Origin of the sequence: Nitrosospira sp. Nsp11 (assembly GCF_900142705.1) — a bacterium.
Lineage (GTDB): Bacteria > Pseudomonadota > Gammaproteobacteria > Burkholderiales > Nitrosomonadaceae > Nitrosospira.
This window is the reverse complement of record NZ_FRBV01000002.1, coordinates 57,672-173,014: the sequence shown is the minus strand read 5'-3', so window position 1 is coordinate 173,014 and position 115,343 is coordinate 57,672. Positions and strand designations below refer to the sequence as shown.

Annotated in this window: 97 protein-coding genes and 1 pseudogene (1 of these 98 only partly in view); 42 read left to right on the top strand and 56 right to left on the bottom strand. The window is 52.3% G+C overall.

Annotated features, from left to right (window positions below):
- Positions 1-19 precede the first annotated feature (19 nt).
- Together BUA28_RS03835 and BUA28_RS03830 are read left to right on the top strand one after the other, a co-directional pair.
- On the top strand, positions 20-709 hold the full coding sequence (locus BUA28_RS03835; protein WP_256598223.1) for a DNA-3-methyladenine glycosylase family protein: 690 nt from the start codon (positions 20-22) through the stop codon (positions 707-709).
- 273 nt (positions 710-982) lie between these two features.
- Positions 983-2,458, top strand: a complete 1,476-nt coding sequence (locus BUA28_RS03830) for an amino acid permease (protein ID WP_072766817.1) — start codon at positions 983-985, stop codon at positions 2,456-2,458.
- A gap of 103 nt (positions 2,459-2,561) precedes the next feature.
- Here the strand turns inward: BUA28_RS03830 and BUA28_RS03825 are convergent, their stop codons facing one another.
- Positions 2,562-3,275: a hypothetical protein gene (locus BUA28_RS03825; protein ID WP_072766816.1), complete on the bottom strand. Its 714-nt coding sequence runs from the start codon at positions 3,273-3,275 to the stop codon at positions 2,562-2,564.
- Positions 3,276-4,117: 842 nt separating this feature from the next.
- Between BUA28_RS03825 and BUA28_RS03820 the strand changes: the two genes are divergently transcribed.
- Positions 4,118-5,785 (top strand): alpha-glucosidase, encoded by a 1,668-nt coding sequence (locus BUA28_RS03820; protein WP_178297876.1) that lies wholly within the window; start codon positions 4,118-4,120, stop codon positions 5,783-5,785.
- A gap of 79 nt (positions 5,786-5,864) precedes the next feature.
- Complete coding sequence (locus BUA28_RS03815) at positions 5,865-6,356, top strand: hypothetical protein (protein ID WP_218587218.1); 492 nt, start codon at positions 5,865-5,867, stop codon at positions 6,354-6,356.
- 34 nt (positions 6,357-6,390) lie between these two features.
- On the opposite strand, the gene BUA28_RS16370 is transcribed toward BUA28_RS03815, so the two are convergent.
- Positions 6,391-6,816, bottom strand: coding sequence for a metal ABC transporter permease (locus BUA28_RS16370; RefSeq protein WP_072766813.1), 426 nt, complete (start codon positions 6,814-6,816; stop codon positions 6,391-6,393).
- 188 nt (positions 6,817-7,004) lie between these two features.
- Between BUA28_RS16370 and BUA28_RS03805 the strand changes: the two genes are divergently transcribed.
- The gene (locus BUA28_RS03805; protein WP_072767063.1) at positions 7,005-7,556 is read left to right on the top strand and encodes a YaeQ family protein; all 552 of its coding nucleotides are present in this window, start codon (positions 7,005-7,007) and stop codon (positions 7,554-7,556) included.
- A gap of 236 nt (positions 7,557-7,792) precedes the next feature.
- Here the strand turns inward: BUA28_RS03805 and BUA28_RS03800 are convergent, their stop codons facing one another.
- Complete coding sequence (locus BUA28_RS03800) at positions 7,793-11,653, bottom strand: autotransporter outer membrane beta-barrel domain-containing protein (RefSeq protein ID WP_178297874.1); 3,861 nt, start codon at positions 11,651-11,653, stop codon at positions 7,793-7,795.
- A 340-nt stretch (positions 11,654-11,993) separates the two neighbouring features.
- On the opposite strand from BUA28_RS03800, the pseudogene BUA28_RS16185 reads away from it, so the two are divergent.
- From BUA28_RS16185 to BUA28_RS03780, 4 genes and pseudogenes are all read left to right on the top strand, one after another.
- A pseudogene (locus BUA28_RS16185) lies at positions 11,994-12,450 on the top strand (transposase); the annotation flags it as partial.
- 746 nt (positions 12,451-13,196) lie between these two features.
- Positions 13,197-14,717 (top strand): NHL repeat-containing protein, encoded by a 1,521-nt coding sequence (locus BUA28_RS03790; protein WP_072766811.1) that lies wholly within the window; start codon positions 13,197-13,199, stop codon positions 14,715-14,717.
- 110 nt (positions 14,718-14,827) lie between these two features.
- Positions 14,828-15,448, top strand: coding sequence for an SCO family protein (locus tag BUA28_RS03785; protein WP_083569859.1), 621 nt, complete (start codon positions 14,828-14,830; stop codon positions 15,446-15,448).
- Entirely contained in the window at positions 15,445-16,071 is a 627-nt protein-coding gene (locus BUA28_RS03780; RefSeq protein WP_072766810.1) for a hypothetical protein, read from the top strand. The genes BUA28_RS03785 and BUA28_RS03780 overlap by 4 nt, the downstream gene beginning before the upstream one ends.
- 290 nt (positions 16,072-16,361) lie before the next feature.
- Here BUA28_RS03780 and ftsB read toward each other — a convergent pair whose 3' ends face one another.
- The 5 genes from ftsB to tadA all read right to left on the bottom strand — a co-directional run bounded on the left by ftsB (position 16,362) and on the right by tadA (position 21,253).
- Positions 16,362-16,688 carry a cell division protein FtsB gene (gene ftsB, locus BUA28_RS03775; protein WP_072767061.1) on the bottom strand — a complete coding sequence of 109 codons (327 nt, stop codon included), beginning with the start codon at positions 16,686-16,688 and terminating at the stop codon, positions 16,362-16,364.
- 139 nt (positions 16,689-16,827) lie between these two features.
- Positions 16,828-18,111, bottom strand: a complete 1,284-nt coding sequence (gene eno, locus BUA28_RS03770; protein WP_072766809.1) for a phosphopyruvate hydratase — start codon at positions 18,109-18,111, stop codon at positions 16,828-16,830.
- Between the two features lie 214 nt (positions 18,112-18,325).
- Positions 18,326-20,020, bottom strand: a complete 1,695-nt coding sequence (locus BUA28_RS03765) for a CTP synthase (protein WP_072766808.1) — start codon at positions 20,018-20,020, stop codon at positions 18,326-18,328.
- 265 nt (positions 20,021-20,285) lie between these two features.
- Positions 20,286-20,765, bottom strand: coding sequence for a L,D-transpeptidase (locus BUA28_RS03760; protein ID WP_072766807.1), 480 nt, complete (start codon positions 20,763-20,765; stop codon positions 20,286-20,288).
- Positions 20,765-21,253, bottom strand: coding sequence for a tRNA adenosine(34) deaminase TadA (gene tadA / locus BUA28_RS03755; RefSeq protein WP_072766806.1), 489 nt, complete (start codon positions 21,251-21,253; stop codon positions 20,765-20,767). Before tadA ends, BUA28_RS03760 begins: the two co-directional genes overlap by 1 nt.
- Before the next feature lie 227 nt (positions 21,254-21,480).
- Here tadA and BUA28_RS03750 point away from each other — a divergent pair, with 227 nt between their 5' ends.
- From BUA28_RS03750 to ccmI, 12 genes are all read left to right on the top strand, one after another.
- Complete coding sequence (locus BUA28_RS03750; RefSeq protein WP_072766805.1) at positions 21,481-21,825, top strand: hypothetical protein; 345 nt, start codon at positions 21,481-21,483, stop codon at positions 21,823-21,825.
- Between the two features lie 23 nt (positions 21,826-21,848).
- Positions 21,849-22,787, top strand: a complete 939-nt coding sequence (locus tag BUA28_RS03745; protein ID WP_072766804.1) for a DUF5996 family protein — start codon at positions 21,849-21,851, stop codon at positions 22,785-22,787.
- A 189-nt stretch (positions 22,788-22,976) separates the two neighbouring features.
- Entirely contained in the window at positions 22,977-23,456 is a 480-nt protein-coding gene (locus BUA28_RS03740; protein WP_072766803.1) for a VOC family protein, read from the top strand.
- A 493-nt stretch (positions 23,457-23,949) separates the two neighbouring features.
- The gene (ccmA, locus tag BUA28_RS03730; RefSeq protein WP_072766801.1) at positions 23,950-24,570 is read left to right on the top strand and encodes a cytochrome c biogenesis heme-transporting ATPase CcmA; all 621 of its coding nucleotides are present in this window, start codon (positions 23,950-23,952) and stop codon (positions 24,568-24,570) included.
- A gap of 1 nt (position 24,571) precedes the next feature.
- Entirely contained in the window at positions 24,572-25,231 is a 660-nt protein-coding gene (gene ccmB, locus BUA28_RS03725) for a heme exporter protein CcmB (RefSeq protein ID WP_072766800.1), read from the top strand.
- 94 nt (positions 25,232-25,325) lie between these two features.
- On the top strand, positions 25,326-26,075 hold the full coding sequence (ccmC, locus tag BUA28_RS03720; RefSeq protein ID WP_072766799.1) for a heme ABC transporter permease CcmC: 750 nt from the start codon (positions 25,326-25,328) through the stop codon (positions 26,073-26,075).
- 29 nt (positions 26,076-26,104) lie between these two features.
- A complete protein-coding gene (gene ccmD / locus BUA28_RS03715) occupies positions 26,105-26,269 on the top strand; it encodes a heme exporter protein CcmD (RefSeq protein WP_256325285.1) in 165 nt (54 codons plus the stop codon).
- Positions 26,253-26,702: a cytochrome c maturation protein CcmE gene (gene ccmE / locus BUA28_RS03710; RefSeq protein ID WP_025039521.1), complete on the top strand. Its 450-nt coding sequence runs from the start codon at positions 26,253-26,255 to the stop codon at positions 26,700-26,702. Before ccmD ends, ccmE begins: the two co-directional genes overlap by 17 nt.
- A gap of 106 nt (positions 26,703-26,808) precedes the next feature.
- Positions 26,809-28,854: a heme lyase CcmF/NrfE family subunit gene (locus BUA28_RS03705; protein ID WP_072766797.1), complete on the top strand. Its 2,046-nt coding sequence runs from the start codon at positions 26,809-26,811 to the stop codon at positions 28,852-28,854.
- Complete coding sequence (locus BUA28_RS03700) at positions 28,851-29,375, top strand: DsbE family thiol:disulfide interchange protein (RefSeq protein WP_072766796.1); 525 nt, start codon at positions 28,851-28,853, stop codon at positions 29,373-29,375. The genes BUA28_RS03705 and BUA28_RS03700 overlap by 4 nt, the downstream gene beginning before the upstream one ends.
- On the top strand, positions 29,372-29,857 hold the full coding sequence (locus BUA28_RS03695) for a cytochrome c-type biogenesis protein (RefSeq protein WP_371915205.1): 486 nt from the start codon (positions 29,372-29,374) through the stop codon (positions 29,855-29,857). Before BUA28_RS03700 ends, BUA28_RS03695 begins: the two co-directional genes overlap by 4 nt.
- Positions 29,854-31,161, top strand: coding sequence for a c-type cytochrome biogenesis protein CcmI (gene ccmI, locus BUA28_RS03690; protein WP_072766795.1), 1,308 nt, complete (start codon positions 29,854-29,856; stop codon positions 31,159-31,161). The genes BUA28_RS03695 and ccmI overlap by 4 nt, the downstream gene beginning before the upstream one ends.
- A gap of 309 nt (positions 31,162-31,470) precedes the next feature.
- Here ccmI and BUA28_RS03685 read toward each other — a convergent pair whose 3' ends face one another.
- Both BUA28_RS03685 and smpB read right to left on the bottom strand, forming a co-directional pair.
- The gene (locus BUA28_RS03685) at positions 31,471-32,490 is read right to left on the bottom strand and encodes a COX15/CtaA family protein (RefSeq protein WP_072766794.1); all 1,020 of its coding nucleotides are present in this window, start codon (positions 32,488-32,490) and stop codon (positions 31,471-31,473) included.
- Between the two features lie 93 nt (positions 32,491-32,583).
- Positions 32,584-33,027, bottom strand: coding sequence for an SsrA-binding protein SmpB (gene smpB / locus BUA28_RS03680; protein ID WP_072766793.1), 444 nt, complete (start codon positions 33,025-33,027; stop codon positions 32,584-32,586).
- A 90-nt stretch (positions 33,028-33,117) separates the two neighbouring features.
- Between smpB and BUA28_RS03675 the strand changes: the two genes are divergently transcribed.
- From BUA28_RS03675 to BUA28_RS03660, 4 genes are all read left to right on the top strand, one after another.
- Positions 33,118-33,555: a type II toxin-antitoxin system RatA family toxin gene (locus tag BUA28_RS03675; protein WP_072766792.1), complete on the top strand. Its 438-nt coding sequence runs from the start codon at positions 33,118-33,120 to the stop codon at positions 33,553-33,555.
- Positions 33,542-33,856 carry an RnfH family protein gene (locus tag BUA28_RS03670; RefSeq protein WP_072766791.1) on the top strand — a complete coding sequence of 105 codons (315 nt, stop codon included), beginning with the start codon at positions 33,542-33,544 and terminating at the stop codon, positions 33,854-33,856. The genes BUA28_RS03675 and BUA28_RS03670 overlap by 14 nt, the downstream gene beginning before the upstream one ends.
- Before the next feature lie 314 nt (positions 33,857-34,170).
- Positions 34,171-35,199 (top strand): DUF6607 family protein, encoded by a 1,029-nt coding sequence (locus tag BUA28_RS03665; RefSeq protein ID WP_083569858.1) that lies wholly within the window; start codon positions 34,171-34,173, stop codon positions 35,197-35,199.
- Between the two features lie 180 nt (positions 35,200-35,379).
- Complete coding sequence (locus BUA28_RS03660) at positions 35,380-36,297, top strand: DNA-3-methyladenine glycosylase family protein (RefSeq protein WP_072766790.1); 918 nt, start codon at positions 35,380-35,382, stop codon at positions 36,295-36,297.
- A 163-nt stretch (positions 36,298-36,460) separates the two neighbouring features.
- Here the strand turns inward: BUA28_RS03660 and BUA28_RS03655 are convergent, their stop codons facing one another.
- Together BUA28_RS03655 and BUA28_RS03650 are read right to left on the bottom strand one after the other, a co-directional pair.
- Positions 36,461-36,676, bottom strand: a complete 216-nt coding sequence (locus BUA28_RS03655; RefSeq protein ID WP_072766789.1) for a hypervirulence associated TUDOR domain-containing protein — start codon at positions 36,674-36,676, stop codon at positions 36,461-36,463.
- Positions 36,677-36,841: 165 nt separating this feature from the next.
- A complete protein-coding gene (locus tag BUA28_RS03650; RefSeq protein WP_072766788.1) occupies positions 36,842-37,174 on the bottom strand; it encodes a cupin domain-containing protein in 333 nt (110 codons plus the stop codon).
- A gap of 306 nt (positions 37,175-37,480) precedes the next feature.
- Here BUA28_RS03650 and guaB point away from each other — a divergent pair, with 306 nt between their 5' ends.
- A complete protein-coding gene (gene guaB / locus BUA28_RS03645) occupies positions 37,481-38,941 on the top strand; it encodes an IMP dehydrogenase (RefSeq protein WP_072766787.1) in 1,461 nt (486 codons plus the stop codon).
- A 195-nt stretch (positions 38,942-39,136) separates the two neighbouring features.
- Positions 39,137-40,699 (top strand): glutamine-hydrolyzing GMP synthase, encoded by a 1,563-nt coding sequence (gene guaA / locus BUA28_RS03640; protein ID WP_072766786.1) that lies wholly within the window; start codon positions 39,137-39,139, stop codon positions 40,697-40,699.
- A gap of 128 nt (positions 40,700-40,827) precedes the next feature.
- Here guaA and BUA28_RS15455 read toward each other — a convergent pair whose 3' ends face one another.
- The 4 genes from BUA28_RS15455 to BUA28_RS03625 form a co-directional block, all read right to left on the bottom strand.
- Positions 40,828-40,977: a lmo0937 family membrane protein gene (locus BUA28_RS15455; protein WP_143021647.1), complete on the bottom strand. Its 150-nt coding sequence runs from the start codon at positions 40,975-40,977 to the stop codon at positions 40,828-40,830.
- Between the two features lie 219 nt (positions 40,978-41,196).
- A complete protein-coding gene (locus BUA28_RS03635) occupies positions 41,197-41,409 on the bottom strand; it encodes a CsbD family protein (RefSeq protein WP_072766785.1) in 213 nt (70 codons plus the stop codon).
- A 49-nt stretch (positions 41,410-41,458) separates the two neighbouring features.
- Entirely contained in the window at positions 41,459-42,061 is a 603-nt protein-coding gene (locus BUA28_RS03630) for a BON domain-containing protein (protein ID WP_072766784.1), read from the bottom strand.
- Between the two features lie 461 nt (positions 42,062-42,522).
- Complete coding sequence (locus BUA28_RS03625) at positions 42,523-43,554, bottom strand: sulfate ABC transporter substrate-binding protein (RefSeq protein ID WP_072766783.1); 1,032 nt, start codon at positions 43,552-43,554, stop codon at positions 42,523-42,525.
- A 246-nt stretch (positions 43,555-43,800) separates the two neighbouring features.
- Between BUA28_RS03625 and BUA28_RS03620 the strand changes: the two genes are divergently transcribed.
- Positions 43,801-45,891, top strand: a complete 2,091-nt coding sequence (locus BUA28_RS03620) for a hybrid sensor histidine kinase/response regulator (RefSeq protein ID WP_072766782.1) — start codon at positions 43,801-43,803, stop codon at positions 45,889-45,891.
- Positions 45,892-46,058: 167 nt separating this feature from the next.
- Here the strand turns inward: BUA28_RS03620 and BUA28_RS03615 are convergent, their stop codons facing one another.
- The 3 genes from BUA28_RS03615 to BUA28_RS03605 all read right to left on the bottom strand — a co-directional run bounded on the left by BUA28_RS03615 (position 46,059) and on the right by BUA28_RS03605 (position 47,945).
- Positions 46,059-46,376, bottom strand: a complete 318-nt coding sequence (locus BUA28_RS03615; protein ID WP_072766781.1) for a DUF1840 domain-containing protein — start codon at positions 46,374-46,376, stop codon at positions 46,059-46,061.
- 58 nt (positions 46,377-46,434) lie between these two features.
- Positions 46,435-47,493: an SGNH/GDSL hydrolase family protein gene (locus tag BUA28_RS03610; protein ID WP_072766780.1), complete on the bottom strand. Its 1,059-nt coding sequence runs from the start codon at positions 47,491-47,493 to the stop codon at positions 46,435-46,437.
- A 137-nt stretch (positions 47,494-47,630) separates the two neighbouring features.
- On the bottom strand, positions 47,631-47,945 hold the full coding sequence (locus tag BUA28_RS03605) for an ElaB/YgaM/YqjD family protein (protein ID WP_072766779.1): 315 nt from the start codon (positions 47,943-47,945) through the stop codon (positions 47,631-47,633).
- Positions 47,946-48,267: 322 nt separating this feature from the next.
- On the opposite strand from BUA28_RS03605, the gene BUA28_RS03600 reads away from it, so the two are divergent.
- Positions 48,268-48,756, top strand: a complete 489-nt coding sequence (locus BUA28_RS03600; protein ID WP_176767793.1) for a cyclic nucleotide-binding domain-containing protein — start codon at positions 48,268-48,270, stop codon at positions 48,754-48,756.
- Positions 48,757-48,989: 233 nt separating this feature from the next.
- On the opposite strand, the gene BUA28_RS03595 is transcribed toward BUA28_RS03600, so the two are convergent.
- A complete protein-coding gene (locus BUA28_RS03595) occupies positions 48,990-57,575 on the bottom strand; it encodes a glycoside hydrolase family 94 protein (RefSeq protein ID WP_143148427.1) in 8,586 nt (2,861 codons plus the stop codon).
- Positions 57,576-58,363: 788 nt separating this feature from the next.
- Between BUA28_RS03595 and BUA28_RS03590 the strand changes: the two genes are divergently transcribed.
- From BUA28_RS03590 to smbP, 7 genes are all read left to right on the top strand, one after another.
- Complete coding sequence (locus BUA28_RS03590) at positions 58,364-59,089, top strand: Crp/Fnr family transcriptional regulator (RefSeq protein ID WP_072766778.1); 726 nt, start codon at positions 58,364-58,366, stop codon at positions 59,087-59,089.
- Between the two features lie 399 nt (positions 59,090-59,488).
- Positions 59,489-61,507 carry an AsmA family protein gene (locus tag BUA28_RS03585; protein ID WP_072766777.1) on the top strand — a complete coding sequence of 673 codons (2,019 nt, stop codon included), beginning with the start codon at positions 59,489-59,491 and terminating at the stop codon, positions 61,505-61,507.
- Positions 61,508-61,617: 110 nt separating this feature from the next.
- Positions 61,618-62,472: an SDR family oxidoreductase gene (locus BUA28_RS03580; RefSeq protein ID WP_072766776.1), complete on the top strand. Its 855-nt coding sequence runs from the start codon at positions 61,618-61,620 to the stop codon at positions 62,470-62,472.
- 158 nt (positions 62,473-62,630) lie between these two features.
- Positions 62,631-63,212, top strand: a complete 582-nt coding sequence (locus BUA28_RS03575) for an SRPBCC family protein (RefSeq protein WP_256598222.1) — start codon at positions 62,631-62,633, stop codon at positions 63,210-63,212.
- A gap of 36 nt (positions 63,213-63,248) precedes the next feature.
- A complete protein-coding gene (locus BUA28_RS03570; protein WP_072766774.1) occupies positions 63,249-63,722 on the top strand; it encodes a PAS domain-containing protein in 474 nt (157 codons plus the stop codon).
- Between the two features lie 76 nt (positions 63,723-63,798).
- Positions 63,799-64,833 carry a methyltransferase gene (locus BUA28_RS03565; protein ID WP_072767057.1) on the top strand — a complete coding sequence of 345 codons (1,035 nt, stop codon included), beginning with the start codon at positions 63,799-63,801 and terminating at the stop codon, positions 64,831-64,833.
- Positions 64,834-65,029: 196 nt separating this feature from the next.
- Positions 65,030-65,455 (top strand): small metal-binding protein SmbP, encoded by a 426-nt coding sequence (gene smbP / locus BUA28_RS03560; RefSeq protein ID WP_083569855.1) that lies wholly within the window; start codon positions 65,030-65,032, stop codon positions 65,453-65,455.
- 122 nt (positions 65,456-65,577) lie between these two features.
- Here the strand turns inward: smbP and ligD are convergent, their stop codons facing one another.
- Positions 65,578-68,118, bottom strand: a complete 2,541-nt coding sequence (ligD, locus tag BUA28_RS03555) for a DNA ligase D (RefSeq protein ID WP_072766772.1) — start codon at positions 68,116-68,118, stop codon at positions 65,578-65,580.
- Between the two features lie 25 nt (positions 68,119-68,143).
- Positions 68,144-69,061, bottom strand: coding sequence for a non-homologous end joining protein Ku (locus BUA28_RS03550; protein WP_072766771.1), 918 nt, complete (start codon positions 69,059-69,061; stop codon positions 68,144-68,146).
- Between the two features lie 600 nt (positions 69,062-69,661).
- Here BUA28_RS03550 and BUA28_RS03540 point away from each other — a divergent pair.
- From BUA28_RS03540 to BUA28_RS03530, 3 genes are all read left to right on the top strand, one after another.
- Positions 69,662-69,904: a hypothetical protein gene (locus BUA28_RS03540; RefSeq protein WP_256325445.1), complete on the top strand. Its 243-nt coding sequence runs from the start codon at positions 69,662-69,664 to the stop codon at positions 69,902-69,904.
- A gap of 79 nt (positions 69,905-69,983) precedes the next feature.
- Entirely contained in the window at positions 69,984-70,487 is a 504-nt protein-coding gene (locus tag BUA28_RS03535) for a DUF2165 family protein (protein WP_072766769.1), read from the top strand.
- Positions 70,488-70,618: 131 nt separating this feature from the next.
- Positions 70,619-72,373: an ABC transporter ATP-binding protein gene (locus BUA28_RS03530; protein WP_072766768.1), complete on the top strand. Its 1,755-nt coding sequence runs from the start codon at positions 70,619-70,621 to the stop codon at positions 72,371-72,373.
- 309 nt (positions 72,374-72,682) lie between these two features.
- On the opposite strand, the gene BUA28_RS03525 is transcribed toward BUA28_RS03530, so the two are convergent.
- The 17 genes from BUA28_RS03525 to BUA28_RS03445 form a co-directional block, all read right to left on the bottom strand.
- Positions 72,683-73,456: an FkbM family methyltransferase gene (locus tag BUA28_RS03525; protein ID WP_072766767.1), complete on the bottom strand. Its 774-nt coding sequence runs from the start codon at positions 73,454-73,456 to the stop codon at positions 72,683-72,685.
- Positions 73,457-73,634: 178 nt separating this feature from the next.
- A complete protein-coding gene (locus tag BUA28_RS03520; RefSeq protein WP_256598221.1) occupies positions 73,635-74,597 on the bottom strand; it encodes a rhamnan synthesis F family protein in 963 nt (320 codons plus the stop codon).
- A 224-nt stretch (positions 74,598-74,821) separates the two neighbouring features.
- Entirely contained in the window at positions 74,822-76,486 is a 1,665-nt protein-coding gene (locus tag BUA28_RS03515; protein ID WP_371915204.1) for an ATP-dependent DNA ligase, read from the bottom strand.
- The gene (locus BUA28_RS03510; protein ID WP_072767055.1) at positions 76,440-77,477 is read right to left on the bottom strand and encodes a ligase-associated DNA damage response exonuclease; all 1,038 of its coding nucleotides are present in this window, start codon (positions 77,475-77,477) and stop codon (positions 76,440-76,442) included. Before BUA28_RS03510 ends, BUA28_RS03515 begins: the two co-directional genes overlap by 47 nt.
- A 104-nt stretch (positions 77,478-77,581) precedes the next feature.
- The gene (locus BUA28_RS03505) at positions 77,582-78,055 is read right to left on the bottom strand and encodes a YbhB/YbcL family Raf kinase inhibitor-like protein (protein ID WP_072767054.1); all 474 of its coding nucleotides are present in this window, start codon (positions 78,053-78,055) and stop codon (positions 77,582-77,584) included.
- A 168-nt stretch (positions 78,056-78,223) separates the two neighbouring features.
- On the bottom strand, positions 78,224-78,736 hold the full coding sequence (locus BUA28_RS03500; RefSeq protein WP_072766764.1) for an Hsp20/alpha crystallin family protein: 513 nt from the start codon (positions 78,734-78,736) through the stop codon (positions 78,224-78,226).
- Between the two features lie 170 nt (positions 78,737-78,906).
- Positions 78,907-79,356 (bottom strand): CBS domain-containing protein, encoded by a 450-nt coding sequence (locus tag BUA28_RS03495; RefSeq protein WP_072766763.1) that lies wholly within the window; start codon positions 79,354-79,356, stop codon positions 78,907-78,909.
- Between the two features lie 134 nt (positions 79,357-79,490).
- Positions 79,491-79,994 (bottom strand): BCAM0308 family protein, encoded by a 504-nt coding sequence (locus BUA28_RS03490; protein WP_072766762.1) that lies wholly within the window; start codon positions 79,992-79,994, stop codon positions 79,491-79,493.
- A gap of 121 nt (positions 79,995-80,115) precedes the next feature.
- On the bottom strand, positions 80,116-81,753 hold the full coding sequence (groL, locus tag BUA28_RS03485; RefSeq protein WP_072767053.1) for a chaperonin GroEL: 1,638 nt from the start codon (positions 81,751-81,753) through the stop codon (positions 80,116-80,118).
- A 266-nt stretch (positions 81,754-82,019) separates the two neighbouring features.
- Positions 82,020-82,466 carry an Hsp20/alpha crystallin family protein gene (locus BUA28_RS03480; protein ID WP_072766761.1) on the bottom strand — a complete coding sequence of 149 codons (447 nt, stop codon included), beginning with the start codon at positions 82,464-82,466 and terminating at the stop codon, positions 82,020-82,022.
- Between the two features lie 111 nt (positions 82,467-82,577).
- Entirely contained in the window at positions 82,578-82,880 is a 303-nt protein-coding gene (locus BUA28_RS03475; RefSeq protein WP_143148426.1) for a hypothetical protein, read from the bottom strand.
- 170 nt (positions 82,881-83,050) lie between these two features.
- The gene (locus tag BUA28_RS03470; RefSeq protein WP_072766759.1) at positions 83,051-83,824 is read right to left on the bottom strand and encodes a Kazal-type serine protease inhibitor family protein; all 774 of its coding nucleotides are present in this window, start codon (positions 83,822-83,824) and stop codon (positions 83,051-83,053) included.
- A 129-nt stretch (positions 83,825-83,953) separates the two neighbouring features.
- Complete coding sequence (locus BUA28_RS03465; protein WP_072766758.1) at positions 83,954-84,520, bottom strand: PEP-CTERM sorting domain-containing protein; 567 nt, start codon at positions 84,518-84,520, stop codon at positions 83,954-83,956.
- Positions 84,517-85,074, bottom strand: a complete 558-nt coding sequence (locus BUA28_RS03460) for a hypothetical protein (protein ID WP_072766757.1) — start codon at positions 85,072-85,074, stop codon at positions 84,517-84,519. Before BUA28_RS03460 ends, BUA28_RS03465 begins: the two co-directional genes overlap by 4 nt.
- 322 nt (positions 85,075-85,396) lie before the next feature.
- Positions 85,397-86,758, bottom strand: coding sequence for an erythromycin esterase family protein (locus BUA28_RS03455; protein ID WP_072766756.1), 1,362 nt, complete (start codon positions 86,756-86,758; stop codon positions 85,397-85,399).
- 9 nt (positions 86,759-86,767) lie between these two features.
- Positions 86,768-87,460, bottom strand: a complete 693-nt coding sequence (locus BUA28_RS03450) for a phosphoribosyltransferase (RefSeq protein ID WP_072766755.1) — start codon at positions 87,458-87,460, stop codon at positions 86,768-86,770.
- Positions 87,461-88,174, bottom strand: coding sequence for a dienelactone hydrolase family protein (locus BUA28_RS03445; RefSeq protein WP_072766754.1), 714 nt, complete (start codon positions 88,172-88,174; stop codon positions 87,461-87,463).
- A gap of 313 nt (positions 88,175-88,487) precedes the next feature.
- On the opposite strand from BUA28_RS03445, the gene BUA28_RS03440 reads away from it, so the two are divergent.
- Complete coding sequence (locus tag BUA28_RS03440; RefSeq protein WP_072766753.1) at positions 88,488-90,071, top strand: LodA/GoxA family CTQ-dependent oxidase; 1,584 nt, start codon at positions 88,488-88,490, stop codon at positions 90,069-90,071.
- A gap of 170 nt (positions 90,072-90,241) precedes the next feature.
- On the opposite strand, the gene BUA28_RS03435 is transcribed toward BUA28_RS03440, so the two are convergent.
- From BUA28_RS03435 to BUA28_RS03355, 17 genes are all read right to left on the bottom strand, one after another.
- Entirely contained in the window at positions 90,242-91,603 is a 1,362-nt protein-coding gene (locus BUA28_RS03435; protein WP_072766752.1) for a sigma 54-interacting transcriptional regulator, read from the bottom strand.
- A 13-nt stretch (positions 91,604-91,616) separates the two neighbouring features.
- Positions 91,617-92,135 (bottom strand): dihydrolipoamide acyltransferase, encoded by a 519-nt coding sequence (locus BUA28_RS03430; RefSeq protein ID WP_256325395.1) that lies wholly within the window; start codon positions 92,133-92,135, stop codon positions 91,617-91,619.
- Between the two features lie 5 nt (positions 92,136-92,140).
- A complete protein-coding gene (locus BUA28_RS03425; protein ID WP_083569854.1) occupies positions 92,141-93,646 on the bottom strand; it encodes a sensor histidine kinase in 1,506 nt (501 codons plus the stop codon).
- Positions 93,647-94,026: 380 nt separating this feature from the next.
- The gene (locus BUA28_RS03420; RefSeq protein WP_072766750.1) at positions 94,027-94,437 is read right to left on the bottom strand and encodes a hypothetical protein; all 411 of its coding nucleotides are present in this window, start codon (positions 94,435-94,437) and stop codon (positions 94,027-94,029) included.
- Between the two features lie 188 nt (positions 94,438-94,625).
- Positions 94,626-94,979 carry an arsenate reductase family protein gene (locus tag BUA28_RS03415; RefSeq protein ID WP_072766749.1) on the bottom strand — a complete coding sequence of 118 codons (354 nt, stop codon included), beginning with the start codon at positions 94,977-94,979 and terminating at the stop codon, positions 94,626-94,628.
- A gap of 121 nt (positions 94,980-95,100) precedes the next feature.
- Positions 95,101-96,804, bottom strand: a complete 1,704-nt coding sequence (gene ybaL, locus BUA28_RS03410) for a cation:proton antiporter domain-containing protein (protein WP_072766748.1) — start codon at positions 96,802-96,804, stop codon at positions 95,101-95,103.
- Between the two features lie 356 nt (positions 96,805-97,160).
- The gene (locus tag BUA28_RS03405; RefSeq protein ID WP_072766747.1) at positions 97,161-98,093 is read right to left on the bottom strand and encodes a PEP-CTERM sorting domain-containing protein; all 933 of its coding nucleotides are present in this window, start codon (positions 98,091-98,093) and stop codon (positions 97,161-97,163) included.
- Positions 98,094-98,150: 57 nt separating this feature from the next.
- Positions 98,151-99,269: an alanine dehydrogenase gene (gene ald / locus BUA28_RS03400; protein WP_072766746.1), complete on the bottom strand. Its 1,119-nt coding sequence runs from the start codon at positions 99,267-99,269 to the stop codon at positions 98,151-98,153.
- 240 nt (positions 99,270-99,509) lie between these two features.
- A complete protein-coding gene (locus BUA28_RS03395) occupies positions 99,510-100,268 on the bottom strand; it encodes a dienelactone hydrolase family protein (protein ID WP_072766745.1) in 759 nt (252 codons plus the stop codon).
- 229 nt (positions 100,269-100,497) lie between these two features.
- Entirely contained in the window at positions 100,498-101,877 is a 1,380-nt protein-coding gene (locus BUA28_RS03390; protein WP_072766744.1) for an NAD(P)(+) transhydrogenase (Re/Si-specific) subunit beta, read from the bottom strand.
- 3 nt (positions 101,878-101,880) lie between these two features.
- Entirely contained in the window at positions 101,881-102,186 is a 306-nt protein-coding gene (locus BUA28_RS03385) for an NAD(P) transhydrogenase subunit alpha part 2 (protein ID WP_025041967.1), read from the bottom strand.
- Between the two features lie 108 nt (positions 102,187-102,294).
- On the bottom strand, positions 102,295-103,422 hold the full coding sequence (locus tag BUA28_RS03380) for a Re/Si-specific NAD(P)(+) transhydrogenase subunit alpha (protein WP_072766743.1): 1,128 nt from the start codon (positions 103,420-103,422) through the stop codon (positions 102,295-102,297).
- A gap of 267 nt (positions 103,423-103,689) precedes the next feature.
- Positions 103,690-107,241 (bottom strand): FAD-dependent oxidoreductase, encoded by a 3,552-nt coding sequence (locus BUA28_RS03375; RefSeq protein ID WP_072766742.1) that lies wholly within the window; start codon positions 107,239-107,241, stop codon positions 103,690-103,692.
- 249 nt (positions 107,242-107,490) lie between these two features.
- Entirely contained in the window at positions 107,491-108,774 is a 1,284-nt protein-coding gene (gene cysN, locus BUA28_RS03370; protein ID WP_072766741.1) for a sulfate adenylyltransferase subunit CysN, read from the bottom strand.
- 541 nt (positions 108,775-109,315) lie between these two features.
- On the bottom strand, positions 109,316-110,251 hold the full coding sequence (gene cysD, locus BUA28_RS03365; RefSeq protein WP_072767051.1) for a sulfate adenylyltransferase subunit CysD: 936 nt from the start codon (positions 110,249-110,251) through the stop codon (positions 109,316-109,318).
- Positions 110,252-110,385: 134 nt separating this feature from the next.
- On the bottom strand, positions 110,386-111,126 hold the full coding sequence (locus BUA28_RS03360; protein ID WP_072766740.1) for a phosphoadenylyl-sulfate reductase: 741 nt from the start codon (positions 111,124-111,126) through the stop codon (positions 110,386-110,388).
- A 31-nt stretch (positions 111,127-111,157) separates the two neighbouring features.
- Positions 111,158-113,260: a nitrite/sulfite reductase gene (locus tag BUA28_RS03355; protein ID WP_072766739.1), complete on the bottom strand. Its 2,103-nt coding sequence runs from the start codon at positions 113,258-113,260 to the stop codon at positions 111,158-111,160.
- Positions 113,261-113,583: 323 nt separating this feature from the next.
- On the opposite strand from BUA28_RS03355, the gene cysB reads away from it, so the two are divergent.
- Entirely contained in the window at positions 113,584-114,510 is a 927-nt protein-coding gene (gene cysB, locus BUA28_RS03350) for an HTH-type transcriptional regulator CysB (protein WP_072766738.1), read from the top strand.
- A 58-nt stretch (positions 114,511-114,568) separates the two neighbouring features.
- A protein-coding gene (gene mutL, locus BUA28_RS03345; RefSeq protein WP_072766737.1) for a DNA mismatch repair endonuclease MutL crosses the window boundary here: on the top strand, positions 114,569-115,343 show its beginning. 1,043 nt of this gene lie beyond the right edge of the window; the window shows 775 of its 1,818 coding nt (coding positions 1-775); it begins with the start codon at positions 114,569-114,571; the stop codon falls past the right edge of the window.

The window sequence follows — 115,343 nt, the reverse complement described above, 5'->3', positions numbered from 1 at the left end:
TAGATAAAGGATCGGATAAATGCCAAACACCGCAATGAAGAGCGCGAGTTCTCCGGTCGACATATATCGCCTTGCCGCCAGCCATGTCTCTCTCATTGATGAGGATTGGTCACGACTGATAAAATTGGTGGGGCCATGCATGCATCAGCCAGAACCAGCGCGTGAGCCTTATGAAGCACTGGTGAGAGCGGTGGCATACCAGCAATTGCATGCTCGGGCGGCGGACGCCATTATCGGCAGATTTCTGGATTTGTACCCCGACGGCGCATTTCCCCACCCGACCCAAATACTGGCGTCCAAATTTGAAGATCTTCGTTCGTGCGGTTTTTCGACACGCAAGATCAGTACGATAAGAGGTATTGCTGAGGGCGCATTGAGCGGCCTTGTGCCGACTCGCGATATCGCAGGCGAAATGTCCAACGATGAACTCGTTGCCCGCCTGGTAGCGCTGCCGGGTATTGGCCGCTGGACGGTCGAAATGCTGCTCATCTACACGCTCGACCGTATCGATGTGTTGCCGGCCGATGATTTTGGTGTACGCGAGGGCTACCGGTTCCTGAAAACTCTTGATACTATTCCCGGTCGCAAAACGATGGAAACAGCTGGCATGCCATGCAGCCCGTATCGAACGGTAGCATCATGGTATCTATGGCGCATCCCGTCGCTGCCTGGTTATACAAAAATGAAGAAGAGGATCAAGAAGGGGTAGCAAGCCTGTATATCCGGGCAATTTGACGGATTAAGCTGGTTAATGCCGATTTCTCGCTGTGTTTAAGGCAATTTTCGCGATTCAAGGCAGCATTTCCATCACGCCGCGCTCCGCTGGTTTAGAATGCGCCTTGCGAAAACCCCCACTGGACCCGAGGAACCGCTGAGTACGTCTCCGGCGGATCACAATGCGCTTGCCGATGGCTTATTAAACCCTCGTTGACTTCAGAGCGCGAGCAAATTCGTTTTGCTCCCTTTTTAACCGGAGAAACAGATGCTGTTTGAGCGCGTCAAGTCCCTGGATCATATACTTGAGTCAGCACGCACAAGGGGACTCAAGCGCCAGCTTGGGGCCTTCGACCTTACCATGCTGGGTATCGGCGCCATTATCGGCACCGGCATTTTCGTGCTGACATCGGTTGCTGCGGACAAAGCCGGACCAGGCATGATGTTTTCGTTTGTCATCGCCGGTTTTGTCTGCGCACTGGCAGCGCTTGTGTATTCCGAGATTGCAGCGATGGTACCGGTTGCGGGGTCCGCATATACCTATTCCTATGCGGTATTTGGAGAGTTGGCGGCATGGATGGTGGGTTGGGCGCTTATTCTGGAATATGCGGTAGCAGCCGCCGCGGTTGCCGTCGGGTGGTCCGGCTATATTAATGGCTTCCTTCATGAGATAGGGTATGGGCTGCCCCTGGCTTTGACTGCGGGGCCTTACGATTTTATTGTTCTTACAACTGAAACCGAAACAGGTACAACAGCGGGCACAACCACCGCAGGCGGTTTCAATCTACTGGCATTCCTGATCTCGCTTTTCGTTACACTTCTTCTAATCATGGGTACTTCAAAGAGTGCCAGATTCACGGCTATTCTTGTCATCGTAAAAATAGTCGCGCTCTCGGCCTTTATCATTCTCGCCCTGCCCGCCGTCAATGCCGCCAACTTTGAGCCTATGCTGCCCAAAGGCTGGGGTACCCCGCTTTCGGGTGTGGGCGTGCTCGGCGCCGCCGCGTCCATCTTTTTTGCCTATATCGGGTTTGATGCCGTCTCGACGGCGGCGGAAGAAACCACCAATCCTAACCGTAACGTACCTATTGGGCTCATTGGTTCATTGACGATATGCACTGTTTTTTACCTGGTTGTCGCGTATGCTGCAGTGGGCGCTGTCGGTGCCCAGCCAGGTGCCGAGCTATCCTTATCCAAGGAACCCCTGGCTTTTGTGTTACGTGAGGTGGGTTACCCGGCGGTCGGCAATTGGGTAGCTTCTGCCGCTATCGTCGCCCTGCCCTCTGTGGTGCTGATGATGATTTATGGGCAAACCCGCGTTCTGTTTACGATGTCGCACGATGGGCTTATGCCGAAGTTCTTCTCCCATGTGCATAAGCGTTTTCATACCCCACATGTCGTCACCCTGGTTACAGGTATCGCGGTAGCCTTCTTCGCTGCGATGTTCCCGGTCGGAATGCTGGCCGACGTCTCGAATTCCGGCACCCTCTTCGCATTTTTCATGGTGGCGCTGGGCGTGATGATTCTGCGCCGCCGCGAACCGGACCGGCACAGACCGTTCAAAACGCCGATGATCTGGATTGTCGGCCCTTTGGCCATGGCAGGATGCGCGCTGCTATTCATCAGCCTGGGCTGGAATACGATAAGATTGTTTCTGTACTGGGCCTTGACCGGCCTCATCGTTTATTTCGCTTATGCCCGTAAGCATAGTCATTTGGGAAAACAGCAGACGGGTAGTGGTTGATGCGAGTATATCCGCCTCAACCAATTGGCGGTCTATTCGTCTGCAACTGCTTTTCTCTAAGTCGAGCAACCCCTCATCCTGCCTGAATCCCGGTATTACCGTTTCAGCTTTGCAAATGACGCCGTTTGAAGCCGCTTCCTCCATGCCCGACCACAAGCAGGGCAAGGGCGGCGGATTCGGAATTTGCGTCGAATTGCACGGATTCCGGGAAGGGGGACCTCAGCTGATCCATTCCCTGCTCCGTACTGCTTAATGAAGTTATTCGTATTGAACCGACGCCATTGGCGCTACTAACGCCAAAAAACCGATCTTCCGCCGTCTGGCCTGCGAATAAACCATCTCCCATAGCGGATGGGCCGATCGTTCCCAGCAAATTATTTGACGCATCGAAAGCTTCAAAAAGCACGCTTTTAAAACCGTCTCGAATGTTGGCAAGCCCCATGTCAGTCCATATCAAACCGGCATCGGTAGGCAACTCGCCGAGTAATTCCTTGCTGAACGAGAATGTCAGGATCGAGTCGCCGTCTGAATACCATGTATTATGCGAAGGGCGCGAATTATCTGTCGAGCCCTCTTCTGCTTCGGCCGGAACGGCCTGGCCGGCAGGCTGCAACACCATTCCATGCGGCGCCAGGGCGTTGAAAGTATCAAGGATGCCGTTCTCAAAATCTTCGAGATGAAAATACGCGAATGAAGCGCGGGCAAAACGGCTGGCCGCGAAGGACTGATAATGAACAGGACCTATCAGCGTAGCATTTTCCCCCAACGGTTCCGCTAATACCGCCACCACTGATAACGCCGTACTCAAGTTTTCCATATGACGTTCATTTTATAAAATTGGCGCTTGCGATCCGAAGCAAACGGAAGCGAAAAGTAAAGTCAGAATTCTCGGTAATTTTCGTTGCGTAATAGAAACATTATTTACCCGCGTTAATCATCTGAACATCGGACCAAGGTACTAGAATGCAGGATAATGTGGCGGTGAAAATCATCGTGAAACACTGCCCCTTGTTTCATAATAGCCTCAAAATGACGAGACGTTTTGCACGATTCGATCGGCCGCCGAAAGGTTGGGAAAATTGGGCATAGCTGCGCTTTTATGACTGAATGACTGGCGACCCTTGCGGCAGAACGTCAGCTTTAGCAATACTCAGGGTTGAATACTTCTGCTTGCCTGACAGAAACTCTTGACCTGCCAAATCCTGGCATTATCTTCGATTGCTACCTTTACCAGGCTCTCCTGACGTTGTGTACCAGATTAGCGCCAGAGTTGCTATCCTTCAATCGTACCCGAGTGTACCGCGTTTCATAGCATTCTCACCCAACGCAAGAACTACGGGTTTTCCGCAGAACTATCTGTCGCCATTGAACTCGGACGGATTATTAGCAGTCCTATAGTTCTTGGATAAAACAAGACTCTGCCGGATGAGTGAAAACCCTGCTCATCAACGTTCGGCCAGCGTTCAAACTGCGCCCCTCTTTCTTCCTTGGCCGAATCCATCGGCAGGGTCAGAAATCCGCAAATCCACCCCTTATATATATCGCTTCTTTCATATACCGCTCCTTTCGACTGGATCAAACCAGGGCTTTCGGCTCCCGATGGCCCTGGGTATCGTCAAATCGTAAATAATTCTTATGGGAAGTTTATTCCAGCCAGTTATGACAGACAGTTCCATGGGTTCCATCTTCCCTAATGATTCAGATGGCGAATGGTGGAAAAAAACCACTGTTTACCAGATCTATCCGCGCTCCTTCTTAGACACCAATGGCGACGGCATTGGAGATATACCGGGCGTCATAGAAAAACTTGATTATCTTAAGGACCTCGGTTACGAAACGATCTGGATTTCTCCCTTTACGCAGAGTCCGCAAAGAGATTTCGGCTACGATATCAGCGACTATTTTTCTATTTCTCCACAGTACGGCGATATGGCGCTTTTTGAAAAACTGGTGCAAGAGGTGCATGGTAGAAAAATGAAGCTCATATTCGACCTGGTACTGAACCATACCTCTAATGAGCATGCCTGGTTCAAGGAATCGGCAAGCTCACGCGACAATCCGAAAGCGGACTGGTATATCTGGAAAAACGGGAAAGGCAGGAATGGCATGAAGCCGCCCAACAACTGGCGCGCGATGGCCGGCAACAAAGCCTGGACATATTACCCTGAACGGAAGCAGTTCAATTACACGGCCTTTCTCCCTTTTCAGCCCGACTTGAACTACCACAATCCCGAAGTCAAGCAAGCGATGTTTGATGTCGTCAGATTCTGGCTAAAAAAAGGGGTAGATGGCTTCCGGCTGGATATTATAAGCGCGATTTACGAAGACGCCGAACTCCGCAGTAATCCGCCCAGCTTTCGATTGACCCCGTCAGACAAATCCTTGTCCATTTTTTTTCAAAATCTGAAAAACAATTTTCTCCATGAAAAAAGCTTTGAATTTGCAACTGAGTTAAGAAGCATAGTGGACGAGTTCGTTAATCCCAGAAGAGTCTTGATAGGGGAATCGCATGGTGACGAAGCGCTGATCAACCAGTTTTGCTATAACAACGGCAAAAATGGCTTGAACGCCATCTTCCTTTTCAAGGCTATTTCGACACCGTTTAAAGCGGAAAATTACCGCAAGATGCTGTTAACATTTGAAGAGCATTTTCCTGAACCCCTGATACCCACGCTCGTCTTTGCCAATCATGATCGCACGCGAATCATCAGCCGTTTGGGTGGAAGTGTAGCAAAAGCGAAGTTGCTGGCGCTGTTTCAATTCACGTGCAGAGGCATTCCATTCACCTATTTCGGGGATGAAATCGGCATACCCAGAGTAAGAATTCCGCTAAAACAGGGAAAAGATGCTATAGCCATACAGCATAGCTGGATTCCACAGTTCCTGGTGGATAAGAGCCCTGAAATTCTCAATCGCGACGAGTGCCGCACACCGATGCTATGGAACGAAAAACTGAACGCAGGTTTCTGTGCCGATTCAGTAAAGCCCTGGCTGCCCGTCGCTGAAAATTTCAAGGAAATAAATGTTGACAGGCAGATAGCGGATTCCGATTCGCTGTTTAATTTTTATAAAAAAGTGATTCACCTTCGAAAGGAAACGCCCGCGTTACATGCGGGAAGTCTTGAGATTGTGCATGATTTATGCAATAAAAAAATTCTCGCATACAATCGCATTTTCAATGGAAAAAAATACAGCGTAGTACTGAATATGTCACAGTACGCGCAGAAAAACCCGGTAAACCATTCCAGAATACTGCTTTCGACACACCTTCAAAGCGAGGCACATCAATTGCAACCCTTTGAAGGACGAGTGACAATGTTAGACTAGCGCCCTTAAAATAGCATCAGCCGCTAACTCCATAAATAAACCTTCTCTTACAAATTAGAAATGAGGAGCAACATTGATCATGACCCCGTTCTCGAAACGAACCATAACTTCTGTCATTGCCGTTGCAGGCTTCGCACTACCGCTAATAGCCCTGGCAGGTCCGACGACCGTGCCCTTGAAGATTAGCGCGGTAACGCAAGAGAAATCGGGGCTCAATCCAGACTGCCCCTCCGGATTTGGCGGCACAACGACCGGCACAGGTAAAAGCTCACATATGGGCAAGATTTCGATTGCGGCAAACGATTGCATTACGCCGGTCGACAAGCATTACGCTTTCATCGGCAAATTGACGATCACCGCGGCAAATGGCGATAAGATTAGCGGTGACTATAGCGGTTCTCTTGTTCCGACAGATACGGTACCGGTATATTCCTTTTCCAATGCAACGTTTCAGATCACAGGCGGAACGGGGCGGTTTTCAAAAGCGAACGGGAGCGTGGAATTACAGGGAAGCCAGGATATCAAGACCGGCAAGGGAAAAATGGAGGCAGACGGAACGATCTCCTATTGATGATGCGGAGAGGGTCCAACCGCCGGACTTGGGTTTAAGGGCTTCTAATGGCTATTGTGCTGGAAGCCCATGCGCAACATGCGTTTTTTACGGACAGGTTTAAGCAGCAGCGATAAGCAGAACAGTAAGGCGCTAAACAAGACAATGGCAGCGCCAGAGGCAAATTAAGGATATAACTCAGGTAAGTTCCAATAACCCCTGTCGGGGAGCAGATCAGAACCGAATAAATCAGCATGCGGCTGAAGCTGTCCGTCATCACTCGAGCCGTCAATGCGGTCACGATAAGCGTGGCGGCAATCATGGTGACGCCGACTACGTTCATGGATGCGATGATCGAAAGCGTGAGGAGAATCGAAAGCACTGCACCGTCAATTGGGGCATGCCACAATCCATGACCTATATAGCTCACGCCGCGCAGTATTACGTATACGCCAATCAAGCCGCATAAAGTGCCTACCATCAGCCCAGCCAGAAGGGTACGGAATCAGAAGAATAGCTCCTTGTGCGATCTCGACCGGCAAAAGATGCAGCTTGTCATGCCGCACCCCTTGCATGGAAATAATATGATTGGGCGAACTTTTTTACGTTCCTGAGAGTTCCACTCAGAATGGTCATCAGGCAACCAATCACACAACTACTTATATCTATATGGCTCTTGGAGCAACCATTTTTAAGGCCGATCTGCGAATCGCGGACCTGGATCGCAATTATTATCACGACCATTTGCTCACCCTCGCCCGCCACCCATCGGAAACCGATGAACGCATGATGGTGCGATTGCTGGCCTTTCTGCTGCACGCCAATGAATCACTATCGTTTGGTAATGGATTGAGCACGTGTGATGAACCCGATCTCTGGCAGAAGGATTTAACCGGCGCTATCGAGCTCTGGATAGATGTGGGCCTCCCGGATGAAAAACTCATTCGCAGAGCCTGTGGTCGTGCCAGTCAGGTATGCGTTTATACATATGGTGGGCGAATTGCCGACACTTGGTGGAATCAATGCCGCGGTAAGCTCGAACAGATCAAGAACCTGACCGTGAGCAATTTACCAAGGGAAGCCAGCCAGGCCATCGCGAAGCAGGCGCAACGTAACATGCGTTTGAATTGCACGATTCAGGACAAACAAATATGGCTGGTCGACGGAGTTGAGTCAACGCTGTTTGAGCTGGTAAATCTGAAGAGCTTGCCAGCAGCTTGAAATCTTCAATCGAGCATTGTGGCAAGTAAACTTGAGAAGCGTAATTGGATGTCAATTCTGTGTCTCAGTCAGCCTCAACCCAGGCAGAAGAAAATCATCAACGAATCGCCGCCTGATTAAGCCGCCATACACAACATTGAGCATAACTCAGCGAGCACATTCCTAACAAACCCAGGAAATTCAGAGGATTTGGTTACTCCCTGTGTGATAAAACCATTTAGTGATTGCCCTGGACGCTACCAGCGGTATTTAATTCCTGCTTGTCCAGCGATGCTATTGCCATTATTCCTAACCAACGCATGGCTATAGTTGGCCGTAACAAATATGTAGGCGTTCTTGGCTATCTCGCCGGAAATACCTACGCCGGCTTGACCCACTGTGCCGCCCAGGGCCGTGTGCAAGGCTACTGGATTTTCACCGTTCAAATTGCTGAAAGTAGTGTTGGCTCGTGAACCAAAAGTCTGCCATATATTGGCGCGTGCCCATGTGGTGATAAGTCGTCCGCTTCTGGATTGCCATTGCTTGGTCGAGCGAGCACCTAAGCGACCGGACACATTGGTGGTGTCGCCAAACTGAATTTTTCCAAAAGTATCTGCGGTGTCTCGAAGATCCATGTGTTGAAGCAACACTTGCGCTTGCGGTTCGAGTGTCCAATTACTGCCCAGGCTAAAAGCATGACCACCTTCTGTTGACGCTATAAATCCCCAACCATTGGTTTTGGACGACTCTCCCAAACGGGAACGCGTTGTGGCTTCTCCGTAATAGGTAAATTGGCCCACCGTATCGAGGTAACTGCCTGAGTTTACAATTCGCGTCCAGTACGCACCAACCGAATATCCGGCCATCGTTGCACTTCCTGCTCGATGACCGCGAAAGTCACTAATACTGGCATTAATATACCCTACACCCAAATAAAGCCCAGCCTGGTCAGAGTTCTTGCCGTTATTGGATTGACCACGGTAAGTATCGACACCTACCTGGAAGCCGCCATAATTAAATTTATAGGCGGGACCATATTTCTCGAACTGTTCAATATTGCCACCACCAGGTCTTGCTGAACCATGCTCGCCGATAATGCGCCCCCAGGAGGCCTTGGGTCCGAGACCTCCTGCATCAGCGCCGAACGATACGAGACTGTCCTGTCCCTGCCGATCATGATAAGTTCCCAACATTGATAATCCTAGCCGGGTGCCTAGGGCCGGAAGTGCCATATTAATTGGTACTTCAGGGCGATAATTGGGAATAGCGGGTGACGACGGCGTCGTCGGATCTTTCTCGATAACGCTGCGCAAGTACCAGTTTCCGTCAGTGGCATCCAAGCCTGAACCTCCTTTTCGGAGTTCATATTCATAAGCGCCTCCTGCTACTCGCTGCCCCAATACGAATACACTGTCCGCCGAGTGCGTTGCATCCCGTACTTCCACTAGCTGAATACCGTTTGCAACGGTCGGCGCGCCCAAACTACCTGGGGCCTGAGAAACATAGACTTGCGTGGCGCCAGATCCACGCTGCGTCCGGTCGACGATCAACATGTCGGCCTCTGATCCAGTTGTGCCGCCAGAAGCGGGGCCGGCGCCAAGCCTGGCGTTAAGCAGTAGCCGACCGCCATCAGAGACGAACGTGCTTGTACCCACGCCTGAATTTGGATCGGATATATCGGTGATGACAAGGGTGTTACCAACCGCGGGACCACGCAAATCGATTACGCCAGCATGGTTGAATGTAGAGAGATTGACCAACTGGCTTTGAACGACACCGTTACGATGTAAATCATAGAAAACCGGGTCCAGTATTTGCTCTGAAATACCTGTTTTTGGTTGATAGAAGCCGCTGTCATCCGTAAATGCCGCGTTCGTCACATCTGCAAAGCGTACAGCACCAGCGACGGTGTTGTTGAAAACGGAGTTTGGCCCGCCAAAATCGCTTATCGCCACTCGCTTCGTGTCACGTATGCCATCACCATCAGCGTCTGCGAAGTGACGCATTACAAAAGAGTTGGGCGAATAATTATTGAAGGTATTGGAACCGGTGCCTGTTAAGGAAAGATAACCCGTTATGGTGCCATAGTTGTCGATTGTGACGTCGCCATCTACCGGAGCAAATATGCCGGATGCTGCAATTGCCCGGTCGGACAAGGCCCCGATATTTCCACGATTAGTCAGGAACGTTGTCGTGCCACCCAGAACAACCCCTGCAGACGGCGTATCAAATCGTTGAGTGGACGAGCCATTGCTCAGTTCTTGCCACCCCCCGAAGACTGTAGCCCCCTGCGCAACAACTATATTCGTAGAACCACTTGTGCTTGAGGCCAGCATGCCTGCACCGAATCGACCTGTCGCAGTCACATCGGCGTTCACGTTCACTGTTGTGCTGTTCGCGGCAACCGCCACAAGACCGAGTGAGTTCGGACCGCTGGTGGTGACAGATCCTTTGATATTCACATTCGTCGTATCGAAGACCGTGGTGTCTGCGCCTTCATTGATGGCACCGACAACAATGCCATGCGCGGCATCGCCTCTCGTGGTGATTTTACCGGATGTTACTGCGGCTGAAGTCGGCGCCCCAGCAATAATTGGAGACACCAGAATCCCAATTGCCTCTGCGCCCTGCGTTGATATGGTTATCGACTCCAACTGAAAATCGACACCCCCCGCCCTGGACTGTGATGCAATGCCGTGACTCTGGACACCATAAGTGTCAATGGTTGCGCCACCGATTCCATTAACTATAGTCAAGCCCATGCCTTGGTTAACAAGTGATACGCCGGAGGAACCGTCGCCCTCAGTACTGATAGCACCTGACTGTAGCATCACGGAGATCGATGCTGTATTGTCGGTTTTTGTCATTACCGCATTAATGCCGTTAGCGTTGGCGCCTTTTGTTGAGATGGCGGCAGCATTTTCCATGTCAATACTTCCTTCGCCATCATGCTTCGCATACATGCCTTGGCTATTGTCCCCGGTAGTTTCAATATTGCCACCAACGTCTTGCACGAGGCGAACGGAATTGGTGTTTCCGATAGTTAGAGCCTCACCGTAAATTCCGTGACTGCCTGTTCCCGTCGTCTGGATATCGCCTTGTGTGATGACCTCAACGACCGAAAGAGAGGTGTTCTTGGAACTTGCGAATATGCCCGCCGCGTCAGACCCTGAAGTGCGGATAAGCGCCGTGCTTCCCACATCAACTGTGGCTCGTGAGGTATCCGCCCCATTATTGCTACGAACGCTGATGCCGCTAGAACCGGCTCCACTGGTTATGATCGTCCCGGCTGCCGCAGCGCTGACATTGCCGGTACCGAGACTGATAGCATATAGACCGGAGGAAATTTCACCTTCCGTCGTAATAGTACCGCCCGTTTGAGTAATCGAAGCCGTGCCCGTGGACGCGTTGTTGAAAATTACTGAATCTGTCCCATCCGTGTTATAGCCCTTAGTAAGAATCGTTGAGGATGTGACTATTTTGGCATCGCCTTGTCCAAAATGAACAGCATACACTCCGTAGGAAGTATCGCCAGTAGTCGTGATATTACCGCCCATGACATTGATCGAGATATCTCCTGTAGCATCGGCAGTATCGATAGCACCGGTAATTCCGGTACTTGTAGCATCGTCGGGGCTAGTGCCATGACTCGTCGTTATATTGACGCCGCTAGTTGTAATAGAGAGATCGCCAGATGTCCCCTGCTGAACCACGATTCCATCACCGCTGATACCATTGGTGGTAATGGTGGCTGCTTCAACATTGACGTCAATGTTTACGGCCGGATTGCCTGCGTCTGGCCCCCATACTGCTATTCCAAATGTATCCGTAGGGGGCGTAATCGCGACATCCGGCGCGACAATAAGGTTAAGGTCGGTTTGAGGGCGGTATTCTATAGTTTGCGAATAAGTGGGCCCATCACAGTGAATTGTCGCGGGCGCCGTGGGACTAGCTATAACGCCGCATTCGTTAACTGCAAATGCAATGCGGGAGTACACCGAACCGAACATTGCCAGGATTGCCGCAATTAATAGAACAGGGTTCTTCAAGTCGTTGTGATCCGCTGCCAACCTGGCGCCAGGTTGGCATTTATCAACCGCTAAAAATTTCTTACCCATGGCAAGCTTGCCGCTCGGTGTTAGAAGCATCTCTGACGAAAACAGTACTCAGCTCTGTCAGATCGTTGAAGGCAAAATGTGGAGGCTGAACATCAATAAGTTCGCAAATTGTGGGGGATACCAATTTCTGCATGAGTTGAATCCTTCTAGTGGTTTCCTTCGGGGTGCAGTATCTTTTCTATGTAAATATTACCCTACGGCTTAATTTGGAAAAACTGAACCGCCCCGGATTTCATGGAGGCTGGTTGGTTTAAGTCAGGCCGCTACTATGGGAAGGAGCCCCAAGAATCTGAACGAGCCTATGAATGCGCCCCGCGAGGGCTTTGATATGGAGCGGAGAATGGCAAAAAGAATGAGACGAACGCACTCAGCGGTGTTTAAAGCCACAGTGGCACACTGGCAGCACTGGCTGGTGACAAGACGCTGGCCGAACTGGCACAGCGGTTTGAAGTTCACCTCAACCAGATTACCGGGTGGAAACGGCAACTGAGCGAACGGGCTGTCGACCTATTTGGCGGAGGAGGCACTGCGGCGGAGCCACCCGTTGATTTGAGGGTATTGCACGCCAAGATTGGGCAACTGACGCTGGAGAATGATTTTTTAGAAGGCGCGCGAACCCTCGGTGGGATTGTTGAGCGCAAAGCGATGATAGATGTCCACCACGCACTTTCAATCAGCTGCCAGGCCCAGTTGGCCTGCATCATCCTGGGGCAGCGTATATTTCTCTGCCCAAACCAGTCAGTGCCGTAGATCTGGCGCTCATGCGCCGCATTGACGAGTTGCACCTGGAACATCCAGGCCACATTCGAGTCTGGGTAAGAAAACACCTGACGAGGCTTATGACGTGATGCCGCCGACGGTTGAACCGGCAGCGTGAGAATCAGCAGAGATTCCACTTAAAAAATGCAGGTTGCTGTTCAAACAATCAGGACCACTTCTTATCGCAACTGGCAATTGCACTGATATTGATTCGCGTGCCTGCGACAAAGCACATGAAGCTCAGTGTAAATGGTCATCTTGTTTTCATGGATGCCTTGGAAAAAGACACTCCGCTAAAACACGTATACGGGCTGTTGGGGACATAAAACCTACTTCCTACGCCAGCGCATGTACGCCCAATTCAATGGGATTACGATATTTTTATTGAGTAGTCAATAAAAAGAAGACACATAAAACAGCCCCTTCTCCCATCTCAACTTTTTGTTTAATGCATTAGAGTGACCTGCGCCACCAGGAGGTATCTGGTTGGCTGCTTTTGGATCCGTTTTTACTGACAGGAGGTCTTCAATACTTATCCACTCCGGGCTTCCAGCCCAACCTGGAGTTGACCGATCGCGCGATATTGTATCGGACACGGGCTTCAGACCAGAAATCCTTCAGCTATATCGAGCGATTCCATAATCCAAAAAAACAAACTGCTGAATAACGGCCTTGCTAAGGGCTGCATAAAAACGGAAGAAGCTGTTTTTGCAATCCGGATTCCTTAATAAAGGGAACAGCGTCATTCCAGATCATCATTTATCAAATCGTATAAGGGATTCAAATGACTTCAAAAAAAAAAATATTTCTAGCTCCACTGGTAGCTTCATGCATATTGACACTATCGGTCGGCGAAATCCAAGCAACAGATCATACCTCTCCCTTAAAAGAAGGCAATTCACCAAGCAATGACCTTTCGAGCACCAACGCCGGCAAGATGCGGACAAGGGTCGACAGTCTGCGTGAAAAAAATGGCAAAGTGTTTGCCGACGATGACGATTACGCGGATAAGGGACGTGACCACCGGCGCGGAAAAAATGGCCCGAAATCATTGTCGCTCGGTCAACATCCTGATGTTTATAACGATCAAATACAGCCCGTCGCCACCGCAATCGACTACCACAACGGAATGATCTATCTCTTCAACTACGAAAACGACAAGTTGATAATCATAGACCCGACCACGCTCCCCGGTTGGCCTGGAAACGTTCCCTTGCAGCACACAGTCGTGATGCCCGAAGGGAAGAGGATTTATATCACTTCCGACAATACGAAGGACCATCCCTCCTATATCATCGCATTGAGCGTGAACGAGATCAATTGGGATACACGCTTGGCCTCGTTAACCGTGAATGCGGTTTTGGCAGCTGATTCCCCAAATAATCCCTCCGAGTTGCCATTTGTCACACCAGTCAACAAGGTCCAAGCCATTCCCAACTGGCTGATAGGCAGGGGAACCCAGATTCATGGTCCCACGCTGCTCCCCTACTCCGATTTCCTCTACTTTACGGAATTTACGTCGGACAGGATACGTGTGATCAATTACAAAACGAACGAGTTTGTGAGTTTTGATCCTATCGTCATACCTGGCTACACCGAGCAGACGCATGGGGTAAATTTCAACAGGTCTGGAACCATTGGTCTTGGGACAGGATACTTTTTTGACAATAGCATCATCGATATATACAGACCCAACAGGGAAACCGGTGAACTGCAGACGGTAGGTCAGATCATGCTGGGCAACGAGAAAAAGCATGCGGCTTTCACCCATTTCGTCTACTGGCTGGATGAGCGCTACGCTGTCACCGCTTCCATGCAACTGGACAAAACTTCCCTGACTCCTTCAACCACGAAAGATATCATTCCGCCTAGCGTGTGGCTGCTTGATACTCAGGAGGGAACCGCAAAGGAAATAGTCAAGTACACCAATCATGCGAATGGTCATGGCGTGTTTCGTTCTGCATCCGATATTGCGGTGGTGAATGGAAAACTCTATATCGCAGAGGAAGATACTCTTGATTACACGTTCGGAAACGATGGTTACATTTCTGTGTTCGATTTAACCGATCGAGAAAAACCGCGGTTCATCAAGCGGCTTCGACCCGGCTTTGAACTACCGAAGGGATACGCCGTCGCCCACACGATCAGCCCAACGCCAGACCATCGACATTTGCTGGTGGCAAGCTGGGTTTCGGGCTATGTGCTGAAGATTGATACAGAAACTGATACCGTCACCAAGGTTTGGGGACCGAGTGACGGTCTGGTGAAGCCACACGGCATATTTGCCGCAGGAGGCCTTCGCTAATTTCCGGTTATCCCGCTTTATACTCGGCTCATCTTTTTTTCCCGGGATTTATCCTGGGCTGAACAAGATGAGCCCCCTTCTGATCGCAACCAAGATAATCGCGAATTGATATGAAACTGAAATATATAAAAGAAATCCAACCAAGGGCATTCCTGAAGCGTTATTTTCCGGCTGTGCTGACAGCATTTCTCCTGTTTGCCCACGCCGGCATCGAAGCCGCGACTGTCATTCCAACCTCTCCGATACCCTTGCGACCGGAAATCATCGGTCAACTGAAACAAGCACAGGCGGACAAGGATACGCCGTGGCAACTGGTTGTTTTCGGTTTTACGCATTGCAAGGATGTCTGCCCAACGTCTCTCGCCAATCTATCCATGCTCGTCAATGCAGCCGCGGCTGAGAAGATCAAGCTGAACGGAATCTTCGTCACGGTGGACCCAGACAGGGATACTAACGCTATTCTTTCACGCTACATCAAAGCCTTCGGGTCGGATCTTGCCTATTTGCGTTTTGAAGGTGAAGCGCTGGAGCAGTTCAAGGCCGCTTTCAGCGTCGAGACCGCTTTTTACACAAAAAATTCAGGAAATATGCAGAATTATCAGGTAGATCATAGTACTACCGCATTTCTAATCGACTCCAGAGGAAATATCAGGGTGATATTTGATGCGCTGAAGGATGCAGCTCAAATGGAGCAGATATTTCGTGAGAATAAGGCCCTGTTCGAGTCATGATTTGGCCTGTCGTACTCATTCCAATGCTGATAATCGTCTCTCTCACCGCATCTGCGATGCAGATCGATGCCGATCCCCGTGTCATCGTATCGTTCATGGATAAATCGCTTTCTCCGGAGCTCGACATTCTATCCGTGGCAACCGATATTTCCGCGGATAATCATCTCGTGTTTCAAGTCAAGACCAGGGGAGAACGGACAAATGGGGAAGCTGGGGATCACCTCCTGCTGCGTATACTGAATGTGAAAACTTATGGTTTCCTCATTCCGATAAATCAAGAAGATGGCGATAAGGTTCTAATGTATGAAAGCGTGCTGCAGCATGACAGCGCGGTATTGCCCCAGGCATTGGAAATGTCGCGTGGAAATACCGTGCCTGTAGATTTGAATGCCAAGCGCATAGTCAATGGAGCAGAGTTTGTTCTGCCTGTCGACTGGGTCAATTTTGGTGAAGATTTTGGTTTCGATGCTTATACGGTCAAGGCACACATGCAAGGGAATATTGTAGAGATCACTGAGATATACGATCAGGCAGGAAAAGGCCGCGATGGACGCCACATATTCTCCGCTGTTACCCTGCTCAACAAACTTTGCACGCCACAACGGCTGCGATCAAGTCAGTGATTTTCTCTTCTCTATTTCCCGGCATCTGCGGGTAAAAAAGGCAGGCCGCAAATCCTGGAACTGCAAACCTTAAAATAAAGATTTGCAGTTCTTTTTCTTTAGATCTCAGGGCTTGGCTTCACCTTGAGATTATCCGGCAACCAGCGCAAGCCGGTCAATTCCGAGTCCGCTTGCAGCGCGAGGTCATCCTTCTTAAATCCGCGAAGATTGGTATTACCAATAGAAACGCCTCTTCCACCACCTCAAGAGCCAGGTCTTTGGAAATCTGGACTTTATTTTTCCGGCGACGTTTACTGCTCAGGGTATCCTTCCCCGGCCTTGCCATCGGCGTAAGTATTTTTGTTGTTATCTTCCAGTATGTGAAAAAAAGTCTCATCCTGCTTGATCATGCCCAGTTCGCTGCGGGCGCGCTCTTCAATGGCGTCGTATCCTTGCTTGAGGTCGCGTACTTCCGCGTCCAAGGCAGCATTGCGCATTTTCAGTTTCTGGTTGATTTCATGTTGCGTGATGACCTGCTGATCCACTTCCCATACTTTAAGCCAGCTACCCTTGCCCAGCCATAGCGGGTATTGCATCAGAGCAATCAGGGCAGCGAATATTAAGCCCAGTATTTTCACCCGGATACCCCTAAAGACCATCCTTTATCGCAAAGGCGGCGGCGCCCTTTTTCTTGCATGAGCGCCGCCCTCAATTCCAGAATAAGCTAAATCAATGTCCGTGCTTGGTTGAACCCCGATACCGAAACCTGGATAGCCATTATCTTAGTTGATAGAACGCACCTCGTCCGGGGTAGTTTGTGGCGTCGCCAAGATCTTCCTCGATACGCAACAACTGGTTGTATTTTGCGAGACGATCAGAGCGGGAAAGCGAGCCGGTCTTGATTTGCAGCGCGTTGGTAGCAACGGCGATGTCGGCAATGGTGGTATCCTCGGTTTCACCGGAACGGTGTGAAATCACCGAGGTATACCCTGCACGCTTGGCGGTTTCTATGGCGGAAAAGGCTTCGGTAAGGGTTCCGATCTGGTTGAGTTTGATAAGCACGGAATTGGCAATGCCCTGCGCAATGCCTTCTTTCAGAATACCGGCGTTGGTCACGAAGATATCATCCCCCACCAGTTGTACGGACTTTCCGAGCCTGCTGGTAAGCAGCTTCCACCCATCCCAGTCGTGTTCGCTCATGCCGTCTTCAATGCTGAGAATAGGATACTTGTCTACCCATGTGGCGAGATAATCGGCAAACTGCCCTGAATCGAGGCTCAAGCCGTCTGATGCTATATGATATTTGCCGTCCCTGAAAAATTCCGAACTGGCGCAATCCAGCCCGATAGCTACATCCGGGCCCGGTATATACCCGGCTTTCTCTATTGCCTCAACAATAAGTTGCAGCGCGGCTTCGTTATTGGCCAGATCAGGTGCAAACCCGCCTTCATCGCCCACCGCGGTATGCATACCTTTACTGTCGAGCATGCCTCTCAGTGTATGGAATACTTCAGCGCCCCAGCGTAAGGCTTCACGAAAGCTCTGCGCGCCAAGGGGGATTATCACGAACTCCTGCATGTCAATATTGTTATTGGCATGTGCACCCCCATTGATGACGTTCATCATTGGGACAGGCATTGACATAGGCCCCGCACCACCCAAATATCGGTATAATGGCAGCCCTGACTCCTCCGCTGCCGCTTTTGCCACTGCAAGCGACACCGCAAGAACCGCGTTGGCGCCGAGTCTCGACTTGTTGCCCGTGCCGTCCAGGTCGATCAGCGTCTGGTCGATAAAACCTTGGTCCATCGCGTCGAGACCCATGACAGCTTCGGAAATCTCGGTATTCACATTTTCCACCGCCTTCAGCACGCCTTTACCAAAATAGCGCTGAGTATCCCCATCGCGTAATTCGACCGCTTCTCTAGTGCCGACGGATGCGCCGGAGGGCACGGCCGCTCGTCCGAGTACGCCGGATTCGAGCAATACATCCGCTTCTACGGTTGGGTTTCCGCGTGAATCAAGAATCTCGCGGGCGATGACATCTACAATTGCACTCATGCTATTTTCCCTGGTTCATTTATTTATAAGTTATCGAAAACTGTTTTGCTAGGTATTCAGCTTTGCCGAACGATGGACGGGAGGAAATCAAGTCATTGCTGACTTAATTGCTTGAACCCGAATATCGGCCGGTTCCAATTTTTTATTTTGATTTACATCACGTGGGGTTCAATGGGACAAAAGTTGTCCCGGATCAGGTTCAACAAGACCGAATCTATTGGTTGGCGCTTATGGTGGTGTCTTTCGGTCTACTGGGCGTTGACGCTTCCGCTGCCTTGCATTTACCTGCGAAACGGGCAGCTGCCTCGATAAACGCCGTGAATAGCGGATGCCCCGCCTTGGGAGTGGAAGTAAATTCGGGATGGAACTGGCAGGCGACAAACCAAGGATGCTCGGCTTCCGACAATTCAATCATTTCACATAAGCCATCTGCTGCCGATACAGCGCTCACGCGCAGCCCAGCCTGTTCCAAACGGGGAATATATTCATTGTTGACTTCATAACGATGACGATGGCGCTCGATGATTTTATCCGCCCCATAAATTTTCCGGACAAGCGATCCTTCCTTGAGTAAACATTCCTGCCCGCCCAGGCGCATGCTGCCGCCAAGACCCGACTCTGTGCTCCGAACTTCAAGATGGCCCTCACGGGTGCGCCATTCGGTTGTCAAAGCAATTACGGGATAAAGCGTATCGGGATTGAATTCGGTGCTGTGCGTGCCTTCCATGTCCGCCTTGTCACGAGCATATTCTATTACAGCCAACTGCATGCCCAGGCAGATCCCGAGATAAGGGATGCGGTTGATACGGGCATAGCGGATAGCCATGATTTTGCCCTCCACCCCGCGCTTGCCGAAACCGCCGGGAACCAATATCCCATCCATGTGCTTAAGACAATCGGTCCCTTCTTTCTCGATAGTTTCAGAATCCACATAGTGAATCTTGATTTTGCTTTGGGTATGAATGCCGGCATGAATCAATGCTTCCGATAGAGACTTATATGACTCCGTCAGATCCACGTACTTACCGACCAGCGCGATTTCTATTGTTCGTTGAGGATTCTCCAACGCGTGCACCAGTTTTTTCCAGATGCCCAGATCCGCCGCCTTGGCGAGCATATTCAGCTTGTGGCAGACGATCTCATCCAGCATCTGTTCGTGCAGCAACCCCGGAATTTTATAGATACTGTCTACATCCAGCGCCAGTATCACTGCTTCTTCCCGAACGTTGGTGAATAGTGCGATCTTGCGGCGTTCCTCCGGCGGTAACGCGCGGTCGGCGCGGCATAGCAGCACATCCGGCTGGATGCCGATTTCACGCAGCTCTTTTACCGAATGCTGGGTTGGCTTGGTTTTCAATTCTCCCGCGGATGGGATATAAGGCAGCAATGTAAGGTGGATAAAGCAGGTATCTTCGCGAGGAAGTTGCACCGCCATTTGCCGGATCGCTTCCAGAAACGGTAGTGACTCGATGTCGCCAACCGTTCCTCCGATCTCGACGATGGCTACCTGTGCATTGGCCGCGCCCGCCCTGATGTTCAGCTTGATTTCATCGGTGATGTGCGGAATGACTTGCACCGTGCCACCCAGATAATCTCCCCGCCGTTCCTTTTTTATTACGCTCTCGTAAATCTGACCGGTAGTGAAATTATTGAGCCTGCTCATGCGCGCGGTAATGAAACGCTCGTAATGCCCAAGATCGAGGTCGGTTTCGGCTCCATCCTCCGTAACGAATACCTCGCCATGCTGAAACGGACTCATGGTTCCCGGATCCAAGTTGATATAGGGATCCAGCTTGAGCATCGTAACCTTGATGCCGCGAGTTTCGAGGATAGCTGCAAGCGAGGCCGCAGCAATGCCTTTTCCCAAGGAAGATACTACGCCGCCCGTTACAAATACATACTTTGTCATGGCTGCTTATGATACCGGAAAAGGTCCATTCGAACAAATTGAAGACAATGGTAAAGCGGTTTTTGACGGAAAAACAGTTCGATAACTCGGCGGTGTAATTAAACGCGCTCTTTATTACAGCACGTGTGTCAACGGCCGAATTTGATTTATCTGGAGTAAAAAGCAGAGGCGCAGCAACTTTGCCAGTGGTTCGGAATGCACGACGTTCCTTTCAGGATACCTTCGATGCGGCGCCCTCACACACGCTCCAGATCCAATCCAGATGTCAGTCTTTGATATCAACCTCTGTTCCAGTAGTCACCAGGTCGAATAATTGAAGTAAGTCTCGGTTATACATGCGGATGCAACCGATGGAACCGGGCTTGCCCATCTCAGTGCTATCCGGGCTCCCATGGATATAAATGTAGCGGCGCATGGTATCGACTTTACCCATACGGTTAAAGCCCGGTTCACAGCCGGAAAGCCAGAGAATACGGGTGAGAATCCAGTCACGGCCTGGATACCTCGCGCCCAGTTCAGGGGTATATATTTCACCAGTGGGCCGGCGTCTGATAAATACTGTATTGATCGGCTGGCTCGTCCCGATTTTGGCGCGAATGATGTGCTTACCGAGCGGGGTGCAAAAGCTGCCGTACTCCTGCCCTACTCCATTTCCGGCTGAAGAAATTTGATATTTCCGGATGATATTATGATTCTCATCCCATAGATCAAGCTCTTGTGATGGAATACTAATTACAATTTTCATCAGCAACTCTCATCAGCGTGGCGTTTCGTTGCTGTCTTGCGGCGCTTCTCAAAAAAAAGCTTCAACTTTCCCGCTCCTTCTTGCGCGAGAATATTCCCGGTCACCTGCATATGGTGGTTTAGCCGTATCTCCGCCGGCAGATCGATCACGCTCCCGCATGCTCCCGTCTTAAGGTCCGATGCACCATAAACCAGCCGCCCGATACGGGCGTGAAAAATTGCGCCCACGCACATGGCGCAGGGTTCCAGCGTCACATAAAGGGTGCAATCCGCCAAACGGTAATTACCCACGTTTTTCGCCGCATTCCGCAATGCCATCACCTCCGCGTGTGCTGTTGGGTCTGCTGCCGAGATTGGGCAATTGTAACCACGTCCGAGGATGACTCCACTCCTCACCACCACGGCGCCAACCGGCACCTCGCCTGCTTCTTCCGCCTCTGCTGCAAGCTCAAGCGCTACGCGCATGAAGCCGGAATCGTCATTATTCATGGCTGCTCACGTTTCAGGCTACCGTAAAAAATTCTTGATAGGTAAGAATGCAACTTTATATCTCATATCGTACTACTTGTAATGCATGCTGGGCATTATGTAATTGTAATAGAAGAGGCGGCTTACGAGGGTTTTTTGCTATTTGAAGCAATATGGTCTATGAAAATAATAGCGTTAGTTGATTAAGCGGTCTCGGTAAACTTTCAATAACCTTTCAGGAGATGAATATGCCTAAATCCACAAAGTCCACGAAATCTGCACAACCGGCGCAATCTGCTCAATCTGATCAATCCGCGCAAAAAAAATTGAAGCCCCTCAAGGGTCAAGATCGAGTCCGTATGGCTCGATTATTTGAAAAAATCACCGGTAACGTGCAGGAGATGAGTACGATAATGAATCGCTTGCATGGCACGCCTGTGCCCTGGACAAAATTTCGGATATCGTCATCCGGCGCGGCGGGAGCCGACGGTCCTTTCGTGATTACGGTGGTGTGTAACGAAGAAACCGGAGAATGTGGATGCTACGATCACGAGGCTGGAACGTGCGGCCCTTGCCCTGCAGTGAATCTTTAGCACCGGCATAAAAGGATACGACCATGACTTCGAATTATATCGCCGACTCTAACGATTGGCCCAGGTTGCCCGCACTGGAGGACTGGCAGGACACTTGCACTACGCTGCACATGTGGACTCAGATTATCGGCAAAATTCGATTGGCTCTCTCTCCGAATATCAATCACGGTTGGGGTTCTACCCTCTATATCACGACGCGCGGCCTTACGACCTCACCCATCCCTTACGGAAAGTTTACGTTTGCCATCGACTTCGACTTTATTGCCCACGTACTGCGCATCACCACCTCGCAAGGCACTGATCGCGCATTTATGCTGGAGCCCATGCCGGTCGCGGGCTTCTACCGCAAGGCAATGGAAGCACTTGCCCAGTTGGGTATCGAGGTCAAGATTTTCGCCCGGCCGGTTGAGGTGGAAGTAGCAATACCATTCGAGGAAGATACCCAACATGCGAGCTATGATGCCGATGCCGTTTCACGATTTTGGCACGCGCTCGTGCATGCGGATAACGTTTTCAAGGATTTCCGCGCCCGCTTCATCGGCAAGGTGAGCCCGGTGCATTTATTCTGGGGCGGATTCGATCTCGCTGTGACCCGGTTTTCCGGGCGAACCGCACCGAAGCATCCGGGCGGGGCACCCAATGTTGCTAAGCGGATAATGGAAGAGGCCTACTCTCATGAGGTGTCGAGCGCGGGCTTTTGGCCCGGGACGGGCTTGGGCGAAGCTGCCTTTTACGCCTATGCTTATCCCACCCCTGCTGGTTTCGATAAATATCCCGTTCAGCCGGAAGCTGCGTATTTCCACGACAAGCTTGGGGAATTCATTCTTCCTTATGAAGCTGTGCGAACAGCTGACCACCCGACACAGGCACTGCTCTCATTTCTTCAGACCACTTACGATGCTGCCGCCACCCTGGCGCACTGGGACCGGTTGGCGCTGGAACGCAACATCCCGTCCACGTGATCGGAAACACGACGGTGGACGCAGCGATGATAAATTTTCTATACCTTTCTACACCTGAAGCTAACCAAGTAATTTATCGGTTATTTGATGATTTTAACGGTTATCCGATGAGTGGCGGCACAGAAATAAAGCACCAGAATATTTTACGCCGGCCACAATTTGGAGCCCTGGAAAAAAGGGAGTGCAGATATGACAACCAAACCCATACCCGATGGTTACCACACATTAACGCCATACCTGATGATTAACGGCGCGGCCAAGGCCATTGAATTTTACACGCGGGCGTTTAACGCAGTGGAATTATTCAGAATGGATACACCTGGCGGGAAAATCGGACATGCCGAAATTCAAATCGGCGATTCCCGAATTATGCTGGCTGACGACTTCGGCGGCGAACGCATATTTCGTAGTTCGCAATCCGGAGCTGGTTCGCCGGTGGGTCTTCATTTATATGTCAAGGATGTGGACGCAATGTTTGCCCAGGCCACAAGTGCCGGCGCCGAGGTCATCAGACCCGTCCAGGATCAGTTTTACGGTGACCGGACCGGGGGGCTGGAAGATCCCTTCGGGCATATCTGGTTTATCGCGACTCATAAGGAAGATCTCTCCCTGGATGAAATCAAGCAGCGTGCTGCGGCGATGTTCAAGCAAGGCGGCGCCGACACCTAGCTTGAACGGTATGGGCAATAGGTACGCGGAACGTGGCCTATGCTGATGCCGACGGAGGTGCGCGTCCGTTGCAAAGCACCGTCGACAAGGCCGAGTTGCATATTTGCTTTCCGCATTTTGGTGGGACAGAGTTAGTTGGAGTTAACAGGTGGCGGTACCAAACGCAATGCGCATTGCGCCGTCCGAATCTCCTGGAAACCAACTCACCGCTGCAGTCCGATACGCAAGTCATCCCTTCACATATGCTGTTCGGCTGGTTTTGCGAGAGCATCTCCATTGAACCATCGAACTGCCACCTCGAACTTATCAAGACATAGGGTGCAACTCCCCTCGCTTACTGGCGACCCTGCGCGTTGCTGCCTCGGTTGCGAACCGCGAAGCTCCCCTATTGAGCCTTTATTCGGAAGCAAAGAGACATTCGCATCTCTTCATTGCGGTCGTAATCGCGTAAGTTCACGTCGATAGGCTATAATGCCGGTCTTTTGCTTCGACAATGCCAACGTTGCAAGGACACAACCTGACGTGCGTGCGCGGTGACCGCCGATTATTCAGGGATATCAATTTCTCCCTCGAATCAGGTGGATTGATGCAGGTTCAAGGCCCCAACGGGAGCGGCAAAACGAGTCTTCTACGCATGCTGTGCGGTCTGGCGCTACCTGCTCAAGGTGAAATTCACTGGAATGGCGCCGAAATTCGTTCACTTGGCGGAGATTATTATGGCGCGATGACCTATCTCGGCCATTTAAGCGGCGTAAAGGACGACTTGACGGCCATCGAGAACCTGCGTATTTCCAGCGCACTGGCAGGTGCGGAGATTGATGAACATAAAGCCCATGAAGCGCTGCAACACATGGGATTAGGGGGACGCGAGTTATTGCCGGCCAAGGTATTGTCGCAAGGGCAGCGGCGCAGGGTAACGCTGGCGCGGCTGATGGTATGCAAGACCGTGTTATGGATACTGGACGAACCTTTGACGGCGCTTGATACTGCCGCAGTGAAGCTGATACAGCGTTTAATGGAGCGGCACCTGGAACACGGCGGTATGATAGTGATGACGACGCACCAGGAGATCGACATTACTGCCTCTGCGATCCAGCGGTTGCAACTCGCCTGACATGTTTTTCCGGATAATCCAGCGCGACCTTCTGCTCGCGATGCGAAGGCGGTCAGACGTTTTGACCACATTGTTTTTTTTCATCATCGTGGTGAGCCTTTTCCCCCTCGGTGTGGGCCCGGAGATGAGTATGCTCCGAACCATGGCGCCGGGCGTCGTCTGGGTTGCCGCACTTCTCGCTTCGATGTTGTCATTGGGGCGGATGTTCTCCAGCGATTACCTGGACGGCACATTGGAACAGATGCTGCTGTCGCCACAGTCACTATCCATGCTGGTGCTGGGCAAGGCGCTGTCTCACTGGCTGGTGACAGGCGTGCCCCTTGTGCTGATGGCGCCGGTGCTGGGTATCCAATATGATTTGTCGGCGGACGCGCTGCAGGTGCTGACGGCTTCATTATTGCTGGGAACGCCGGTTTTAAGTCTGATAGGCGCCATCGGTGCGGCGCTGACTTTGGGATTGAGAGGGGGGGGTGTATTGGTGTCACTGCTGGTGCTGCCGCTATATATTCCGGTATTGATATTTGGCGCGGGCGCAGTGGAATCTAGCGTAGCGGGCTTGGGAGCTGCGGCACATATGTCGCTGCTGGGCGCTTTTCTGCTGGCGTCTCTGGCCCTGGCGCCATGGACCGCGGCCGTGTCGTTGCGGATTTCGATGGAATAAAAAACCAATTCGGAATTTAAGGTTTTTAGGTTAAAATTTAAAGCTAAGCAATTGAGGCGCAAAACCTCGAATATGGAGTTCAGTATTTTTTGACATGGCGATTAACTGGTTCAAATATTCCTCTCCGGCGAGTTTCTATTTTCTTGCCGGCAAAATGATCCCGCTTTTTTCCGTTGCCGCGATTGTATTGTTCGCGGTGGGGCTTTATATCGGGTTTTTCGTCGCACCGACCGATTTTCAGCAAGGTGAAGCTTATCGCATCATCTTCATTCACGTCCCTGCCGCCTGGATGTCCATGTTCCTGTATGTGGTAATGGCGATGTGGTCCGGTATCGGCCTTGCATTCAATACGCGCCTGTCTTCCATGGTAGCCACCGCGATCGCCCCGACAGGGGCAATGTTTACTTTTCTCGCCTTGTGGACCGGCGCACTGTGGGGCAAACCCATGTGGGGAGCCTGGTGGGTATGGGATGCGCGGCTTACGTCCGAATTGATCCTGCTGTTTCTCTATATCGGCTTCATGTCGTTGCAGGCTGCAATAGACGACCCGCGCCGTGCCGACAAAGCCGGCGCAATGATTGCGCTGGTGGGGGTGGTGAACGTACCGATTATCTATTTCTCCGTAAAATGGTGGAATACCTTGCATCAAGGTGCCTCCGTCAGCGTGACGCAATCGCCGAAAATGGCTACCACTATGCTGACCGGCATGCTCATCATGTCCATCGCGTGCTGGATGTATGCGATCGCAGTGGTACTGATCCGCACGCGGACAATTATTCTGGAACGAGAGCGTCACACGGCGTGGGTAGGCGAGTTACAAGAAGGGGTAGGGGTGGCTTCGTGAACTGGACAAGCGTGGCCGATTTTCTCGATATGGGTGGATATGGATTTTACGTATGGGGATCCTATCTGGTGTCGCTTCTCTGCATTGTTGGAGAAATTGTTCTGGTTTTTAACCGCAAGCGAACTTTGCTCAGACATCTCAGTCTGATTCATCAGTCAACTAAACAAGAGAAGGGAAATGAAACCACGTCATAAAAAACTGGCAATTATCGCTTCAAGCGTGACTGCATTAGGCGTTGCTTCAATACTGGTTTTGAATGCATTCCAGAGCAATCTGGTCTTCTTCTTCAGCCCCACCCAGGTGGCAAACAACGAAGCGCCCGTGGGCAAGAGCTTTCGTATCGGCGGGCTCGTGGAGGAAGGAAGCGTCAAGCGGCAGCACGATGGCGTGACGGTGAACTTCGTGGTGACGGATACCGCAAAGGTTATCCCTGTCGTATACACGGGCATTCTTCCCGATCTGTTCAAGGAAGGCAAGGGCGTGGTTGCTCAAGGAAAGCTCGCTCAGAATGGCGTTTTTCGCGCAGATGAGGTGCTTGCGAAACACGATGAAAATTACATGCCGCCGGAAGCCGCCAGCGCGCTCGATCAGGCCGACAAGGCACGTAAAACCGTGCTGATGCAATAACACAAATAGCGCAAGGCCATGCTGGAAGTTCAGGAAAACTTTCCTGAACTTCCAGCATGGCCTCAGTTCCGATTCCAAATCCATAACCTAACCGATAACCTTAGCCATGATTCCAGAACTTGGTAACTTCGCTCTGATCCTCGCCCTGCTGCTAGCGCTTATACAAGGTACCCTTCCCATTATCGGGGCAGCCCGTGCCATTCCCTCATGGATTGCGCTGGCCCGTCCGGTGGTTCAGGGACAGTTTGTGTTTGTCCTCATCGCATTTTTCTGCCTCGCCTATTCATTCGTCAACAGCGACTTCACGGTTATAAATGTCGCTCAGAATTCGAATTCGAAACTGCCGGTGGAATATCGGTTTGCCGCAACATGGGGTTCGCATGAAGGGTCCTTGTTGCTGTGGACATTAATGCTGGCGACCTGGTCGATCGCGGTCAGCGTGTTCAGCCGTCACCTCCCGAATGAGATGGTAGCGCGGGTACTGGGCGTCATGGGCCTGGTGAGCGTAGGTTTTCTGTTATTCATGCTTTTCACCTCGAACCCCTTCGACCGGATGTTGCCGGGCGCCATGGAGGGAAGCGATCTCAATCCCCTGCTGCAGGACCCGGGCATGGTCGTTCATCCCCCCATGCTCTATATGGGTTACGTAGGCTTCTCGGTCGCGTTTGCTTTCGCTATTTCCGCGCTGCTTAGCGGGCAAATGGATGCAACCTGGGCGCGTTGGTCGCGCCCATGGACTACAGTCGCCTGGCTGTTTCTTACTATCGGCATCATGCTCGGAAGCTGGTGGGCCTATTATGAGCTTGGTTGGGGCGGTTGGTGGTTCTGGGACCCGGTGGAGAACGCTTCTTTCATGCCATGGCTGGTCGGCACGGCGCTGGTTCATTCCCTGGCGGTAACGGAAAAACGCGGGAGCTTCAAAAGCTGGACCGTACTGCTGGCTATATGCGCGTTTTCCTTGAGCCTGCTCGGTACATTCCTGGTCCGTTCGGGCGTGCTGACCTCCGTTCATGCGTTCGCAACCGATCCCAAACGAGGCATTTTCATTTTGGCTTTTCTGGTTATCGTCATCGGAAGTTCACTGCTGCTTTTTGCCTGGCGTGCGCCAAAGATCGGATTGGGCGGCAAGTTTGACTTGGTGTCGAGAGAATCCATGCTGCTCGCCAACAATCTATTGCTCATGGTGGCGGCAGGCAGCATCCTGCTGGGCACGCTTTACCCACTGATCATGGATGCGCTTGAGCTCGGTAAATTATCGGTCGGACCACCCTACTTCGAGACTGTATTTGTCCCCCTGATGACACCCGCGATTTTTCTGATAGGCCTGGGCCCGCTCGCGCGCTGGAAACAGGCAAGCCTGCCTGAACTCGCGGTACGTCTGCGCTGGGCCTTCGCTATCAGTCTGGTGACCGCCCTCCTGATGCCGCTCGTCATGGGCGAATGGAAACCTTTCGTAAGTTTCGGTCTGCTGATGGCTTTCTGGGTCATTGCCAGCATAGGCGTCAGCCTCATACATCGCCTGCAAAGCAGTAGCAGGAAGGGTTTGTTCGCGAAACTTGCCGCACAGTCACGTAGCTATTACGGCATGCATGCCGCACATCTGGGCATAGCGGTGTTCGTTATCGGCGTAACGCTGGTTGGTGGTTATGAAACCGAGAAAGACGTGCGTATGGAAGTCGGCGATACCGTCGAAGTAGGAGGCTATACATTCCATTTCAACGGTGCAAAGAAGGGACCGGGCCCGAATTACGTAGCGGATATCGGCAATATGGATGTGTTGCGTGACGGTAAAAAAGTGGGCGTCATGGAACCGGAAAAACGCGTTTACAACGCATCGGGAATGGCTATGACCGAAGCAGCGATAGATACCGGCATTTGGCGTGATCTCTATGTTGCTCTGGGCGAACCTCTGGAAAACGGAGCATGGGTAGTGCGTGTTTATCATAAACCGTTTGTCGACTGGATCTGGTTTGGATGCCTGCTGATGGCATTTGGCGGCGCCCTGGCTGTGACCGATCGGCGTTATCGTCTCTCTCCACGCAAACAACGCGAACCTGTTGACGACAAAAAAACGGTAGGCAAAGCCGGCAAGCCTGGCAAGGTTGGAACAGTTCCTGCGGCGCCTTTGATTACCAGGAGCGGAAAGGCATGATGCGTTTCCTGCTGCCGCTGGCGGCATTCATTGTCCTTGTTGTGTTTCTGCTTATTGGCCTGAATCTCAATCCCCGGCAGGTTCCCTCGCCATTAATCGGAAAACCGGCCCCTGAATTCCGGCTGGAGCAATTACACGATTCGGAAAAGATGCTGACCTCCAAAGATAATCTTGGCAAGGTCTGGCTTCTGAACGTATGGGCGTCGTGGTGTGTCTCATGCCGCGAGGAACATCCAGTATTGGTTGATCTGGCCAGGTCGGGAATAGTCCCGGTCTACGGCCTCAACTACAAGGACGAACGCGATCTGGCCTTGCAGTGGCTCAGGCAATTCGGTGATCCCTACACTGCAAGCGCCAGAGATCCGGAAGGCAGGACGGGCATAGACTATGGTGTATATGGTGTTCCGGAAACTTATGTCATCGATAAAAACGGAGTCATCCGTTACAAACAAATTGGTCCGGTAACGGTGGAAGCACTTGAAACGAAAATTCTACCGCTGGTAAAGGAGTTGCAGGGATGAGTTTTGTCAACATGAAAAAACTTGCCTTGCTGCTCGCCCTGATGCTCCTGGTACCTTACGGCTGGGCCAAGGAAGCAGCGCCGGTGGCTGAAGATCCCGAGATCGAGAGGCGCATGATCGCCTTGTCCGAAGATTTACGCTGCCTCGTATGCCAAAATGAATCACTGGCGGGCTCACGGGCTGATTTCGCCAATGACCTGCGGCGCGAAATCCGCGAACAGATGCACGCAAACAAAAGCGATAAGGAGATTGTCGACTTTCTCGTGGCGAGGTATGGCGATTTCGTACTCTATCGTCCTCCGGTCAAGTCTTCGACCATGTTCTTATGGTTCGGTCCATTTATCTTTCTTCTGATTGGGGCGGTACTGCTGGTCGTTTATCTCAAGCGCCGCCGAAATCAGATTGAAGAACCAATGCTATCCGAACAACAACGCAAGCAGGCTGAGTCCCTGCTAAAGGGAAGCAAGGGTAATAACGCATGACGTCATTTTGGGTTGTCGCCGGCATCTTTATTGTCGGTGCCTTGCTGTTCGTTCTTCCTACGCTGTGGAGTAAAAGAGATCGCCAAGCTGGTGTGGCGCGCGACGCGACCAATGTCAGTATTTATCGGGATCAACTGGCCGAACTCGATAGCGACTTGCGCAACGATATTCTGACTCATGAGCAATACGAACAAAGCAAACGGGAATTACAGCAACGGATGTTGCAGGATATTCCCGATGGAGAGGTTATGGAGGCGGCAGCAACGGGCGGAAACCGCAATGTTGCAACCATCACACTAACAACACTCGCCGTGCCGCTGCTGGCAGTTTCGCTTTATCTCTGGCTGGGCAATACAAAAGCTTTATTACCACAGCCGCCGGTTGAACAGGCCGCCATGTCCGCGGAGGAAGGCCATCCTAATTTTTCAGCGGTGCTGGAAAACCTCATAGAGCGGCTCAAAAACCAGCCTGATGACCCGGAAGGCTGGCTCATGCTGGGACGAACCTATGCAATGATGCAGCGCTTCGACGAAGCAAAGGATGCTTATGAGAAAACGCTTGCCCTGAGCCCGGACAACTCCCAGGTCATTACGGATTATGCTGACATCTTGGCAATGACGAATAACGGCAGCCTGTTGGGGGAACCTCTCGAGCTGATCAATAAAGCACTGCGCCTCGATCCCGGCAACCCCAAGGCATTGGCGCTGGCAGGCACGGCTGAATTTGAGCGGAGAAGGTTCAAGGATGCTGCCGCCTACTGGGAAAAACTACTCGCCCTTATTCCACCTTCTGAGTCAGAGCTGGCGCAATCAGTCAGGAACAGTATTGCGGAAGCGAAATCCCTGGCTTCAGGAAAAGGTAGTTTAATGGCAGGAGCGCAGGATCAGCCATCCAGCAACCGGACTCCTCCTCCTGCTAATAAGCCCGAGTCGGTTGCGGGCGCCGCAGCCTCGACCTCGTCGGGCACACTTTCCGGTAAAGTGACGTTGAGTCCCGCACTGGCTGGCAAAAGTTCTCCCAATGATAGCCTTTATATATTCGCTCGCGCTAAAGTGGGGCCAAAGGCGCCGCTGGCGACCCTGCGCATGGAGGTCAAGGATTTACCAGCGACTTTTTCACTGAGCGATGCGATGGCCAGATCCGGCGTGCAGCTCTCCAGTTTTGCGGATGAGATGGTGGTAGGCGCCAGAATCTCAAAATCCGGCTCACCTATGCCACAAAGTGGCGATCTGCAAGGTTTCAGTCAACCAGTCAGGATAGGTGACAAGGGTATCAATGTGGTAATTGATCAGCAACTACCCTAGTCAGGATAGCATCTGTTCAACCAAGGGGTGAGTTCCCGGGTCTCCGTCTGCCCTGCTGGATGCAGAACATCTAAATGTAAGGTTACATAAAGTGTTTTATGGCGGCAATAACGAAGCAATTCGCTATTGCCGCCATATCTGCCAGTTTTACACTGTTTTCTCGCATGAGAAAATGGCCGTTTACCCCCAGCCATCTTTGCCGTGAAGCTTCCCAAGCCAAGGCGCCATCGCTCCCTTGACGTTCGGCATTGATTCTCTATCGTCCGCAGCAACCCAAACGCGGCCGCCAATTGCAACATCTATTGGTATCTATTGGTTAACGCGTAACTGGTAATTTACCCAGAGTGCTGCAGTTAACAACAGCACCGCTCCCGCTTGATGAGCTGCCGCCAGCGGCAGAGGGACGACAAGCAATAATGTGGAGATTCCCAGGCTTATCTGTATGCCAAGCATAACCATTAGCAGCGTGCATGCGAGGCGAGCCGAACCTGAAAGTGGTAATTTTCGGGATTTAAACCAGAAAATTGGAATAAGGATTGCGAGCATCCAGGCAATCAGGCGGTGGTCGAATTGAACCGTTGCCATGTTGTCAAAGAAATTTCGGTACCATGGTTCCAGTATGAATAATTCGGGTGGAATGATGTGGCCGTTCATCAAGGGAAAAGTATTATAGGCAAAACCTGCCTGGATACCCGCCACGAAACCTCCCGATAAAATCATTATGAATATCAGGGTAGTCAGCGCATTCGAGAAACGGCGTAAACCGCCTAATCCGGTGCTGGTTAACGATGTGCCAACCGGATAAAGCAGCCCTAGCGCCACCCAGAACATAGCGGCATAGATGGCGAAAGCCAGCCCCAGATGGGCTGTCAGCCGATATTGGCTTACATGCGGATTATCCACCAATCCGCTCTTTACCATGTACCAACCCATCCCGCCCTGCAACCCCCCCAGAAGAAAAATCCCGGCCAGCTTGAGACCCAATGGCTTGTCAATTGCTTTTCTTGCAATGAAATATACGAAAGGCACAAAAAAAGCCAATCCAATGACTCGCCCCAACAGGCGGTGAAAATATTCCCACCAGAAAATGCCTTTGAATTCTTCCAGGCTCATGCCGACATTGATTTTTTTATACTGAGGCGTCTGATGGTACTTTTCGAAAAGTTCGTCCCAATCACTTTGGCCGAGCGGGGGCATGGTGCCGACGATGGGCTGCCATTCGACAATGGACAGTCCGGAATGGGTGAGCCGGGTAACACCACCGACCACCACCATGGCAAATACCAGAGCGCAGCAAACAAGCAACCAGATAGCAATGGGTTTATGCATGATAAAATTGGAAGTTAACTATATATGCAGAAATTAACGATGGCGAATGAAACGCGCCGCCTAAAGATTTTTTAAGCCTGGGGATTCGAGGATTTATTTCGCGCGCATTAGACGTTGTTTGTCGCGCACCCACTCTTTCTGTTTCTCGGATTCACGTTTGTCATGCTGCTTCTTGCCTTTGGCCAAGCCGATTTCAAGCTTGATTTTGCCCGCCTTATAATGCATATCCAGCGGCACCAATGTGTATCCCGCACGCTCAACCTTACCGATAAGCCGTTTAATTTCTTCGGCATGCAGCAGCAGTTTGCGGGTACGAACCGGATCCGGCTGGATATGGGTGGAAGCTGCCAGCAAGGGGCTTATATGACAACCGATCAGGAACAGTTCGCTATTACGGATGACGACGTAAGCTTCTTTTAACTGAACCCGTCCCGCGCGGATCGCCTTGACCTCCCAACCTTCGAAAACTACGCCGGTTTCATGCTTCTCTTCGATAAAATAATCATGAAAAGCTTTTTTATTCTGAATAATGCTCATGTATTGGAAGAAAAAGGGTGAGTTCCGCGCGGGTTTCGTGTATTTTAACAGCTTTCAATACTGTCTCGTTCGATGCGGGCAGTTTATCTTATGGCTGAAATCGAAAAGTCAGTACTGATAGGGCATTCTGCGAGCCAGATGTTTGCATTGGTGGATGCAGTGGAAGACTATCCCAAGTTTTTGCCGTGGTGTGGCGGTTCATCTGTCACTCCACAAAATGATTCGATTACGCATGCGACGGTCCAGATCAATTATCACCACATCAAGCATAGCTTCACTACCAAGAATATCAGGCATCCGCCGGAATTGATCACCATGACGCTGCTGAACGGCCCTTTCCAGAACCTCGACGGTCACTGGCGTTTTACGCCTTTGGCAGAGAACGCGTGCAAGATCGAATTTCGTTTGCATTATACGTTTGCGCACATGATTCTCGAAAAACTGGTGGGCCCGGTATTTTTTATCATTGCCAATAATCTTGTGGACGCATTCATCGAGCGTGCGGAAGAAGTTTATGGGAGTTCGTGAACACAAGATCGAGATCGAAGTCGTCTACGCTTTACCGGAGAACCAGATTATGCGGCGCATAAGTGTGCCGCCCGGAACAACAGCGAGACAGGCTGTGGAGCTTTCCGCAATCATCGATCTCTTCCCGGAAATAGACCTGGCCCACAACAAACTTGGCATATTCGGCAGGCTGGTCCAGCATGGAACCATTCTTTGTGAGGGCGACCGCGTGGAGATCTACCGGCCCTTGATGGTGGATCCGAAAGAGAGTCGCAGAAGACGGGCGAAAGAGTTCAAATCAATCCGAAAGGCGGAAACATAAGCGGAAAAACTCTTCGCCGTTTTATCACAAAAAGATAACTCCCACCTCGTCTTACCACGTCTTAAAAAGATGAAGCAGCAAGAGAGGCCCCTGCTGCTTTCGGGTCCGCTCCCAGAGCCACTTCCCATCTTATTGACAGTGATTATTATTATCATTATCATCACCGACACTGTTATTGCCGAAAAATCCTGATTTGTGGGCACGGCCAGCCTGATCAGGCCGGGTATCTGACGCCAGATGTTGTAAAAAGATACCACGGCGGAAAAAAGGATCAAATCGAGAATGGGACAAACAGGGCCCAGTATGGAGAACTCATGACACGCTCGTTTTCATTTGCAATATGCTTGCTCACGCTTTCGCTCCTCACTGCATGCGCAGGTCAACCCCGTTTGGCAAAATCTGACTCATCGCAGTACCGGACAGTAGAACGTCCGGTTGCCGGCTGTGCTGCTGGTGAAAACCCTTTCAACTGCGATCGCCGTGCCATTCTTGCAATGCTGGGCGGATATGAAGTCCAGTTCAGGTTTGAGGAGACGGTGGTGCTGAAGCCAGGCTATGAGCGTAAACAGCCCAAGCGCAGCATGGGTTTTGAGTCCGTCGTGCTGGTCGAAGATGCTGGCAGACGAATCTCGCTCCAGCATATTCTTGTTATGGGTGGCGGTGCCCTTACCAAACACTGGCGTCAGGACTGGATATATGAATCGCCAAAGCACTGGGTATTTGTCGGCGATCAACGCTTCGAGGAGCGGGAGCGCAATGCCGCCGATATACCTGGCACCTGGACGCAACTGGTTTATGAAGTAAACGATGGCCCCCGGTATGCCGGTAGCGGAAAATGGAATCACAAATACGGAATATCGACCTGGACCTCCGGGCGCACCTGGCGGCCGCTACCCCGGCGCGAATACACCAAGCGCAGCGATTATCAGCTGATCAATGCCGAAAATCGCCAAACGATTACGCCGCAAGGCTGGGCGCACGAGCAAGACAATACCAAAGTCATGCGCATGCAAGATGGCAAAGATATACCGTTGGTCCGTGAATTCGGTTTCAACGACTATCGACGCATTGAAGGCTACGACTTCGGGCCCGCATTGGCCTATTGGAAGGGAACATCCGATTTCTGGTCAGAGGTGCGCGCACGCTGGGATAGCCGGCTCGCTACGAACGGATCGATAACCCTGTCTCTTCAAACGGGGGACGAGAGCTTTAACAAGACGCTGCTCGACCTTGGGGACGCATACATGAAAAACCCCCAATTAAATTTATACCGGAAGCAGCTTGACGACGCTTTCAGCAAATTCGTCAAGGTGGGTACACCTGCGCCAATCATCAAGCCCTGAGCATACGCTCCGCCGGCTGTGAAGCCGTACGCTGCCAGGCAAGCAAACGCAGATTCTGGGCTAAGCTTCCAAGGAAGCTTAGCCCAGATCATTAGACGCGCTTCCACTGGATGATGGTCTTAAAGCGGCAAGATCAGAGAACAGGCTTCCCTTTCTTTTTTCTTCCCGGACGGGATACCAATGAAAATGTACGAGATTCCCGTCGTAGCGCCCTACCGGCTTGATCTTACGGTAAGCGTCCTCCGACGGCTATCGACAAATATCGTTGATCTACTCACGCCAGAAGGACAATACGTACGTGCACTCGCGGGTTCGCCAGAGCCTGTGATTGTTCGCATCATGCAGAACCGGCAAAACTCATTGTCTGCCGTCATCGAAGGTGATACTAATAACGAGGCTGAGCTGCTCGGGCTCGTCCGGGAGATGCTCGGCTGCGATCATGACCTCGTGGACTTCGAGCATTCCGCTAAGGCCATCCCATGGCTGGCGCCTTTGGTCCAACGCATGCAGGGTGTAAAACCGCCTCGCTATCCCACCCTCTGGGAAGCCTGCGTTAACGCAATCGTGTTTCAGCAGTTAAGCCTGCAAGCCGCCATTGCGATTATGCGTCGCTTGATTGTTGCCTTGGGAGAATCAGTGAAAGTTGAGGCCATACCCGTGCCATTGTATGTATTTCCAGCTGTAGAAAGCTTTTTGCGTGCAACCGACGATCTTCTGCGCGAAACCGGGCTTAGCGCCAGTAAAATCGCAACATTGCGGCGCGTGGCCGAAGCGCTCACATCCGGCAGGATCGATAAGGCTAAACTGGAGCAATGCAAGAGCCTGAATGCGGCAGCCATCCTTTGTCAGATAAAAGGAATCGGCCCGTGGACGGCAACGGTCATTTTGCTGCGCGGCTTGGGGCGACTGGATGTGTTTCCCGCCAACGACACCAGCGTGGCGAGTAATATTGCGCTCGTCTCCGGCACTGCGCCGTACGATGCGAAGAGCGTTTTGGATACGCTTGGCCAACAGCGGGGGATGCTGTACTTTTATCTACTGCTCGCCCGCCTGGAATCCCGCGGTGAGATCGGCCGTGCGTCGTTCGAGAGACCATAGGCAACCTGATTCACACATGGTCAACTGCTGGATTCAGGTTCAAGGGCAGGATATTTTGTTTCTCACATTAGGTACGAGAACGTCGGACGCCCAAGCTTATTAGCGTCTGCTGTATCCTTGTTACTGATAAGGAAGAGCTTGCGGTGAAACTACCAGTAGTCTCTCAACTGTTTATCTTTTTTAACGCCGACCCTTTATGCATTGCGATGTGGTCGGTCTTGTCGCTCTTGATCTCATATTGCGGCTCATCCTCGCTTGCATGATGCGTATAGCCCTTGTAGTCGATGTCTTTCGTATGCACTTTGATAATCTTTCCGCTGACGTGTCCGGCTTCCGAGTTCCAGGTGACGTGATCGCCGACTTTGAATTTGCTTACCATGATATTCGGCTCCTTAGGCTAATACTCGCGATTAAAACGTAGGACCACTGATTCCAATCTTTCTCCCCCTTCTTGAAAGCTGTCTGTCGAGGTGTATCTCAGGGATGTAAGCGGCTTTGACAGGTTACGTCACCTCTTGTGTGGAAGGAATGGGCATAGAAAACGCTAGGCGACGTGCAGAAGCATCGTGACCAGAAGGGAGGAATCTTCAACCGCTCTCAGCGCATATGTCTCGCAGCCTGCAAGACAAACCAGGTCGCCCGCCCGCATGGATCGAGTCATTCCGGCAACCATAAGCTCAACGGATCCCTCCAGGCATTGAATTGTCATCTCCCCCGCCATTTGATGGGGAGGCACCTCCTTGCCCGCAAGAAGAACCATACGCGAAACTTCGAGATGGTTGGACTTGAATAATGCATTTGAGATGGTGGTTTTGAGGCTGTCTTTCAGCGGACGAATATCGATCAACTCGCCCGACGATGCGTGATGTATCGCCATAACCGCTCCCGAGAAAACGTGCTGTTGACATGGTGTTGAGGACACCTGGAACTGAACAGGCTTAGAAAATTGACGCTGGTGCCAACATTGGCCTGCTTGCTTTATAGATCGATTAACGCACCTCGTCAAGGAGTGGCTCTTGCATGCGTCCGCAAAAAACTTCCGGATAGAAGATTTTGGCCCCGTACGCGTACCAAACAGGCCGAGCATGCTGCTTTGGACACACTGGCTCGTCCATCTTGATATAGTTCATTCGCCACAATCCACCGGGTTCGTTATAATGCCGCTTTGTGAAGGATCAATGCCATGAGACTGGTTGAGAAAGCTCTAACCTTCGATGATGTTTTGCTGCTTCCCGCCCACTCCGTGGTTTTACCACGCAACGTTAACCTGGCTACGCGTCTTAGCCGCGAAATTTTTCTCAACATACCGCTGGTTTCGGCCGCCATGGATACGGTGACCGAGGCCCCGCTTGCTATTGCGCTTGCGCAGGAGGGCGGCATCGGCATTATTCACAAGAATATGTCGGCGGAGTCCCAGGCAGCCCATGTAGCCAATGTCAAGCGATTCGAAAGCGGGATAGTGAAAGATCCCATTACCATCCCGCCGGATATGACCGTGCGTGAGGTACTCAACCTTATCCGGAAATACAAAATATCCGGCTTACCGGTAGTGGAAGGGTCAAAAGTCGTCGGTATCGTCACCAACCGGGATCTTCGTTTTGAAACCAACCTTGATCAGCCCATCAAGAACATCATGACATTGAAAGAACGTCTGGTGACGGTAAACGAAGGCACCGGCCGCGAGGAGGCAATGAAGTTGCTCCACAAGCACCGCCTGGAGCGGGTTCTGGTGGTGAATAGTAACTTTGAGTTGCGTGGACTGATTACCGTAAAGGACATAATCAAGACATCCGAACACCCCAACGCATGCAAGGACGACCTTGGGCGTCTGCGCGTAGGCGCGGCTATTGGCGTTGGCGAAGGCAGTGAAGAACGCGCGGAGGCATTAGCCGAAGCAGGCGTGGACGTGATCGTGGTGGATACCGCGCATGGACATTCACAGAGCGTACTTGACCGGGTACAGTGGGTAAAGAAAAGGTTTCCGCAAATCCAGGTTATCGGCGGGAATATCGCAACCGCTGCTGCCGCCAAAGCCCTGGTTGACCAAGGGGCTGATGCTGTAAAAGTCGGAATAGGCCCTGGCTCAATCTGCACGACACGAATTGTTGCAGGAGTCGGGGTGCCGCAAATCACCGCAATCAAGAACGTATCCGATGCGCTGGCAAACACTGGCGTACCTCTGATTGCCGACGGCGGCATCCGCTATTCCGGCGATATCGCCAAGGCCATTGCCGCAGGGGCCAACTCTGTGATGTTGGGCGGACTATTCGCGGGCACCAGCGAAGCGCCGGGCGAAATCGAGCTATTCCAGGGGCGGTCTTATAAAACCTACCGTGGCATGGGATCACTTTCTGCCATGCAGCAAGGTTCGAGCGATCGCTATTTCCAGCAAGCCGAGCAGAATGCCGAAAAGCTGGTACCGGAAGGCGTAGAGGGTCGTGTTCCCTTCAAAGGCAGTGTTATCGCCGTAATCCATCAGCTTATAGGGGGGCTACGCTCTGGTATGGGTTATCTCGGTTGTGAAACAATTGACGACATGCACGCCAAAGCCGAGTTTATCGAGATTACCTCTGCCGGCATTCGCGAATCTCACGTCCACAACGTGCAGATCACCAAGGAAGCACCAAACTATCGCGTGGAATAAGCTGCTAATGTAGCGAAGTAAGTTTCAAAATACCGCTGCTTGATTGGTCAAATTGTGCTCACGCCGGCTGTCTTTCCTTGCGAGTGGATAAGCGTATGCGATTTCGCACCCTGCGCGCTTCCTATCACGTCATTTTTAACTTTGCATTCACGCTCTACTTGAAGCTGCCGGATATCCGGCACACCCTATCAGGCCATGCATCAAAAAATACTCATTCTTGATTTCGGTTCCCAATATACCCAGCTGATTGCTCGCCGAGTCCGGGAAAGCAACGTCTATTGCGAAATCCATGCATACGACGTAAGTTCTGAATTCATCAGGGATTTTGCGCCGAAAGGTATTATTCTTTCGGGCGGTCCGGCTTCTGTAGCAGGGTTTGAAACGCCACGGGCTCCGCAGATCGTTTTTGAACTGGGTGTCCCGGTGCTGGGAATTTGTTACGGCATGCAGACCATGGCCGCGCAACTAGGCGGCGCGGTTGAAAATTCCAGGGTGCGCGAATTCGGTTACGCTGAAGTACAGGCGAAAAACGGAATTGCTCTGCTGCGAGACATTTACGACCGTACCGATACCGCAGGCAAACAGACTCTCGACGTGTGGATGAGCCATGGTGATGCTGTCACCACGCTTCCTCCCGGCTTTGAAGCCATGGCCAGCAATGCCTCCACGCCGCTGGCCGCCATAGCGGATGAGGCGCGAAAATTCTATGGCATACAATTCCATCCGGAAGTTACTCACACCCCGCAGGGCGGGGCCATTATCGCGCGGTTCGTGCACGAAATTTGCGGGGCCGGGCATGACTGGAACATGCCGGACTACATAGAAGAAGCGATCGGCAGAATCCGTTCCAAGGTAGGAGCGGACGAGGTTATCCTGGGCCTGTCCGGTGGCGTCGATTCATCGGTAGCCGCAGCACTCATTCATCGCGCCATTGGCAAACAGCTTACCTGTGTATTCGTGGATAACGGCCTGCTGCGGATGAACGAAGCCGAACAGGTAATGGATACCTTCAGCAGAAATCTTGGCGTAAAAGTCATCCACATAGACGCCAGCGGAGAATTTCTTAGGTCCCTGCAAGGCGTCGGCGATCCTGAAACCAAGCGCCGCGTCATTGGTCGGGAATTCGTCGAAGTGTTTCAGCGCGAAGCCGCGAAAATTCCCAACGCGCATTGGCTCGCTCAAGGTACGATCTACCCGGACGTAATCGAATCCGCAGGCGGAAAAACGAAAAAAGCGCAGACCATCAAATCGCATCACAATGTGGGCGGCCTGCCCGATACGCTGCATTTAAAACTTCTGGAACCCTTGCGAGAATTATTCAAGGACGAAGTACGCGAACTTGGAGTGGCGCTGGGACTTCCGCACGACATGGTCTTTCGCCATCCCTTTCCCGGGCCGGGACTCGGAGTTCGCATACTCGGCGAGGTAAAGCGAGAATACGCTGAATTATTGCGCCGTGCCGATGCGATCTTTATTGAAGAATTACGTATTTCCGGCTGGTATGAGAAAACCTCTCAGGCGTTTGCCGTGTTTCTGCCGGTAAAATCCGTAGGGGTTATGGGCGACGGGCGCACTTATGAATACGTAGTGGCGCTGAGAGCAGTTCAAACCGAAGATTTTATGACCGCACACTGGGCGGAACTTCCATACACCCTGCTAGCCAGGATATCCAATCGTATCGTCAACGAAGTACACGGGATCAACCGCGTGGTCTACGACATCTCGGGCAAACCACCCGCGACGATCGAGTGGGAGTGAGCCTTTAAAGGAACCTAGTATCTTTTCGCTATGGCATGAGGCTCTGGTCGCACGTCCGGGCTCATCACCGCTCACCGCCGGCATACCAGTCTCCTTACTAAAGTACCGGCCCATGGTGTATAGCGTAATTAAAGCGGCTTGCGCCCGTTAATAATCCTAAGGAGGATAACTACGATGGCGATTACCAAGAGAATATGGATGAATCCACCCATCGTATACGAGCTAACCAATCCCAGCAGCCACAAGATAATCAGAACAACTGCGATTGTATAGAGCATGATAATTTCTTCCTTTTTAATGAATTTATCACCGGCCTGGTTATGCCACCGTTATTTCCCTGGTTAGACACACGGACCGGGTGACGCTTATTCCCTTTCTTGGCATCGGCTTTTGCAGTGGCTTGAGCGCGGCTTTTGCTTTCCTTGATTCGTCAACCGCTCAATGCTGACAACGATGCGGGATGCCTGTTCGTGACGTGACACCCCGCCCTCCCTGCTTTAGTAGGTACTATCCTTCTGATTCTTTTCCCATTCGGAGATTTGCTTCTCCGCTTCTTCCTTGGTAATTCCATAGGATTCCTGGATCCTGCCCGCAAGCTGGTCACGGCGGCCGGCGATTCTGTCAAGATGGTCATCGGTAAGCTTGCCCCATTGTTCTTTGACCTTACCCTTGAATTGCTTCCAATTTCCCTCAACCTGATCCCAGTTCATATTAATGCTCCTTATGTGCCAACGTCGATAAAGAATACAGGTACTTGCTTTATTTCTTGATGCTCAGCTCATTGACGACGCTCTTCACTCCTTCGACTCCCCGCGCGATCTCGCCAGCCCGATCAATTTGAGCCTGGTTGTCCACAAAACCGCTAAGCTGAACTACGCCGTCGCGTGTCACTGTAGAAATGTCCGTGCTGTTAAGCCCGGGCTCAGCGATTAACTCGGCTTTGACCTTGGTAGTGATGATTCCATCATCTATTTTTTCGCCCACGGTTGTGTCGGTCATCTTCAGGCTCATCTTATTGTCCACGTTTTTGACACCCTCGACCCCCCGCGTAATGGTTATCGCGCGGTCGATCTGGCTCTGATTGTCTACAAAGCCGCTAAGCTGAACCTCACCCTTGCGGGTCTCAACTTTGATATCGAAACCCTTGACATCCGCATCGGCGAGGAGCGCGGATTTCACTTTTGTCGTTATGGTGCCGTCGTCAATGTCTGTCCCCACCGTGGTTTTAGCCTCGGGCGCTGCCGTCGACTCGGGTGCTGTCGCTGGCTTGGGCCCTTTGTCCTCTGTTTTGCCGCAGCCAGCAATGGATAATGCACCGATGAGCGTTATGGTCAGAACTACTAATTTATTTTGAATATTCATGCTGTTTTTCTCCAGAGTAGATTTCAATAAAAGGTTGCCAATGGCTCGCAGCTAAAGGTGATGCATACTTTGCTCCACATGCTTCACATTGGCTGCCTTCGGTTGCTATCATCACGCTTCACCGACAATAGCTCAGTGCGCTGCCGCACATAAATTGGAAATCTTTTTCCTGCTGAATTTGAGCAACTACGATTTGCCCGGCTTGAAAACTGAAATGACAGACGGAATGATGATGAAGCGACAAGGCAACCTGCGCACGAAGGTTCTCGCCTGAATGCGCACCGGAGCTCGGAATGAATTGAATAGGACTCGGGAGAACTTTGGCAGGGCTCTAGGATATCCGCCAATGCCCATTATGGCTAGGGTTGAGTCATAGGCCTAATTTCCCGGCCAGGCTAACCGCCTCTTGATAAGGTCGCGCGGTTGTGGTTGTGGTTGTGGTTGTATTCACCAGCTTTCCGTTATCCAGCCTCACCGGTGACAGGATCAGCCCTGGATCCTTGCATCTGATCGAATGCTCCGCCATTGGAGAAATGGACATTCTGGGCTTCCTTCCAACCGCCAAAGACTTCGTCGACAGTGAAAAGCTCTATTTGCGGGAATTGCATCGCATACTTGGCGATCACCTTCTCATCACGTGGACGATAGCAGTGTTTTGCTGCGATATCCTGGGCTTTCGTTGAATAGAGGTAATCAATGTAAGCCTTGGTCATCTCGTGCGCCCCGGCCTGATCGGGCACATCATTGATCACGCTGACCGTAGGTTCAGCCAGGATGGAGAGAGATGGCGTAACGACCTCAAATTTATCTCCATTTCCTTCTTTGGCAAGCAGATGAGCTTCGTTCTCCCAGGCCAGCAGCACATCACCAACGCCGCGCTCGGCGAAAGTATTGACTGAACCTCGCGTTCCCGAATCCATCACCTTGACGTTAGCAAACAACTTCCTTACAAACTCGAGCGCTGCCGTATTGCTTCCGCCCGACTGCCTGAACGCATAGCCCCACGCCGCCAGGTAATTCCAGCGAGCACTGCTGGAATTTTTTGGATCGGATGTGATTACCTCGACCGTCGATCGCGTGAGGTCGCCCCAATCTCTTAATCCCTTCGGATTACCCTTTCGTACAAGAAATACGATAGTAGAAGTAAAGGGTGTATTTTGCGGTACGGGCTTCACCCAATGGGGCAACATGAATTTGCTGCTTTTTTGCAGCGCCACCGGATCATAGGACAATGCTAGTGATACAACATCAAGCCCGTCCACGACAGCGCGTATCGGTACTCCCGATTTGCTCCGGGCTTGTTTAACCGTAACTTCGACACCAGTTCGTGCTCTCCAGTGGTTGAAGAAAGCCTTGTTGAAATCCTCGTACATTTTTTGTGTAGAGTCAGCAGTGTTAATCTCGGAGAAATCATGCAGCGCAGCGATTGCTACGCCCAAACTGAGCAGGATTGCGAAAACGGCAAAAATAAAACGGGCGCGATATGAATACATCTTTTATTTCCTCTAGTGTAATAAACACAGGAGAGAATTTAACATTCGTTTATTTCAGTCGCGTTGCATAAAAATGAAGAAATTGAGTAGCTTGAAGATTTTGATCGGGGAATGAAATAGTGGCGGATGCAAGCCAGGAAACGATAAACTCTTATTTCCGTATACCTTTTAAACAAATGGCAGGTTGGGGATCACGACGTATAAAATTTAACCGTAGATATTGATGAGAACGACAGAAGACTCCCCGTGAATATCCGAAACTTTACCAGTTTTTCCAACATTGCCCTTGTGCTGCTACTGACGGGTATTGGCGCGCTCGTATTCCATTCGCTGAGCATCCGCGAAGAACTCAACAAGAGCGAGCGCCACCAATTTCAGGCGCTTCTGCTTGCCCATGAGCTTCTCCAGAGCTCTGACGACCTTACCACGATGGCGCGGACTTACGTGGTTACCGGGGACCCGGCTTTTAAGCGCTACTTCATGGAGATATGGGATATCCGCAACGGAATACGTCCGCGCCCGCTTAATTATTCAAGCACCTATTGGCATCTTGTGGCGGCGCATCGGGCTCCCGCAGTCGAACAAGGCGAGGCCGTTCCCTTGCTGGAAATGTTTCGCAGGGTAGGCTTCAATAATGAGGAATATGCCTTGCTGGAGGAAGCGCTGGAGCATTCCGAAAAGCTGGTCATTCTGGAAAAGCAGGCATTTGCTGCCCTTGAGGGCTTATATGATGACGGCAAGGGTAATTTCACGAAACGCCGTAAGCCAGACCGGGAATTTGCCATTCGGTTGCTGTACAGCGAACGTTTTATTGCCGGAAAAGCAGCGGTTGCGCAGCCGATTCAGCAGTTCATAGATTTATTCAGCGGACGTATGCAAACCCAAACGAACCTCGGATTTGCCAGGCTCGAGCGCCAGATCATGTTTGAAATGACGCTCATCTTCATCGCTCTCCTTGCTACGACGGGAATCGTTTTTTACACCCGGCTCGGCATACTGCAACCTCTGGCGGAACTCGGTCGTCAGGTGGCCGGTGTCACCCGAGGTATTCGTCCTAGCCGTTATGGCAAAGCCACAAGTCATGAAGTCGCGAAACTGGCTGAAGCATTAGCGTTGGCGGACGCAGAAAAACAACGGCTTCTCGAGAATGAACGCGTTGCCAGAAATGAAGCTGAGCGGGCCAGCCAGCTCAAGGATGAGTTTCTGGCAACCCTTTCCCACGAATTGCGGACCCCGCTTAACGCGATCCTGGGCTGGTCGCAACTTATCCTGAGCGGGAATATGAAGAACGAGGATATTCATCGGGGCCTTGAAACGATCGAACGAAATGCTCGCGCTCAGAATAAGCTTATAGAAGATCTTCTCGAAATGAGCAGCATAATTTCCGGAAAAGTAAGGCTCGATATGCAGCAACTGGACGTTGTCAGTTTGATTGAGGCAGCAATTGAGTCGGTCAAGCCAACGGCGCAAGCTAAAGGAGTGGCTCTGCAAAAAAAAATCGCTCCGCGCATCAGCCCGATCATAGGAGACCCTAATCGTCTCCAGCAGATCTTTTGGAATTTGCTTTCCAATTCGCTGAAATTCACGCCAAAAGGAGGAAAGATAGAGGTTGTCGTTGAACAGTCAAGTTCCTTTCTTGAGATCAGGATCAACGACTCGGGTCTAGGCATCGCGCCGGAATTCATGCCTTATGTTTTCGATCGCTTCAGGCAGGGCGATGCTTCGCTTACTCGACAGTACGGCGGCCTTGGCCTGGGCTTGGCCATTGTCAAACAATTAGTGGAACTTCACGGCGGTGCAGTTCGGGCAGAAAGCGCAGGGGCCGCACAAGGGTCGTCGTTTGTCGTGCATTTGCCGCTCTCTGTTGCGGATAATGTGAAAAATGAACCGGCACCCACGCTACGAGAGTACTTCGATGAAAAAAATCCCCCGCTAACAGGGCTGAAAGTGCTGGTAGTCGATGACGAATTCGACGCATGTGAACTCATCAAGCGAATGTTGACTCAATGCAAGGCCAATGTGATCAGTGCCGCCAGTGCTGCTGAAGGCCTGAAACTTCTAAAGATCGAGCGACCGGACGTGATTATCAGCGACATCAGCATGCCAGAAAAAAACGGGTATCAATTTATTGCCGAGGTGAGAGATCTTCCTGAGAAAGAGGGCGGCAATACCCCCGCCATTGCGCTTACAGCGTTCGCTCGAGCGGATGATAGAGCGAGGGCAATGAGTGCGGGCTATGAGAATCATCTTCCCAAGCCTGTCGACCCGGTTGAATTGATCACGGCTATCAGCAATCTAGTCAGAAGAAGACCAACCGACGAGCAAAATTTACCATAGCCGGAAGATATTGATAATGCGCTGCATCCGCTTCAGTATCGAAAAAAACGATAACTGGGGCCGGTTGGAATGCCTACTCAAGGGAAGAAAAGTATCGACACCGGCGATTTGTATCTTGAGAAACCAGCCCATGTGACTGGTCCGTAAGAGGACCGTAAGCCAAAAGCTTAAACTTTATCCCACATTACATCACAGTGCTTTTTTGCGGCTGCGGTGAGTAATTCAATCAGAGGTATCGCTCGATAAGTCAGGCTTATAATTTGGTCATCCGGTTCCGTGTCTCCCGACTCCGTGCCCGGTTCCTGCGATCCCGATTTTCCCTCTTCAATAGCACGCTTCAAGCGATCGAGCGCGGCCGGAACATCATCGGCCAATATCGCACTGGGCACCGTTCCGCTATGCCCCATCATTTTCAATAGGCGATGCGCTGCATCTCCAAACATCATTATATCCGCATACGCATCGCTCTTGAATGTTACCAGCATATGAGACCACCCTCGCCTCGTCGCAGCCGTTTCGAATGGCTCGGTCTAGTTACGCTGTTCAGGCGGCAGATTCCCGATGGAAAACCCCGCTGGCCGGCTCAACTCGGCCCGACCGCCTGTACCCGCCGATACCCAGCAAGAATAGCCCCGCAACCAACATTGAGAAAATTTCAGGCTCTGGCACCGCGCTGGTTACCGTGGTGGCGAACGCCGCCCCCAGAAGGGAATGAGCTAAGGTTGTAGGATGAACGCTATCCCAATAAAGATGCGTCTCAGGATTATCACAGGAAAGAATAAGCAAGGAGACGCACGCATTCGTTACATTGGTAAATCCGAAAGCCGCCGGATCCTGAATGATATTATTCAGAAAAGAATAAGTATCGAATTGATGAATATCCGCCGCGGGAAAAGCTGAATGCACGTCCCCCAGTTGAGTTGCCAGCTCATTATTGAAAACAATCGAGTAAGCATGAGCCTGCGTTACATCGTCATGGGTTCTGGCCTCGGGGGTGTGTCCCAGATCCCCACTATTCGGGACAAGAAAATTCCTTGCCCCTGCCGCCGCCAGCGTGCCCACATATGAGCCGATATTTTGCGCTGCGGCAACGGGAGAATTGTGTGTCAGATAGTCACCCCCGCCGCCCCATACGACATACAAAGCGTTGGGGTCGGCTACGCCTCCCGAATCACCCAAGTAACGTTCCAACTCCCGCTGCATGCCCGGCAACGGCTTTAACCCTACGCCCAGTACGTCAAAGCCTCCCTCTTTGGTTGCACTGCCTCCGTCCCCGATGTTTCCCACACCCGATGTAGCGCCACCGACGGAGTAGCTGCGGAAATTGGTATTGTTCACTCCGCCGGGAAAAAGTGAGCCTGCCAGATATTCCGTAGCAACGGGTCCATTCGATAAGCGGCCATGAAAATAAGGACCGCAGGGATGAGAAGGGTCGCAATTGCCACCGAGGAGTTTATAAATGCTCGTAGCAGCAGAGGGGCTGTCTCCAATATCCGAAAGACTGTCTCCAAACGTATATAAGCTACTGAAGGTGGCTGCCCAAGCGCTACCTCCCGTAAAAAGCAAGACAGAAAATGTGGCAAGAGCCACCCGTATTTTCATGATCAGTTCTCCCATTCTATGGTGCCAGACAACTGGATAGTCAAGGCTACTGCTGACTCGGAATATCAAAACTCTCTTTGCGCTTCCGGCTTGACCATCCGCTCTTCCTCATGAGCATTCGGCTTCACGAAGGAGGATTATTCCCGGTCTCTCATCAAGAGCCCGATGAGAACACCAACCCCAACCGCCAGTCCGATAGTCCGCCAGGCATTTTCATGTACATAGTCATCGGTTACCCGTGCCGCAACCTTGGATTTGTCGACTACAGCGCCTTCAATATTTTGCAGATATTCCTTGGCGCCCCTCAGATTGTCGTCGATCTTGTCGCGCAACGCCTGCGCCTTTCCGCCGCCTTCGTTGCTTACGAATTTCATTAATTCCTCAGTATCGGCAATAACGGACCGAAAGTCTTTAATGAGTTTTTCTTTTGTTTCTTTGGCGGTTTTGGCCATAACATCCTCCAGGCAAGTTGATAGGTTATACTATTTGTATCTATTCTACAGATCGCTGCTTTGATCTGTCTCTTACGAGAACATTGCAAAAAAAAGGTGCCGGTGCAACATTCTCACTCAATTCCAACTCAAAATTGCTACTCGCATATTATCCTGCTAGACCTTTGTATTCCTTTCCGTAATACCCGTCTGTCGGCCACCGCACATACGATCGTTTAGTTTGTATATATCCTTCAATTGCGCGTAAGACCCCGTGCGCTGATGCACTTATCAGCCGGCCATATACTGTTTTCGTCGAGACAGACGAATAGAGAGGAACGTAATGTCATATCTACACACACCTAAGCAAAATCTTTTTTTGGCCGCTCTCCCCGAGAAGGATTACGAGCGGCTGCAATCCTGCCTTGAGCTTGTATCCCTGCCTCAAGGATGGGCGGTCTACGAAAACGGTGGCGAATTAGACCTTGTGTATTTCCCCACCACCGGTATTATTTCCCTGCTCAAGATCATCGATAATGAAGACCCCGTGAAAATTGCCGTTATCGGCAACGAAGGTGTATTCGGCATTTCCATGCTTATGGGCCGAAAAATCACCCCAACCCGGGCAGTGGTGCAGCGCGGCGGTTTTGGCTATCGGCTTAAAGCAACTAATCTCCGAAGAGAATTCGAGCTCGGCAGTCCGCTACGTTATCTGCTTCAGCAGTATACGCAGAGCCTCATGGCCGGGATTACCAAAGCCACAATGCCTGCCATTCGCCCTGCTCTGAGATCCAGCATACCCTTAGCCGGTTCACCTGCTTCCTTGGCCTAGGGCATGAGTTTTCGGGCTTTAGCAGAGTTTACAGGAGAGCAACGGTTGCATTAAATAACGCCGAGATTCCTCCATTCATTCATGCTCTGCGATGGCTGCCTCTTCCATCAAGTTCTTGGAACGACCCTACACCGCGCCTGACAGATACCCATTCCGGTCGGAATGGCTTCCTGCGGCTAATATGCCGACAGGTAATTTCACAACAGCCCATCATTTCTGCTGAATCTGCTGAACTACTGCCGAATTCCAGGATTACCCAACCGGACTTCAACAGTATGCGTCGCTCGATCATCCACAAGTGCAATTGCCAAATCTTGCTGGCCAACGCCATCAATAGTGAGGCTTTCGTTGTCCTCATCGACTGCTGTCTGGACGACAGTAATTTCATAGATTGTTTCCCCATGGCGGTACTTAACGGTGAACGTACCCCATTCGGCGGGAAGGCAAGGTTTGAAGTACAGTTTGTCCTCCGCCAGCGTGAGGCCGAGCAATGTTTCCAGCATCAGGCGATACAGCCAGCCGGCAGAACCCGTATACCACGACCATCCGCCGCGACCTGTGTGGGGCGAAACCGCGTAAACATCGGCTGAGACAACGTATGGCTCCGTCTTGTAGACCTTAACCGCCTCGGGTGTCTGAGCGTGGTTTACCGGGTTGATCATCTCCAACAATTCCCATGCGCGTTTATGATCTCCCAGACCCGCAAAAGCCATCGTCGCCCAGATAGCGGCGTGCGTATATTGGCCCCCGTTCTCGCGCACGCCCGGCACATAACCCTTTATATACCCCGGATTCAAGGGCGATTTATCGAAGGGTGGATCAAGAAGCTGGATAAGGTGAGCGTCACGTCGAACGAGGTGCTGATCCACTGCTTCCATTCCCTGCTGCTGACGCTCGGCGGAGCCCGCTCCAGACAAAACCGACCAGCTCTGCGCAATTGAATCGATGCGGCATTCAGGATTGCTGGTAGAGCCCAGGGGAGAACCGTCGTCGAAGAAGGCGCGAAGATACCATTTGCCGTCCCAGCCATGTAGTTCAATATTTTTACGCAGCAGATCAGCTTCGGCTCGGCATCGTCCTGCAAACGCTGGGTCTCCATACCGTTCGGCAATTTCCGAAAACCGGATGAGTATGTCGTACAGGAAGAAGGCCAGCCAGACGCTCTCGCCTCGCCCGTGGAAACCAACAAGATTCATGCCGTCGTTCCAGTCGCCGCTGCCCATCAATGGGAGACCATGCTCGCCAAAGCGCAAACCATGCACGATGGCTCGCACGCAATGCTGGTACAGCGTCCCGACCTCTTCAGAATGAAGCGGAAGATCGTAGTAAGATTCTTCGTCAGCGCCGACCTGCCGACCTTCCAGGAAACCAGCAGACTCATCCAGAACGCTGATATCGCCGGTGGTTCCAACATAATGACACGTCACCAGGGGCAACCATAGATAATCATCTGAACAGCGCGTCCGGATGCCGCGGCCCGCTGGCGGGTGCCACCAATGCTGAACATCTCCTTCTATAAACTGGCGCGAAGCCGACCGCAGCAGATGCTCGCGCACAAGAGCGGGCTCAGCGTGAACAAGCGCCATCACATCCTGCAACTGATCCCTGAATCCGAAAGCTCCGCCCGATTGGTAATAGCCGCTGCGTCCCCACAACCGACAGGCGATAACCTGATATAACAGCCAGCCATTGACCATCACGTTTACCGATGGATCGGGCGTCTCCACTTGTACAGTGCCGAGTGTACGGACCCAATAACGGTGCACGTTTTCAAGGACCTCACGCGCAACCGTAATTCCACGGAAGCGCCGCACGATCTTGAGGGCATCATCACTATGAAGCCCGGCGCCCAGACGAAAGACGATTTCTTGCGTCTGGCCGTCGAATAATTCCAACGGAACCCGGATAGCGCCACAGGGATCAAGCCCTGGCCCCACCCGTCCGGAAAGTTCTTTGGCCCTCATCGCAGCTGGATTACTCAATCTACCATTGCGGCCTATAAACTCGGTTCGGTCGCCTGTGACACTGCGTCCTTTGTCGTCTACATCAAAAAAAGCAACCTGGCCGGAAAATTCATTGCTGTAAGGATTGCGTGCAAGCAGCGCTCCACTGGCGGGATCTATCTCGGTAACGACGTGCATTCTGCTCTTCTCGGGCAAATCTCCCAACACCCATTCGACACATCCCGTTATCGAAAGCTGGCGTGGCCGCCCGGATTCATTGCGTACTTTCAGTACTGTAAATTTGATAGAAGCGTCAAGGGCGACATAGACCCAGAGTTCAGAATGAATGCCATCCTCGATATGCTCAAAAACACTGTAACCAAATCCGTGCCGGGTAACATAAGGCGCTGCCCCTGGGCTCGGCAACGCGGTCGGCGACCAGAAATTGCCGGTTTCCTCGTCTCGCAGGTAATATGTCTCTCCACCAGCATCGCAAACAGGATCGTTGTGCCATGGGGTCAAGCGAAACTCGTGCGCATTTCCACACCAGGTATACGCTTGACCGCTCTCCGAGATAACGGTGCCGAACTGCGGATTCGCCAGGATATTTGACCAAGGCACGGGCGTTGTCTGACCCTGTCCGGTCGTTATGACATATTCGCGCGCATCGGCAGTAAATCCCCCCAGTCCATTGGCAAAGAGTAGTTCCCGGTCCGGCAGCTTGACACTCTGTCCGGAATCAAGCCGACGTACCCGCTCCAATCCAGCTGCAGGAACCGGTAAATCCGCCGGTAGTCGGCGAGCCAACTGCTCCATCAAACTTCCATTGCTGTCGAGAATAATCACACGCGCTACGGTTTGCATCAGAATTCGATCCTCGGAGGCAATCTGTTCCGCGCGACGGATAAAAATGCCACCTGGACGATCGAGCACGTGAGCTTCGGCACTTCCGGCCACCAGGCCCATGATATGCTCGTGCAGTAGTTGACGATAGCTCGAATGGTCCTCATTCCAGATCACCAGATCGACGGCAATTCCCTTCACTCGCCAGTAGGCGTGCGCCTGTACCAGTTGGCGCACCAGATTGATATTGGCGCCATCGCTGATCTGCAGCAGCACAATGGGGAGATCGCCGGAAATTGCGTATCCCCACAGTCCCGACTGGCTGCGCTGGTTTTTGCTCAGCACGGCGGGATCGGCGCGTAAATAACCGTTCGCATACAGTACCGAACCAGCCAGCCGGCCGAATAATTGGGCGTCGGACTCGGTCGCGTTAAGCTGGTGCAGCACAACCAGACTGTGAGTCCACGCAAGATCAAAGACGCGGTTCGTCATGTGCTGGTCCTGATACTTCTCGACCAGATGCATGGCGGCATGGCGGGAATCTCCGGCTCCGGTAACGATATCTATCGTTGCGGATTCTCCCGGTTCGATGGTTACGCACTTGCGAATAGCCACGATCGGGTCGAGAACCGAGCCTGAGCTATTGGAAAGCCGCCCCGGCGTTATCATCGCCTGCGGTGCGGACACGTCCTTTCCTCGCCCAATGAAAACCATGCGATCCGTCTCGTATGATATTTCCTCGGTAGCGACACCGTGTACCGCCATCAGATGAAACATCCAAGGCACCGTGTCGCTCTGGGAGCGCGGGCGCCTGCTGCATAGAATCGCATGCCGGTCTGGCAATATTTCCGTTTGTACAAAGAGATTCCCGAAAGCCGGTGCTTGCGCGTCACCCGCCTGCGCCGCGAGCACCACCTCAGCATAGGAAGTCACTTCGATTGTCCGGGATGTCCGGGCACGATTAGTGATGCGGACCCGGCGTAGCTCGATGTCATCTTCGGGCGAGACCGTAATTTCAGTATGCGTATCGAAATCAAGGTCGCGTCGCCTGAACTCGACGCGTCCTTCTGAAAAAACGACCCCATAACGCTTGGGTTCTTTCAAGGTAGGCTGGTATGTATTCGACCAGAACGCTTCACTCTCCACATCGCGCAGATAGCAGAAACTTCCCCAATAGTCACATGTGCCGTCTTCCCGCCAGCGCGTAACGGCAAGATCCTTCCAGCGGCTGCTTCCCGCGCCGCTATTGGTTACCATGACGTGATAGCGACCGTTTGACAGAAGCTGTATTTCCGGAATAGGGGTGTTTGCACTCGATAGAAGCCGCACTGGCATCTCCGGGAGTTCCTTGACGACACGCACGTCGGGGAGCTCTGGAGCTTGGGTGCTGAAAACAGTGGCCTTGGGGATACGTTCCTGAAGCAACAAAATTGTTGCCTGAAATAAAGGCTCAGACTCGAACCGTCGTTGCATCGGGCGATCCAGCAGTAAATACGCCAAGGAAAGTAAGCTCATACCCTGGTGATGCGCCATGAACGAGCGCACCAGGGCGCGCGTTTCACCGCGGCGCAGCCGTGATGGCGTGTAGTCGACAGCCTCGTAAAAGCCAAATTTACCGACCATCTCCTGGGCGGCAAGGTGCTGAAGGTTACGGCAGGCGGCTTCTGGAGCGATCATTAACGCCAGCACGGAGGCATAGGGTGCGATGACCAGGTCTTCTCCCAGGCCCCGCTTGAGCCCCAGCCCCGGAACGCCAAACGCGCGATATTGGTAGTTGAATTGAACGTCGACGGCGTTATAGCCGGATTCCGAGATACCCCATGGAATTCCGCGTTCCTCACCGTACGCAATTTGGCGATTGACTGCCCCCTTACAGGTCTGATCCAGGAGTGTGTTATCGAACGTGGGCATTACCAGCAGCGGCATGAGATACTCGAACATAGAGCCGCTCCAGGACAGTAAAGTCGCTTCACCGCCGTAACTGGTAAGTATGCGTCCCAACGCAAACCAGCTTTCCTGCGGCAACTCTCCCTGGGCAATTGCGACAAAATTGCAGAGTCTTGCCTCCGAAGCGAGCAGATCATAGTAGCTGGCATCCAGCCGATGTTCGCCTACGTTATATCCTATCGCGAGTTGCCGCTGCGCATGGTTGAACAGGAAGCCATAGTCCATCTGCGCCATACTGCCCGACTGAAGCGCCAAGCGCTCAAGGTTGGCCAGCTGATCAAGCGCAACCGCGCTACCTTGGAACGCGAGTTGTCGCAAGGAAGGGTTTTCCATCGAGTGTGCCACATCCGTACCATCCATGGCAGCAGTCAGCAGGGATTGGGGCACAAGGCTGATCAATTCCGCCAGCGCACTTTCACATTGCTTATTCAACGCCGCTGCCCACTCATGAGCTTCGCTGGAGGCAAAAGTTACCGGCTCTTCGTCAATCTCGCGAATAATCGCCCTGGAGTAGGCAGCCAGCCGATCAAGATCGACTTGCACGCTCGCGATTGTGATCGGGCGCACCTCTGCTGCAATCGCGAGCGCTTTTTCGAATTGTGCCAAAGAAGAATTTGCAGGGACGGAACCGGCGGTTTTTTCGAGTATCTGCAGTGTGTCGGCCAGTGCCAGAAATAAATGCTCGCGAATAATCGGCTCATCGGATATTTCCAATAGACCGGCACGCAATGTCAGCAGATGACCCGCCAGGTTGCCGCTATCCACTGTGGAGACATAGCGCGTCAATGGCGTCTTTGTTTTTGTATCGTACCAATTGTAGAAATGACCGGAATACCGTTCAAGTGTTTCCATCGAGTCCAATGTATTCATGGTGCGTTCAATGAGCTGTCCGGTACCGATATAGCCGAAGTCGTAGGCGGTAATATTAGCCAATAGCGCCAGACCCATGTTGGTCGGCGAGGTCCGGTGCGCGATAGCCGCGACCGGATACTCCTGAAAATTGTCAGGTGGTAGCCAGTTATCCTCCGGGCCTACGAAAGTCTCGAAGAAAAGCCATGTTCGGCGTGCAATCTGGCGCAAAAAATGTATCTGACCAATGGTTAACTCTGTGCTCCGGGGAGGAAGTGGCCGACTAATCCACCAGGCAATAGCGGGAGATCCAGCCCATAACAACAGTACAGGCAATGCTCCTATCAAAGCCATTGGCGCTGTAACCACCATTCCCACCGCCGCGCCGATTGCTGTTACAGGTGCTATCCACATTGATCGAAACGAAGCGCCGAGACCAGTGCGCCCATCCTTCACGTCAGCCGGATCAGTCCCACGTTCCGCATAATGGGAGGGATTCCATTCAAGAAGCCCGCGGTGAGTGATAAATAGCCGCACGTGGGTACGCAGGATCGCATCGAGACTGAAATAAGCCTCGTATGGAAGGCAGGCCAGTGTGAATGCTACCTGCCCGAATTGTCGGCCAGCCGTGCGTATGGAAGTGATAATGTGAGAACGCAGCGCGACTTCTTTTGGCTTGTTCAGCAAATCGATGATGACGGTTATCGCAGCAGGAATAAACAGCGTACCGATAACAACCAATGTCCAGAGCCATGCATGGGTGAGTGCCATCCAGCCTAATAACAAAAGTAGCGTCATGGCTACCGGGACCAGGCTGCGCCGAAGATTGTCCATCAGCTTCCACCTCGACAATGCGGATAGCGGATTTGGCTGATAGCTTCCCTGCGGCCCCGGTACACGCCTCAACAACCAGCTGGCGAGTTGCCAGTCTCCTCGAATCCACCGGTGGCGACGGCTTACATCCGCGCTGTAGCGTGATGGAAATTCCTCATATAACTCCACGTCACTTAATAACCCCGCGCGCGCATAGCATCCTTCCAGAAGATCATGGCTCAGAATTCGGTTATCGGGAAAACGGCGGCAAACCGTCTGCTCGAATGCATCGACATCGTAAATTCCCTTTCCCACGAATGAGCCTTCATAAAACAGATCCTGATAAACGTCGGAGACGATACGTGTATATGGATCGATGCCGGCCTCACCCCCGAAAAGCCATGCGTATCGTGATTGGTTGGTACTCGACAGGCTTACCGCAACCCTCGGTTGCAGAATTCCATAACCCTCGGCTACCAGGCTGACCCTCCCCTCTGCGGAGTTTTTATCGAGCCTCGGGCGATTCAACGGGTGAGCCATCGCACCCACGAATTGATGGGCAGTCTCGCGCGGCAACTGAGTATCGGTATCGAGTGTGATGACATATTTTACGTTCGACAGCACCGCCGTATTACCTACGATAAGGGAAAACGCATCGCTTCCAGCCCCGCTTAATAAAGCATTTAAATCCGCAAGTTTTCCGCGTTTACGCTCATGGCCCATCCAGAGCCGTTCCTGAGGGTTCCACCGGCGTGGGCGGTGAAATAGAAAAAAAAGGCTGTCCTTACCTTTTACGGCTGAACCATCCGCCCCAACCGCATTATCCGCAACGCCGTTGGCATATTTTTTATTCAGCTCCTCAATGCCTGTTCGTGCAGCATCTAACAGTATTTGGTCTTCGGGCAGCGTTTCCTGATCCGCGTCCTTAAAATCGGTCAATAAGGCGAAGTCAAGATTATCGTCGCGATTGGCTAAAAATCGGACTTCAAGCGCTTCAACAAGGCTGCGCGCGTCTGACTCGCTTGTCAGCATGGTGGGAACCACAACCAATGTTTGAAATGTCGCGGGTATACCTTTGGAGAAATCCATGCGGGGCATCGAATGGGGTCTTACCAGTAGAGGACTCGCCCAGTTGACCAACGCCACCGCCAGTTGACTGATCGTAAAAATCGATAGCATGCCAACCGCTCCCAGCAACCATCCGTTAGCGCCATCGGCATGGGCTTCGGCCAGTAGAATGCTGACCAGGCTTGCCGTAATCAATACGATCGCGCCGAGATAATGAAAAAGCGGATAGCGACGGCCGATTCGCCAAAGTTTCTCCAGGAATGAAAAGCGTACTCGTACTGCCGCCTCGAGGTCGGGCAAGCCATCGTCAACGAGATAAAATCCGACATGCGCCCTGGCTTCGTCGTCCGCCACCGCCGCTGCATCGCGTGCCATCGCGAGCGCTCGCCGCGCCACTTCCACTTCCGATACCGGACTTGCCTTGGCTACACGCTCCACCACATGCCGATACTGATCCCGGCTGGCGAAATCCATGCGGCCGTAGACCCCGTGCGGGTCCTCTCGCAAGGTCTGCTCCACAATGCTGGTGGTTTCGACGAAGTCGCGCCAATCGATCGCGCCCAACGTACGCAGCGTATTTATGCTGTTGGAGATTGAGACCTGGTCAGCCGCTTGCTGCTGATTTCCCAACTGCACCATTTGGTCGATTGTTTGATTCGATTCCGCAAGCCTCTGCTCGATCCAGGTCAACGGTAGCGCCAGCGCGGGCCCCTGCCCCTGTAGCCGTCGTGCCAGTTCGGAAATGAAAGGTGTAGTCATCGGCGGGTCGGACCGTGCCATATCAGCAATGACAAGAACCAGGCTCTTGGGATCTTTCTCGGCAATGCTCGTGATTTCCCCAGCCCAGGTGGCAGCAAGCTTACGGTCTATGCCGCCGGCAGCGACGTGAACGCCGACCCGTCGCAGGTTCTCGATCAGCGCGAGCCGCAGCATGATGGGGATGGCCCATAACTCTCCCAGCTGCAAATTCACGACTGCCTGATAGGCAGCGACAAAACGCCTGAGGCTCTCTGTGTCGACCCTGCCATCGCCGTGCGAGATCGCCTGCAAAGCGATGTCATATACTCGTGGAAGATTTGCACTGCCGCCGCGCGCAAGAAGCGGTAATTCGCGGCTATAGTTTTTGGGAAGATGACGCCTGGCCATACGTATCTGCTCTTCTATCAAATAGAAGTTGTCGTATATCCACTCGCCTGCCGGCGTAAGCAACTGATCTGCTGTTACCGCCTCCGTAAGTACGGTGCAGATGTTGAAGAGCGTATTTTCGTTCTCATCCAGCCTCGCCAGGAGCTGATCCGTGCCCCCACTTGTTGATAGCTCGTGGGATGCCGCAAGGATGCCGCCATACAGCTCCATTTGATCTGCACTGAACAGTTCAGACCGCAACGGCAGTTCTTCGCTAACCGGGACGCGTGGTCTTCCGATTTTTCTAAGCCGATCTGTAATGGGAAGTAAAAGCTCAGAAACAGTGAGGTCTCTAGCTTTCAATTTGATTATTCTCCGGGCTGCGATCGCTTAAACACGATCAAAAATACGTATCTTGATGGGTTTAGGTTTCTTAGAGTCGTGGGTCTCATCTTGAGCTAACATCCTCACGATGTAAACCTCTCCGATTGCGTAGCTCTTTAGCGGCAGAGCAAATAGTATAAGCAGGAAGAGTAACACTACGATATGTGTCAACTCCTTCTTGCAAGCAGCAGTTTTGGGAAATAGGTCTTATCGCGCAGTAGTCTCCTTTACAATTCGCCCATGAGCCCAGAATTTTTCATAGAGACTTTGCGCCCACCTTTGCCTACAGCCCCTGCTGTGGAATGGCTACAACTCTCGAAGCGCTCCCCTTATTGCGCAAATATCCGCGATGCCTCAAGCCTGCTATTATCTTGACTAGGGAGCAATGATAAAAACTGGCTCATCCATAGTATGTACGCTAGCGCACAAAATACCACGCAGTAAAATGGAATACTCCGAAAAAGGGCTGTGCTTGACAGAATTTGTATTCTAAGATAAATGCTATTATAAGTTGGATGGGAACCGGCCGGCGGAAGGAGGTGGAAGGGAAGAGGCCTCAAGCATTAGCCATCTTTTGCTTTCATTCCACCGCGCCTACGCTGCGCTTACTTTTTATAAAAGAATTTCTGTAGCGGATGCTTAGCTCTCCTCCACATCAGCCCGACCAGAACCGTCTCCTTGCCGCTTTGCCGGCGACTGAACTTGAACGCATAAAATCGCATCTGGAATTGGTTCATATGCCACTCGGGGACGTTCTTTGCGAATCCGGAGGGCGCCTTCCATACGTTTACTTTCCAACTTCCACCATCATTTCCCTGCACTATATCCTTGAGAATGGCGCGTCATCGGAGATTGCAGGCGTGGGTAATGAAGGCTTGCTCGGTATTTCCCTGATTATGGGCGGTGAAAGTACCCCGAGCTGGGCCACTGTACAAACTGCCGGCTATGGCTACCGGCTGAAAGCCTCGCTTCTGTTGCAAGAGTTTAATCAAGGAGGCCCGATACAACGATTGTTGTTGCGCTACACTCAGGCGCTTATCACGCAGATCTCACAGACCGCAGTGTGCAACAGGCACCATACCATTGAACAGCAATTGTGCAGGTGGTTATTGTTAACGCTGGACCGGTTGAATTCTCAGGAATTGGTCATGACTCAGGAATTGATCGCCAGCATGCTCGGCGTGCGCCGCGAAGGTATTACGGAGGCTGCCGGAAAACTGCAGCAAGCCGAGATTATCCGTTATCGGCGCGGCCATATAACCGTACTCGACAGAACCGGACTCGAAACACACGTTTGCGAATGCTACGACGTGGTCAAAAAAGAATTCGATCGTCTGTTTCGTGACGTGCGGAAGTATTAGCAGCCTGTCGGACTTGATTCTTCAAGCCCGACAGGCTGCCAGAAGGTTCTGAACAAGCGCATGCAGCCGTGATCGGCGACGCCGATCACGGATCTCGACCGGAATAAAAACAGATCAGGTCGGCATGACCGGCTAAAGAATCATGAGATAGCCGGGTGTTGGGAAGAACAACCGATCACATCATCGCAACACCCGCGCCGTCTTAATCTTGCCCTCTTAATCTTGACTACAAAGCCGTGCGCACGCTTTGCAGTCACCAGCTTTGCCACACACCGCCGTTCCAAGTCGGCTCCGCACGGCTTGAATGTGCGGTGACGTACCGAATGGGACCAGCAGCAGCAGTATCATTCCAAATTATTGGAACTGCTCTTGTTCTGCCCTCGGTTGCAAACCCCGCCTATGTCGATCCGTCCCAAGACCGTAAAGAAGACCATATTGCTGGTATTCGGCACGCTATTTGTATTTGTCATAATATTTGCCATCTGGTTTGACTGGAACATGCTGAAGCCCTATGTCGAGCGCCAGGTAACTGAAAAGACCGGCCGCGAATTTACTATCCGCGGCGATCTCGATGTCAGGTTATCACTCAATCCGCTGGTCAGTATCGGAGGACTTTCACTCGCCAATGCCGAATGGGGCACGCAGCAGCCGATGCTCGATGTGGATAAAGCCGCTTTCCGCGTCAGTCTATGGAATCTGTTCCTCGGAGATGTCGTGCTGCCTGAAGTATCCATAACCAAGCCAAAAATCATCCTTGAAAAGAGTGAGGATGGAAAGCGCAACTGGGATTTTAAAAAGGAAAAAAAAGAGAAAATGGAATTGCCGGAAATCGGCAGGCTCGTCCTGGACCAGGGCAAGGTCATTTTCCGCGATCCCAAGACAAAGACCGACGTAACGGTAAGCGTACACACCGACCCGGCAGCGGACGCGAGGGAAATGCCGCTCGATGTGGTGGCTGAAGGTACATTCACCGATCTGAAATTCACGGCTAAAGCCAAAGGGGGCAAGGTTATGTCGCTAGCGGATAAAACGCTCCCCTATCCCATCAAAGCGAGCGCGCAAATCGGAACGACTTACGCCGCGGTTGACGGCATCATTACCGGGCTTGCCGAGCTGGCCGCAATGGACCTGAAGCTGGAAGTACGTGGAGAGGACCTTTCGGCACTTTACCCGATGGTGGGGATCGTATTTTTTCCCTCACCGCCATACCGTATATCGGGAAGGCTTACCCACCAGAATACCGAGTGGTCGATGAAGCAATTTTCGGGAGAGGTAGGCAAAAGCGATCTCGGCGGCGATATACTTTTCGATACGGGCGGCGAACGTCCGATGCTACGTGCGGATGTTGTATCAAAAGTCCTCGACCTGAATGACCTGCAAGGTTTCGTGGGCGCCCGGCGCGCGCCGCAACCGCAGGATAGCCCTGCCGAGAAACAGGAGAAAAAAGCGTCGATAGAAGCCCAGCGGGACCGGCTGCTACCCGACCAGGAATTCAAGGTGGACCGGTTGCGGGCAATGGATGCGGACGTCAAGTTCACTGGTGAATCTATTCGAAACAAGGAATTGCCGGTCGAACATCTGGTAACGCATCTCAAGGTTGATGATGGGCTGCTGACCATGGACCCCGTCAATTTCGCGGTCGCAGGTGGGAATATTATTTCCAGGGTCACAATAAATGCACGGAAGGATACACCCGCCGCAGAGGCCAGGATGGACTTTAAAAAACTGCAGTTACCGAAGCTCTTTCCCAAAATCGAGCTGACCGAGGACAGCATGGGCGTGATAGGCGGCACAACGACGGTAACCGGACACGGCAAGTCCGTCGGCGCGCTTCTCGCATCGGCGGATGGCAACTTCGGCTTGATCATGTCAGGTGGCGAGATCAGCAAGCTGATGCTGGATATCATAGGGCTCGATGGAGCGCGAATTCTCAAGCTTTTGATCGCGGGGGATAAAAACGCCAGGATCCGCTGCGCTGTCAGCGATTTCGATATCAAGAAAGGAATCATGACCAGCGAGGCTTTTGTCATAGATACAACAGAAACAAATATTATCGGCGAAGGCTCTATAAGTCTCGTTGACGAAACCATTGACCTGAAGATTTCACCGGAACCCAAACACTTCAGTATTCTGAGCCTGCGCACGCCGGTGCATATCAACGGCACTTTCAAGGATCCGACCGTGTACCCGGACAAAATGCTGGCCATACGCATTGGCTCGGCGGTTCTGCTGGGCATTTTCGCGACACCCGCCGCGGCACTGATACCGCTGATAGAGACAGGCCCGGGTGAGGATAACAATTGCAGGGCGCTGATTGCCTCAGTCAAGGACACCAAATCACATCCCGCCAAAGAGGCCCCGCCACAAAAGAAAGAAGCCCAACCGGAGAAGCGCAGAAACAACGCCGAGAAACGGTAAGGGCACCGAAAATAGATGATTCGGCCAATCAGCTCATATGTGTGTAAGCGCACGGATCAAGGCGCGGCAATCCTTATAGTACTTACTATCTTTTCCAGGAGGTATTCACGATGGAAACAGCAGAAATTCCTGAACAGCATCAAAAAAAACAACCTGGCGTGGAAGCAGAGATGGAGCCTCGGCCCGACTCGACCCTTGAGGGATACCGGGGAAGCGGCAAGCTGCAAGCCAAGGTTGCGATTGTTACCGGCGGTGATAGCGGTATCGGGCGCGCTGTGGCCGTTGCCTTTGCCAAGGAAGGCGCCGATATCGCCATTGCCTATCTTGAGGAGCATGGAGATGCAAACGACACAAAAAAAGAAATCGAGCAATGTGGAAGAAAATGTCTTTTAATTGCCGGTGACGTGGGTAATGAACAATTCTGTTCCGAAGTCGCCGCAAAGACGATCGCGACTTTTGGACGCATTGACATCCTGGTAAATAATGCCGCGGAGCAACATGTCCGGGCCAGCATTATGGACATCGATAATGCACAGCTCGAAAAAACTTTCCGCACGAATATTTTCTCGATGTTTTATATGGTAAAAGCAGCGCTCCCCCATCTAAAAAAAGGCGCACGCATAATTAATACTACGTCCGTGACCGCCTATAAGGGGAGTCCGCATTTGCTCGACTACTCGGCCACGAAGGGCGCAATCGTTGCTTTTACGCGGTCATTGTCACTACAATTGGTCGAGCAGGGAATTCTTGTAAATGGTGTCGCTCCCGGACCCATATGGACACCATTGATACCGTCTACTTTTCCGCCCGAAAAAGTCGGCAGTTTTGGAAAAGATGTGCCTCTGAAACGTCCTGGACAACCTGACGAGGTAGCGCCCTGTTATGTCTTTCTGGCTTCCCGGGAATGCTCATATATGTCGGGGCAAGTGCTGCATCCGAATGGAGGCACCATCGTAAACGGCTAAAAGAAGCAGTTTTGACCTCACTCGGCGTGACAAATTGTCTGGGAAACTGTTCGCGAAATTCAGACATGGAGTTTCAATAAGTGGTGATAAAAAAATTTGCATTAAGCTGTGGACGAGCATAAGTTCAAAATATGTGACTTACCCGGATTTTTTGCTTAATGCCCGCCAGGGAGTACCTAACCCAGGCCGATAACAGCTATTATTATTCGTCGAAGTACAACTACAAACCTGCAGGCTGCAAAACAGGGGCACGAAGTATGTTCAGTTTAGGTTCCAAAGAACCTGTTGTAGCGACAGCGAAAATTGTGATCGACTGTTCGCCCGAACACGTCTTCAGCTATTTGGGTGAAGGCTTTTTTGAAAATTATCCTAAATGGTCTCCCGAAGTCGTTGAGCTTGAGCCGGTCACCAGCGGCCCGCTGAGGTTAGGAACCATCGCAAGGCAGGTGCGTATTGACCAAGGCCGCCGGACAGAAACCAAATTCAAAATAAATGAGTATGAGCCAAACAAGCGCTTGGGCTTTGCCGGGGTTGCCGATCCTTTCCGCTGCAGCTATGAGCTACGATGCATCGATAGCGGCAAGTCGTCCGAGCTGACCTTTACTTTTGAATTACTCGAGATTCAGATGTTCATGCGTCCGTTCGAGAAATTGATCCGGGTAGTGGTTCAGGAAGGAGCGCAACGCACGGTAAGAAATTTGAAGCGTTTAACTGAAGCAAAAAAACACGCGGCCGGCTAGCGGCTCGCCATTCCGCAAAATATCCAGGAGAAACAAATGACTTTTGTAGTGGAAAAGGATCCCGGATTAATCCCGCAGATCTTGTCCGAAATACTGGACAGCTCGATAAACGGAATCACGTTGGTGGATCCCGATCAGGAGGATATGCCCATTGTTTATGCCAATAGGCAATTCCAGGTCATGACTGGATATCCGCAAGAGGAGATACTCGGGCGCAACTGCCGTTTTCTCCAGAAGGGCGACCGTGAACAGGAAGCGCGTTTTGCAATGAGGCGGGCCATCAGCAAGCACGAACCCATCGAGGTGACCATACGCAATTATCGAAAGGATGGCGAGCTCTTCTTTAACCACCTGACGCTCACTCCGCTGCTGGATGGACAGGGAAAACTCATCTATTATCTTGGCATTCAGTATGATGTGAACCGCAATCGGGACTTGATCTCGAAGTTCAGCATGCAGCAGGAAGCCGATACCAGACGTTTACTTGCTTCTCTGTTGCCCAGACCTTGATACTATATCCCGGCACACGCCTAGTGCCGGGATATAGTATGCGAGTTAATCAAAAATCACAATGGAAGAGGAATTTATGACCCGGATATCGTATGAAAACATTTCACAGCCGCGATCGGATGACCGGCGCCTATGGGATGTACCTTTTGCGGTTTACGGGTACCCGGCCTTGATGTTAGCCCACAGGTTGAAGGTTTTTGCCTTGCTTGGGAAAGGGGCGCGCACGTTGCCTGAAATCTGCGAGGCGCTGGACCTCAAGCCCCGGCCGGCCGAGGCTATCCTGACGGCCGCGACAGCGCTGGGCTTTCTCTCTCTCGTGGATACGCGTTATTCGCTTGCCGCGCTTGCGGAAGATTACCTGCTCGAAAAGAGCCCCAGCTACTTCGGGTTTTTCTGGGACATGATGATCGACAATTCAGAGGTGTTTTCCTACACAAGCCTGGAGCGGGCCGTGCTCACCAACTCGCCCCAGGCTTATGGCGGAGGCGATATTTATAAATCCCATGAAGAGCAGGCGGAGTTGGCGCGGCGGTTTACGCGCGGCATGCATAGCATGAGCATGACCCTGGCGTCCGCCTGGCCGAATGTCCTGGATCTCACACATCATCAACTGATGCTCGACATCGGCGGTGGTTCCGGCGCTCACTCTATCGTCGCTGCATTGAAATCGCCCAACCTGGATGCGATCGTGCTGGACCTGGAGCCTATATGCCAGGTCGCTCAAGAGTTCATTAACCAGCATGGCGTGCAGGACCATGTAACGACCCAGGTTGCGGATATGTGGAACGACCTCTTCCCGGCAGCCGATCTGCATTTTTATTCCAACATCTACCACGACTGGCCTCCGGAGAGATGCAGATTCCTTACGGAGAAAAGTTTCCGGAGCCTGGAGCCAGGCGGACGCATCATCATTCACGATATACTCTACAACGACGAAAAGACGGGGCCTTTCGCTGCTGCCGCGTATAGCATGCTCATGCTGGGATGGACGGAAGGTGAATCCTATTCAGGCGCCGAATTGGCCGCGATGCTGAAGGATGCGGGTTTTCATGACATCCAGGTGTACCCGGCTTTTGGTTATTTCAGCGTGGTGACCGGCGTCAAGCCATAATGATGGATCCTTGCGTTATTGCTCCGGCTCCCGCGGAAACCGCAAATTCAAACATGGTCGCCAGTAGTCATCGCCGGTAGTCATCCTCACCCTCAATCGTTGGAATGGTGCGTATCAGTTCTGTTTCATCGCACGATAACCGGCTTTGCGTCGCATATAAGGCCGGAGCCGATTTTTTTGCACGGGCCTCTGCGTTATGTCGGAATATGTTTATCCATCGATCAGTACCCTCTTAATGAAAATATTCCACCCTTACGGGCTTTTAGCGGTTCTGTTTTTTTTTGCCGCAAGCCCCACCCTGGTTTGTGCCGACGAACATGGTGACAAAGCTCATGAGCATCTGGAAGAGGCAATCGAAAGTGGAAAAAAAGGAAGCGCGCAAGGCGTGCGCATTCACACGGAAGAGGCGAAGAAGGAACTGATCGAGCAGAATAAGGAACATCCCTATACGACCCTTCAAAAGCCCATATACGGCGAACACGAGAAAGCGGAGCACGACAGGGAGATCTTTGAAGAAATGGACCTGGCAATTGAAGAAGCTAAAGAGGAACATACGGAGGAAGCCGTTGAAGCTATAGAAAGAGCTTCCGTTCATTTAGAGGAAAAAGAGAAATCCCGATAAGGGGCGATCCTAAACAAGCGTGAAGGGGGGGAAATATGCCGGCGTTACAAGAAGCTGCGTTCCTAAACGCATTTCCCGTCCCGTGATGGCGGAATCCCGCACCGGCACCTGTTTGGCTCACGTCACCGCTTTTTTGCCGGCTTGAATCCCAGCGTTTTCATGGCCGGTACCACTGATTGCTTTGTGGCGCCATAGTCTGCCCATGGGGCGTTGCCCTTATCCAACCGCTCATGGATATTGAGGGCCGACCAGCGGCTGGCGCTCGTAAGTGAATCCAGCTCTTCCCAGGCCAGCGGCACCGACACGCCCAGGCCCGGACGTGCGCGCACTGACCAGGCCGATACGGTCGTTGCGCCGAAGCCGTTGCGAAGATAGTCTATGAAAATCTTTCCAACGCGATTTCTCGGTCCGCTTTTTGCAACGAAACGCTGCGGTATGGTTTCGGCGAGGTGTTGGACAATGGCTTGGGAGAAATTTTTTACGGTGTCCCAATCATGCAGCCTTTTTATCGGCACAATGACGTGCAAGCCTTTGCCTCCACTCGTTTTCAGGAAAGACTCCAACCCCAGTTCCTTGAGAAATACATGAACAAGCTGAGCCGCCTCCTGGATGAGCGGCCACTTTACCCCTTCGCCGGGATCAAGGTCGAATGCCATCCTGTCCGGTTTGCCGATCGCGTTTTTTGTGGCATTCCATGTGTGAAACTCTATCACGTTCATTTGAGCGGACGCTAACAGGCCTTCGGCGGTGGCAACTTCAATCAATGATTCATGCTCGGGATCCAGCGCCGGGTCAAGCTGGTTCACTCCCTCCATATTCTCTTTTTCCCAATGCTTCTGAAAAAACAGTTGACCTGCAATTCCTTGCGGTGCGCGGACGAGCGATACCGGCCTGCCTTTGAGATGCTCCAGCATTAAAGGCGCGATCAGCGAATAGTAGCAAATGAGCTCGATTTTCGTAAATCCAGTAGATGGATCAATTACGCGCTCGGGGTGCGAAACCTTCAATGACGGTTTTGACACCGCATTCGCAGATTTTGCATCGGAGGCATGCACCGGCTTCTCCCGGATAATGACTTCTGCTTTTTTATCCAATCTCAAGCCTTGAAAAACCGAGTGGCGAATATGTCCATCTCGCGTCCATTCTCCAAAGGAAACTTCAGCCACCAGCGTGGGCTTTACCCAATGCGCGTTTTTTTCGATGTCGCCCGCCCTAACGAATGGTGGACGCTCGGTCGCAACTTTATCCAATTTCACCCTGAGATCATGAAGCGTGTTATCGCTAAATCCGGTGCCTACGTTTCCGGCATACTGAAGCTTCTTGTCTTCATCATAGTAGCCGAGCAGAAGCGAACCTATGCCGGCCCTGGAACCCTTGGGGTCGGTAAAGCCGCCAATTACAAATTCCTGACGTTGCGTGCACTTCAGCTTTATCCAGTTGGGAGAGCGGCCAGAGGCATAACGCGATGTCTTTCGCTTACCGATCAAGCCTTCCAGCCCCAAGCGGCAGGCCGACGCGATGATATCTTTCGGCGGCGCATCAAAAATATCGCTGAAGCGTATCTGTTCCGGCGGACGTCGCTCAAAAAGGGTTCGGAGTACTGCCCTTCGTTCAATCAGGGGGACCTCTCTTAAATCATATCCATCGTAGAACGGTATATCGACCAGGTAATAAATAATCCCTTGAGTCCGTGTGCTATCAAATGCATTTTGCAGAGCCTGAAAATCAGGTATGTTTTTGTCATTCAACACCACAATTTCGCCATCAAACCATCCGGACTTCAGCCTCATCCCCGCTATTGCTTTTATGAGATGAGGCAATTTCTCTGACCAGTCATTTCCATTTCGGGTAAAGAGCTTAATGTCCCTGCCATCTATCCTGGTCAACATCCGATAGCCGTCGAACTTGATTTCGTAACTCCACTCAGCCGGATCGTTGGGCGGCCCATCCACCAGCGTCGCGAGTTGCGGGCGCAAGATGTGAGGAAGATCGGCTTTAACTGCGTTTTCCGGCAAGGCAGATTCGTTTTTTCCGGACTTTGATCTAGTCTTGGTCGACGTTGTGCTCACCGATCCGGCAGCTTTTTGAACCTCTGGCGGTTCAAGCCCGGCAACACTCTCAGGCATTTCATCCACCACGCTATATTCGTTGGAAGAGCGAACATAATCATCTTTTTCCTTGATGAGCAACCATGCCTCCTGTTTTTCTTCCTCCTTCCTTTTCATGCGTACCAGTGCCCAGTGACCCTTCAATTTGTGCCCGCGCAGCTCAAACTTCAGCTTGCCCTCATGATAACCTTTGTGGGAATCCTCAAGAGGAATCCACGTTCCCTTGTCCCAGATGATGACTTTGCCCGCGCCATACTGCCCGCGCGGAATCTCGCCTTCAAAACTGTTGTATGAAATCGGATGATCTTCAACATGAATTGCCATGCGTTTGTCATTGGGATCGAAGCTGGGCCCTTTGGGAACGGCCCAACTTTTCATTGCTCCATCAAGCTCAAGCCTGAAGTCATAATGAAGCCGCGTTGCCCAGTGCTTCTGAACGACAAACGACAAGGCTGCCTTGCTCGTCTTACTGCTGACGCCGATGCCAGGAGGTTCGGACGTTATGGAAAAATCACGTTTTTCCCGATAGGCTTTGAGCGAATCCGGCTTTGACATTTTTCAAGACTTATTCAGAGGTTTCCTATGCGCGGCGCTTATGCGTGCCTTTGGTAGAAGCCGGCAAATTGTCTGCATCGGCCTTCACCGGCTTTTTTCCTGGCGCCTTGCCACTACCCTCCTTATCTCCGCTTTTCTTCAGGCTGCGCTGCAGCAATTCGGTAAGGTCAAGTATCTGTGCACTGCCAGGTGTCGCTTCGGATTCCTCTGGTTGAGCCACGGTCTGGATGTCGCCCGTTTCGACTTTTTCATGGACAAGTTTCATGATCTCCTCCTTGAAAGAATCGCGAAACTCTTCAGGATTCCATTTTCCGCTCATGTCCATCACCAGTTGCTCGGCCATTTTCAATTCCTTATCGGTAATGCCCACCTCCTCCGTTCCCTCAGGAGGAAAGCTCAGTTTCTCCCAATTGCGTATCTCGTCGCCCCATCGCAACAGATTCAGTACGAGCGCGGGGCCTGATGGCACGAGAGCGGCCAGATGCTGCTTTGTTTGAATAACCACACGCGCAATACCGATGCGCCGGGTCTTGAGAAGAGTCTCGCGCAAGAGCGCATAGACCTTGATTCCTTTATTGATCGGAACGACATAGTAAGGGCGCTCAAGATAAACGAACGGAATATCGGTAGCCGGTACAAACATCTCGATCTCAATCGTTTGAGTAGCCTTCGGGTAAGCAGCAGAGATTTCCTCCTGGCTCAGCACGACATACTGACCATCTTCATATTCAATGCCCTTGACAATATTTTCCTTGTCGATTTCCTTTCCGGTCTTCTTGTTTATACGCTTGTAGCCCACCGGATCCATGCTGCGCTTGTCCAGCCAGTCGAAATTCAGCCCCTGTTCCACGGTCGCGGAATGGAGGGCTACGGGTATATGCACCAGGCCGAAGCTTATGGCGCCCTTCCATAACGCGCGGTTGCTTGACGTAGGAATAGCCATGGTTCACTCCCTTCACTTCCACGCAAAATGGCGCTCTTCACATATGGAAGATTAGCCGATACCAGCGAAGCCGCGGCTGGATATATAAACATTCCGATGGATCGTGCATCTCTTCGCGGGAGTAGAAACGGCCGGACTACTGCCCATAATAAGAACAAGAGACACAAAGAACCAACCCCGGCGACGTTCCAACTAGCCCCAGTTATCATCCTCTACACCCATTTTGTTGTATGTGCGATCGCGCACGAAGTGAAGGGCAGCAGGGATCGGTTTATGTTTTGGCGGGATGCGCGATGACCTACTGGACCGACAAGGGCGGATGATGCTATTCAGAGGCCAATTATTTACAGCGCTGTGTGTTCTTTCGTACGGAATGATCAGCTAACAGATGAGAGGATAGTTACGTTTATTTGTGTATTTGTGAATCCTGCCCCATCGTTTGATTCCCTGACCACAACCTTGGGTACTGTCGAATGAAAAGCCTTCCATAAGGTCGCCTATGTGAAAGAGTGAAGGCTCATAAGTGAAGACCCAGAAAAGTAAAAGCTGAAAATACACCGATATGACGCTACGCCATCCACGAAGCTTCTTGAGGATTAAATGAATATGGATTATTTTTCCCTGCTACAATGGCCCGCGATGGTGATCAACATACTTGCGGTCTGGCTGCTGACTTATCAGTCCAAGCGCAGGCGCAATGCCGGATTTTGGTGTTCTCTTCTCAGCAATATCTTATGGATCGCCTGGGGATGGTATGCTCAGGCTTTAGCGGTTATTGGCCTCCAGATAGCCCTGGCTGCGCTGAATATCCGTGGCGTCAAAAAGACAGATGAAACGACTTAGGTAATGCCGCTCGAACATCGCTGTTTTCTCTTTTTTTGACCTATCATCATCATGGTTTGTGCAAAATGAAATTCGAAACATGGAAAAATCTTTTGCAATCCGAGCAAGCAAAATATTTTTGATTTCCGGCATCGGCTGCCTGGCTCTCGTGGTTGCTTCTAATAATATTCTCGATTATCAATCAAACTTCCGGTTCGTCCAGCATGTGATGTCCATGGATACGGTATATCCGGGAAACGTCCTGAAGTATCGTGCCATCACTGAACCGCTTCTGCATTCGACCATCTATATACTTATCATATGCGCAGAATTCATGATTGCCATACTGTGCCTTTCGGGCGCTCTGCAATTGCTTCGCCATATCCGGGATGATGCCTTGACATTCGACAAGGCCAAATCCATATCCATCCTGGGATTATCCTTCGGTTTTGCCTTATGGTTTTTTGGCTTTATCGTAATTGGCGCGGAATGGTTCTGTATGTGGCAATCATCCGACTGGAATGGCCAGGAATCCGCATTCCGATTTGTGGTTTGCATCATCCTGGTGCTAATTTACACCGTACAAAGTGATAAAATCGGCTGAACTGGTCAGCGTCATCGAAATCGCTTCATTGCTACCACTGGCGTATAATGCCAGCCCTATTTTGTTATCTTCATTTCTTCCCTTTTTGATCAGGCCGAATACCGCCGATCGATAGTCTGCAAACCCAGGCGATGCGAACTCTATATACTTATTGCATGCTTTTCCCGCGGCGCACCGCGTACGTCCTGGTCGCGTTGTTGGCGGCAGGTGTCGCCGAAGGGCTTAGTCTGACCGCACTTCTCCCATTACTTTCGATTGCGGTCGGCGATACCGCGAATTCCGACATTGGCAAGCGGATCGTGGACGTGCTGCAAGGGATTGGCATCGTACCAACCATTGGCGTCATGCTGCTGATCATTGTCGGAGGCATGATCATCAAGAGCCTGATATTGCTGATGGCCAACAGGCAAGTCGGCTATACCGTCGCACATGTCGCCACCGCGCTTCGCCTTGAATTGATCGAGGCGCTGCTCGCGAGCCGTTGGCAATATTATCTGCGTCAACCCATGGGTTCCCTGGCGAATTCGGTCGCGACCGAAGCATACCGGGCGGCCAATGGTTTTGAGCACAGTGTCACTGTGCTGGCGCTGGTGATACAAGTCCTTGTCTATGGAACAGTGGCAATGTTCGTTTCATGGCAGGCAACGCTTACCTCGTTACTTGTCGGCGTGGTGATGCTGCGGCTGCTGCATGAACTGATCCGCGCTACCCGCCGGGCCGGGACCAAGCAGACTCAACTGATGCGTCATTTACTGACTTATCTTTCCGACGTGCTGGGATCGGTAAAATCACTGAAAGCCATGGCACGGGACAACGTGGCGGAAGCCATTCTGCGCGACCAGACCAAGCAGCTGGAGAAAGCCACCCGGCGCGAAATCATGGCGCGGGAAGCCTTGATGGCGTTGCAGGAACCCATACTGGCCACCCTGATAGCGTCAGGCTTATATCTGGCCCTGTCGATATGGGAGCTTTCGTTGCCAGCGGTGATGGTTATGGTTTTTCTGCTCACCCGCCTTCTGAGCCTGCTTAATAAAACCCAGCGCAAATACCAGAATCTGATGGCACAGGAGAGCGCTTACTGGGCTTTGCGCACAGCGATCGAAGAGGCTCGTGCCGCAGCGGAGAGAACGACGGGTACGCGGCAGCCCACCCTTCAAAAGGGGATCAGCTTGCGTCACATAGATTTCGATTATGGCGCGAAACCGATATTCCAGGATCTCAACCTTGAAATCCCCGTCAATACATTCACCACTATTGCAGGGCCCTCAGGGGTTGGCAAAAGCACCATGCTAGACCTGCTGTGCGGGCTGGCTGAACCAAAATCAGGGGATATGCTCATAGATGGCGTACCTCTGCGTGAAATCAATCCGCGCGACTGGCGACGCATGATCGGCTATGTTGCGCAGGAAAATGTTCTGCTTCATGACACCATTCTCAGCAACATACTCGTCGGCGCGCCTGATCTGGTTGAAGCCGATGCTGAAAGAGCATTGCACCAGGCGGGAGCCTGGGATTTCGTAAGCGCCCTTCCGGAAGGAATGCAGACGATTGTCGGCGAGCGCGGAGGGCTGCTGTCGGGCGGCCAGCGTCAGCGGATCGCAATAGCCAGAGCGCTGGCTCACCAGCCGCTTTTTCTGCTGCTTGACGAACCGACCAGCGCGCTAGATCCTGAAAGTGAGCGGTTGGTTTGCGACACCCTAAAGAAGCTGGCGGCCGGCCTCACCGTGGTGGCCGTTTCCCATCAGCCTGCGCTGATAAATGCAGCGGACAACATATTCACCCTTTCCAAGGGTAAAGCCGAGCGACTGCAGCATCCCTCCGAGGTTGAGAATGAATCGGACGCCATATCCCTATCACGCAGGGGAGCAACCTCGGCCTTCCGCTGATTGGAGAAGTTATAGCGAACAAGCCGCAAAAATTGTTTGCTGCCCGAGGTGACGCACGACCACGTGAACCTGATAGCCTGTAACCCTAACTCCGGCAGCTGACCACTCATTTTTAGCCCGTTGTCAGTTCATTTGCCAACTAAGTGCGTAACGAAAAGGATTTTCGCAGCCGTGAGCTTCACCTTTTGGTGAGCTCGCTATAGGGCGGATTCAGGGGAACAGACTGTACCTATGCCGATCCAGATGGCGCAGCATTAATCAACGGTGGCTTCGATTAATGGTATTCTCTTATGCAAGAGTAGAAATGGGCTAACGTTTTTTCTCAAATATAAAACAGGTTTCGCCCCAATTTTTAGCTGTTTTGAATTTCACCCCCAAGCCTGCCCGTTCCATCAGCTCTACCGCTTCCTGCTGCTCCTCAGGGGTTCCCAGCTCGACGATGACAGATCTTAGCGCCGGATTTTTCAGAACATTTTTCGCACCTTTGATAATGGGAATCTCTATGCCATCTACATCGATCTTGATATAGTTGGGGTAAGGGAACCCCCATTTTTCGCATAACTCATCCAGCGTTACTCCAAACATTCCCTGAATATGCGCAGCAGGTGTTTTCATGTTCTTCAGGTCTTCCTTTCCGAACTGTGAGCGGTTTCCTCCGCCAATAAATTTGGGGATGTACAGCTTTGAAAACCCGCCCTGCCCCGATACGGCTACACCATAAGCCGTAATATTATTTTCGAGCTTATTCAGGTAAATGTTTTTATTCAGTAAAGAATAATTGATGCACTGAGGCTCAAAGGCAAAAACCTGAATGTCTTTCCCGTATTTTTTGGCGGGGTATAACGAATATTGACCGATATTCGCACCTAGATCAAAGAAACGCGAGCCGGGTTCAAAACTGTCGAGCCAATTCAGCGTATCGGGCTCTTTAATGGAATAAGTTTTGGCTCGCTGAAGCGTCCGAAAGTTATCCACGGCTATGCGTATAGATTGACCCTTGACATTTACCTGCGTGTAACCGCCCTTTAGTCCATAAAGCGCGATAGAAAACCCGGAAAGAACATCCATGAAAAATGAAGACATATTTGCTTCAGCTGTAGGCTGATTAGTGGAGATAGGGATTAGATGAATGCCGAAGAATATCTGTTTTATCCGGTTTAATCCCAAATATTTTATGGCAGGTCAAAGCCGCAGCCGTCAGAGTAGCGGTGACTTTGTCTCGTATGAAAGGTATTTTCAAGTCGAAGGCAGCAACTCCGCCTCATCTGTAGGGCAAACTCAAGTCGTCGAGGATGGCCATATTATAATGGGAAGCAGTCTCTATCAGCACCGGCAAGACTTCTCCAACACTTACGCCCTTCCTTGTCAAAACGCTTTTTTTGATAAACGGGAACTTGAACTCGGTAATAAGAGGCTTCCACAAGTGTAAAGTCGGCTCTATCCATCTTATAGGCCTTTGATTAAAATTAGTTCGAGCCAGGGCGGGTTCTAAACCATAAAGAGCGGCTAGGCGGAATCTGTGGCGGAGAAGCCGGGAAAAACCGACCTCATATTTTCGGATAACAGCATTCTTGAGCTCCAGAATATCGACCTCTTTGAAGAAGCGAAGAAATTCTTCAGATAGCACTACATTTTTTTTGCAATACAGAAAATAAGATTGCAGATGCGGATGAAATTGAAAAGAATCGGTCATCCCAATCACATCAGCGTCGTAGTTCTCAAGCGTAGTAACGATATTGCTGATGCTGAAAAGCGGCCCGATAACGCTATCGTTGGCTAACAGAAGGCCGGCATGGTCCTTGTATCGGGCATATTTCTCCAGCCCTGTTTTCCATCCGTAAAAATCGTAGCCTTTATTCTCCCGGTTTATGATTCTTACGCAGCATCTTGAAAGCTTCTCCAGGTCCGAAATCGCAATGTCATCGCTCGAGCTGATAAATATGATGTTGAACCCCGCCAGTGCGAGCGCGTCAAGATATTGATACACGTTCTTTCTGACAATACTTTTGTAATCGTAGCTACAAAAAAGGCAGACCGGTCTAGTGTAATCCGGCGATACCAGCCCTTTTTCGTCTAATCTGACAAGCGGTTCCTTACGCACTTTCTCCCGTGTGAGCAAATAAACAGATAAATCCCGCGCGTATCTCAACTCCTTGACTATCGTCTTGATGGGCCACTTCATCGGCCAGGCGGTCCGACCATTTTTCTGCTTGTGCGCAGACATTTTCATACACCTCAGCCAATAAATTCCATCAAGAGTTGGTACATAAAAATCGCCTCGTTATATGCAGGGATACCTAAATATGTCGAAAAGCTTTTGCTGCATATCAGTGGCCTTCCAGTATAAGGAGCCCTTATACGGAACGCGATAAAAAAAATCATTGATGACATGTTTTCTTGTAAAAATACGCGCTTCAGGGACGGCTAATCCAGAGATGATAAAGATACTCACGTCAACATGCCTCTCAGTGTTTCCAGCGAATCGGCTTCGTCTATTTTTTTGTCGTCGCGAATGCGAAGCATCCGGGGAAATCGCACCGCAATACCCGCTTTGTGCCGTGATGAAAGGGCAATGCCTTCAAACCCTATTTCAAACACCATGGTTGGCATTACGCTACGAACCGGGCCGAATTTATCAACCGTTGTTTTGCGAATTACTGCATCGACCTGCGCAATTTCACGATCGGTCAAGCCAGAGTATGCCTTTGCAAATGGCACGAGTTTGCGCTTGCCCTCCAGGTCGTCATTCCACACTGCAAAAGTGTAGTCCGTATAGAGCGAGGCACGACGGCCATGTCCTTTTTGCGCATATATCAATACCGCATCGACCGTATATGGATCTATCTTCCACTTCCACCAGACACCACTCTCCTTGGTGCGGCCTGCCCCATACCGTGCACTAACCGATTTCAGCATCATTCCTTCAACAGCACGCGAGCGCGAGCTGTCCCGTATCACCCGCAGTGCTTGCCAGTCATGGGCATCGATCACAGGTGAAATAATCAGACCAGGTGCTCCAATAGCGCTCACCACATCTTCCAGTTTGCCTCGCCGCTCCGATTGAGCAGCATTCCGGATATCTTGCCCGCCGTGCTCCAGCAGGTCAAACGCTATAAACACCGCCGGCAGCTCGTTTAGTATCTTTGACGACAAGGTCTTGCGGCCGATTCGCTTTTGCAATTCGGCAAAAGAGGCTGGCCTGTCGTTTTTCCATACCAGAATTTCCCCGTCCAGGACGGTGCCATCGGCAAAAGAAATTCCGCTGATCTCAGGAAAACGATCCGTGATCAAGTCCTCTCCGCGCGACCAAAGCCAACGTTGGCCGCCCCGCTGCACTAATTGAGCGCGAATCCCATCATACTTCCACTCCGCTTGCCACTGCCGGATATCGCCCAATGTTTCAGGATCGGCTTGCAAAGGATGGGCTAGGAAAAACGGATAAGGATACGGCTGGCCATGAGGGTCCGCGCCTTCAAACGCCACCTGCGGGGCGATCAGCGAGCTATAGCGCATCGCACTGGGCTGCAACCCGCTGTCGGTCCATCCCATCATCCGTTGGGAAACGATTTTTATATCAAGACCGGAAAGTTCGCTCAATGCGCGAACCACAAGCAGTTTCGAGACCCCAACCCTGAATCCGCCGCTTATCAGTTTTATCAACAGAAAACGCTCATCCGCCTGGAGCTCATCCCAATAACCGAACAACGCGCCACGAATCTTTTCCGGGGTCTCGTTTCGTAAGGGAATAATGCGTTCTTCCATCCAGACCGCAAGCGCAATGCAGCTTTCATTCCCTGGCGGTGGCAGAATATGCGCTATCGTTTCCGCCAGATCCCCAACTGCCAGGTAACATTCGTCGAAAAGCCATTCCGGAATACCGGACATCTCGGTTGAAAACTGCCGCAAGAGTTTGGTCGAGATTGTCTGACGCGGCTTTCCGCCGGCCAAAAAATAGACCGCCCAGGCGGCGTTTGCCGGTTGGGCATGGCTGAAATATCTTTTTAATGCATCAAGTTTGCCGATAGTTGCAGTGGTTGAATCCAGCTCGTTGTAAAGCCCCGCAAATTCACGCATGGCTTTCTTTGAATGCAATGGATTCGTTCGCTGCGACATTGTCATCTTCTTCGGTCCCGTACTCCGTGTCGAAGGCTGAAGCGTCAAACCCATTCTCCTGCAGCCACCGCACCATGATATCGACGTGCCCATGCGTAACGATCACGCGTCGCGCACCTGTTGCAGTGATGGCCGCCATCAGGCCCGGCCAATCCGCGTGATCAGACAGCACGAAACCGCGATCGACCGCGCGGCGCCTTCGTGCACCCCGGAGAAGCATCCAGCCGCTTGCGAATGCATCGCTATAGTCGCCGAAACGACGCATCCACGGCGAACCTGCTGCCGAGGGCGGAGCCAGGACAAGCGCTCCGCGCAAGCGGGCTTTATCATTTATGCCGCTGATGCTCAACGTATCCGGCAATGGTATTCCAACTTCGCGATAAACACGGTTAAGCGTTTCGATCGCGCCATGGCAGATAATCGGACCGATCGTATTATCGATACCGTTCAAGATTCGTTGCGCCTTGCCGAACGAATAGCAAAAGAGAACGCTGACCCGGCCCGCTTCGCCATTGCGCCGCCACCATTCATTGATATCGTCAAGAATCGAGTTCTGCGCCTGCCAGCGATAAATCGGTAAACCGAACGTCGATTCGGTAATAAACGTTTCGCAAGCGACGGGCTCGAAGGCATCGCACGTGCCGTCCGCTTCCAATTTGTAATCGCCCGATACAACCCATACTTCGCCCTTGTACTCGAGACGAACCTGGGAAGAACCTAGAACATGGCCGGCCGGATAAAGCGAGATGGTCACGCCGTTGTGGACGGTTCGCTCTCTATATGCCAGCGTATCAAGCGTGATGTCGCCCAACCGGGATTTCAGGATGGCGGCGCCCGAAGTTGCAGCGAGGTAATGAACATGGCCGGGGCGCGCGTGGTCCGCGTGCGCATGCGTAATGATGGCCCGCTCGACCGGCAGCCACGGATCGATATAAAATTGCCCTGGTACGCAAAACAAGCCTTCTTTTTTCGCAACTACCAGATCAGCCATGAACGCCTCAGTTCCCGCTATTGTTGCAGACGAGCTCAGAGATGCATGCCGATACGCTATCACAACGGCACTTGCAACCCCGTCCGGCTCGCCGCTGAATCCCCTCAATGCTTCTGATATAAACCGATAAGTTCGGAATACGCGATGACATGGCCTTCCATCGCTTTCTCCAGCTTTGCCTTGGTTGGTTGCTTCAAATCCGGCAGGACCGTATCCAGCGCATAGAGTTTATGAAAATACCGGTGTTTTCCAATCGGCGGGCACGGCCCTCCATAGCCGGTGCGCTGCCAGTCGTTAAGCCCTTCCAGCGTTCCACGTGGAAGATCAGCCGGCGCAATTGCCTCCGATAGTCCGCTGGCGCCGGGTGGAATGTTGTACAACATCCAATGCACCCAGGTTCTCTTGGGCGCAGCAGGATCAGGCGCATCGGGATCGTCCATGATTAAAACCAGGCTTTTCGTGCCCTCGGGTACTTCGGTCCAGAAAAGCTCCGGTGAAGTGTCGTGGCCGTCGCAGGTGTGGCGCGCAGGAATTGCGCCGTGAGGAGAAAAAGATGAAGATGTTAAGGTCATTGACATGATAGGTTTCTCCTTCTTCTCGTTTCTTTCCTTCTGGCTCATGAGTGAAGCCGTTTCGCCCGCTGCAGCTATCGGGGCCAGCAAACAGACAAGGAAAGCGCCCCATAAGGCAACAACGTGTGCACGAAAAATAAAACGCAGCCTTTCGCTCATCGTCATGCCCAGCTATCAGGATATCGGAACGAGCCGGCCTTGCTCGCCGCCTACCTTTGGCAGGCGCACGGTCAGCACGCCATTCTTATAGCTCGCTTCCGCGTGGTCGGCATCCGCCTTGTCTGGTAACGGTATGGCCCGCTGGAAAACGCCGTAGGCACGCTCCGTGAAATAATACGTACTATCGCCTGTAGCACGTTCAAAATGTTTTTCGCCTCTCAAATAAAGCATATTGCCGTCTATCGTAATATGGAAATCTTTTTTTTCCATACCGGGCATTTCTACCCTCACCACCATCTCCTTGTCCGTTTCCTCAACCTCCCCTGCCAGTACGCTCCAGTTGCGGAAAGCGGGTAATGTGCCGGCTGCCACCTGTTCTTTATCCTCCTCATCCTTGCGACGCGTAAAGTGAGTCAGCGCGTCGCTACTTTGATGGACCAGTTCGCGCCAGCCCTCCGAAATATGGTCCCACGTCCGGCTAAGCCCACGGCCAATGTTTTTCCTGACGTGCTTCAAGGAATTCGTCATCGTTATGCTCCTTTTCATTATTGGAAAAATCGGTAATAACCAGGATAAGAATGAATTGCCGGCGTACCTCCCCCTCAACCGGAACCATATTGCATGCCTCACCGCGAAATCAGCCTGAACCTTAATTCTTCCATGCACATCTCGACGGGTACAGGATCCGATATCACCTGCTAGCGTCGCGCCCTCATTTCCTTTTGCCGTTGATAATTTACCAATTTGGCAATTGCAAGCAATTCTTCCGATAGCAGTTCCAACAAGTCATCCAGTGTCAGTATGCCTACTAGCGCGCCGTTTTCATCCACGACCGGTAAACGTCTTACAGTCTTACTGCGCATGTATTGAACCGCATCGAAGATGGCCACGTCTTCTTTGACGGTGACCAACTCTTGCTCGATGATATCGCCTACGGTGATAACCCCTTGATCGAGTTCCGTCGCCATGATCTCTACAACCAGGTCCCGATCGGTCACGATCCCGACGGGGATACGGACGCCATCGCGCTCTTCCACAATGATCACATCACCGACGTGGTGATGGCGCATGAGCTTGGCCGCCTCCAGAATGGTTTCGTCTCGTCGCAAAACAATAACATCACGGTTACAAATTTCACCGACAGGCATAATGCTCTCCGCTTGAGTTACATTTCGATATGAAGCGTTTGGCTGCGGGGATAAAGCAGCGCCATAAATGATGCTTCTAATACTATTATTAATATTAATCCGGCAATAAGTGAGCCCTATTTAATCGTTGATTTCTATCGTGTCCAGCCCACACGCAACAGATACTCGTCCGGGTTATAGTGGAATTGCAGCTCGCCCTGGTAGGCGTTATGTATGGCTTCGCCAATACCTCGCGCCAAGTGGATATCAGTGGTTGTAATCAGCGTCGCACCGTCTTTTTCTTCGATTTCCATGATGCGTTTAAGCGGATGCTCGGTTCGCTCATGTTTTTCCACGTTATGCACAAGATGCAGGATTTCCTCGCGATGAGCGAGAAAAAACTCCCCCTGCAAAGTCACAAAACCGGCGGGAAAATGATCATGAATGCGATGGCATGCAGGACAAGGTTCCTGGTGTGCATCGGCGGGAGTCTTAAGCCACTGCCAGCGTCCTTCATGGAATACCGCGCCACATTGCGGACAAACGGTCGGCTCAGGCAGCTTATGTCTTGTCTTATAGGCATCGTGCACGCGCTCTTCAAACATGCTGTCACGACGGGAAATCGAGCGGAAACCAGGAGGCGTAGTATGAGTGCCCATGATAAAACTCCTATGGCGGGAATAGCCCGTTAGTTGACAAAGATGAAAAGTTTTACTGACAACAAGCCTTTACTTTTCGCCATCCTTGATTTGAAGGCGGAGCTGCTTGTCTGCATCTCATTCAAGCCATCGCATCCATTTCATCCATCTCACTCGAATTGCGGGACGTGACCCGCTTATTTTTGGGTAATTCCGCAATCATGACGTCAACGGTAAGGATCAGGCTAGCTATCGACGCAGCATTCTGTAAGGCGGAGCGTGTTACCTTGGCCGGATCAAGGATGCCCATTTCCATTAGATCGCCATATTCTTCGGTTGCTGCGTTGTAGCCGAAGTTGCCCCTGCCCTCCAGCACCTTGGCGAGGATAACCGAGGATTCGCCGCCGCCATTTGCAACGATCTGCCGTAAAGGCTCTTCTAACGCCCGCAACACAATCTCGATGCCGGCTTGTTGTTCATTATTGTTGCCCTTTAGCGAGCGGATTACTTCCCTGACCCGCAGTAACGCTACACCGCCGCCTGGTAGAATCCCCTCTTCAACAGCAGCCCGGGTTGCGTGCATCGCGTCTTCAATCCGGCTCTTTTTCTCTTTCATGCCCATTTCGCTGGCGGCGCCCACTCTGATTATCGCGACGCCGCCAGCGAGCTTGGCAGCCCGTTCTTTCAATTTTTCCTTGTCGTAATCGACGGCGGATTCTTCCATTAACTTGCGAATCTGTTTGATTCGGCCCCGAATCATTACGGGATCGCCGGCGCTGCCAATCAGCGTTGTGTATTCTTTCGCCACTTCCACGCGCTTGGCCCGGCCAAGATCTTTCAATGTTATCTTTTCCATTGTAAGACCCGCTTCCTCGGCGATTACACTGCCGCCTGTGAGAATGGCAATGTCCTCCAGCATGGCGGTGCGCCGTTCGCCGAAACCGGGGGCTTTTATGGCAACCGCCTTCAATGTGCCGCGGATATTGTTGAGCACCAGTGTCGCCAGCGCCTCGCCTTCGACGTCCTCAGCGATAATAACCAGTGGATGGCCGGCCTGGGCGATCTGCTCCAGCAGCGGAAGAAGATTCTGGATGTTGCTGATCTTCTTGTCATACAGAAGGATAGAAGGCTCTTCCATTACAACAATCTGCTCATCCGGGCTATTAATGAAGTATGGAGACAGATACCCACGGTCAAACTGCATTCCCTCCACTACTTCCAGCTCATTTTCCAGGCTCTTGCCATCTTCGACGGTTATCACCCCTTCCTTGCCAACTTTTTCCATGGCCTCAGCAATGATTTGGCCAACAACGGCGTCAGCATTGGCGGAAATCGCACCGACCTGGGCAATTTCTTTCCTGGTCGTGCATGGCATGGACATTTTTTTGAGTTCATCGACGGTAACGGCAACTGCCTTGTCGATACCTCGTTTCAAATCCATTGGATTCATTCCGGCCACAACAAACTTCATACCTTCGCGAATGATCGCCTGTGCAAGTACCGTAGCGGTGGTGGTGCCATCTCCCGCCACATGGGATGTTTTGCTTGCGACCTCTTTTGCCATCTGCGCGCCCATATTCTCGAACTTGTCTTCAAGCTCGATCTCTTTCGCTACAATGACACCAGAGTTTGCAACCAGCGGCGGACCATAGGCACGCTCGAGAATGACATTCCGACCTCTGGGACCGAGAGTCACCTTAACTGCATTCGCAAGGATATTGACGCCTTCAATAATTTTGACATGGGCTGCTTCATGAAACAGAATCTGCTTTGCCGCCACAGAACCTCCAAAATGAATCGCGCACAGCCGAGTCAGCTTCACATGACTATGTATCTCTCCCGTACGGCGTGATCACTTCATTTTGATCGACTTCCGCCGAAGCGGGCCAGAATTACGATGTCATACTCAGCCTTATTGTTATTGAAGCGGGTTAAAACCTGCGGCCGCCTCCCGAAAGTTCGCCTCCAACCACAGGACAGACTGACCATTCTCATCAGGAGAACGGTCAGTACAGCGCGCTAGCTCAGCCTGTAAAAGATCACTTGCTATTTGACCTCGATCCGTCTGGAGGTTTTACCCTCTTTCTTCGGCAGCGTCAGTTCTAGCGTGCCATTTTCATACTTGGCCTCGGCTTTGGTCTCATCCACATCGCTCCCCAAAGTAAAGCTCCTGTAGCTCGATCCCTGATGGCATTCGCAACAAATGACTCTTTCGCCCTCTTTTTCCTCTTTTTCCTGCCTGGTTTCACAACTGATGGAAACTCTATTACCCTCTACTTGCACCTTGACATCTTCTTTCTTTACCCCCGGGATCTCTGCGCGCACGGTATAGGCCGTGTCATTTTCCTTTAAATCAATTTTGATTGTAGGGGCGGTCTCCGAGTCCATGGAAAACGGTTGCATTCCAAAACCCTTGAACCAATCATCAACATTGTAAAACGGGTCGAAGCGAGCGATATCACCGAACGGGGAACGACGAGCAATGTTTGCCATGATGTTTTCTCCTTGAAATATAAAAATTTATCGTACTGTTACTGCTACCACTTGGATGATCACGTAAACGAATCTCGTAAGCAGCTAAGCTATCAGGATGTTTTTCAGCGATTAAAAATCCTTTTCGCCATATAGCACCCCACCTGTTTCCGCGTCAGCCTCCAGCCAGTCTTGCGCTTCGTCATAAAAGTAACCATCAGGGCCATACCCCTCAACGCTGTAATAAGCAGTGGTGGAAACCACGTGATGGCTTTTTCCTTGCTCACGCTCGACCGATTCAGAAGCATCTGCTGCCATTGTCCCGCTTGGGGACGATTTTTCGGGTTGCTCAACAGCATTGCCAACAAGATCACTAGTGGCTGCTCCGATTTTATTGGTTACCATGCCCGGCATGCCGGATGATGCGTCTGACAAGATAAGTCCTCCTTAAAAAGTGATCGATCGAGCTATGCGAATGGGCATTCCCCAATTGATCGCATAGCCCCGTCTAACGACAAATGAACCAATTTTTAACATCTCGTTATGCCTGCCTCTGTGCGTTGCCTAACATTGGCCTTGAGAAATGTTGCGGAATAAGTCAGCTGCTATTTGCCTTGGCAAATCCCGGGACAATCCGCACCGCCGCGTTTCGGATCGCAATCGTCAGCGGGGTCATCTACGCAGGTTTTGCCGTTAGGACATGGAATTCCGGCAATTCCACCGCATGCTTGCGGTTCTGATTTTTTGCATTCTCCCTCTCGTTCAATGGATACACCCGCGGCCGACGCCGTGCATGCATTCGAATAAGTTTTACCGTCGCAACCACAAACAGGCTTGAATATCTGCGGACAAATGGTGGGCTTGGTCTTGCATGTGCCTTGTGCGTCTGCCACCTTGCATTGACCCGTTCCAAAATCACAAAACTGTTTTGCGTCGGGACAGGCTGTTCCCGCAATACCTCCACAGACCGCGGACGCAACGACATCAATTGGCTTGCATTGATCGGTAAGCTCCACATTGAGGAAGGTTCCCGCCTTGGGATGAATGGCGCGCAACTGCTTGACGAAAGCGTTGAACTGTTTTGGCGTTGCGCTAAAACCTGCTTCCGCGCAGGCGTTCAAGCCGCCCTCGATCGGAATCGGGCCGCCCACTCTCGGGCTATAAACAGCGAAAGTATCTACAGTATCGGCAATAATCGCTTTTCCGACCAGCTTGCGGACCGATTTCAATGCGGCGTTATCCAGCGCTCCCCCAGAACTGCCGAGAGAGATGTTCACGGCACGGTTTGCAGCATCCGCACGGTCGCCATCATTCTGGGCAATGGCAGGCAGGCTAAGCAGGGCAGCCCCGATCAGTAAAACATAAGGTAATTTCTTCATTTTTTCCTCCCATTAATAGTTAATTAAATTACATCCATTCGCCCTTCTTGTAAGCTACCGGCCGGAACAAGCGGGCCAATGGCACGATTTTTCTTTTGGATCCGGGCAGTCTGGAACCCGGATCAGGTACTAAACAGTTTCATCGCACCGCCGAATGCAGTTCCGCCGACGGCGAGCCACGACGCCCATCAGGCCTAGGCCCGCAAGCAGCATCAAGTATTGTTCAGGCTCGGGGACCACTGCCACGGTGACGTCGTGGTCGTGGTAAAACACCTGGAAGGTATTGGGGCTGAAGCCGTGCAGGCTGAGGGATGAGAAAGTCGTATCGGCGCGATCATCGAAAGTCGCCACCACGAAGCTGTCACCGGCCACAGGCGTGTAGCCGAGGTTCCATATGCCAATCTCGCCGCCCAACGTTACATCGTCGGTAACCGTCAGTTGGTCAAAGCTGCTTAGGCTGGCTAGCTGGAAATTGATTACACCACCTGAAGCCTGATTCAGATCACCGTCGATAGTAAGATGACCAATGGCGTCGCCAGGATTGATCACACCGCTGTTGACCAACTCGTTATTGGCTGGTGTTTGAATTGTGCCGTTGCCTTGCATAATTCCTGTGTTAACGAAACAGTCCGCACCACTGCAAGAAGACTGGAATGTCCCACCAGTACTGATATTCACCACGTCAGCGTTACTCATAGCGTTTGCCACATTGAATACTCCCGCCTGGACGTTGACCGTGCCGGTGTTATTGAAGGCAACACCCCGCCAATGGTGGTAAGAATATCGGTCTGCTTGTTGTAAGTGCCGCTGTTGTTGAATGTTCCAACGCTGACCATCCGATCGTTGAAGGCGTTGGTATCGGTAAATGTTCCAGTATTGTTGAAAGTGCCATCGCTTAAAAAGAGATCGTTGTTATTGGCGCCAGTATTGCCGCTCCAGGTAGTATCGCCAGCATTCACCGTGCGCCCGCCAGTAATGGAGCCGCCAGTCCAGTTACTCAAACCACTGAGCGTGAGGTTACCTGTACCACTAACAGCGCCACTGGACAAATCGAGTCCGGTAATTCCCGTATTGAAAGACAGAGTTGAATTGCCGCTGTTGATAATTGCTTTGTCGCTGATGCCCGGCACACCTGTGGGTGACCAGTTCGTATCGACACCCCAATCCCCCGCGCCGCCAAACCAGATGCGATCGACGGCAAGGGCGGGCTGAATGAAGCCGGATGAAACCAGCGCCGCAATGATCGGCAATGTCCGAAAAAACCCGTTGGTTAATGACCCATTTTTGCTGACTTGATTTTTCTTCGTATTTTTCCTCGATGTCTCCTTGAATGAACACGGGACTCAGCTATTTTCGATTTGTTTTCGTGCTGCCGCATGACACGGCATTATTTAAAATAGGTCACATTTTTTTAAAAGCAAGGAATTAAATGGAAGCGCTGGGTAGGGAAGCGTTCTGCGTTATCTCAGCGGCGCCTACGGCGGAGCCGCGCACACCATTAGTTCGGCGGCTGCCATAGAAGAAACAAGTATGAAACTACAGATAGGAAAGAATTACGTTGAAATCAGGCGTCTAAAAACCCGATGGATAGGTCTCGTCCATTTCACCGGGCCTTTTATGAACGAATGACGGTAATGGCTGCACAGCTTCTGTTTTATCGATATGGATCATGAAATCAAACTGCCGTGGGAGGGATGAATAGAAGTAATGGCTTGCTCGCTCGGTTTCAGGCCGGTAGATTACCCCGATGGCCCGCTGCAGTTTTTTCTCTTTCAATAGGCTGACAGCTTCGTCTTCGGTCCGAAGATCAAGAAAGAAACGTTTCTTTTCGAGTCCCGAAAAAATTGCTTCATAACTGCCGGGCAATGGGTCGCGAACGGTTTTTGTTTCGGCGGGGCCGTCCCAATCCGAAGCTGCGGTTACCGTGCCGCGGCTGGTCGAAAATCCGATGCGAAGCGCCCTATTCCCGTATTCCTCATTCACCAGCTGGCCGATATTGATCTCGCCGCGCTGCCCCATATCCGTCGCTGCAGCATTGCCCAGATGAGAATTGTGTGCCCATACGACAATTCGCGGCTCTCGGCCCAACCGGCTTTCCAGATGAGCAGCGAGTTTCTCAAGCGTTTCGAACATATGCCGGTCTCGTAAATTCCATGTGCTGGGCCGCCCTCTGAACATTGCCCGGTAATATTCCTCAGCATTTTTTACCAGCTCGGCGTTCTGCCGCGCCGAAAAATATTCGTTCCCGGCAAAAACGCCATCCTGTTCAACATAGAGGCGCGCTTTCCGTTGCAGCTGCATCAGTTGAGCAATCACTTCCTGCTCGCAGGAATCCCATCTGCCTGAGGCAATGGCGTACCCGTACGCCTGGGGATTGCCGATGAACTGGCCAAAGCAGCCATAGCGCGCTCTCGCCGCGGCGGCTTCTTGCGGATCGACCTTGTCCAGATAGGCCAGAACTGCCGCCATCGAGGTTGTCATGCTATACAAATCAAGGCCGTAGAACCCTACAGGTTCCTTTCGACCCTTATATTTCTCGCTCCCCCGATTGTAGTCACGCAGCCAGGCGACGAAAGCCAGGACCTCGGTATTACGCCACATCCAAGTGGGGAACCGTTCGAAATTCGATAGCGCCGCGTCGGCATCCGTATCATTCGATGTGCCGGATACGAAGCGATTGACCCGGTAGGCATCCGGCCAGTCCGCCTCGACTGCGACAGCGTCGAATCCTTCTTCTACAATGAGATGCTTGGTAATTTCGGCGCGAATTCGATAAAATTCTGCAGTGCCGTGAGAAGCCTCTCCGAGCAGAACAAGTTTTTTGTTTTTTGCGGCATCAATCAGTGGACGGTAATCGTCCCCCGCAACCTGCAGAGATTGCGCATGCCGTTCCAGTACGGCGATCGAGCTGTGATGAGAATCGAGGTCAGGCATGCTGAACCCTCACAATGTTTTTGCGGGTTTTATCGGGGCGCTGCCCTGGCTTTTGGCGGCACTTTCCAGGAGTGCGAGCACGCTTTCGTCTGGCGTCTGTGAAAAATCGCTATACCATTGTCCTACGCCGTAAAAAGGCTCCGGTGTATACAGGCAAACAAGCTCATCCGCCTCCTGCTCGATTTTTCCGCAGGTAGCCGCGGCGCCAACTGGCACAGCCGCAATAATCTTTGCTGCACCGGCATGGCGGAGGGAAGCAATCGCAGCGCGCATGGTCGCCCCGGTAGCAAGGCCATCATCGATAATTATGATTGTCTTTCCTTCAATATTGGGTGACGGCCTGCCTTGGCGGTAAAGCAGGTTGCGCCTTTCCAGTTCCGCCTGTTCCTTTACTATTACAGCCTCAATGGTAGTCCTGTCGATATTCAAGACGCTGATGATGTCTCGATTGAGGACGCGAGTATCATTTCCTGCTATCGCACCCATCGCCAGTTCTTCCTGCCCGGGCACGCCCAGCTTGCGGACAAGCCACAGGTCCATCTGCACAGCCAGAGTCTGGGCCACTTCATAAGCCACCGGCACGCCGCCACGCGGAAGTGCCAGAACGAGGACATCGGTTCTTCTAGCATAGCCGGCCAGTGCTTCCGCCAGCCTTTTTCCAGCTTCTGCCCTATCCGCGAAATAGTGAACGGAGCCTGCCATCTAAACCTCTTCTTCCAACGGTCCGGAATGGGTTTGAAACCATTGAGCCGCCAGAAGGGCGGCTGCCTCGAGCGTGCCGGGCTCTTCAAACAAATGTGTTGCGTTTGGTACAATGTCCAATCTGGACCGACCATTGGGATTAAGCCGCGCCAAGGCCGATTTATTGAGTTTCAGGACCTCGAAATCGTTTTCACCTACGATAAGAAGCACGGGAGCGATGACTTCCGGCAAATAATCACCCGCCAGATCAGGCCGGCCCCCACGGGAGACCACCGCCATGATATTTTCCGGGCGCCTTGCCGCGGCAATCAACGCGGCACCGGCACCTGTACTCGCCCCAAACCAGCCTATCTTTAAATGTTTCGTGCGCGGTTCACTTTGCAACCATGCGGCAATATCGATCAGCCTGTTCGCCAGCATGGGTATATCAAAACGCAAATGCCGTGTCCGCATATCGATAACTTCTTCTTCCTCGGTCAAGAGATCGGCGAGCAGCGTGGCGAAGTGATACCTGTTCAGTGTTTCCGCGACATAACGGTTGCGGGTGCTATGCCGGCCACTGCCGCTGCCATGTGCGAATGCGACAATAGCTCTGGGATCCGAGGGAATAGCCAAGTCTGCGCTCAACGTGACATCCCCTGCCGGGATTCGTACGGCTGTCACCTCAGGGGGCCGGTCATGCAAGGGGTTGCCATATTTGTCTTCCGATAACATCCTCAGCGCCTCGCGTTAATAAAATTGATGTGCCTGATCCTGAAATAAGGAAATACGAAAGTACGGTTATTTTTATAGAGCATCGTTAACGATGTTTCCGTACGCTTCCGAACATAGGTTTTCAACAAGGGCTGGATGATGGTCGGAACTCTTCACTGGTATTTTTCCGGTATATACGAGCACGACAGCGAACACGACGTGAACGGCATGTTCCCAGGAAAAAATAGCCGGAAATATTTTTGGTGGAGGCTATGATATGGATGTGGCCAAGATTTTTTCGGGATGAATTAAACTGGCAAAGGAGAAAATGCCGATGAAAGCAATCTACCGGATTTACCCGGCAATAGGGGTTGCGCGTATAGGAAACAGCGAGACCGCTTATTTCCTGGGCCCGGAGTCTCCAGGGGTTACTCCCTCGGGGCCATATCGTGACGACTCGTCACCGGGAAAAATAAAGCCGCAAGCTGTTCGATTCCGCATTTATAAATTTATTCGTGACGATTTCGGCAAGGAAGCACTCGACAGCGAGATTGTTCTGGATGAGAAGACAAGAATCAGATGGAGCGTGCATCTGGTCAACCGTAAAGCAGCAGGTGGAAATTTTCCGCCGGGAGGTCCGTCTTCTACTTCGCTCAGAAATGCTGAATACAGCCGAGCGGGGTTAATCGCGGATGCCGGAATACAGTCCATATCGGGCAAAAACCAAGCGGGTGGTCTTCTCGCCGGAGAAATCAACTTCATTAAAGGTGGAGATGTCGAAGGCAGCGCAAAAATTGTGTTTGGACGCCTCCTCACGGACGAAGAAGGACGGCTGATCGTTGTCGGCGGTCCAGGTAAATCGGGCTCCCCTATTGGTCGAGGCCTCGATAATTTTGCGAATAATGATGGCTGGTATGACGGCGTTTCCGATGGGCCTGTAAGTGCTGTCGTAGAGGTGGAAGGTGAACAGCCCATCAATGCTGAAGGCGGCGCATGGGTTGTTGTGGCACCCCCCTCGTACGCCCCGGAAATTGAAAGTGTCACAACCTGGTATGACCAGGCGCTGAATGTTGCCGTGCGAAATTTCTCTCCGCGTCTTATAAAAAGTGTGCCGTCATTTACACGGGATATCTACCCGATCCTTAAGCGGGTGGTACTGATTCACTGGGTGGCGGAGCAAAGAAACCGCCATCACGGAGATGCGGGAAATTTCCTCAATCCCGAGCGGCTGAGCAAGCTGGCAGACAAGACGGAAAATGGGAAGTCCGCGCGTGAAACGGTTTTGAGGTGGCTGATGAAACCCAATACTCGCGTCGATCCCAATTCTCCCCCGCCCCGGGTTCCGCCCAGCATGCCGAAAGTGAATAGCGGCCTGGATCCCGACAATCCGGAACGAGGCGAATACACTGCACTGACGGAGTATCAGTACGCCATGATGGAAAAATGGTCGCAGGGCGAATTCCACGCCGACTGGGTAACCGAGCCTGTACCTGTTCCGTTCGATGAATTGCCGCTCGAACAAAAGCCCGATGCGCTGACGCGAGCGTCATTGGAAGGCTGCATCGGCGCGCCATTTTTCCCTGGTATCGAGGTAACGTATGTCATTGCGCAGGCAGTGACCTATGAAGCACCGTTCCGGATCAAACGTACGCTTTCCCCTGGCTTCCTGACTGAGCGAATGGCATTGCCCTGGCAGGCTGACTTTCTGGCTTGCGGCGAACTGTGGTGGCCGGCTCAGCGCCCTGTCGATGTCGTTACCGCCTCGGGGCAGATACAACCATTTTCACGCGGCATAGAAGACTATAGTGATATGGTCAGATGGTGGTCAGAGCTGGGTTTTATCGTAAAAAAAGGCGGCAAATTCGTAGAGGACGAGCGCAACCCCATAGAGGGCCAGTCTGACGTGGCGGTGATGTGAAGTTGATCGTTATTCTGAATCCAGCAGTTGACAATTCATTTTTCAGCTCATTTGCCAACTAAGCGCTATAACCGAAAAGGATTTTTCGTAGCCTGGAAGCTTCACCTTTTGGTGAGTTCGCCACGGGGCGGCTTGAACAGCTCACTCCACCCCGACTGCCGAATTCAGGATCATGCTTGCGCCTGCTTGAAAACAGAAGGATCGAGCTGGTACCTCTGGAGCAGTTTGTAGAATTCTGTGCGATTTCGCTTGGCCAGGCGCGCTGCCTGCGTCACGTTGCCGCCCGTTATCTTCAGCACGCGTACAAGATAGTCTCTCTCGAAACTTTTGCGCGCGTCCTCGAAAGAAACAAGCTGTTCCTCTTCCCGGTGCATGGCGTCATACACCGATGCGGCCGAGATGAGGGGTGCCGTACTCAGGGCAACACATCTTTCGATGACATTCATGAGTTGCCGCACGTTGCCCGGCCAGGACGCGCTAATCAGCATCTCCATGGCTTCGGGAGAGAATCCGTTGATATTTTTCTGGTATTTCTCGGAAAATGTACTTAGAAAGTAATTTGTCAGTAATGGAATATCCTCGCGCCTCTGCGACAGGGCGGGAATTGTCAAGGCCACCACGTCCAGTCTGTAATAAAGGTCTTCTCGAAAGGTACCTGCGGCGATTTCCGCTTTGAGGTCACGGTGGGTTGCCGAAATAATGCGGACATCCACCGGCATTGCCTGCGTCGACCCGACCGGCCGCACTTGTCGCTCCTGCAGGACACGCAATAACTTGACCTGGAGCAAAAGCGGCATATCACCAATTTCGTCGAGAAGCAGCGTCCCGCCCTCGGCCAACTGAAACAGCCCCTTGTGGTCCCGGACAGCGCCGGTAAACGCGCCTTTGACGTGACCGAACAATTCGGATTCCAGTAACTGTTCTGGAATTGCCGCGCAATTTATAGCCACAAACGGATGATCGCGCCGTTTGGATGCGTCGTGTATCGCGTGCGCGAATAATTCCTTTCCCACGCCACTTTCGCCATAGATCAACACGCTCGCGTCTCCCTCCGCTACAAGTCCTGCTTTTGTAAGAAGGTCCTCCATGACAGCGCTTTGCGTAATGATATTTTTGCGCCACGCCGCCTGCGATATCTCTTGCTGTGACAGGGCGCCCGGAACGAATCTAAGAGCCTGGCTAATGTTGGCCAGCAGGGTTTTGCTGTCAAAAGGTTTGGCCAGATAACCGAATACGCCTTGCTGGACGGCCGCAACCGCATCGGGAATGGTGCCATGCGCTGTAAGAATGATCACCGGCAACGTCGGTAATGCCCGATGGATGTGCTCAAATAATGCCATGCCGTCCATGCCGCTCATCTGCATATCGCTGATGACCAGTTGCGGCCGTGATACATCCAGATAATTCAGCGCGGCCTCTGCACTTTGTACTGCGTCCACTTTGTAGCCCGCAGCGGTCAGCCGGATAACAAGTAACTCAAGCAGATCCGTATCATCGTCGACGATGAGGATTTTGGGCTTGGCATCAAACATGATTGTGCATTATTTATAACTCTCTGAGAATGAGATTCTTTTCCATGCTTTTTATGGCATCGATCTGGTTTTGCAAGGTCTCGACGCGTTTTTGCTCGTCTTTGAATTTCTGCGACAATTCTTCCACACTGTGAGTTAGCCGCTGCTGCTCTGCAAGCAGGCTCGCGAGCAAATTTCTGAAACTTTGCAGATTGGTTGCTGGGTTCGAATCCCGCGGCCACTCGTTGAGCAGGTAGACCGCTGAAGTGATGTCGCGAAAGGAAGTATTGGGCAGTATGAGAAGCAATACGAGCCTGGCTCGGTTTGAGTCGCTCTTGTTCTGTACGAAATTCTGTTTTACCTTGTCATATACGCGGGCAAGCTCTGCTGATGGTTGCTTGCGAATGGATTCATAAAACTCCATCATATCATCCATCTGGCCAGTGACGACGGGATCAGCTGGCATGACATATGGCTGATCTTCAGGCAAGCCTGCGCACGCAGCTACAAACGTCAACATTATTGCCGGCAGGATCCGCAATTTTTGACGCATGCGATTCATAGAGGCCCTTCGAGGTCACAAACAGGTATGGTGAGGCGGAAATGAGCCCCGGCACCAATTTTCGGGATAAGCTCAATATTGCCTCCGTGCGCTAGCGCATACTCTCGCGCAATGGATAGTCCCAGCCCTGTTCCCCTGACATGACTGTCGAGTATCCGCCGCCCCTGGTAAAACGGCTCGAATACTTTCTCACGGTCCGCTTCGTCAACGCCCAGCCCCGCGTCAACAATGTCCAGTTGAACCATCCCGGCTGTCTTACTCGTCCAAATGCGGATACAGCCGCCCGGCGGTGAAAATTTCACCGCATTCGACAATAGATTATCGATGATTACCTTAATTTTCTGTTCATCGCAGTCAATAACCAATTCCGGGCAAGATAAGTCAATTCTCAAGCCTTTACTCATGATAATAAGATTCTGGTCCTGCAACACCGCATCCAGAATTTTTGTCAGATTAGCCTCTTGCTTCACCAGCGCGGCTTTTTCGGCCTGAAGAGCGCTATAGCTCAGTAAATCCTCGATGCGCCGCTGGAGCTGGATGCTGTTGCTATGAAGGATCCTCGCAATACGCTGCTGTTCTTCGGTTAGTTTCCCCGCCACGCCTTCCGCTAGCAAATCCGCCCCTTCACGCATGGCGGTAAGCGGCGTCTTCAGCTCATGAGAAACATGCTGCAGAAATCGGGTTTTCTGCTCTTCCAGCTTCAGCAGGCGGCGACGCATCCAGTCCAGGCGCTCACCGAAATACACCAGATCCTGAGGTCCCTCCACACTGATTGCCTTGAATAGTTCACCTTGCCCCATATTTCGGATGGCTTCATCGATCTGGCGGATGGGACGTGCGATCCGCACCGAAAAAAAGAATGCCAGCAAAATGGCAAATGGAATCAGCGCGAGTAGCTGCCACCCGACAGTAAAGCGTGCGTACCCCGCCATGTCCTGCATTTCATCCACTTCACGCTCGATCAAGGTATAGCCAACCCACGAAAAGGTCCGGGCCGAATCCCGGAGGAGCACGAAATTACCGATTAGATCGCGAAGCTTTTCCGGGGATTGTTTTACAGCCGATACTTTCTTGAAAATCGAAGCTTCCGACGTTTGCAGGTGGCTCAGCAGTTGTTTCTGTTCGTCATGCAATGACAACTCGGAAAGGCTCGCCGACATGCTCTCGAATTTGTTGTGCGCGCGAAAATAACCTTCGAGCAAAGAGGTATCGCTCAGGATATGGGCCTGGCGCACAGCCCGCTCCATAGCGGCAATCTCATCAGCCAGCGCACGGCTACTGTGCGCAATTTGCGCGGCCTGATACACAGCCTTGCGGCTCTGATCCGCCAACCGGTCAATGGAAAAAGCACTGTTGATCAGCGCGATGATCAGCGGCAAGCCAACAAGCGCAAAACCGAGCAGGATCAATTTGAGAAACGACTTCGGATCGCGCCGTAACCGGGACAAAGATCCGACGCTAATGCCGCTGTCCTGCTTGGCAATTTCTGCGCGAGCACTCATTTTTTCCCTTCGACAGCCCAGGTTCGGAACAATTTTATTTGCGCTCGCCTCATGCTCACGTCAACAGTTTCGTTTAGAAGACTCTACAGCAGGAGGATAATAAGTCTGCCGGTCTGCTGAAGACACTGCAGTGGAGACCTACGCGCTGACGTATTGTCGGGCGTAGCCCGACCTACTTTATCCATCTCCGTATGTTTTATAACAGCCGCGTATGTTTGATGCCAATCTCCTTACGCAGGGTCGAGAGGAATAACCCCCATTCCGATGGACCTACTGTTACAAAACAGGCGGTAGGTCGGGCTACGCCCGACGTGGTTTTCCAACCTGCGTACCTGCCCAGGTATTTGCCCCGCTTTGCTGTCGAGTGTCTCCATTGATCCTTATTTCTTCCGGGGAAGGTGAGCACCATCAGTATTTGCCTTGCCTTCCGCAATGTAGGGCTTGCAATAATGTTTGGAAGGAAATTCCTTGTTTCGGCGCGAATTCATAATCACGTCGCCGCCGTTTCTTACACACTCCATGATCGATTTGTTCACACTCTCATAATGTTCGTTCGGCTCTGTATCTTTTGAAATCGCCGTTACTCTCTCTCTGATTTTAAGACAAATGTCCGGTTCATCCGCGACTGGTGGCGCATTTTTTTGGGGCGGCAGCGGACACAGCTTGCAGGGGTTCCCGGGGCAGAGGCATCCAGCACACTCTGCCTGTACAACCGTAGCAGACCCTCCCAGAAGGATAGCAAAGGCAAATCGAAGTATTAGTCGCAAAATTCCAACAGACATCATATTCATTGTCAATTTCCTGTACGTACATTCGAATGTCATTACGTTGTCATTGTATTTGACGTTCTATCAGCACCAGTTTAAACACTTATACAATTATTTAAAATAGTGCCCTTGGCTGAACGAGTGCTTCAGAGGCCCAGCAACCGGAACCATATCGAATCCTATTCCTGTTCATCGCATTTTCGGGAAAATCATTACAGCAATTTCATCACGTTTTCCGGCGGACGGCACAGCATTGCCTCATCGCCGCGCACAACAATTGGGCGCTGAATCAAATCCGGATTTTCCACCATGATCCTTATCAGTTCTTCATCCGGCAACGCTCGCTCAGCAAGCTTGAGGCTACGCGCCAGAGGTTCGTCGCCACGCAGCACATCGCGTACCGGCAAGCCAAGCTTATCGATCAGTTCGCGTAAGCGCTCGGCGGTCAAAGGTGTTTCATAATAATTGACAGCGTCAAACTCTTGGCCGCTGCTCGCAACAAGCTCGAGCGTAGCTCTGCATTTGCTGCATCCGGGTTTCTGATAAACGACAATCCTTTCACTCATTTCAATCCTCCTTGCAATCTCATACCTGGATCAGTTCGTGTACCGGCATTCAAGCAATGCCGACCGACTTGCCCGTTAAACTCCCATACTACCGATGGTCTTGCATATGATGTTGATTTCTTCACTTATCACCCGCAACTTTTTCCAGTATGTGTCGTGCCATGCTCCGAGCGAGCTCGTGTTCGCCCAGAAATACCGCTCCGCCGCTTTCCCTCCTGAGTAGCGCCGCCTCTTCTTCATTATGCGTACGAACAATGATCTCAACCGGGGGGTTAAGTATACGTGCTGTTTCGATCATTCGCCGGGCACGTAGCGTATCGGGAACCGCGATCACGAGCATTGCGGCTCGCGCGATATGTGCCTGTATCAGTACAGCGGGTTCGGCTGCATCCCCGGCTACGGCATGAATTCCACGCTTGCGCAGTCCTTCAACCAGCTCACGGTTTTGTTCCGCCACAACAAACGATAATCCCCGCTCGACCAATGTGTCACTGATGAGCCGGCCGACACGGCCATAGCCCACGAGCACGACATGGCTCGTGACATGGCTTGACGCAACGGTCATCGGCAGCTCAGCCAGTGGGTCGTCGGAACGCTCCAGGATACGCGCAAGGTTGGAACGGGAGCGTATCCAAGCCTGTGCCGGTTCGATTACCCGAAATACGAAGGGATTAAGTGTGATCGAGATAAACGCGCCCGCCAGTATAAGGCTCTGAGCTTCAACCGGAAGCAGCCCGAGTGACACGCCTAGCGCGGCAAGGATAAACGAGAATTCACCAATTTGCGCAAGGCTGGCGGACACGGTTAATGCCGTATTCAGAGGATAACGGAAAGCAAGTACCAATAAAAAGGCAGCCAGCGACTTCCCGATGATGATGATTCCGAGCGTGGCGAGAACATGGAGCGGTTGTTCTACCAGTACGCCTGGATCAAACAACATTCCCACGGAAACAAAAAATAAAACCGAAAAAGCGTCGCGGAGAGGCAGGGACTCCTGCGCGGCTCGATGGCTTAGAGCGGATTCCCTCATCACCATGCCGGCAAAAAAAGCACCCAGAGCGAAGGAAACACCGAAGAGCATTGCGGAACCGTAGGCGATGCCTATCGCGACCGCTATCACGCTCAAGATAAAGAGCTCGTTCGAGTTTGTGCTGGCGACGTGCCAAAGCAACCAGGGGAACACGCGTTTCCCGACAACAAGCATCAGTGCAATAAAGACCGCTACTTTGCCGAAGGTGAGCAGCAAAGTCGTCAGCAAATCGATGCTTGATACTCCCTCAGGGCCGCCCGCATTGTCGCCCAGCCATCCGGCAAGCGGCGGCAACAGAACAAGAACCAGGACCATCGCCAGGTCCTCGACTACAAGCCAGCCCACCGCAATAGAGCCGTTAACGGACTTGAGCAGGCCGCGTTGCTCCAGCGCTCGCAGCAACACGACGGTGCTCGCCGTGGACAACGCCACACCAAATACAATACCAACGCCCAGGTTCCAACCCCAGGAGGTAGCAACCATGGCACCGAAAGCAGTCGCCACCACAATCTGGACGATCGCGCCGGGTAAGGCGATCCGCCGCACAGCCAGTAGATCGTTCAACGAAAAATGTAACCCGACGCCGAACATCAGCAGTATTACGCCGATTTCCGCCAACTGGGCGGATAGCTCCATGTCGGCCACGAAGCCCGGCGTATTGGAACCCAGAATGACACCTGCAGCAAGATAACCAACCAACACCGGCAACTTCAATCGGTTGGCGATGAGCCCCATCAGCAGCGCAAGACCGAAACTGACGGCAATGGTGGTGATTAGAGTAACACTGTGGGGCATTTGTGTTGCCGCGTATTTGCGCGTAGACAACGGATTTACTAACCGCGACGGGCGTATCGTACCGTACCGCGTGCAGCACCCCCCGAGAACGAAACTACGGCTCGGATTGATGCATGCTGATAGCAAAGATGATTTTAAGAAATTGTGATAACCAGCAGGCTAATTAAATAACGCTGATATGAACCGGCCACCGAGCACCCTGTCGGACTTAGAAGGAAATCACCTGCAAAAGCGTCTGGCCGGTTCATATTTCGCGACTTTTTAGGCCAATAAAATAACTATTGGCCTTCAAAATCCGCAAAATGTGCCCTCACCCGGTCATTTTTTCACTGCGATTCTTCAAGTCCGACAGGCTGCTAGCTTTTACGTTCACTTCTTTTACGTTCAGAACGGCGCAAGCGCGCGCCGAGCAGCCCCAAGCCGGCAGCCATCAAGGTCCATGTTTCCGGCTCTGGTATCGGCGAAACCTGCCAACCTATGTCTTTCATGGCGGCGTAGTCAAGTTCCGTGAAATGGCTGCGCTGGTTGGTTGCAATGCTCGGATCCATCGCAGCTTCCTGTCCCTGATAACTGAGCTTCGCTGCCCAGTGGCCGTCGGTGGTCAAGGGGGGATTCGAACCATACAGGTCATGAACAGCGGCGCCGGTAAACACGCCGCCGGCGCTCAGGTTCTTGAACGATGGAGCGCCGCCGAAACCGAGTACATGAGCAAGCTCATGTACTGCTACTGAATAAAAATCATACTTGTTGGGAAAAGGCTCATCTGTCGTGATATCGGTGTCAAAGTACCAATTGGAATTGTTATTGAACGAAATAGCGCCGCCCCACGGGCCAAAATCTGTCTGCATGGGCAAAAGCGCTCCAGCCTGGCCTCTGCTTAACGCATTGTCGAGGAAGCCCGACGCTCCGCCGCCCGCGACTCCACCGGGGCCACCTGATGCTAGCATTCCACCCATATTATAGCTTCCAACAAAAACCACGATCTGATCAGGCGCGACACTATAATTGGAAAGACGGGTGTTGATACCGGTATCCGGCTGAAAGAAGCGCGCATCGAATCTATTCGATCCGGAAGAGGAGATTGCGGTCAGGTTATCCTGAAAACGTGTCTCGAATACAGAAGCGGCTGCATTCAGCAGATTCTGGCGTGAACTATTTTCACCCGTAAAAAAGTTCGAGCTATCATACCGGTAATCAAAAGTGATATAGATATTGGCCAGCGCCGGCTGACTGATAGCGAATAATGGGGCAACCAGTGCGCCAAAAAGCACGGTGTGTTTGAATTTCATCTTTCTTACTCCTATGTCTTTACCTGATTAGTCGAATTGTTTAAGGGGAGCAACGCGTTAACCGTTATGCACCAGCGCCTTCAACGGTTCAATATATTGCATGCCAAACTCCCTCGCGACAGCGAGATAAGTTACTGATCCATGGTGCGTGTTAAGGCCATATTGTAGCGCCCGATTCTTGCGTACAGCATCCAGTCCTTCCTCGGCCAGACGGAGCGTATAAACAGCGGTCTGTATATTGAGCGCGAATGTACTGGTTCGCGGAACCGCGCTGGGCATATTGGAAACACAATAATGTACGACTCCATCGAGCTCATAAGTGGGGTCGCTGTGAGTGGTAGGCCGCGTTGTTTCCACGCAGCCCCCCTGATCAACCGCCACATCGACGATTACGGAACCTTTCCTCATATTTGGCAACATCCCGGCTGTGATCAGCCATGGCGCGCGTCCACCGGGTATCAAGACAGCGCCAATGACCAGATCGGCGCTATAGACCACCTCTTCGATATTATATTCGTCGCTGATACGCGTCTGCAGCTGGCCGCGATAAATGTCATCCAGATATTTAAGACGATCATGATCGATATCCAGTACAGTTACCTGTGCCCCGCATCCCACAGCTACACGGGCAGCGTTCGTGCCTACGATACCCGCCCCCAGGATTGCGACATTAGCTGGAGCGACACCCGGAACCCCGCCCATCAATACGCCACGGCCGCCGCGCGTTTTTTGCAAATAGGTTGCACCGATCTGGGTCGCCATACGCCCTGCTACCTCGCTCATCGGCGTCAATAGCGGTAATTTTCCATCTTCGGTCTGGACCGTTTCGTATGCGATGGCTGTGGCGCCGCTCTCCAGCAGAGCGTCAGTGAGGGGCCTGTCCGACGCCAAATGCAGATAAGTGAAAAGAATCATGTCCCGACGCAGGTAACGATATTCAATCGCGGCCGGCTCTTTGACTTTAACTACCATTTGCGCCGCCCAGGCATCGTCAGCATGAGGAACAATCGTTGCGCCCGCTAATTGGTATTCTGCATCGGAAATAAAGCTTCCATCCCCTGCCCCGCTCTGTACGAGCACGTGATGGCCACGCCGCGTCAAGGCTTTGACCGTGCTTGGTGTCAAGCCCACCCGATTTTCGTGGTCTTTGATTTCTTTGGGTAGTCCGATCCGCATGGGTTTATTTTTGACTGTCGATGAGCAGAACAGAACCTTTCTTTAAAGAAGATTAATGTGAAATTGAGAGAATATGGATAGCGATCGGCTTCAACTTGAAGGTGAAACGCTTACGCTCCTTTTGGCTGTGACGCCTGCAACTCGACTTTTTTTAAGTATACAACCCGATCCCCGAACCACAGAAAAAATTTATCCTGGCAGGTATCCACAAAACCATTATTGGATGAGTCAAGGAACGGACTATCCGGGATCGAGCAGTTGCGCTTGCAAATGCTTGAGCACCAGTTCACGTGTATCGACTCCCCGGTCAAGCGCTTTCTGGTAATCGAATGTAAGTGTCGAATGCCCTTCCCCGGGCACGACCACAGAACGGAAGCGCGACCGGGCGGATCCTGCCGGAACTTGCAGCGATGCTTCCAGCCGCGCGAATCGAGCCGCAGGGCAGCGAAAGTCGTCCTCGAAACGCAGCCCGAGCAATGACATTGTATCGGCACGATTGGATGCGAACGCAAGTTTTTCCGGCTCGACGTCCAGCGCTCCGGATTGAAAAAATGGAAGACTTGGCTGCGCCGCTACCGGTGCAAGGAGGGATGCCTCCACCATCATCGCGAAAATAAAGCCGCCGGTATAACACATGCCCACGGCGCCTACACCCGGTCCGCCACGCTCAGAATGTATTTTCCGGCACAATGCGCGCAGTACCATCGTGATGGGGCTTGATCTCCCCGCGCTGAGATTGTTGAATTCCTTTCGAATGCATATGAATGGGGACTTCAAAAGGCCGAGCATCGGATGCTGAAGCGGACGGCCGAACAGGAGCGGCATGACAACGTGAAAACCGTGGCCCGCAATCCACTCCGCAAACTCGACTGTGTCCTGGGTAAGACCGGGCAATTCATGCAGGAGAATAACGCCCGGCCCATTCCCTTTTCCGTAGAGCATTAGCGAGTGATTGCCTGTCGCGAACGTTTCCTCGGAAAAGCCCTTGATCGCGCTCATGTACGCAGTCCATTATTTTGATGCTCTATCATAATAATGAACTTAGCCCTTTCGTCTCCGCATCCTGTCTAATGCTGCCGACGCTTCGTTGGAATTCGCTTCAACAAGGAAGCGACTATCTATTTACTATTTTGAATAAATAGCAGCGAGCAGCTTCTGAGGTACTCCGGTGAATGAATCACCATCATCATAACAGGCGGAGTGTGTTCTGATTTAAGTACCTCAAAACTTACAAAGCCTTGACCATCTCCTCGACCACCTTCTTTGCATCGCCAAAGACCATCATGGTCTTGTCCATGTAGAACAGGTCATTGTCGAGGCCGGCATAGCCCGCTGCCATGCTGCGTTTCACCACCATCACCGTACGTGCCTTGTGGGCATCCAGAATGGGCATGCCATATATCGGGCTGCCGGGAACGTTGGCGGCTGGATTCACTACGTCGTTCGCGCCCAGCACCAGCACCACGTCCGTGTTGGAAAAATCGCTGTTGATCTCATCCATCTCGAGCACTTGCTCATAAGGTATTTCTGCTTCCGCCAGCAACACGTTCATGTGTCCGGGCATGCGCCCCGCGACCGGATGAATTGCGAAACGCACGTTGACGCCTTTTGCGTGCAGCTTTTCCGCCAGTTCCTTAACGGAATGCTGCGCCCGTGCCACCGCCAACCCATAGCCGGGCACAATGATTACGCTGTCGGCGTTGCCCATCAAGAATGCCGCATCTTCCGCGCTGCCGCTGCGATGGGTTTTCTGGGTGCCATCGCCCGCCGCCGCGGCGCCTGTTTCGCTGCCGAAACCACCGAGTATGACCGAAATGAAGGGCCGGTTCATGGCCTTGCACATGATATAGGACAGAATGGCGCCTGAGCTGCCCACCAGCGAACCTGCAATGATCAGCATGGGGTTGCCAAGCGAGAATCCTATTCCCGCCGCCGCCCAGCCGGAATATGAGTTGAGCATGGAAATCACAACCGGCATATCGGCGCCGCCGATGGGGATAATGATGAGAAAGCCGAGTACGAAGGCAATAGCCGTCATTGTCGCAAAAGCGGTCCAGTTGGTAGTCTCGCTAAAGAAGAACCACAGGCCGAATCCAACCATCACGATTGCCAGGATCAGGTTGATCATGTGCTGCCCGCCAAAGGTGATAGGCGCGCCGCTCATGCGGCCGGACAACTTCAGGAACGCGATCACCGAGCCCGACCAGGTCATGGCGCCAATGAATGTACCGAGGAACAGCTCCAGCCTGCTGCCCATCGGCAGCGTTTCAGGCAAACCAAACGAAGCAGGATTATTGACAGCGGCGATAGCGATAAATACCGCTGCCAACCCCACGAGCGAGTGCATGAATGCAACCAGTTCCGGCATCGCCGTCATCTGCACGCGACGGGCAACGATCGCGCCAATGGCGCCTCCCACCGCAATACAAGCGAGTATCAGCGCCCAGTTGCTGGTGATCGTAAGCGTGGTGACGACAGCAATCGCCATCCCGACCATGCCAAACAAGTTACCGCGACGAGCGGTCAGGGGCGAACTTAAACCTTTTAGCGCCAGAATAAAGAAAACCGAGGCGATAAGATACGCGAGTGCAACCGAATTTACCGACATTTACTAGCTTCCTTTTTTATCTTTTTTTCTGAACATTTCAAGCATTCGCTGCGTAACCAGGAAGCCGCCGAAGACATTGATTGCGGCCAGCGTGACGGCCACGGCTCCCAACCATACGCCCCAGTCGGTTTCAGCCGGTCCGGCGGCAAGCATGGCGCCCACCAGAATAATGCCGGAAATCGCGTTAGTGACTGACATCAGCGGCGTATGCAGGGCCGGCGTCACATTCCATACAACGTGATAGCCTACGAACACCGCCAATACGAATACAGTGAGATTAATAATGGTTGGATCAACTTCGCCAATCATGGCTGCTCCTTCTAATACGTTGACTGTTACTGTGAATAATGATTTATCTTCAAAGAACGGAAGCGGTGAAAAGCGTATATTCGGTTTTCGGTGTTCGCCATTAACGCTTCAAGCTTTCCGGACGACTTCCCCCCCGATGCAAACCAGTGTTCCGGCGATCACCTCGTCTTCACGGTTCAGGTTGTATTCTCCGGTCTTCGGGTCAAGCATCAGATTGAGAAAATTCATCAGGTTACGCGCGTACAGTGCGCTGGAATCTGCCGCTACCAATCCCGGCAGGTTGGCGATACCGACGAGATGGACGCCATGCTTCACTACGATCTTGTCCAGTTCCGACAAGGGGCAATTTCCCCCGGCCTCTACCGCCATATCAACGATTACCGATCCCGGTTTCATGGCTCGAACCGTTTCTTCCTTGATCAATACCGGTGCCGGCCTGCCCGGAATCAATGCCGTGGTAATGATGATGTCGGCTGCCACGGCGCGTTGGTGCACCAGCTCGCCTTGGCGCCGCTTGTAATCATCGGACATTTCCCGGGCATAACCGCCAGCGGTTTCCGCCTGCGCTTTTTCTTCCTCGCTTAGCGGAACCTCGACAAATTTGGCACCCAGGCTTTCCACCTGTTCTTTTGCCACCGGACGCACATCGAACGCTTCGATCACCGCGCCCAGCCGTTTGGCCGTGGCAATTGCCTGCAGGCCCGCAACGCCCGCGCCGAGAACCAGCACTCGCGCCGCCTTTACGGTACCTGCCGCAGTCATCAGCATGGGGAAGAATTTCTGATAGACGTTGGCTGCCATCAGCACGGCTTTGTAGCCGGCGATATTCGCCTGGGAGGACAGCACGTCCATGCTCTGGGCACGGGAAATGCGGGGCAGTTTTTCCATCGCAAAGGCAGTGAGGCCGTGGCGAGCGAGCGCTTCAATGCCTTCGGCGTGATGCGGAGAAAGCAAACCCAGCAGCACGGCATCCTTGCGCATCAGCGCCAGTTCTGCGGGTTCCGGACTCCTCACTTTAAGCACTATTTGAGATTGTCCATACAGCTCCGCTGCGCTGGCCACGATGCTTGCACCTTCCGCCTGATACGCCGCATCGGGAATGCTCGCGCCGGCTCCCGCGCCAGACTGTACCAGAACAGTATTCAGACCTTTGGCGGTAAATTTCTTCACCGTTTCCGGTGTGGCCGCGACGCGGGTCTCTCCCCCGCGAATTTCCGCGGGTATGCCTATCTGCATTGCTAATCTCCCTTATTTTTTTAACGTGCGCTATTCTTCAGCAAACTGAAGCCGGACCGTAATGCTCCCGTTCGGCCCCCTGTTCGTCACGAAGCTCGGATTATAAATGAACCTGGGCTGGATGCATTGTCCGGATTAAGGAAAAACAGCTCATCCGGTAGAACTTCCTGTAGAGGCAGACATTGAGCGGTTTTGGAAAAGACCGCCGGAATCCCCGCTTTGCAGGAAAGACAACGATCCTTTCTGATGACCGGCTCCACGGAAACTTCAGGCGCTAACCGGATTCACTTGTTTCAAACAATGTGTAATCCACCGGGTGGTGAGCTTTTCCTGGACACTATTCTGGCGTAAACGCGACGCCAGCCCGCCGAAGTCGACCTGATCAAGTGGCTGATCCTGATTGAAACATGAAAAAACATAAGTAATCTCACCCGTAACCGGATCCTTATGAGGTTGCAGGCACTGCGCGCAAATCTCTTTCATCATGCACTGCATGGGCGAATTGATCGAGCCGATGGCGAAATGATCTGTTTTCAGGTAAGGCCGAAGCTTGTTATGACGTGCAGCGCCGACCGCCGCCATCATCCGGTCAGAACCGATGGCAATGATACGGTCGGCGTCAGACAATCGAACTTTCTGAGGACCCAACGCGCCGCTTCCATAAGCTGCCATCGCTTCCACGATATTTCCGACATAGCTGAGATCGCCCGGCCGTGAGGGTTTGAAACCCGGCGACTCGTCACAGCACCACACCACTATGTCGGCTGCCGCTTCGATTTCCGCTACCTTATAGCGGTCGATCAGTTTCTTGTAACCGGCAAAATACAAAATTTTCGATCCCGCGGCTCTTGCTGCCGCACCGATTGAAAACAACACCGCATTGCCCAATCCGCCGCCGACCAGCACAACGGTTTCATCAGGCAGAATTTCGGTTGGCGTACCGGTCGGGCCCATCAGGACTACCGGATCGCCGGGACTGAGCCTGGCGCACAAGTCTGCTGACCCCCCCATTTCCAGGGCAATCAGCGATACCAATCCACGGGATACGTCGACCGAGGCCCCCGTAAGGGCGATGCCCTCCATCGCCAGCTTCGTATCGCCCGCGGTAATGGCAAGTGTTGCAAAGTTCTGGAAGCGGTAGAACTGGCCAGGATGAAAACGTTCCACCGCCATCGGCGCATGCACGACCACTTCTATAATATTTGGAGTAAGCCGCTCGACCTTGTGCACCGTAGCGCGTAACTGTCCATTCATTTCGGCAAAAAAGAGCCAGGCGGGTTTCGTGGATGCCGGAGCCAGATGTTCAAGCACTGCGCTTACCACGGGATAACCCTGCTTGGCGCTGGACATCGCTTTTACGACGTTGCCGGAATAGGAAGGATGCAAATCACCGAAGAAGCTGATGAAACGTCCATCTTCGTTACGGCTCATCAGTACGCTGGCCGTTTCAGGCTTGGGATTGGCCCGCGGCGGACTGACCGGATCGCCATTTTCATCGCAAGCCGCGAAATAGCGGCCGTTCAGCTTGAAATTCTTATCGTCTTCTCTGGCGAGCACGGTGTTGGGTTGAGTGCCGGCCGCAACCAGAACGGCCCGCGCCGGCAATATGGTTTGTCCTGTCTTTTGCCATGATCCGGTTTCATCGAGGACCTGTATCGCGAACTGCACCGCTTCTGCATGTTCCCATTTATCGATATCCACTCGAACCGGCGTGAGGCCCTCGGCAAACCATATGCCTTCCTCCAGCGCTTTTTCCACTTCTTCGTGATTAAGGGTATACGAGGGGCTGTCGATGAGCCGCTTGCGATAGGCAATGGTGGCGCCTCCCCACGATTGGAGCAGTTCCAGGATACGCGGCGCCCGTCCTTCCTTTTCCGCTTCCTTGCGCTCCGCGCGAATGGCGCGCGCATGGCTGAGGAATTCCTCGGCAATCACACGCTCTTCCTCATCCCATGCGGCACGTATCGCGGCATCCCCCTGCACGGCGGTCAGAATTTCGTAACGACGCAGAAATTTGTCCACCTGGACCGGATAATAAGCCAGCGCCTCGGTAGCTGTATCGATGGCTGTCAGTCCTCCACCAATCACTACCACCGGCAAGCGCAACTGCATATTGGCGACCGAATTAACCTGAGCCGCGCCGCTCAACTGCAACGCCATCAGGAAATCGGATGCGGCACGAACCCCTCGCGCCAGCCCATTGGGCAGGTCGAGCACAGTGGGACGCCCGGCGCCCGCTGCAAGCGCCACGTGATCGAACCCCATCGCAAAGGCATCATCGGCGGTAAGCGTACCGCCAAAACGGATACCGCCAAAAAGGGCAAACTCCTCTCGCCGCTCCAAAAGCAAACGGATCAGCTTGAGAAAATTTTTATCCCAGCGCACGGTGATGCCGTATTCGGCAACCCCACCAAATCCCCCCGGCATGCGCTCATCCAGATCTTCGGCAATTTCGTCGGCGTTTCGGATGGCTCTGAATGGAACATGCTCTCCCTGCTGGTTTACCCCGGAAATTTCCGGTGACAATGGCTCGATCTTGAGGCCGTCGACGCCTACCACGGTATGGCCGTCATTCATTAAATGGTGCGCCAGAGTGTATCCCGCAGGTCCCATGCCTACGACAAGCACCTTCCGGCCTGTCGGCGCCTTTGGTACCGGTCGGCGCAGATTAAGCGGGTTCCAGCGGGTGAGAAGGCTATATATTTCGAAGCCCCAGGGCAGTTCCAGTATATCCTTGAGCGTGCGCGTTTCAGCCTGGGGAATATCGACCGGTTCCTGTTTCTGGTAAATGCAGGACTTCATGCAATCATTGCAAATGCGGTGGCCGGTGCCGGCGCACATGGGATTATCCACCACAATCATGGCAAGGCCGCCGATCGCCACGCCTTGAGTCTTGAGTTTGTGAAACTCGGATATACGCTCTTCCAGCGGGCAACCCGTCAGCAGGACACCCAACTGGCTTTTCTTGAAAGCGGGAATTTCGTCGGGCGTTTTCGCCTTTTCCTTCATTCCCTTCGAGCACGAATCCTTTCCTTGTTCGTGGCACCAGATGCAATAATTCGCCTCATCCAGAGCCCCCACCAGATCGGTTCCCGGATCGGTGAGCGAAAAACCTTCCCGGCGCCGTATATGATGCAGCTTATGGACGGTATAGCCCGCGGTGCTATCGATATCCGTCGACAAAAGATGCAGAAAATCGAGCTTGGCCGGCGCCTTGAATAATACTCCGTCCCGGTTACGCTCTCGCCCCACGGATGTCTTCAACGCCCAGGCTGCATAGAGCAAAGCAGCCCTGAGCCGTTCTTCGTTCGCGTCTTCATCCAATAACCATTGGGTGACTTTACCTGCAAAGGTCAACTCAGAGAAAGGCGCTCCGAATTCAGCAACCAGTTTCTCTTCCAGCGCAATCCCATCTACCGCCGCTGCCTCCGCCTCGCTTACCTTGCTCATCGCCTTGCGTTGAACGAATTGTCTTTTGCAGGAATAAAGCGGGGCAAGCTGATGGTGACGGGCGGCAAGTGCACTGACCTCTCTCTCGATACCGAACAGTCTTGCAATAAAATCTTCCATCCATGGGGCAACCTCGATCAACAGAGCCGCTTCCGCTTTCCGGTCCAGACTATCAGGATGAGCACGGGCATGATCCAGACGAATGCGCAGTCCGGCTTCTCCTTCATGCAGAAATTCCAGGAATGCCTGATCCAGACGCACAAGCCCTTCGCGGCGATATAGATCGGCAAAAGCCATGCCGAATCCAAGCACGGGAGAAGCTGCGGCATTTTCCGGTACAGGGTGGAGCGCCAATTGTAAACTTGTCATGATAAAGTCATTAAAAGTAAAAAGTGAATCAAAAAAGAGATGAAAAAGTTATAATGGATTATTAGGACATACCGTATAAAAAGTTTTACAGCGCCCTAAAAACCCTTTTCATCTTGTGCTTTTGCGTGGCCGAAAAATACAAAAGCGGCAAGGCCTCCTCTCCACCTTGTCCGCCCTTTTCAGCAAAATGACTCCGCGCACTGAAGCGGCCCTTTGCGCAGCACCATCAGAATCGATTGAAATTACCCACTAATCTTTTGCCGGGCAGATCATGCCTGCAGCAACGGTATTGTTGTTGACTTCGTCAATGACGATAAAACTGCCTGTGGCATGATTACGCTGGTAGGAATCGTATGCCAGAGGCTGCTGTACTTTTAGCGATACCCGCCCGATGTCATTCATTTTCAGGGTATCTACCGCTTCATGATTCAACGTATTGATATCGACACGATACTCTATTCGGGAGACCAGCGCTTTTACGGTGCGCGTAGTGTGCTTGACCAGGTATTTGCGCCGCGGGTCCAGGCTCTGCTCCGACAACCAGCACAGCATCGCTTCAAATTCCCTCCCGACCCGAGGAACTTCGAGCGTCTTAACCAGCATATCGCCGCGGGAGATATCCAGGTGATCTTCAATGGTCAGCGTTACGGATTGTGGCGCAACCGCATCGTCGACACTCCCGTCATAAGTGACAATTTCCTTGATATGCGAAGTCAACCCGGAAGGCAAAACCTTCACCGCATCACCAACACTGATGAATCCAGATTCGATACGCCCCATGTAGCCCCGAAAATCGTGTAATTCCTCAGTTTGCGGCCGGCATACCCATTGCACCGGGAACCGGAAATCTTCAAGATTGATGTCGTGATCGATGGGAACGCTCTCCAGCAAATCCATCAGCGCCATGCCTTTATACCAGTTGAGCTTGTCTCCACGCTCGACTACCATATCGCCGTTCAAGGCAGACATCGGAATGTATGCGATATTGTTCAGTTTGAGTCCTGCGGCGAAAGCCGCGAAATCCTTGCAAATTCGCTCGAATACTTCTCGGGAATAGTCCACCAGGTCCATCTTGTTGACCGCTACCACCAGATGAGGGATGCCGACCAGGCTGGCGAGGTAGGCATGGCGGCGCGACTGGGTAAGCACACCCTTGCGCGCGTCGATCAGGATGATGGCAAGATTAGCCGTGGAAGCGCCCGTAACCATGTTACGCGTATACTGCTCGTGGCCCGGTGTGTCGGCAATGATGAATTTGCGCTTGGGCGTCGCAAAGTAACGGTAAGCCACATCAATGGTAATACCCTGCTCACGCTCCGCTTGCAGGCCGTCGGTAAGCAGCGATAGATCGACGCTCTCCATCCCGCGCCTGCTCGAAGTATGGGTAATGGCGCTCAATTGGTCCTCAAAAATGGACTTCGAGTCATGCAGAAGGCGCCCGATCAGCGTGCTTTTGCCATCGTCCACGCTCCCGGCGGTGATGAAACGCAAAAGCTCGCTATGATCGAATGAAATACTATCAATGGCTGACATTTAACCTAAATCCGGTAGTTGGATGGGGTGACGTGTACGGTTTTTGGGGTGCAGGGCAAGACGCAACGACGCGGAATACGACCGCGCAGGGCGGAGCAGTGCCTTCCGCAGAAAGGTGCGATCCCGAAGTGGGATGCGGGCGCCCCCTTGTGTGTGGAGCGCGATCGCGGCATCCCCTGCGCTGCCCGATCCCCGCTTCGCGGGGCCCCTCGGGCGACGCTTCGGGGCGCGGTTCCATTCCAAGGAGTTGCAACGCAGCCATGTGCCGCAAAAGCTATGCAATTCACCCCGTAGCGGCCTCACCCGGAAGGTGAGCGTCAAATAATATAAAATATTGTTAGTAATCATGACACTGATCTATTAAATAAGCGGTCAACTACCGGATTTAGGTTTAATACTCTTATGGAATTCTGGTTTCCGAAATATGCTGGTAATCGCGTCGGTGAAGAGAAACGCGAAGAAGGTCAGGTATTACCAGCATTCTACAAGGCTGAATTCTTGAGAAAAGCGGTATCACAACCTTATGAGGGAAAGATACACGTCAGAAATAACCCTCTTTCTTGCGCAATTCCATCGACGCGTCCGACGTCTGGTCGTCCATGCGAGTGGCGCCGCGCTCGGTAATTCGCGTAATGGCGGTTTCAGCAATGATTTCCGTCACGCTGACTGCAATCGACTCCACCGGGCAGGTGCAGCTCATATCTCCCACCGTCCGAAAGCGCACCATGAGGTTTTCCACTTCCTCGCCTTCCTTGAGCTCAACCAGGTGGGATACCGGCAGAAGACCGTTACCACGCCGGATGACATCGCGTGTGTGGGCGAAATAAATGTGAGGCACCTCTAATTCCTCGCGAGCAATGTATTCCCACACATCAAGTTCGGTCCAGTTGCTGATGGGAAATACACGAATATTTTCGCCTGGGTGCACGCGAGTATTGTAGATATCCCATAATTCCGGCCGCTGGTTCTTCGGGTCCCATTGACCGAATTCGTCACGGAAGGAAAATATGCGTTCCTTGGCCCGAGCCTTTTCCTCGTCGCGACGTGCCCCACCGATACAGGCATCGAAACCAAATTCAGCGATGGCATCCAGTAGCGTCACTGATTGAAATGGATTACGGCTCTGGTTCTCCGAACGCAACACCACCCTTCCCTTCTTGATGGAATCGTCCATGCTGCGCACGATTAAACGCTCTCCCAATTGTTTGGCGCGGCGATCGCGGAATTCGATTACCTCGGGAAAATTATGTCCGGTATCGACATGCAGCAGCGGAAATGGAAAACGCCCCGGCCGAAAAGCTTTTTCCGCCAAACGCAGTAGTACGATGGAATCTTTCCCACCGGAGAACAGCAGGGCAGGATTCGCGCATTCGGCCGCAACCTCGCGCATGATATGGATGGCTTCGCTTTCCAGCGCATCCAGATGACCCAGATGCCTTGCAGGGCGGCGTTTAAGCGCCGCCCCCTCACTCTCCATTGCAAAATCCGGAACAGGGGTAGCAAATTCTTGTTTATCGTTCAATATGAGATCCATCAATCATCCCTCACGGTTTCACAAGCACGAACTTGATAGACGCCCGGCCCATGCCCTCTCTTATCCAAAGTTTTGACTTAACCCGGTGCGGGTAGATCCGTTACCCCGCCAAAAGCCGTTGTAGCGTTGTTAATGCGCCGTTTGTCCGAATGCAGACCGCACTCTTTGTTTTCCGGATCTTCCCACCACCAGCGGCCGGCACGCACATCTTCACCTGGGGTAATGGCACGGGTACAGGGCGCGCATCCGATGCTAGAGTACCCTTTGTCATGCAATACGTTGTACGGCACATCGAACTGTTTGAGATAATCCCAGACATCGGACAGGCTCCAGTCCAGCAACGGGCTGATTTTTTGTAAACCATTTCCCGCATCGAATTCCGATACCGCCAAATCCTTTCTGGTCAGCGCCTGATCGCGGCGTACACCGGTAATCCATGCGCGCTTGCCGCTCAAAGCGCGCTTCAGCGGTTCCACTTTGCGAATATGGCAGCATTTTTTACGCAGCTCCACACTGTCGTAGAAGCCGTTGGGCCCGTTGCGCGCGGTATATGCCTCCACCGCGGCGGATTCCGGAAAAAACACCGGCACATGAACGCCATAACGATCCGCCACTTTTCTCATAAGACTGTAGGTCTCTTCAGGCAGGCGTCCAGTATCCAGCGTGAACATTGCAATACCGGGATAATGTCGCGCAATGAGGTCAATCAACACCATGTCCTCAGCACCGAAACTGCAAGCGAAGGTGGCCGGCGCATAGTCTGCCTGCACCTTATCCAGCAATGCTCTCACTTCCGCAATCTTGTGATCCAGGCTCATATTACCGGCTCGATATGTGCATCAAAATTTATCAGACCATAACGGATGGCTGCGCTGCCCCGGATGCCGGCGATTTGGCTGAAGCAAGCGGAAAGGGCAACGCACCCGTCAGATCAAGCTGGCGATCGAAACCCAGGCAAAACTCTGCAACCTCCATTGTCCAGGCATCCAGGTCGGAGAACCATTTGGTCAGGTCATCGTCGTTCAACGCCTCGGCCGGGCGCGCAAAGTCCTCCGCAAACTGGGCCAACGCTTTGGCCAGGCGCGGCTTGGTAGGAAACACCCGGCGCAACTCTTCCGCCTGCATTTTCAAATCTTCGTGCTTCTGGCCGCCAAGCAATTCGGCCAGACCCTGGCCGATCAAGCGGGCCATCTCCTCGGCACACTTGGCCGAATCTTCGAATTTTCGCTGAAACTTGAGCGCATCCCGGTAATTCCGCTCATGAGCCGCTTCAAAGAAGATTGTGCCGATCTTTACCTGGCTCACCCCGGCGCACTCGCCCCCGCCCAGTTGCAGCACCTTGAAATCATTGTTGTTGCCATGATCGCGCAAGACCGACGCCAATTCTTCAGGCTTGACTTCCACGAGGTCCGCCAGCAGATCCGCGAAATAGGGTTTGTCCATCCGGTGTGCCCAGGAATAGAATGTTTCGCCCGATTCACGGTTAGTATCAAAAGCGGACTGCACTCGCTCGATTGCCTCTTCGATGCGCGCGGTGGGTATGGACGGACCTTTAAACGCCAGCGCGCCACGCGCCATGGCATTGCCGCCGAAATGCAGCTGATAATGCGGCACAAGCTTGCCGTGCATGCGCTTGCCTTCGCCGTATACGCCAATATCTCCAGCCTCGGGCTGGGCGCAGCCGTTATGACACCCAGATACACGCATTTTAAGGTCATGCTTGCCGCCGCTTAGCTTGGGTCCGAGAATCGTGCTCGAAGTTATCCCCAGGCGGCAAGTCGATGTACCGGGGCAAGCCACCACATCATCACCCGCCTTAGGCACTCCCAGACCCAACGCAGCCAGTGCTGCACGCAAGGGTTCAATTTTAGCCTCCGGCACATCTGTCAGAAACATGTTCTGATCCTGGCTGGTACGAATGTCAGGCAGTTCGAGCGTTTCGCAAATATCGGCCAGGCCACGCAAATGAGTCACACTCAGATTACCCATCGGCACACTGATCGGAAATACGTAATAGCCAAGCTGTTTTTGCGCGAAAATATGACGCGGCGCACCGAGACCGGGAACCTCGCTGTCGACACTACCATTACTCCATTCGCCTTTCGGATAATCCAGGGTTGCCAGTGCCGATTGAGTGCGGGACAACTCCTCACGGTATTTCTCGACAAAACCCTCGGGACCAAATTTATCCACCAGGAATTTAATTCTTGATTTAGCACGTTTAACGCGGTCGGAATAACGGTTGTGCAACTGTATAACCGCTTCCATCACAGGCAGCAGATCTTTTTCTTCAATAAATTCTTCAATGACGATCGCTTCACGCGGCTTGTGCCCCAGGCCGCCTCCGGCCACGACCTTGAAACCGAATCGGGAACCATTACGTACCGCGATCACGCCCAGATCATGCATCATGCCTTGCGCACAGTCGGATTCACAGGCAGACAGGCTGATCTTGAACTTGCGCGGCATTTGTTGAGTCAGCGGATTCCGTAGCAAATGCTGAACCGTACCCTCGAGATGGGTCGTGACATCTACATTCTGACGAGGGCATACGCCGGAAAGCGGGCAGGTCGTGATATTGCGAATGGTGTTGCCACAGGCTTCACGGGTCGTCAATCCAGCCTCGGCTAGATGGTGCAACACGGCCGGCGTTTGCTCGAGCGGCACGTAATGCATCTGGATATCCTGGCGCGTAGTGATATGGACGACGTCATGGCGCGAGTAATTCTCCAGCGCACTGGCGATTTTTCTCAATTTCGGTGCACTCAGGCGTCCTCCCGGAAGCTTGATACGCACCATATTGACGCCTTCCTGCCGCTGGCCGTAGATCCCCATTTGCAGGCGACCCGCGGTAAAACGCGCGGTATCCATATTCAGGTCCCGATACTCCTGTACCGACTGACCGTACGAATTGATTTCCTCATCATTAGCGAGGTGATCCAGCAGACTCATCTTATATCCTCCACAATTTATGGCTATCCGCCTGACGCCACAAGAACCCGAAAATGGATTACGTGCACGGCAGCATATTGGTCCATCTCTCCGCTGATTCGGCGCTCCGCCTTGATTTCAGGGGAGGTGATATTCAAGCGGCCGAGTGAACCGAAATTCGCTTTTTCTTTTTAGCTCCCGCGCACCACACCTGTCAAGACGCCCTGCCTGAAAGCGCAGTCGACGTCATATTGCGTCTCGAGGGCGACATAATAACAGGAACATATATATCGCGAAAGAATATTATGTTAGATTAACATAACCAAACCTTATTTAGACCGAATATGAAATTGCAACAATTGCGCTATTTATGCGAAGTCGCCAATCACGGCCTGAATTTATCCAAAGCGGCAGAATTCCTGCATACCTCTCAACCCGGGATCAGCAAGCAGATCCGCCTTCTGGAAAACGAGCTGGGGGTTGATATTTTTGTGCGTAACGGCAAACGGGTGGTTGAAACCACGCCGCCAGGACGAGCGATTCTTGAAATTGCCGAAAGAATGCTGAAAGACGCAAAAAACCTGAAACAAGTTGGACAGGAATTTGCCAACGAAGCCAGCGGCTCTCTTACCATTGCTACAACCCACACCCAAGCGCGGTATGCACTTCCCCCCGCGATCAAGGATTTTACCTTACGCTATCCCAAGGTGAAATTAATTTTGCGCCAGGGCAGCCCGACGCAGATCGCGGAACTGGTCAGTTCAGGCATAGCGGATATTGCCATCGCTACTGAAGCGATTGAACTGTTCGATGAACTGGTGATGCTACCATGTTATCAGTGGAACCGCTGCATTGTCGTCCCGCCGAGGCATCCGCTGCTTAAACTCAAGAAGTTGACACTGGAAGCCATCGCCGCATATCCGATTATTACTTACGACTTTGCTTTTACCGGCCGCTCCAGAATCAATCAGGCATTCGATGCAGAGGGATTGGTTCCCAATGTTGTGCTGACTGCCATAGACGCGGATGTCATCAAGACTTACGTAGAACTGGGACTGGGCATCGGCATCCTGGCGCAAATGGCATTTGAGCCCAAACGCGACAAGCACCTGAGGTCCATCGATGCAAGCCATCTCTTCGAGCCAAGCACAACGCGTATAGGCATAAGCCGCAATAGCTATTTGCGAGGATATGTTTATGATTTTATTGAAATATTTTCCCCACATCTTGATCGCGCCACAGTGAAGGCCGCGATGATAGAGCGTTCGTGAGCACGATGATGCCGCCAACGGGCGGTATAATGGCAGCAAATTTTTGTTGAATTTGCTTATGAATGCAATCAAGCCGCTACCCGACCTGCTCATTAGCCAGATTGCGGCCGGAGAGGTAGTGGAGCGTCCCGCCGCGGCACTCAAGGAAATGCTGGAGAATAGCGTAGACGCGGGATCCACCGAAGTCACCGTACAACTTTTCCAGGGTGGCATCAAACTGATCCGGGTAGCGGATAACGGAACAGGAATTTCGAAGGAGGATCTGCCGCTTGCGCTTGCCCGACACGCCACCAGCAAGATCGATTCCCTGGAAGATTTACAAAAAGTAGCGAGCCTCGGTTTTCGGGGCGAGGCGCTGGCAAGCATCGCTGCCGTTTCGCGGCTGGCGCTGGCGAGCCGCAGGGCAGAAGAAAAGCATGCCTGGCGGATAGAAACCGAAGGGGGCCGGCTGTCAACGCCCGAACCCGCCGCACTTTCCCGCGGCACCACGGTGGAAATGCATGATCTCTACTTCAACACCCCTGCACGGCGTAAATTTCTAAAGACCGAAGTTACTGAATTATCCCACTGCGAGGAAGTATTCAAGCGCATTGCCTTGTCGCGCCCAGATATCGCGTTTTCGCTACAACACAACGGCGTCGTACGCAACCACTTGCGTGCGGCGGACGCGCGACTTCGCATCGAGGCGATACTGGGCAATGAGTTCAGCGAAACTTCGGTAGTCATAGAGGAGCAGGCGGCGGATTTGCGTCTTTGGGGCCTTGCGGCATCGCCCGCCTATTCCCGGTCTTCTCGAGACGCCCAGTATTTTTTTGTCAATGGACGGTTCGTGC

Excerpts from the sequence above, each read along its gene's own strand:
- BUA28_RS03835 (WP_256598223.1), top strand. The coding sequence starts at position 20 with ATGCCAAACACCGCAATGAAGAGCGCGAGTTCTCCGGTCGACATATAT.
- BUA28_RS03830 (WP_072766817.1), top strand. The coding sequence starts at position 983 with ATGCTGTTTGAGCGCGTCAAGTCCCTGGATCATATACTTGAGTCAGCA.
- BUA28_RS03825 (WP_072766816.1), bottom strand. The coding sequence starts at position 3,275 with ATGGAAAACTTGAGTACGGCGTTATCAGTGGTGGCGGTATTAGCGGAA.
- BUA28_RS03820 (WP_178297876.1), top strand. The coding sequence starts at position 4,118 with ATGACAGACAGTTCCATGGGTTCCATCTTCCCTAATGATTCAGATGGC.
- BUA28_RS03815 (WP_218587218.1), top strand. The coding sequence starts at position 5,865 with ATGACCCCGTTCTCGAAACGAACCATAACTTCTGTCATTGCCGTTGCA.
- BUA28_RS16370 (WP_072766813.1), bottom strand. The coding sequence starts at position 6,816 with ATGGTAGGCACTTTATGCGGCTTGATTGGCGTATACGTAATACTGCGC.
- BUA28_RS03805 (WP_072767063.1), top strand. The coding sequence starts at position 7,005 with ATGGCTCTTGGAGCAACCATTTTTAAGGCCGATCTGCGAATCGCGGAC.
- BUA28_RS03800 (WP_178297874.1), bottom strand. The coding sequence starts at position 11,653 with ATGGGTAAGAAATTTTTAGCGGTTGATAAATGCCAACCTGGCGCCAGG.
- BUA28_RS03790 (WP_072766811.1), top strand. The coding sequence starts at position 13,197 with ATGACTTCAAAAAAAAAAATATTTCTAGCTCCACTGGTAGCTTCATGC.
- BUA28_RS03785 (WP_083569859.1), top strand. The coding sequence starts at position 14,828 with ATGAAACTGAAATATATAAAAGAAATCCAACCAAGGGCATTCCTGAAG.
- BUA28_RS03780 (WP_072766810.1), top strand. The coding sequence starts at position 15,445 with ATGATTTGGCCTGTCGTACTCATTCCAATGCTGATAATCGTCTCTCTC.
- eno (WP_072766809.1), bottom strand. The coding sequence starts at position 18,111 with ATGAGTGCAATTGTAGATGTCATCGCCCGCGAGATTCTTGATTCACGC.
- BUA28_RS03765 (WP_072766808.1), bottom strand. The coding sequence starts at position 20,020 with ATGACAAAGTATGTATTTGTAACGGGCGGCGTAGTATCTTCCTTGGGA.
- BUA28_RS03760 (WP_072766807.1), bottom strand. The coding sequence starts at position 20,765 with ATGAAAATTGTAATTAGTATTCCATCACAAGAGCTTGATCTATGGGAT.
- tadA (WP_072766806.1), bottom strand. The coding sequence starts at position 21,253 with ATGAATAATGACGATTCCGGCTTCATGCGCGTAGCGCTTGAGCTTGCA.
- BUA28_RS03750 (WP_072766805.1), top strand. The coding sequence starts at position 21,481 with ATGCCTAAATCCACAAAGTCCACGAAATCTGCACAACCGGCGCAATCT.
- BUA28_RS03745 (WP_072766804.1), top strand. The coding sequence starts at position 21,849 with ATGACTTCGAATTATATCGCCGACTCTAACGATTGGCCCAGGTTGCCC.
- BUA28_RS03740 (WP_072766803.1), top strand. The coding sequence starts at position 22,977 with ATGACAACCAAACCCATACCCGATGGTTACCACACATTAACGCCATAC.
- ccmA (WP_072766801.1), top strand. The coding sequence starts at position 23,950 with ATGCCAACGTTGCAAGGACACAACCTGACGTGCGTGCGCGGTGACCGC.
- ccmB (WP_072766800.1), top strand. The coding sequence starts at position 24,572 with ATGTTTTTCCGGATAATCCAGCGCGACCTTCTGCTCGCGATGCGAAGG.
- ccmC (WP_072766799.1), top strand. The coding sequence starts at position 25,326 with ATGGCGATTAACTGGTTCAAATATTCCTCTCCGGCGAGTTTCTATTTT.
- ccmD (WP_256325285.1), top strand. The coding sequence starts at position 26,105 with ATGGGTGGATATGGATTTTACGTATGGGGATCCTATCTGGTGTCGCTT.
- ccmE (WP_025039521.1), top strand. The coding sequence starts at position 26,253 with ATGAAACCACGTCATAAAAAACTGGCAATTATCGCTTCAAGCGTGACT.
- BUA28_RS03705 (WP_072766797.1), top strand. The coding sequence starts at position 26,809 with ATGATTCCAGAACTTGGTAACTTCGCTCTGATCCTCGCCCTGCTGCTA.
- BUA28_RS03700 (WP_072766796.1), top strand. The coding sequence starts at position 28,851 with ATGATGCGTTTCCTGCTGCCGCTGGCGGCATTCATTGTCCTTGTTGTG.
- BUA28_RS03695 (WP_371915205.1), top strand. The coding sequence starts at position 29,372 with ATGAGTTTTGTCAACATGAAAAAACTTGCCTTGCTGCTCGCCCTGATG.
- ccmI (WP_072766795.1), top strand. The coding sequence starts at position 29,854 with ATGACGTCATTTTGGGTTGTCGCCGGCATCTTTATTGTCGGTGCCTTG.
- BUA28_RS03685 (WP_072766794.1), bottom strand. The coding sequence starts at position 32,490 with ATGCATAAACCCATTGCTATCTGGTTGCTTGTTTGCTGCGCTCTGGTA.
- smpB (WP_072766793.1), bottom strand. The coding sequence starts at position 33,027 with ATGAGCATTATTCAGAATAAAAAAGCTTTTCATGATTATTTTATCGAA.
- BUA28_RS03675 (WP_072766792.1), top strand. The coding sequence starts at position 33,118 with ATGGCTGAAATCGAAAAGTCAGTACTGATAGGGCATTCTGCGAGCCAG.
- BUA28_RS03670 (WP_072766791.1), top strand. The coding sequence starts at position 33,542 with ATGGGAGTTCGTGAACACAAGATCGAGATCGAAGTCGTCTACGCTTTA.
- BUA28_RS03665 (WP_083569858.1), top strand. The coding sequence starts at position 34,171 with ATGACACGCTCGTTTTCATTTGCAATATGCTTGCTCACGCTTTCGCTC.
- BUA28_RS03660 (WP_072766790.1), top strand. The coding sequence starts at position 35,380 with ATGAAAATGTACGAGATTCCCGTCGTAGCGCCCTACCGGCTTGATCTT.
- BUA28_RS03655 (WP_072766789.1), bottom strand. The coding sequence starts at position 36,676 with ATGGTAAGCAAATTCAAAGTCGGCGATCACGTCACCTGGAACTCGGAA.
- BUA28_RS03650 (WP_072766788.1), bottom strand. The coding sequence starts at position 37,174 with ATGGCGATACATCACGCATCGTCGGGCGAGTTGATCGATATTCGTCCG.
- guaB (WP_072766787.1), top strand. The coding sequence starts at position 37,481 with ATGAGACTGGTTGAGAAAGCTCTAACCTTCGATGATGTTTTGCTGCTT.
- guaA (WP_072766786.1), top strand. The coding sequence starts at position 39,137 with ATGCATCAAAAAATACTCATTCTTGATTTCGGTTCCCAATATACCCAG.
- BUA28_RS15455 (WP_143021647.1), bottom strand. The coding sequence starts at position 40,977 with ATGCTCTATACAATCGCAGTTGTTCTGATTATCTTGTGGCTGCTGGGA.
- BUA28_RS03635 (WP_072766785.1), bottom strand. The coding sequence starts at position 41,409 with ATGAACTGGGATCAGGTTGAGGGAAATTGGAAGCAATTCAAGGGTAAG.
- BUA28_RS03630 (WP_072766784.1), bottom strand. The coding sequence starts at position 42,061 with ATGAATATTCAAAATAAATTAGTAGTTCTGACCATAACGCTCATCGGT.
- BUA28_RS03625 (WP_072766783.1), bottom strand. The coding sequence starts at position 43,554 with ATGTATTCATATCGCGCCCGTTTTATTTTTGCCGTTTTCGCAATCCTG.
- BUA28_RS03615 (WP_072766781.1), bottom strand. The coding sequence starts at position 46,376 with ATGCTGGTAACATTCAAGAGCGATGCGTATGCGGATATAATGATGTTT.
- BUA28_RS03610 (WP_072766780.1), bottom strand. The coding sequence starts at position 47,493 with ATGAAAATACGGGTGGCTCTTGCCACATTTTCTGTCTTGCTTTTTACG.
- BUA28_RS03605 (WP_072766779.1), bottom strand. The coding sequence starts at position 47,945 with ATGGCCAAAACCGCCAAAGAAACAAAAGAAAAACTCATTAAAGACTTT.
- BUA28_RS03600 (WP_176767793.1), top strand. The coding sequence starts at position 48,268 with ATGTCATATCTACACACACCTAAGCAAAATCTTTTTTTGGCCGCTCTC.
- BUA28_RS03595 (WP_143148427.1), bottom strand. The coding sequence starts at position 57,575 with ATGGAGCTGTATGGCGGCATCCTTGCGGCATCCCACGAGCTATCAACA.
- BUA28_RS03590 (WP_072766778.1), top strand. The coding sequence starts at position 58,364 with ATGCTTAGCTCTCCTCCACATCAGCCCGACCAGAACCGTCTCCTTGCC.
- BUA28_RS03585 (WP_072766777.1), top strand. The coding sequence starts at position 59,489 with ATGTCGATCCGTCCCAAGACCGTAAAGAAGACCATATTGCTGGTATTC.
- BUA28_RS03580 (WP_072766776.1), top strand. The coding sequence starts at position 61,618 with ATGGAAACAGCAGAAATTCCTGAACAGCATCAAAAAAAACAACCTGGC.
- BUA28_RS03575 (WP_256598222.1), top strand. The coding sequence starts at position 62,631 with ATGCCCGCCAGGGAGTACCTAACCCAGGCCGATAACAGCTATTATTAT.
- BUA28_RS03570 (WP_072766774.1), top strand. The coding sequence starts at position 63,249 with ATGACTTTTGTAGTGGAAAAGGATCCCGGATTAATCCCGCAGATCTTG.
- BUA28_RS03565 (WP_072767057.1), top strand. The coding sequence starts at position 63,799 with ATGACCCGGATATCGTATGAAAACATTTCACAGCCGCGATCGGATGAC.
- smbP (WP_083569855.1), top strand. The coding sequence starts at position 65,030 with ATGTCGGAATATGTTTATCCATCGATCAGTACCCTCTTAATGAAAATA.
- ligD (WP_072766772.1), bottom strand. The coding sequence starts at position 68,118 with ATGTCAAAGCCGGATTCGCTCAAAGCCTATCGGGAAAAACGTGATTTT.
- BUA28_RS03550 (WP_072766771.1), bottom strand. The coding sequence starts at position 69,061 with ATGGCTATTCCTACGTCAAGCAACCGCGCGTTATGGAAGGGCGCCATA.
- BUA28_RS03540 (WP_256325445.1), top strand. The coding sequence starts at position 69,662 with ATGAATATGGATTATTTTTCCCTGCTACAATGGCCCGCGATGGTGATC.
- BUA28_RS03535 (WP_072766769.1), top strand. The coding sequence starts at position 69,984 with ATGGAAAAATCTTTTGCAATCCGAGCAAGCAAAATATTTTTGATTTCC.
- BUA28_RS03530 (WP_072766768.1), top strand. The coding sequence starts at position 70,619 with ATGCGAACTCTATATACTTATTGCATGCTTTTCCCGCGGCGCACCGCG.
- BUA28_RS03525 (WP_072766767.1), bottom strand. The coding sequence starts at position 73,456 with ATGTCTTCATTTTTCATGGATGTTCTTTCCGGGTTTTCTATCGCGCTT.
- BUA28_RS03520 (WP_256598221.1), bottom strand. The coding sequence starts at position 74,597 with ATGTCTGCGCACAAGCAGAAAAATGGTCGGACCGCCTGGCCGATGAAG.
- BUA28_RS03515 (WP_371915204.1), bottom strand. The coding sequence starts at position 76,486 with ATGTCGCAGCGAACGAATCCATTGCATTCAAAGAAAGCCATGCGTGAA.
- BUA28_RS03510 (WP_072767055.1), bottom strand. The coding sequence starts at position 77,477 with ATGGCTGATCTGGTAGTTGCGAAAAAAGAAGGCTTGTTTTGCGTACCA.
- BUA28_RS03505 (WP_072767054.1), bottom strand. The coding sequence starts at position 78,055 with ATGTCAATGACCTTAACATCTTCATCTTTTTCTCCTCACGGCGCAATT.
- BUA28_RS03500 (WP_072766764.1), bottom strand. The coding sequence starts at position 78,736 with ATGACGAATTCCTTGAAGCACGTCAGGAAAAACATTGGCCGTGGGCTT.
- BUA28_RS03495 (WP_072766763.1), bottom strand. The coding sequence starts at position 79,356 with ATGCCTGTCGGTGAAATTTGTAACCGTGATGTTATTGTTTTGCGACGA.
- BUA28_RS03490 (WP_072766762.1), bottom strand. The coding sequence starts at position 79,994 with ATGGGCACTCATACTACGCCTCCTGGTTTCCGCTCGATTTCCCGTCGT.
- BUA28_RS03480 (WP_072766761.1), bottom strand. The coding sequence starts at position 82,466 with ATGGCAAACATTGCTCGTCGTTCCCCGTTCGGTGATATCGCTCGCTTC.
- BUA28_RS03470 (WP_072766759.1), bottom strand. The coding sequence starts at position 83,824 with ATGAAGAAATTACCTTATGTTTTACTGATCGGGGCTGCCCTGCTTAGC.
- BUA28_RS03465 (WP_072766758.1), bottom strand. The coding sequence starts at position 84,520 with ATGAGTAACGCTGACGTGGTGAATATCAGTACTGGTGGGACATTCCAG.
- BUA28_RS03455 (WP_072766756.1), bottom strand. The coding sequence starts at position 86,758 with ATGCCTGACCTCGATTCTCATCACAGCTCGATCGCCGTACTGGAACGG.
- BUA28_RS03450 (WP_072766755.1), bottom strand. The coding sequence starts at position 87,460 with ATGGCAGGCTCCGTTCACTATTTCGCGGATAGGGCAGAAGCTGGAAAA.
- BUA28_RS03445 (WP_072766754.1), bottom strand. The coding sequence starts at position 88,174 with ATGTTATCGGAAGACAAATATGGCAACCCCTTGCATGACCGGCCCCCT.
- BUA28_RS03440 (WP_072766753.1), top strand. The coding sequence starts at position 88,488 with ATGAAAGCAATCTACCGGATTTACCCGGCAATAGGGGTTGCGCGTATA.
- BUA28_RS03435 (WP_072766752.1), bottom strand. The coding sequence starts at position 91,603 with ATGTTTGATGCCAAGCCCAAAATCCTCATCGTCGACGATGATACGGAT.
- BUA28_RS03430 (WP_256325395.1), bottom strand. The coding sequence starts at position 92,135 with ATGCGTCAAAAATTGCGGATCCTGCCGGCAATAATGTTGACGTTTGTA.
- BUA28_RS03425 (WP_083569854.1), bottom strand. The coding sequence starts at position 93,646 with ATGAGTGCTCGCGCAGAAATTGCCAAGCAGGACAGCGGCATTAGCGTC.
- BUA28_RS03420 (WP_072766750.1), bottom strand. The coding sequence starts at position 94,437 with ATGAATATGATGTCTGTTGGAATTTTGCGACTAATACTTCGATTTGCC.
- BUA28_RS03415 (WP_072766749.1), bottom strand. The coding sequence starts at position 94,979 with ATGAGTGAAAGGATTGTCGTTTATCAGAAACCCGGATGCAGCAAATGC.
- ybaL (WP_072766748.1), bottom strand. The coding sequence starts at position 96,804 with ATGCCCCACAGTGTTACTCTAATCACCACCATTGCCGTCAGTTTCGGT.
- BUA28_RS03405 (WP_072766747.1), bottom strand. The coding sequence starts at position 98,093 with ATGAAATTCAAACACACCGTGCTTTTTGGCGCACTGGTTGCCCCATTA.
- ald (WP_072766746.1), bottom strand. The coding sequence starts at position 99,269 with ATGCGGATCGGACTACCCAAAGAAATCAAAGACCACGAAAATCGGGTG.
- BUA28_RS03395 (WP_072766745.1), bottom strand. The coding sequence starts at position 100,268 with ATGAGCGCGATCAAGGGCTTTTCCGAGGAAACGTTCGCGACAGGCAAT.
- BUA28_RS03390 (WP_072766744.1), bottom strand. The coding sequence starts at position 101,877 with ATGTCGGTAAATTCGGTTGCACTCGCGTATCTTATCGCCTCGGTTTTC.
- BUA28_RS03385 (WP_025041967.1), bottom strand. The coding sequence starts at position 102,186 with ATGATTGGCGAAGTTGATCCAACCATTATTAATCTCACTGTATTCGTA.
- BUA28_RS03380 (WP_072766743.1), bottom strand. The coding sequence starts at position 103,422 with ATGCAGATAGGCATACCCGCGGAAATTCGCGGGGGAGAGACCCGCGTC.
- BUA28_RS03375 (WP_072766742.1), bottom strand. The coding sequence starts at position 107,241 with ATGACAAGTTTACAATTGGCGCTCCACCCTGTACCGGAAAATGCCGCA.
- cysN (WP_072766741.1), bottom strand. The coding sequence starts at position 108,774 with ATGTCAGCCATTGATAGTATTTCATTCGATCATAGCGAGCTTTTGCGT.
- cysD (WP_072767051.1), bottom strand. The coding sequence starts at position 110,251 with ATGGAGAGTGAGGGGGCGGCGCTTAAACGCCGCCCTGCAAGGCATCTG.
- BUA28_RS03360 (WP_072766740.1), bottom strand. The coding sequence starts at position 111,126 with ATGAGCCTGGATCACAAGATTGCGGAAGTGAGAGCATTGCTGGATAAG.
- BUA28_RS03355 (WP_072766739.1), bottom strand. The coding sequence starts at position 113,260 with ATGAGTCTGCTGGATCACCTCGCTAATGATGAGGAAATCAATTCGTAC.
- cysB (WP_072766738.1), top strand. The coding sequence starts at position 113,584 with ATGAAATTGCAACAATTGCGCTATTTATGCGAAGTCGCCAATCACGGC.